General features: G+C 67.7%; 102 protein-coding genes, 1 tRNA gene and 1 pseudogene (2 of these 104 running past the window's edge). 40 read left to right on the forward strand and 64 right to left on the reverse strand.

Features of this window, described 5'->3' with window-relative positions:
- From CAL29_RS18835 to CAL29_RS18845, 3 genes are all read left to right on the forward strand, one after another.
- Positions 1-484: the 3' portion of a response regulator transcription factor gene (locus CAL29_RS18835; RefSeq protein WP_094854588.1), read on the forward strand. It extends 206 nt beyond the left edge of the window; 484 of the gene's 690 nt are visible here — the last part of the coding sequence; the start codon falls outside the window, past its left edge; it ends in the stop codon at positions 482-484.
- A 115-nt stretch (positions 485-599) separates the two neighbouring features.
- Positions 600-1976: a sensor histidine kinase gene (locus tag CAL29_RS18840; RefSeq protein WP_094856746.1), complete on the forward strand. Its 1377-nt coding sequence runs from the start codon at positions 600-602 to the stop codon at positions 1974-1976.
- Positions 1977-2147: 171 nt separating this feature from the next.
- Entirely contained in the window at positions 2148-3779 is a 1632-nt protein-coding gene (locus CAL29_RS18845) for an MFS transporter (protein ID WP_094856747.1), read from the forward strand.
- A gap of 391 nt (positions 3780-4170) precedes the next feature.
- Here CAL29_RS18845 and CAL29_RS18850 read toward each other — a convergent pair whose 3' ends face one another.
- Entirely contained in the window at positions 4171-4389 is a 219-nt protein-coding gene (locus tag CAL29_RS18850; RefSeq protein WP_094854589.1) for a hypothetical protein, read from the reverse strand.
- 140 nt (positions 4390-4529) lie between these two features.
- Between CAL29_RS18850 and CAL29_RS18855 the strand changes: the two genes are divergently transcribed.
- Complete coding sequence (locus tag CAL29_RS18855) at positions 4530-5432, forward strand: recombination-associated protein RdgC (RefSeq protein ID WP_094854590.1); 903 nt, start codon at positions 4530-4532, stop codon at positions 5430-5432.
- Positions 5433-5492: 60 nt separating this feature from the next.
- Here CAL29_RS18855 and CAL29_RS18860 read toward each other — a convergent pair whose 3' ends face one another.
- The 5 genes from CAL29_RS18860 to CAL29_RS18880 all read right to left on the reverse strand — a co-directional run bounded on the left by CAL29_RS18860 (position 5493) and on the right by CAL29_RS18880 (position 12703).
- The gene (locus tag CAL29_RS18860) at positions 5493-6608 is read right to left on the reverse strand and encodes a lipocalin-like domain-containing protein (RefSeq protein ID WP_094854591.1); all 1116 of its coding nucleotides are present in this window, start codon (positions 6606-6608) and stop codon (positions 5493-5495) included.
- Between the two features lie 55 nt (positions 6609-6663).
- The gene (locus CAL29_RS18865; protein WP_094854592.1) at positions 6664-9246 is read right to left on the reverse strand and encodes an ABC transporter permease; all 2583 of its coding nucleotides are present in this window, start codon (positions 9244-9246) and stop codon (positions 6664-6666) included.
- Positions 9246-9998, reverse strand: a complete 753-nt coding sequence (locus tag CAL29_RS18870) for an ABC transporter ATP-binding protein (RefSeq protein WP_094854593.1) — start codon at positions 9996-9998, stop codon at positions 9246-9248. Before CAL29_RS18870 ends, CAL29_RS18865 begins: the two co-directional genes overlap by 1 nt.
- Positions 9999-10022: 24 nt before the next feature.
- A complete protein-coding gene (locus CAL29_RS18875; RefSeq protein WP_094854594.1) occupies positions 10023-11315 on the reverse strand; it encodes an aspartate carbamoyltransferase in 1293 nt (430 codons plus the stop codon).
- A gap of 104 nt (positions 11316-11419) precedes the next feature.
- Positions 11420-12703: an MFS transporter gene (locus CAL29_RS18880; protein ID WP_094854595.1), complete on the reverse strand. Its 1284-nt coding sequence runs from the start codon at positions 12701-12703 to the stop codon at positions 11420-11422.
- 74 nt (positions 12704-12777) lie between these two features.
- Here CAL29_RS18880 and CAL29_RS18885 point away from each other — a divergent pair, with 74 nt between their 5' ends.
- On the forward strand, positions 12778-13452 hold the full coding sequence (locus CAL29_RS18885; RefSeq protein ID WP_094854596.1) for a TetR/AcrR family transcriptional regulator: 675 nt from the start codon (positions 12778-12780) through the stop codon (positions 13450-13452).
- Positions 13453-13518: 66 nt separating this feature from the next.
- On the opposite strand, the gene CAL29_RS18890 is transcribed toward CAL29_RS18885, so the two are convergent.
- Positions 13519-13992, reverse strand: a complete 474-nt coding sequence (locus tag CAL29_RS18890; protein WP_179284107.1) for a hypothetical protein — start codon at positions 13990-13992, stop codon at positions 13519-13521.
- Positions 13993-14141: 149 nt separating this feature from the next.
- Between CAL29_RS18890 and CAL29_RS18895 the strand changes: the two genes are divergently transcribed.
- Entirely contained in the window at positions 14142-14390 is a 249-nt protein-coding gene (locus CAL29_RS18895; RefSeq protein WP_094854597.1) for a hypothetical protein, read from the forward strand.
- Between the two features lie 40 nt (positions 14391-14430).
- Entirely contained in the window at positions 14431-14664 is a 234-nt protein-coding gene (locus CAL29_RS18900; RefSeq protein WP_094854598.1) for a hypothetical protein, read from the forward strand.
- A gap of 9 nt (positions 14665-14673) precedes the next feature.
- Here the strand turns inward: CAL29_RS18900 and CAL29_RS18905 are convergent, their stop codons facing one another.
- The 3 genes from CAL29_RS18905 to CAL29_RS18915 all read right to left on the reverse strand — a co-directional run bounded on the left by CAL29_RS18905 (position 14674) and on the right by CAL29_RS18915 (position 15868).
- Positions 14674-15183 carry a BPTD_2524 family lipoprotein gene (locus CAL29_RS18905; protein WP_256977576.1) on the reverse strand — a complete coding sequence of 170 codons (510 nt, stop codon included), beginning with the start codon at positions 15181-15183 and terminating at the stop codon, positions 14674-14676.
- A gap of 188 nt (positions 15184-15371) precedes the next feature.
- The gene (locus CAL29_RS18910; RefSeq protein WP_143277702.1) at positions 15372-15590 is read right to left on the reverse strand and encodes a hypothetical protein; all 219 of its coding nucleotides are present in this window, start codon (positions 15588-15590) and stop codon (positions 15372-15374) included.
- Positions 15591-15730: 140 nt separating this feature from the next.
- A complete protein-coding gene (locus CAL29_RS18915) occupies positions 15731-15868 on the reverse strand; it encodes an entericidin A/B family lipoprotein (RefSeq protein WP_094854600.1) in 138 nt (45 codons plus the stop codon).
- A gap of 182 nt (positions 15869-16050) precedes the next feature.
- On the opposite strand from CAL29_RS18915, the gene CAL29_RS18920 reads away from it, so the two are divergent.
- Entirely contained in the window at positions 16051-16260 is a 210-nt protein-coding gene (locus tag CAL29_RS18920) for a hypothetical protein (RefSeq protein WP_094854601.1), read from the forward strand.
- Positions 16261-16330: 70 nt separating this feature from the next.
- Positions 16331-17953, forward strand: coding sequence for an NAD(P)/FAD-dependent oxidoreductase (locus tag CAL29_RS18925; RefSeq protein ID WP_094854602.1), 1623 nt, complete (start codon positions 16331-16333; stop codon positions 17951-17953).
- Between the two features lie 54 nt (positions 17954-18007).
- On the opposite strand, the gene CAL29_RS18930 is transcribed toward CAL29_RS18925, so the two are convergent.
- The gene (locus tag CAL29_RS18930; RefSeq protein WP_094854603.1) at positions 18008-19267 is read right to left on the reverse strand and encodes a TIGR03862 family flavoprotein; all 1260 of its coding nucleotides are present in this window, start codon (positions 19265-19267) and stop codon (positions 18008-18010) included.
- 122 nt (positions 19268-19389) lie between these two features.
- Between CAL29_RS18930 and CAL29_RS31640 the strand changes: the two genes are divergently transcribed.
- Together CAL29_RS31640 and CAL29_RS18945 are read left to right on the forward strand one after the other, a co-directional pair.
- Positions 19390-19758 carry a hypothetical protein gene (locus tag CAL29_RS31640; RefSeq protein WP_179284108.1) on the forward strand — a complete coding sequence of 123 codons (369 nt, stop codon included), beginning with the start codon at positions 19390-19392 and terminating at the stop codon, positions 19756-19758.
- A gap of 486 nt (positions 19759-20244) precedes the next feature.
- Positions 20245-21678 carry an aminotransferase-like domain-containing protein gene (locus CAL29_RS18945; protein ID WP_094854606.1) on the forward strand — a complete coding sequence of 478 codons (1434 nt, stop codon included), beginning with the start codon at positions 20245-20247 and terminating at the stop codon, positions 21676-21678.
- Positions 21679-21701: 23 nt separating this feature from the next.
- Here the strand turns inward: CAL29_RS18945 and CAL29_RS18950 are convergent, their stop codons facing one another.
- Complete coding sequence (locus tag CAL29_RS18950) at positions 21702-21989, reverse strand: DUF1488 family protein (protein WP_094854607.1); 288 nt, start codon at positions 21987-21989, stop codon at positions 21702-21704.
- Between the two features lie 313 nt (positions 21990-22302).
- Here CAL29_RS18950 and CAL29_RS18955 point away from each other — a divergent pair, with 313 nt between their 5' ends.
- A complete protein-coding gene (locus CAL29_RS18955) occupies positions 22303-22461 on the forward strand; it encodes a DUF3309 family protein (RefSeq protein WP_094854608.1) in 159 nt (52 codons plus the stop codon).
- 120 nt (positions 22462-22581) lie between these two features.
- Here the strand turns inward: CAL29_RS18955 and yddG are convergent, their stop codons facing one another.
- Positions 22582-23469 carry an aromatic amino acid DMT transporter YddG gene (gene yddG, locus CAL29_RS18960; protein ID WP_094854609.1) on the reverse strand — a complete coding sequence of 296 codons (888 nt, stop codon included), beginning with the start codon at positions 23467-23469 and terminating at the stop codon, positions 22582-22584.
- Positions 23470-23660: 191 nt separating this feature from the next.
- Here yddG and CAL29_RS18965 point away from each other — a divergent pair, with 191 nt between their 5' ends.
- A complete protein-coding gene (locus CAL29_RS18965; protein WP_256977577.1) occupies positions 23661-25574 on the forward strand; it encodes a putative bifunctional diguanylate cyclase/phosphodiesterase in 1914 nt (637 codons plus the stop codon).
- On the opposite strand, the gene CAL29_RS18970 is transcribed toward CAL29_RS18965, so the two are convergent.
- Together CAL29_RS18970 and CAL29_RS18975 are read right to left on the reverse strand one after the other, a co-directional pair.
- Positions 25566-26036, reverse strand: coding sequence for a MarR family winged helix-turn-helix transcriptional regulator (locus CAL29_RS18970; RefSeq protein WP_094854611.1), 471 nt, complete (start codon positions 26034-26036; stop codon positions 25566-25568). The genes CAL29_RS18965 and CAL29_RS18970 overlap by 9 nt on opposite strands.
- A 2-nt stretch (positions 26037-26038) precedes the next feature.
- The gene (locus CAL29_RS18975; RefSeq protein ID WP_094854612.1) at positions 26039-27646 is read right to left on the reverse strand and encodes an MFS transporter; all 1608 of its coding nucleotides are present in this window, start codon (positions 27644-27646) and stop codon (positions 26039-26041) included.
- 175 nt (positions 27647-27821) lie between these two features.
- On the opposite strand from CAL29_RS18975, the gene CAL29_RS18980 reads away from it, so the two are divergent.
- The 4 genes from CAL29_RS18980 to CAL29_RS18995 all read left to right on the forward strand — a co-directional run bounded on the left by CAL29_RS18980 (position 27822) and on the right by CAL29_RS18995 (position 31501).
- On the forward strand, positions 27822-28253 hold the full coding sequence (locus CAL29_RS18980) for an Lrp/AsnC family transcriptional regulator (protein ID WP_094854613.1): 432 nt from the start codon (positions 27822-27824) through the stop codon (positions 28251-28253).
- Positions 28254-28380: 127 nt separating this feature from the next.
- A complete protein-coding gene (locus CAL29_RS18985) occupies positions 28381-29196 on the forward strand; it encodes an IclR family transcriptional regulator (protein WP_094854614.1) in 816 nt (271 codons plus the stop codon).
- 73 nt (positions 29197-29269) lie between these two features.
- On the forward strand, positions 29270-30034 hold the full coding sequence (locus tag CAL29_RS18990) for an HpcH/HpaI aldolase family protein (RefSeq protein WP_094854615.1): 765 nt from the start codon (positions 29270-29272) through the stop codon (positions 30032-30034).
- A gap of 18 nt (positions 30035-30052) precedes the next feature.
- The gene (locus CAL29_RS18995) at positions 30053-31501 is read left to right on the forward strand and encodes an NAD-dependent succinate-semialdehyde dehydrogenase (protein WP_094854616.1); all 1449 of its coding nucleotides are present in this window, start codon (positions 30053-30055) and stop codon (positions 31499-31501) included.
- On the opposite strand, the gene CAL29_RS19000 is transcribed toward CAL29_RS18995, so the two are convergent.
- Both CAL29_RS19000 and CAL29_RS19005 read right to left on the reverse strand, forming a co-directional pair.
- Positions 31485-32561 (reverse strand): ornithine cyclodeaminase, encoded by a 1077-nt coding sequence (locus tag CAL29_RS19000; RefSeq protein ID WP_094854617.1) that lies wholly within the window; start codon positions 32559-32561, stop codon positions 31485-31487. The genes CAL29_RS18995 and CAL29_RS19000 overlap by 17 nt on opposite strands.
- Positions 32562-32983: 422 nt before the next feature.
- A complete protein-coding gene (locus CAL29_RS19005) occupies positions 32984-34318 on the reverse strand; it encodes a D-alanyl-D-alanine carboxypeptidase family protein (RefSeq protein WP_094854618.1) in 1335 nt (444 codons plus the stop codon).
- Between the two features lie 305 nt (positions 34319-34623).
- Between CAL29_RS19005 and CAL29_RS19010 the strand changes: the two genes are divergently transcribed.
- Positions 34624-34863 carry a hypothetical protein gene (locus CAL29_RS19010; protein ID WP_094854619.1) on the forward strand — a complete coding sequence of 80 codons (240 nt, stop codon included), beginning with the start codon at positions 34624-34626 and terminating at the stop codon, positions 34861-34863.
- 38 nt (positions 34864-34901) lie between these two features.
- Here CAL29_RS19010 and CAL29_RS19015 read toward each other — a convergent pair whose 3' ends face one another.
- The 3 genes and pseudogenes from CAL29_RS19015 to CAL29_RS19025 all read right to left on the reverse strand — a co-directional run bounded on the left by CAL29_RS19015 (position 34902) and on the right by CAL29_RS19025 (position 36554).
- Positions 34902-35207, reverse strand: a complete 306-nt coding sequence (locus CAL29_RS19015) for a hypothetical protein (protein ID WP_094854620.1) — start codon at positions 35205-35207, stop codon at positions 34902-34904.
- A gap of 230 nt (positions 35208-35437) precedes the next feature.
- Positions 35438-35614, reverse strand: a pseudogene (locus CAL29_RS19020) (flavin reductase); the annotation flags it as partial.
- Positions 35615-35645: 31 nt separating this feature from the next.
- Positions 35646-36554: a tripartite tricarboxylate transporter substrate-binding protein gene (locus tag CAL29_RS19025; protein ID WP_256977854.1), complete on the reverse strand. Its 909-nt coding sequence runs from the start codon at positions 36552-36554 to the stop codon at positions 35646-35648.
- Between the two features lie 447 nt (positions 36555-37001).
- On the opposite strand from CAL29_RS19025, the gene CAL29_RS19030 reads away from it, so the two are divergent.
- Genes CAL29_RS19030 through CAL29_RS19070 form a run of 9 tightly spaced genes read left to right on the forward strand, consistent with a single transcriptional unit; the run spans position 37002 to position 47528 of the window.
- Complete coding sequence (locus tag CAL29_RS19030; RefSeq protein WP_094854622.1) at positions 37002-37865, forward strand: VOC family protein; 864 nt, start codon at positions 37002-37004, stop codon at positions 37863-37865.
- Positions 37862-38971: a M14 family metallopeptidase gene (locus CAL29_RS19035; protein WP_094854623.1), complete on the forward strand. Its 1110-nt coding sequence runs from the start codon at positions 37862-37864 to the stop codon at positions 38969-38971. The genes CAL29_RS19030 and CAL29_RS19035 overlap by 4 nt, the downstream gene beginning before the upstream one ends.
- A gap of 18 nt (positions 38972-38989) precedes the next feature.
- Positions 38990-40003, forward strand: coding sequence for a quinone oxidoreductase family protein (locus tag CAL29_RS19040; protein WP_094854624.1), 1014 nt, complete (start codon positions 38990-38992; stop codon positions 40001-40003).
- A gap of 40 nt (positions 40004-40043) precedes the next feature.
- On the forward strand, positions 40044-41663 hold the full coding sequence (locus CAL29_RS19045) for an ABC transporter substrate-binding protein (protein WP_094854625.1): 1620 nt from the start codon (positions 40044-40046) through the stop codon (positions 41661-41663).
- A gap of 9 nt (positions 41664-41672) precedes the next feature.
- Positions 41673-42644, forward strand: coding sequence for an ABC transporter permease (locus tag CAL29_RS19050; RefSeq protein ID WP_094854626.1), 972 nt, complete (start codon positions 41673-41675; stop codon positions 42642-42644).
- A 1-nt stretch (position 42645) separates the two neighbouring features.
- Positions 42646-43530 carry an ABC transporter permease gene (locus tag CAL29_RS19055; RefSeq protein ID WP_094854627.1) on the forward strand — a complete coding sequence of 295 codons (885 nt, stop codon included), beginning with the start codon at positions 42646-42648 and terminating at the stop codon, positions 43528-43530.
- Positions 43531-43567: 37 nt separating this feature from the next.
- A complete protein-coding gene (locus tag CAL29_RS19060; protein WP_094854628.1) occupies positions 43568-45106 on the forward strand; it encodes a class I adenylate-forming enzyme family protein in 1539 nt (512 codons plus the stop codon).
- The gene (locus CAL29_RS19065; RefSeq protein ID WP_094854629.1) at positions 45103-45867 is read left to right on the forward strand and encodes an SDR family oxidoreductase; all 765 of its coding nucleotides are present in this window, start codon (positions 45103-45105) and stop codon (positions 45865-45867) included. The genes CAL29_RS19060 and CAL29_RS19065 overlap by 4 nt, the downstream gene beginning before the upstream one ends.
- A gap of 32 nt (positions 45868-45899) precedes the next feature.
- Positions 45900-47528 carry an ABC transporter ATP-binding protein gene (locus CAL29_RS19070; RefSeq protein WP_094854630.1) on the forward strand — a complete coding sequence of 543 codons (1629 nt, stop codon included), beginning with the start codon at positions 45900-45902 and terminating at the stop codon, positions 47526-47528.
- Between the two features lie 21 nt (positions 47529-47549).
- On the opposite strand, the gene CAL29_RS19075 is transcribed toward CAL29_RS19070, so the two are convergent.
- Positions 47550-48317 carry an alpha/beta fold hydrolase gene (locus CAL29_RS19075; protein WP_094854631.1) on the reverse strand — a complete coding sequence of 256 codons (768 nt, stop codon included), beginning with the start codon at positions 48315-48317 and terminating at the stop codon, positions 47550-47552.
- A 27-nt stretch (positions 48318-48344) separates the two neighbouring features.
- On the reverse strand, positions 48345-49319 hold the full coding sequence (locus CAL29_RS19080) for a Bug family tripartite tricarboxylate transporter substrate binding protein (RefSeq protein ID WP_256977855.1): 975 nt from the start codon (positions 49317-49319) through the stop codon (positions 48345-48347).
- 88 nt (positions 49320-49407) lie between these two features.
- On the opposite strand from CAL29_RS19080, the gene CAL29_RS19085 reads away from it, so the two are divergent.
- From CAL29_RS19085 to CAL29_RS19095, 3 genes are all read left to right on the forward strand, one after another.
- Complete coding sequence (locus tag CAL29_RS19085; RefSeq protein WP_094856748.1) at positions 49408-50307, forward strand: LysR family transcriptional regulator; 900 nt, start codon at positions 49408-49410, stop codon at positions 50305-50307.
- 304 nt (positions 50308-50611) lie between these two features.
- Positions 50612-52030, forward strand: a complete 1419-nt coding sequence (locus CAL29_RS19090; protein WP_094854633.1) for a mannose-1-phosphate guanylyltransferase/mannose-6-phosphate isomerase — start codon at positions 50612-50614, stop codon at positions 52028-52030.
- 61 nt (positions 52031-52091) lie between these two features.
- Positions 52092-53468, forward strand: a complete 1377-nt coding sequence (locus CAL29_RS19095; protein ID WP_094854634.1) for an undecaprenyl-phosphate glucose phosphotransferase — start codon at positions 52092-52094, stop codon at positions 53466-53468.
- 22 nt (positions 53469-53490) lie between these two features.
- Here the strand turns inward: CAL29_RS19095 and CAL29_RS19100 are convergent, their stop codons facing one another.
- Together CAL29_RS19100 and CAL29_RS19105 are read right to left on the reverse strand one after the other, a co-directional pair.
- Positions 53491-54771: a hypothetical protein gene (locus CAL29_RS19100; RefSeq protein WP_094854635.1), complete on the reverse strand. Its 1281-nt coding sequence runs from the start codon at positions 54769-54771 to the stop codon at positions 53491-53493.
- An 8-nt stretch (positions 54772-54779) separates the two neighbouring features.
- Positions 54780-55556, reverse strand: coding sequence for a WecB/TagA/CpsF family glycosyltransferase (locus CAL29_RS19105; RefSeq protein WP_256977578.1), 777 nt, complete (start codon positions 55554-55556; stop codon positions 54780-54782).
- A 262-nt stretch (positions 55557-55818) separates the two neighbouring features.
- On the opposite strand from CAL29_RS19105, the gene CAL29_RS19110 reads away from it, so the two are divergent.
- From CAL29_RS19110 to CAL29_RS19125, 4 genes are all read left to right on the forward strand, one after another.
- On the forward strand, positions 55819-57033 hold the full coding sequence (locus CAL29_RS19110) for an SLBB domain-containing protein (RefSeq protein ID WP_094854636.1): 1215 nt from the start codon (positions 55819-55821) through the stop codon (positions 57031-57033).
- 119 nt (positions 57034-57152) lie between these two features.
- Complete coding sequence (locus tag CAL29_RS19115) at positions 57153-58943, forward strand: GMC oxidoreductase (protein ID WP_256977579.1); 1791 nt, start codon at positions 57153-57155, stop codon at positions 58941-58943.
- Positions 58944-58945: 2 nt separating this feature from the next.
- Positions 58946-59908 (forward strand): NAD-dependent epimerase/dehydratase family protein, encoded by a 963-nt coding sequence (locus CAL29_RS19120; RefSeq protein ID WP_094854637.1) that lies wholly within the window; start codon positions 58946-58948, stop codon positions 59906-59908.
- Positions 59905-60927 (forward strand): capsular biosynthesis protein, encoded by a 1023-nt coding sequence (locus tag CAL29_RS19125; RefSeq protein ID WP_094854638.1) that lies wholly within the window; start codon positions 59905-59907, stop codon positions 60925-60927. The genes CAL29_RS19120 and CAL29_RS19125 overlap by 4 nt, the downstream gene beginning before the upstream one ends.
- Here the strand turns inward: CAL29_RS19125 and CAL29_RS19130 are convergent.
- The 28 genes from CAL29_RS19130 to ndk all read right to left on the reverse strand — a co-directional run bounded on the left by CAL29_RS19130 (position 60899) and on the right by ndk (position 94151).
- The gene (locus CAL29_RS19130; RefSeq protein WP_094854639.1) at positions 60899-61963 is read right to left on the reverse strand and encodes an acyltransferase family protein; all 1065 of its coding nucleotides are present in this window, start codon (positions 61961-61963) and stop codon (positions 60899-60901) included. The two genes, CAL29_RS19125 and CAL29_RS19130, sit on opposite strands and share 29 nt — an antisense overlap.
- Positions 61963-63261, reverse strand: a complete 1299-nt coding sequence (locus CAL29_RS19135; protein ID WP_094854640.1) for a lipopolysaccharide biosynthesis protein — start codon at positions 63259-63261, stop codon at positions 61963-61965. The genes CAL29_RS19130 and CAL29_RS19135 overlap by 1 nt, the downstream gene beginning before the upstream one ends.
- A complete protein-coding gene (locus CAL29_RS19140; RefSeq protein WP_094854641.1) occupies positions 63258-64508 on the reverse strand; it encodes a glycosyltransferase family 2 protein in 1251 nt (416 codons plus the stop codon). Before CAL29_RS19140 ends, CAL29_RS19135 begins: the two co-directional genes overlap by 4 nt.
- Positions 64509-64515: 7 nt before the next feature.
- On the reverse strand, positions 64516-65517 hold the full coding sequence (locus CAL29_RS19145) for a glycosyltransferase family 2 protein (protein WP_256977580.1): 1002 nt from the start codon (positions 65515-65517) through the stop codon (positions 64516-64518).
- A 52-nt stretch (positions 65518-65569) separates the two neighbouring features.
- Positions 65570-67936 (reverse strand): cellulase family glycosylhydrolase, encoded by a 2367-nt coding sequence (locus CAL29_RS19150; protein ID WP_094854643.1) that lies wholly within the window; start codon positions 67934-67936, stop codon positions 65570-65572.
- Positions 67933-69345 (reverse strand): O-antigen ligase family protein, encoded by a 1413-nt coding sequence (locus CAL29_RS19155; protein WP_094854644.1) that lies wholly within the window; start codon positions 69343-69345, stop codon positions 67933-67935. Before CAL29_RS19155 ends, CAL29_RS19150 begins: the two co-directional genes overlap by 4 nt.
- Before the next feature lie 10 nt (positions 69346-69355).
- Positions 69356-70396, reverse strand: a complete 1041-nt coding sequence (locus CAL29_RS19160) for a CpsD/CapB family tyrosine-protein kinase (RefSeq protein ID WP_094854645.1) — start codon at positions 70394-70396, stop codon at positions 69356-69358.
- A complete protein-coding gene (locus CAL29_RS19165; protein WP_143277703.1) occupies positions 70393-71784 on the reverse strand; it encodes a GumC family protein in 1392 nt (463 codons plus the stop codon). Before CAL29_RS19165 ends, CAL29_RS19160 begins: the two co-directional genes overlap by 4 nt.
- A gap of 347 nt (positions 71785-72131) precedes the next feature.
- Positions 72132-72210 (reverse strand) — tRNA-Ile (locus CAL29_RS19170).
- Positions 72211-72242: 32 nt separating this feature from the next.
- Positions 72243-74519 (reverse strand): RNA polymerase sigma factor RpoD, encoded by a 2277-nt coding sequence (gene rpoD, locus CAL29_RS19175; protein WP_094854647.1) that lies wholly within the window; start codon positions 74517-74519, stop codon positions 72243-72245.
- A gap of 661 nt (positions 74520-75180) precedes the next feature.
- Positions 75181-77271, reverse strand: coding sequence for a DNA primase (gene dnaG, locus CAL29_RS19180; protein ID WP_094854648.1), 2091 nt, complete (start codon positions 77269-77271; stop codon positions 75181-75183).
- Positions 77272-77298: 27 nt separating this feature from the next.
- Positions 77299-77511: a 30S ribosomal protein S21 gene (gene rpsU / locus CAL29_RS19185; protein ID WP_006218592.1), complete on the reverse strand. Its 213-nt coding sequence runs from the start codon at positions 77509-77511 to the stop codon at positions 77299-77301.
- Positions 77512-77604: 93 nt separating this feature from the next.
- Positions 77605-78150, reverse strand: coding sequence for a phosphoribosyltransferase (locus CAL29_RS19190; RefSeq protein ID WP_094854649.1), 546 nt, complete (start codon positions 78148-78150; stop codon positions 77605-77607).
- Positions 78151-78329: 179 nt separating this feature from the next.
- Complete coding sequence (locus CAL29_RS19195) at positions 78330-79625, reverse strand: adenylosuccinate synthase (RefSeq protein WP_094854650.1); 1296 nt, start codon at positions 79623-79625, stop codon at positions 78330-78332.
- A gap of 78 nt (positions 79626-79703) precedes the next feature.
- A complete protein-coding gene (locus CAL29_RS19200; RefSeq protein ID WP_094854651.1) occupies positions 79704-80861 on the reverse strand; it encodes an ATP phosphoribosyltransferase regulatory subunit in 1158 nt (385 codons plus the stop codon).
- A 303-nt stretch (positions 80862-81164) separates the two neighbouring features.
- The gene (gene hflC, locus CAL29_RS19205) at positions 81165-82115 is read right to left on the reverse strand and encodes a protease modulator HflC (protein ID WP_094854652.1); all 951 of its coding nucleotides are present in this window, start codon (positions 82113-82115) and stop codon (positions 81165-81167) included.
- 18 nt (positions 82116-82133) lie between these two features.
- Positions 82134-83426, reverse strand: coding sequence for an FtsH protease activity modulator HflK (gene hflK / locus CAL29_RS19210; RefSeq protein ID WP_094854653.1), 1293 nt, complete (start codon positions 83424-83426; stop codon positions 82134-82136).
- Positions 83392-84498 carry a GTPase HflX gene (gene hflX / locus CAL29_RS19215; protein ID WP_094854654.1) on the reverse strand — a complete coding sequence of 369 codons (1107 nt, stop codon included), beginning with the start codon at positions 84496-84498 and terminating at the stop codon, positions 83392-83394. The genes hflK and hflX overlap by 35 nt, the downstream gene beginning before the upstream one ends.
- A 150-nt stretch (positions 84499-84648) precedes the next feature.
- Positions 84649-84885 carry an RNA chaperone Hfq gene (hfq, locus tag CAL29_RS19220; RefSeq protein WP_057652584.1) on the reverse strand — a complete coding sequence of 79 codons (237 nt, stop codon included), beginning with the start codon at positions 84883-84885 and terminating at the stop codon, positions 84649-84651.
- Positions 84886-84999: 114 nt separating this feature from the next.
- The gene (hisC, locus tag CAL29_RS19225) at positions 85000-86070 is read right to left on the reverse strand and encodes a histidinol-phosphate transaminase (protein WP_094854655.1); all 1071 of its coding nucleotides are present in this window, start codon (positions 86068-86070) and stop codon (positions 85000-85002) included.
- Between the two features lie 18 nt (positions 86071-86088).
- The gene (gene der, locus CAL29_RS19230; protein WP_094854656.1) at positions 86089-87507 is read right to left on the reverse strand and encodes a ribosome biogenesis GTPase Der; all 1419 of its coding nucleotides are present in this window, start codon (positions 87505-87507) and stop codon (positions 86089-86091) included.
- 52 nt (positions 87508-87559) lie between these two features.
- Entirely contained in the window at positions 87560-88714 is a 1155-nt protein-coding gene (bamB, locus tag CAL29_RS19235) for an outer membrane protein assembly factor BamB (protein WP_094854657.1), read from the reverse strand.
- A gap of 5 nt (positions 88715-88719) precedes the next feature.
- The gene (locus tag CAL29_RS19240; RefSeq protein WP_094854658.1) at positions 88720-89358 is read right to left on the reverse strand and encodes a YfgM family protein; all 639 of its coding nucleotides are present in this window, start codon (positions 89356-89358) and stop codon (positions 88720-88722) included.
- A gap of 1 nt (position 89359) precedes the next feature.
- Positions 89360-90646: a histidine--tRNA ligase gene (hisS, locus tag CAL29_RS19245; protein ID WP_094854659.1), complete on the reverse strand. Its 1287-nt coding sequence runs from the start codon at positions 90644-90646 to the stop codon at positions 89360-89362.
- Positions 90647-90697: 51 nt separating this feature from the next.
- Positions 90698-91999, reverse strand: a complete 1302-nt coding sequence (ispG, locus tag CAL29_RS19250) for a flavodoxin-dependent (E)-4-hydroxy-3-methylbut-2-enyl-diphosphate synthase (protein ID WP_094854660.1) — start codon at positions 91997-91999, stop codon at positions 90698-90700.
- Between the two features lie 48 nt (positions 92000-92047).
- Entirely contained in the window at positions 92048-92536 is a 489-nt protein-coding gene (locus tag CAL29_RS19255) for a helix-turn-helix domain-containing protein (protein WP_094854661.1), read from the reverse strand.
- On the reverse strand, positions 92533-93702 hold the full coding sequence (gene rlmN / locus CAL29_RS19260) for a 23S rRNA (adenine(2503)-C(2))-methyltransferase RlmN (protein ID WP_094856751.1): 1170 nt from the start codon (positions 93700-93702) through the stop codon (positions 92533-92535). Before rlmN ends, CAL29_RS19255 begins: the two co-directional genes overlap by 4 nt.
- 23 nt (positions 93703-93725) lie before the next feature.
- The gene (gene ndk / locus CAL29_RS19265) at positions 93726-94151 is read right to left on the reverse strand and encodes a nucleoside-diphosphate kinase (RefSeq protein ID WP_094854662.1); all 426 of its coding nucleotides are present in this window, start codon (positions 94149-94151) and stop codon (positions 93726-93728) included.
- A 147-nt stretch (positions 94152-94298) separates the two neighbouring features.
- Here ndk and CAL29_RS19270 point away from each other — a divergent pair, with 147 nt between their 5' ends.
- The 6 genes from CAL29_RS19270 (at position 94299) to CAL29_RS19295 (ending at position 102370) form a co-directional block, all read left to right on the forward strand.
- Positions 94299-97211 carry a valine--tRNA ligase gene (locus tag CAL29_RS19270; RefSeq protein WP_094854663.1) on the forward strand — a complete coding sequence of 971 codons (2913 nt, stop codon included), beginning with the start codon at positions 94299-94301 and terminating at the stop codon, positions 97209-97211.
- A gap of 231 nt (positions 97212-97442) precedes the next feature.
- Positions 97443-98456, forward strand: a complete 1014-nt coding sequence (locus tag CAL29_RS19275; protein WP_094854664.1) for a tripartite tricarboxylate transporter substrate binding protein — start codon at positions 97443-97445, stop codon at positions 98454-98456.
- A gap of 90 nt (positions 98457-98546) precedes the next feature.
- A complete protein-coding gene (gene argH / locus CAL29_RS19280; RefSeq protein WP_094854665.1) occupies positions 98547-100040 on the forward strand; it encodes an argininosuccinate lyase in 1494 nt (497 codons plus the stop codon).
- A gap of 155 nt (positions 100041-100195) precedes the next feature.
- The gene (locus CAL29_RS19285; RefSeq protein ID WP_179284110.1) at positions 100196-101155 is read left to right on the forward strand and encodes a LysR family transcriptional regulator; all 960 of its coding nucleotides are present in this window, start codon (positions 100196-100198) and stop codon (positions 101153-101155) included.
- Positions 101156-101352: 197 nt separating this feature from the next.
- A complete protein-coding gene (locus CAL29_RS19290; RefSeq protein ID WP_094854667.1) occupies positions 101353-101946 on the forward strand; it encodes a nucleotidyltransferase domain-containing protein in 594 nt (197 codons plus the stop codon).
- Positions 101924-102370 carry a hypothetical protein gene (locus CAL29_RS19295; RefSeq protein WP_094854668.1) on the forward strand — a complete coding sequence of 149 codons (447 nt, stop codon included), beginning with the start codon at positions 101924-101926 and terminating at the stop codon, positions 102368-102370. The genes CAL29_RS19290 and CAL29_RS19295 overlap by 23 nt, the downstream gene beginning before the upstream one ends.
- A 50-nt stretch (positions 102371-102420) precedes the next feature.
- On the opposite strand, the gene trmD is transcribed toward CAL29_RS19295, so the two are convergent.
- From trmD to CAL29_RS19355, 12 genes are all read right to left on the reverse strand, one after another.
- Positions 102421-103197, reverse strand: coding sequence for a tRNA (guanosine(37)-N1)-methyltransferase TrmD (gene trmD, locus CAL29_RS19300; RefSeq protein WP_094854669.1), 777 nt, complete (start codon positions 103195-103197; stop codon positions 102421-102423).
- A complete protein-coding gene (rimM, locus tag CAL29_RS19305; protein WP_094854670.1) occupies positions 103197-103841 on the reverse strand; it encodes a ribosome maturation factor RimM in 645 nt (214 codons plus the stop codon). The genes trmD and rimM overlap by 1 nt, the downstream gene beginning before the upstream one ends.
- Before the next feature lie 25 nt (positions 103842-103866).
- A complete protein-coding gene (gene rpsP, locus CAL29_RS19310) occupies positions 103867-104127 on the reverse strand; it encodes a 30S ribosomal protein S16 (protein ID WP_094854671.1) in 261 nt (86 codons plus the stop codon).
- A 96-nt stretch (positions 104128-104223) separates the two neighbouring features.
- Positions 104224-105195, reverse strand: coding sequence for a hydroxymethylbilane synthase (hemC, locus tag CAL29_RS19315; protein WP_094854672.1), 972 nt, complete (start codon positions 105193-105195; stop codon positions 104224-104226).
- 49 nt (positions 105196-105244) lie between these two features.
- Positions 105245-105502, reverse strand: a complete 258-nt coding sequence (locus tag CAL29_RS19320) for a sulfurtransferase TusA family protein (RefSeq protein WP_094856752.1) — start codon at positions 105500-105502, stop codon at positions 105245-105247.
- 14 nt (positions 105503-105516) lie between these two features.
- Complete coding sequence (gene alaS / locus CAL29_RS19325) at positions 105517-108138, reverse strand: alanine--tRNA ligase (protein ID WP_094854673.1); 2622 nt, start codon at positions 108136-108138, stop codon at positions 105517-105519.
- Between the two features lie 135 nt (positions 108139-108273).
- Complete coding sequence (locus CAL29_RS19330) at positions 108274-109329, reverse strand: hypothetical protein (RefSeq protein WP_094854674.1); 1056 nt, start codon at positions 109327-109329, stop codon at positions 108274-108276.
- Positions 109330-109336: 7 nt separating this feature from the next.
- Complete coding sequence (locus tag CAL29_RS19335) at positions 109337-109966, reverse strand: type 4 pilus major pilin (RefSeq protein WP_094854675.1); 630 nt, start codon at positions 109964-109966, stop codon at positions 109337-109339.
- Between the two features lie 116 nt (positions 109967-110082).
- Positions 110083-111258, reverse strand: a complete 1176-nt coding sequence (locus CAL29_RS19340; RefSeq protein WP_256977584.1) for a general secretion pathway protein — start codon at positions 111256-111258, stop codon at positions 110083-110085.
- Complete coding sequence (locus CAL29_RS19345) at positions 111251-113038, reverse strand: ATPase, T2SS/T4P/T4SS family (RefSeq protein ID WP_256977585.1); 1788 nt, start codon at positions 113036-113038, stop codon at positions 111251-111253. The genes CAL29_RS19340 and CAL29_RS19345 overlap by 8 nt, the downstream gene beginning before the upstream one ends.
- A 74-nt stretch (positions 113039-113112) precedes the next feature.
- A complete protein-coding gene (locus tag CAL29_RS19350; RefSeq protein WP_143277704.1) occupies positions 113113-113625 on the reverse strand; it encodes a hypothetical protein in 513 nt (170 codons plus the stop codon).
- Positions 113612-114465, reverse strand: partial view of a hypothetical protein gene (locus CAL29_RS19355; RefSeq protein ID WP_143277705.1) — the 3' portion only. 421 nt of this gene lie beyond the right edge of the window; only the last 854 of its 1275 coding nucleotides appear in the window; the start codon falls outside the window, past its right edge; its stop codon occupies positions 113612-113614. The genes CAL29_RS19350 and CAL29_RS19355 overlap by 14 nt, the downstream gene beginning before the upstream one ends.

Consider the following 114465-nt stretch of genomic DNA (forward strand, 5'->3'; position numbering starts at 1 on the left):
CAACTCCCACCTGCCGGTGCTGATCCTGACCGCCGCCGACAGCGTCGAGCAGCGCGTCAAGGGCCTGGACCTGGGCGCGGACGACTATATGGCCAAGCCCTTCGCCCTGTCCGAACTGGAGGCGCGCGTGCGCGCCCTCACCCGGCGCGGCGCCGGCGGCGGCGCCACGCTGGTGCGCCACGGCAGGCTGGTGTTCGACCAGACCGGGCGCGTCGCCACGGTGGACGACCAGACGCTGGACCTGTCGGCGCGCGAAGTGAGCCTGCTGGAGATACTGCTGATGCGCAGCAGCCGCATGGTCAGCAAGAACCAGCTCGTGGACCACCTGTGCGAATGGGGCGAGGAAGTCAGCACCAACGCCATCGAGGTCTACGTGCATCGCCTGCGCAAGAAGCTGGAGCCCAGCGGCGTCAAGATCATGACGGTGCGTGGCCTGGGCTATTGCCTCGAACGGGAGCCCGGTGCGAGTTTTCTCCCGAACTGAATCCGCGGCGCCGGCGCCCCTGAACCAGGAAGCCCTGGAGGTGCTGCGCGCCGGCGCGCGCGGCCCCAGCTTCCGGCCGCCGCGCCGATCCCTGCTGGGCGAAATCCTCGACTGGATGCTGGCGCCGCTGTTCCTGCTATGGCCGATGAGCGTCGCCATCACCTACGTGGTGGCGCAGCACATCGCCGACGTGCCCTACGACCGGTCGCTGGCCAACACGGTGAATCTGCTGGCGCACCAGGTCCGCGTGATCGACGGCAAGGCGGCCCTGCCGATGAACGACACCCTGCGGCAGGCCTTGCGCGCCGACGAGACCGCCAGCCTGTTCTGGCTGGTGGTCGACGGCCAGGGCCGCTACGTGGCGGGCGATCGCGGCCTGCCGCTGCCCAAGACCGCCGTCCCGGCCGAGCCCGGCGCCGTGCGCTTCGAGGACGACAGCCTGCGCGGCTTCGCCATCCGGGTGGCCCATACGCGCGTCCAGACCGATCCCGGCGAGGCCGGCCCGGTCACGGTGCTGGTGGCCGAAACCGGGGAGAAGCGCGCGCAACTCGCCAACGAAATCATCAAGGGCGTCATCATCCCGCAGTTCATGGTGCTGCCGATCGCGGTGCTGCTGGTGTGGTTCGGCCTGTCGCGGGGCGTGGCGCCGCTGAACGCCCTGCAACAACGCCTGCGCGCGCGCCGGCCCGACGACCTGTCGCCCATCGACGAGCGCGCCGCGCCCACCGAAATCGCGCCCCTGGTCGGCGCCATCAACGACCTGCTGGACCGCCTGTCGGCCACGGTGCAGACCCAGCGCCGCTTCGTCGCCGACGCCGCGCACCAGTTGAAAACGCCGCTGGCCGGCCTGCGCACCCAGGCCGAGCTGGCCCTGCGCGACGCCAGCGCGGACGAAATGCAGGCCAGCCTGCGGCAGTTGGTGACCGGGTCCGAACGCGCCACCCGGCTGGTGAACCAGTTGCTGCTGCTGGCGCACGCGGAGAATCCCGCCGCCGTGGGCATGACGCCCATCGACCTGGCCGAGGTCGCGCGCGAGCAGACCACGCAGTGGGCCCCGCACGCGCTGGCCCTGCGCACCGATCTCGGCTTCGAGGACCCCGACGGCGCGCTGCCCATCGCGGGCAATCCCATCCTGCTGGGCGAGCTGCTGAACAACCTGCTCGACAACGCCCTGCGCTATACGCCGCGGGGCGGCCACATCACGGTGCGGGTGCGGCGCCAGGGCGATTTCGCCTTGCTGGAGGTGGAGGATTCCGGCCCCGGCATCGCGCCGGCCGAGCGGGACCGGGTCTTCGACCGCTTCTACCGCGTGCTCGGGTCGCCCGCCGACGGCAGCGGCCTGGGCCTGGCCATCGTCCGCGAGATCGCGGGCAAGCATGGCGCCGCCGTGGCCATCGCCGACAACCCCGATCCGGGCCGCGCCACGCCGGGAACCCGTTTCACGGTCACGTTTGATTTACATAAAGAAACATCTTTACCCTGGCATGGCTGACAAACGTCAGACCCTCGTCAGCCTCGCGGCCTAACTTGCAGCCTGACCCGGATCGACAACCGTCGGCCGGGATAAAGAGCACGGCGCCCGATCGCCGGCCATTTTCGAGGAGACATCATGAGCACAGCATCCATGCCGCGCGCCGGGGGAGGCATGGCGGCCCCGCCCGCCATGACCCGCAACGAACGCAAGGTGATCTTCGCGTCGTCGCTGGGCACCGTATTCGAGTGGTACGACTTCTATCTCTACGGTTCGCTGGCGCCGATCATCGCCATGCACTTCTTTTCGGGCGTCAATCCCACCGCGGGCTTCATCTTCGCGCTGCTCGCCTTTGCCGCCGGCTTCGCGGTCCGCCCGTTCGGCGCGCTGGTGTTCGGCCGCCTGGGCGACCTGGTCGGACGCAAGTACACCTTCCTCGTCACCATCGTCATCATGGGCCTGTCGACCTTCCTGGTCGGCCTGCTGCCCAGCTACGGATCCATCGGCATCATCGCGCCCGTCTGCCTGATCGTCCTGCGCCTGCTGCAAGGCCTGGCGCTGGGCGGCGAGTACGGCGGCGCGGCCACCTACGTGGCCGAACACGCGCCCATGGGCCGCCGCGGCTTCTACACCAGTTGGATCCAGACCACCGCCACGGTGGGCCTGTTCCTGTCGCTGCTGGTGATCCTGGCGGTGCGCAGCTACGCCGGCGAAGACGCGTTCCGCGACGCCTGGGGCTGGTGGCGCGCGCCCTTCCTGCTGTCCTTCGTCCTGCTGGCGATCTCGGTGTGGATCCGCATGCAGTTGAGCGAATCTCCCACCTTCCAGCGCATGAAGGACGAAGGCAAGACCTCGAAGGCGCCGCTGACCGAATCGTTCGGCCAATGGAAGAACCTCAAGGTCGTCATCCTGGCGCTGCTGGGGCTGACCGCCGGCCAGGCCGTGGTCTGGTACACGGGGCAGTTCTACTCGCTGTTCTTCCTGACGCAGACGCTGAAGGTCGACGCCAACACCGCCAACATCATGATCGCGGTGGCGCTGCTGATCGGCACGCCCTTCTTCGTGATCTTCGGCGCGCTGTCCGACCGCATCGGCCGCAAGCCCATCATCATGGCCGGCTGCCTGCTCGCCGCGCTGACCTACTTCCCCCTCTTCCAGGGCATCACGCACTTCGCCAATCCGGCGCTGGAAAAGGCGCAGGCCAACGCCCCGGTGACGGTCATGGCCGATCCCGCCGCCTGCTCCTTCCAGTTCAATCCGGTGGGCACGTCGTCGTTCACCAGTTCCTGCGACGTCATCAAGTCCTTTCTGGCGCGCAACTCGGTGAACTACAAGAACGAGGCCATCCCGGCGGGCTCGGTCGCCAAGGTGCGCATCGGCAACGACGAATTCACCGCCTTCGAAGGCGCCGGCATACCGGCCGCGGACTTCAAGGCCAAGGTCGCCGACATGGACAAGACGCTGACGACGGCGATCCGCGCCCACGGCTATCCGGCCAAGGCGGACCCCGCGCAGTCGAACAACGTCATGGTGGTGGTGCTACTCGCCATCCTGGTGATCTACGTGACCATGGTGTACGGCCCGATCGCCGCCATGCTGGTGGAAATGTTCCCGACCCGCATCCGCTACACCTCGATGAGCCTGCCCTATCACATCGGCAACGGCTGGTTCGGCGGCTTCCTGCCGCCCCTGGCCTTCGCCATCGTGGCGGCCACCGGCAACATCTACGACGGCCTGTGGTATCCCATCGTCATCGCGGCGATGACCCTGGTCATCGGCACCCTCTTCATCCGCGAGACCAAGGACGTCGACCTGAACGATTGATCGCCAAGGCGCGCCTCGCGCGCGCCGGACCGTTCCCCTGCCGGGCAGGATGCTGCACCTGCCTGGCCTTGGAAGCTCCCTCCGGGAGCTTTTTTTTCGCGAGTTTCGTCGAAAAAAAACGGCCCGCCTAAGCAGGCAGGGCCGTTACGGGAGCACACGATGTCGCGCTGTTTAAGGCTCGCGGGGAGCGCGGCATCGGTGTCAGAGGGCGTTCATGCAGTCAGGGGACAGGGGGATCAATCGTCCTCCGACAGGTCGCATGACCGTCTTCCGAACCGGCAGTCTAGTTTCCCGCCTCTGACACAGTCCTGAAAAATCCAAAAGGAGAACAATCTCATTCCTGGCGTCCCGGCGCTGGCATCCCGGCGCCTCCTTCGCGAGCGCGCAAGGCCTAGCGCCGCATGCCCGCGCCGACCACGACCACGCCCACCACGATGGCCGCGATGCCCGCCCAGCCGGGGATGGGCACCGACTTTTCCGTCTCCGCGGTGGCCTTGATCGAGCCGATCTGCAGCACGGTGTCTTCCGATTTGTAGCTGAAGCCCCGATAGACCAGGGCGGCGATGCCCAGCACGATCAGCAGCGCTCCGATAATGGTGGTGGATTTCATGGCGATCCTCTTCGGTGGATGGAATGGATGCGGCGGAAGATACCCTGCGGCCTCCGGCGCGTCAGTGACAGAACGTGTCCTGTGTCATGATCGGCGACAGCGCCCGGGTCGTATAGAATCCATCCTTTTGCCCGACGCTCATGTGGTTCAAGAATCTCAAGATCTACCGTCTCTCCGCGCCCTGGGCCGTCTTGGGCGACGCGCTGGAAGACGCCCTCGCCAAATTTGCCTACCAAGGCGGCAATAACCTGGAAATGCAGAGCCTGGGGTGGATCGCCCCGCGCGAGAACGGCCGCCTGGCGCACGTCGTCAACGGCCAGATACTGCTCGCCCTGCGCGCCGAAAAGAAGCTGCTGCCGGCCACGGTCGTCAACCAGGTGACCAAGGCGCGCGCCCAGGAAATCGAGGAACAGCAAGGCTACAAGCCCGGCCGCAAGCAGATGAAGGAAATCAAGGAGCGCGTCACCGACGAACTGCTCCCCAAGGCCTTCAGCATCTATCGCGACACCCGTGTCTGGATCGACCCGCAGAATCACTGGCTGGTGATCGACGCCGCCGCCTCGGCCAAGGCCGACGAAGTGCTCGGCCTGCTGGCCAAGACCGTCGATCCCTTCCCGGTCGAAGGCCTGTACGTCAACCAGTCGCCGGCCTCGGCCATGACCGGCTGGCTGGCCGCCGACGAGGCGCCGGCGAACTTCAGCATCGACCAGGACACCGAGCTGAAGTCTTCCGGCGACAGCGGCGCGGCCATCCGCTACGTCAAGCACTCCATCGACGCCGACGACGTGCGCCGCCATATCCAGAACGGCAAGCAATGCACCCGCCTGGCCATGACCTGGTCGGACCGCATTTCCTTCGTCCTGACGGAAGGCCTGGACGTCAAGCGGGTGTCCCCGCTGGACGTGCTGAAGGAAAACACCGACGCGATGGCGCAGAACGACGACGAGAAATTCGACTCCGACATGACGCTGATGACGGGCGAATTGTCCAAGTTGATGGCCGAGCTCGTGGAAGCGCTGGGCGGCGAGAAGAAAGGGATCTGAAGCCCGGCGCCCTCCCGGTTCCCGCCGGAGGGCGCCTCTTCTGTTTTCCCTTTCCTTTTCTCAGTACCCGGTCATTTCCAGGTAGCCCGAGCCGCCGTTCGATAAGCGCACCGGACCTTCCCAATACGGGAACGACGTCCCCATCCACGCCTTGGGCTGGAGCGCGTCGGCGGTGACGTCGACGTCGCCGCCGGGCACGCCGGCGACCCGCACCCGCCAGCGCGTCGGCAGGCGGCGGCCGTCGTCCTGGCGGCTCCAGTCCAGGGGATCGAGCCGGATCTGGGCGGCGCGCAAGGCCGTCGAACGCCCGTCGGCGCCTATCCACGTTCCGGCGCGATACGGCGCGGCATTGGACTGGCGCACCTGGAACAGCATGAGCTTGGCGCCGGAGGCCAAGTGCAGGGAGAACCAGTCCCAGCCCCGCTGATCGGCGGACAAGGGCTGGCTGCTCCATTCCCGGTCCAGCCATGCCGTGCCCTGCACGCGGTGGACCTTGCCCGCGCGTTCGACCTCGCCGCTGACGCGGTAGAACGGCTGGCTGTAGTAATACGAAGCCTGGCCCTGCCCCGACTTTTCGCTATAGCCGCCGTCGCCATGAAGCACCAGGGGACCGTCGGCGGCGAGGTCCAGGCGATACCGAAAGTCCTTGCCGTCGGCCCGCATCGCCAGATGGTCGATGTCGGGGCCCCGCAACGACCAGTCGTCGATCCAGGCGTCAAAGAACGAGGGCCCCTGCGCGCCGGGCGCGCCGACCGTCACGCCGGCCTGCCCTATGCCGCCGCGGGCGAATTTCTCCGCGAACAGATGCGCGGTGGCGTCGGTGAGGGCCGCGTGCGCCATCCAGACGTTGGGGCTCTCCCACCCGGCCTCCTCGGGACCGGGCCGCAAGGCCGACCTGAACAAGGTCCACTGGACGCCCCAGTCGTGCCCGTCCTCGTCCTTCAGGTCCGCCGTCACGTACCACCATTCGATGCGATACCCGTCGTGCGGTCCGTGGTCGGCCGGAAAGACCAAGGGCCTGCCGCGCGTCACGCGCGCATAGTCGTCGGCCTCGCTCCCAAGCCCCGCATAGCCCGCGCGCGACGGCGGCGGCTTGGCATCGTCGCAGCCCGCGAGCAGGATAGGCAGGGACAGCAGGGAGAGCAGCGCGGCGAGCAGCAGGACGGCCTGCTTCATGACGGAACGTTCCCCCACGGAACGAACGGAAGGCTCCCTGGCGCCACGGCGCGCGTCACGTTTCATCGGCGAACTGCCTGATCAATTCGGCCGGCTGCCGGCGCCGCAACTGCCACACCGGCCACGCGGCCGCCAGCAGGCTCGTCAACAAGCCCAGCAGCCCCAGCATCGACAACTGCGATGGAAAGACGTACAGCGGAAGCCGCCAGCCGAAGGCCTGCACGTTGACCACCGCCACCAGCGTCCACGCCAGCAGCACGCCCAGCGGCATGGCGAACAACACCGTCAGCGAAGACAGGATCAGCACCTGGCCCAGCGCCAGCCAGGCCAGGCGGCGGCGCGGCACGCCCAGGGCCCACAACGGCGCCAGTTGCGCCAGGCGGCCCTGGCTCAGGGTCAGCAGGCTGATGAACAGGGCGATGCCCGCCACGCCCAGCGTCAAGGTATTCAGCGCGGCCGTCGCGGCGAAGGTGCGCTCGAACACCTGCGTGGACCACAGCTTGATCGAGGCCTGCTCGGCGACCTGCATGCCGTCTGCCCCATAGCGCTGCTCCAGCGCCGTCCGCAGCGCGCCGATGCGCCGCCCGTCATCGCCGGCGGACGGCGCGGCGTAGACGTTCAGGCTGCGCAGCGCCGCCTCCGGCTCCAGCCGCTGCAACACGGCGGCGTCCAGCAGCGCATGGCCGCGCGGATTGCCATAGTCGGCGTAGCGGGCCACCACGGTGAAGGCGGCCGGGGACGGTGGCCCTTGCGCGCCGGCCGAGGCCTTCGCGGCTGGCGCCGAGGTCTCCGGCGATCCTCCGGCCGGCGCCCCCTCCCCCGCCACGCCGTCCAGGACCAGCGTATCCCCCAACCGCAGCCGCAGGCGCCGGGCCAACTGCTCGCTGACCATCACGCCGCGCCCCGCGGCCACCTGCCGCCAGGCATCGGCGGACTGCTCCAGCAGCGGCCACTGCCGCGCCGTTTCGGGATCGTCGATCACGCCCTGCAGCTCCACCGGCCAGCCCCGCACGTGCGTGACGGCGCGCCATTGCGGCAATACCGCGCGCACGTCGGCGCGCGTCCGCAGCCATTGCATGGCCTCGACGCCCTGCGCGCTATCGCGCGGGTTCAGATAGATGTCCGCCGACAAGCGCTGGTCCAGCCAGCCGACGAAGGTCTTGCGAAACCCCTCGGTCATGCTGCCCACGCCCACGCTGGCGCCCAGGGCCAGCAACAAGGCCATCAAGGCCAGGCTCAGCGCCGGCAACTGCTGCCGGCTGTCGGCGACGAACCAGGAGGACAGCGGGCCGCGCGCATACCGCGCGCCCCAGGCCAGCATCGCATCCAGCAAGGCGGGCAGCAGCAAGGCCGACGCCAGCAGGATCGCCGCCTGCATCGCGAAGGCCGTCGCCAGGCTGTCGCCCGCCATCCCGCACCCCGCCGCGAACACCGCCAGCAGCGCCGCGTATACGAGGTGGCGCCGCTGGCGCGCCGCCTGCGCCCCGCGCCACGCCTGCGGCCGCGCGATGGCCAGCAAAGGCAGGCGCGCCGCCCGCCACAGGCTGCCGGCGCCCGCCGCCAGCGCGCCCAATAGCGTCATGCCGATACCCGCCCCCCACCACCAGGCCGGCAGGCTCAGGTGGCCCGCCACTTCGGCGCCGTACAGGCCGCGCAGGCTGGCGGCCATATTGCCCAGCAGCAGCCCCGCCAGCACGTAGCCGCTGGCGACCCCGGCCACGCCGCCCGCCAGCGCGAAGGCGCCCAGCTCGACGGCCAGCGCGATCATCAACGCGCGCAGGCTGACGCCGCACGCGCGCAAGGTGCGCAACAGGGATCGCCGCTGCTCCAGGGCCAGGCCGATGGATGCATGCACGATGAACAGCCCCACGATGAAGGCCAGCATGCCCAGCGCGGTGAGATTGAGATGGAAGCTTTCGGTCAGGCGCCCGAGATCGTCGCGATCGTCGGCGCGCGCCAGCATCAGCCTGTCCGCCCAGGGCGCGGGTGGCGCAGGCGGCGCGGCGCCGGCGCCTGCGTCTTCCGCCACCAGCAGGCGCGACAGCTTGCCCGGCTCGTGCAGCAATGCCTGCGCGTGGCCGATGTCCATCACCAGCACGCCCGGCGCCAGGTCGGGCCGCAGGCGCAGGACAGGCAGCTCGGCCCCATCCAGCGTGACCGGCCTTGCGCCCTCCCGCACGCCCAATCGGCGCAAGGTGTCGGGCCCGGCCCAGGCCTGCCCGGGTTCGCCGATGAAGGCGCCCATGTCGAAGGCCTTGGCGGCCTGTCCCGCCACCTCCGTGCCGGGCGGCAGGCTGAGCGGCTCGATGCCCATCACCCGCAGCGTCAGGGGCGGATCGCCGGGAAAACGCAGCCGGCCTTCCAGGACGGGCGATACCCGCCATCCGGCAAGGCGCAGTTGCACATAGGTTTCCTGGTCGAGCAGGCTGCCCTGCCGCGGCAGCCATTGCGCCTGCGCCGGGCCCAGCAGGACCGCGCTGGCTCGCGCATAATCGGCGCGCGCCTGCGCGTTCAAGGCCTGCACGCCGCTCCACAAGGCCGTCGCCAGCCACAGGCCGCACACGATGCTGGCGCATTGCAAGGGATGCCGGCGCCAATGGCCTGCCAGGGCCCGCATGCAGGAAAGAAAGACCCGCATCACGCCCGCGCCGCGGAAGCGGGAAGGCCCGCCGCGGCCGGGCTGCCGATATCCGCGCCGGCCTCCGCGCCTGCGCCGGCATCGCCGCGATCCTCGTCGTCCCGCACCCGTCCCAGGTGCAGCACCACGCAACGCGACAGGCGCGCGGCCAGGCGCGCGCTGTGCGTCACCATCAGCAGGCTGCTGCCCGCATCGCGCACCAGGGCCAGCAGCAGATCCAGCACGGCATCGCTGCTGCCTTCGTCCAGGCTGCCGGTCGGCTCGTCCGCCAGCACCAGGGCCGGCCGGCTCGCCAGCGCGCGCCCGATGGCCACGCGCTGCTGCTGGCCGCCCGACAATTGCTCCGGATAGCGCGACAGCAAGGAGGCCAGCCCGAGGCGTTCCGCGAGATGCGCCGTCCAGGCGGCATCGTGGCGGCCCGCCAGCCGCGCCTGGAAGTCCAGGTTGGCCGCCACGTCGAGGCTGCCGATCAGGTTGTATTGCTGGAACACCAGGCCGATGCCCGTCCTGCGCCATTGCGCGAGTCCCGCTTCGCGCCGCGCATGCAGCGCCTCGCCGTCGACCAGCACGCGTCCGCTATCGGGATAGTCCAGGCCGGCGATCAGGTGCAGCAAGGTGCTCTTGCCGCTGCCCGATTCCCCCGTCAACGCCAGGCTTTCACCGGCGGCCAGGCGCAGGTTGACCCCGCGCAGCACGGGCAGGCCGCCCTGCGCGGTAGCGAACGATTTATGCAGATCCTCGACAACAAGCACGCATGACTCCCCGTGTGGGGGAGCTTACTCCAAACCGTGGAACACCGAGTCGTCGGGACCGACGTGCGACGGATGCTGCCACGTGACGTCGCGCATCGAATGCTGCACCAGGCCTTCCACGCCCAGCAGCACGGCGAAGATGGCCATGCGGATGGGAATCCCGTTATCGGTCTGGCGGAAGATGGCCAGGCGCGGATCGTGGTTGAGGTCGGTGCTCAGGTCGTTGGCGCCGGGCCGGCTGTCGCGCGGCAAGGGGTGCATGACGATGGTGTCGGGACCGCAATGGGCGTCGATGGTGGCGTGGTTGATCTGGAAATCCGGCGTATAGCCTTCCTGGGCCTCGTCGACGAAACGCTCCTTCTGCACCCGCGTCGCGTAGATCACGTCGGCGCCCGACAGGCCGTCGGCCAGGGACGTCTTCTGCTCGATCACGTTGCCGTTGCGCGCGGCCTGTTCGACGATGTAGGACGGCATTTCCAGCCCCGGCGGCGACACCAGCGTGAACTTCACGCCGCGGTACAGGGCCAGCAGCTTGATCAGCGAATGCACGGTGCGGCCGTATTTCAGGTCGCCGACCATGGCGATGTGCGCGCCGTCCAGCAGCTTGCCCAGGCGCGAGAACTCGGTGAGGATGGTGTAGAGGTCCAGCAGCGCCTGGCTGGGATGCTCGCCGGGGCCGTCGCCGCCGTTGACCACCGGGATGTTGGTGGCGCGCGCGAATTCGGCCACCGACCCCTGCTCCGGATGGCGGATCACCATGGCGTCGACATAACCGCTCATCACGCGGCTGGTGTCGTAGATGGACTCGCCCTTCGCCATCGACGAGAAGGTGAAGCCGGTGGTGTCGCACACCGACCCGCCCAGGCGGCAGAACGCCGAGCCGAAGCTCACGCGCGTGCGCGTGCTGGCCTCGAAGAACAGGTTGCCCAGCACCGCCCCTTCCAACACGCGCGACACCTTCTGGCGGCGCGCGATGGGTTGCATCATGTCGGCCACGCGGAACAGGTCTTCCACCGATTCGCGCGTGAACTGGTCGACCGACAGCAGTTGCGGCTTGCCTTCCACGCTGATGCGGTCGCGCAGGGGACCGGACAGCGCGCTCTGCGTATACTTTTCCAGCAGCACGTTGTTCTGCACGATTTCCGTGACGAAGCGCTCGACCACTTCCGGCATGGTGCGGAATTCCTGCGACCCTTCCGGCAACAGCCAGGTGTCGAGGGCGCGCCGCTTGACGCCGATACGCGTGGCGAAGACGTCGCGCGTCAGGTTGAGGCGGCGCATGGCGTCGCGCAGGAAGGCTTGCTGGGAGATGGACATGGTCTGGCCTGCCGATGGGGAGGGGTTATGTACGCGTTGCGTATATTAATCTCGGCCAAAAACCATGTCCATGGATTTTGCGTATATCCAACGCCTGTTCTGGCTCAAGCAGACGCCTGGGGCGCCGTCCGCGCGGCCTTGGCATTGCGCACCTGCAAGGCGATCACCGCGGCCACGACGCCGGTGGCGCCGGAAATCAGGAAGGCGTTCAGGTAACTGCCCTGCGCGGCCCGCACCACCCCGGCCATGAACGCCGCGCTGGCCGCACCCAACTGGTGGCCGGCGACGATCCAGCCGAACACGATGGGCGCATCGCGCTCGCCGAAGGACTCGACGGTCAGGCGCAGCGTCGGCGGCACGGTCGCGATCCAGTCCAGGCCATAGAACACCGCGAAGATGCCCAGGCTGTAGATGGAGAAATCCGAAAACGGCAGGAACATCAGCGACAGGCCGCGCAACCCGTAGTAGACGAACAGCAGCTTGCGCGGATCGTAGCGGTCGGTCAGCCAGCCGGACGCCGTGGTGCCGACCAGGTCGAACAGGCCCATCAAGGCCAGCAAGCCCGCGGCGCGCACCTCGGCGATGCCCTCGTCATTGCACAGCGCGATGAAGTGCGTGCCGATCAAGCCGTTGGTCGTGAAGCCGCAGACGAAGAACGTGGCGAACAGGAACCAGAAATTGCGCGTGCGCGCCGCCCGGCCGAGCACCGAGAAAGCGGCCTTCAGGGGATTGGCGTGGACCGGCGCCGGCGCCCGGTAATCCGCATCGGCGCCATAGGGCACCATGCCGATATCGGACGGCCGCTCCGGCAGGATCAGCCAGGCCAGGGGCAGCAGGCACAGGCACACCGCCGAAATCGTCAGCACCACGGGCCGCCAGCCGCCGCTTTCGGCCAGCGCGGCCAGGCCGGGCAGGAAGATCAGCGTGCCGGTCGCCGTGCTGGCCGTGAGCAGCCCCATCATCAGGCCGCGGTGCTTGACGAACCAGCGATTGACCACGGTGGCCCCGAAAACGATGGCCACGCAGCCGGTGCCGATGCCGGACAGCACGCCCCAGCTTGCGATCAATTGCCAGGGTTGCGTCATCCAGGCGCTGGCGCCGGTGGCGGCGGCCATCAGCGCCAAGGCGCACAGCAGCGTGCGGCGCACGCCGAAGCTCTGCATCAGGGCCGCCGCGAAAGGCCCGACCAGGCCATAGAGAAAGATGCCGATGGCCGCGGACAGCGACGTGATATCGCGATCCCAGCCGAACGCCTTTTCCAGCGGCACGATCAGCACGCCCGGGGCCGACCGTTGGCCCGCGCCCGCCAGCAAGGCGAGAAACGCGATGGCGACCACCACGAACGCATACTTCTGCCCGAAGGGCGGCCGACGGATTATCGAATTCATGTTACTGACCGGTACGTTTCAGATTGGCGCATAATACGGACCTGGCCTTCGCCCTGTCAAGGACATTCGCGACCATGAAAACGCCCTCCTCGAACCCATCGCCCACGCCCTCCCAGGAAGACGCGAAACCCCCGCGCGCGGCGGAACGCATCCAGCGCACGGCGGCGGAACTGTTCTATCGGGAAGGCATCCGGGCCGTCGGCGTCGATGAAATCGTCAACCGCGCCGGCGCCACCAAGCCCAGCCTGTACCGCAGCTTCGGCTCCAAGGACGAATTGGCCGCCGCCTACCTGCGCGACTACGAATGCCGTTTCTACGAGCGTTTCGAGGAGGCCATCGCGCCGCATCGGGGCGACCCGCGCGCCCAGCTCATCGCGTATTTCACCTATATCGCCGAGCGCACGGCCTCGCCGGCCTATCGCGGCTGCGGCCTGACCAACGCCGCCGTGGAGTATCCGCGGACCCAGGACGATGCCGCTCCCCACCCGGCGCGGCAGGTGGCCGAAGACAACAAGCGGGAGGTCCGGCGCATCTTCCGCGACATGGCGGCCGCCGCGGGCGTGCGCGACGCCGAGGGCCTGGGCGATGCGCTGCTGCTGATCCTGGAAGGTTGTTTCGTCACGGTGCAGTTGTTCGAGGCCGACGGCCACCGCCCCTCCCGCGCCGCGCCCGCGGCCGCGCGGCGCCTGATCGACGCCTACTTGGCCGAGAGCGGTCCGGCCGGCGAGGATGCCGGGCCGGCAAAATGAGCGCGCGGAACTGACCGCCGCGAAGCCGACATCGGCGTCTGCCGCCGCTGCCGCCGAGGCGCGCCGCTAGACCGTCGCCGCGGCCACGCCGCCCGGCGCGGACGCCGTGGTCCCCAGCATCGCGCTGCTGTTCTGGTAGGACGCATCGTCGCCCGTCATGCCCGCCCCCGCGCCCACCGCGCTCCAGCAGCCGAGCACGAAGGCGGCCACGGCGCAGCCGTAGGCCAGCACGCTGACGAACAACGGCAGCCAGTGCCCACGCCCGGCCCGGCCGGCGGCGATCTGGCGGAACAGGCAGAAGTGCGAAAGATAGGAAAACAGCAGGCCCACCGCGCTGCACGCCAGTCCTGCGGTGAACGCCAGCGTCGCCTCCTGCAGGTCCGGCGGATCGACGTCCGAGCCCACGATGCCCAGCGAGAACGACAGCAACAGCAGCAAGGCGATGCCATTGGCCAGGCCCAGCAGCCGGAATCCCGCCAGGGCGTGTTGGGTCAAGGCCTGGTAGGCGTTGGCGGGACGGGTGTTTTCAGGCAAATCCATGAGATGAGGAGACCGAGTACCGAGATTGACTGGAAGGGACGGAATTGCGGACGGCCAAGCTGGCCGGAAGCACAGCATAGCGGGGAAACGGCGCCGCGGGAACGAGGCTTGCGGCCGCGAAAGTGCCGATATATCAAGGGAGTCCGACAATGAACAAGCGACCCAGCCCCGCCACGCTCCCCCAGGACCACGCCGAAACGCCGCGCGGAACCAGCCTGAACGCGCGGGTTTTTCCACCCTCGACGCCCGTCGACGTGCCGCGCCTGCCGCCCAGGAAAACGAAGACCGGGGAAACCGACGCGGGGCATGCTCCCGTCGAAACCGACACCGAGCATAACTGGGCCGACAACACGCAGCCGGCCCCTTACAAGAAGAAAGCCCGCACCTCGATTTTCTGAGCGCCGGCTTTCCGGTCCATGATCCTGAACGGAGACGAACATGCCCACCACCGCACGCACCCTCAGCCCCGGCGCCGGCAAGCAGCCCGATTACCAGACCCGCGCCGATCTCGTATCGGGCACGCACACCCTGCCCATGCCCGACCAGCAGCCCATCGTGGCCGGGATGCCGCGCCGCGCGCGCGCCCTGACCGATCCTGGCGATCCCGGCATCCCCCGCCCGGAAGACGACGTCTACGCCAACGAGGCATCGGACCTGTCGGAAGAACCTTGAGGTCCGTCCTTACGCCCCATCCGGAATCTGCTCGCCTTGCAATTCGGGCGCGCGCCGTTCCAAGGTCGGCGCGGCGTCGCCGCCCGGGCCCTGGCGGCAAGCGGGCGTGGCCGATTGCATGGACTGGCGGGCCGCTTCCATTTCCCGCTGGTCCCAGGGCTGGCTGCCGAGCACGGTGACGATGGCCGTGGCGTAGCGGGCGGTGTTCACCGGGCCGTCCGGACGCACCTTGATGACCTCCAGCAGCTTGGCCGGCTCGCCGCGCTTGAAGACGGTCACCGTGCCGGTGGCCGTGCGCTCGTCATAGGACTGGTTGGAGAGGTAGTTGACGCCATAGGCGTACACCACGTCGGTGTGGCAGACGCGCACGAACTCGCCGGCGCGGCGGAACGCGGCCATGTAATCGGTCTGCACCGGGAAAGTCAGCGTGGGAAAGTTGCCGTCGGATGTGACGCCCTCGGAGGCGCAACCGCCGAGAAGGACGAGGGCGCTCGCCAAGAGAGGCCGGAAAACGGACATGGATGCTCCAGGGCAAAGATAAGGCTCGAAACCCGGGAATTATGCATCAGCGGCGCGCGCCCCCGCCAGGAACGCCCCGCGCCGTATTGCCGGCGCCGAAACGCCGACATGGAAAATCCCCCGTTCGAGATGGCCCCTGCCCGCCGCCGGCGGTAACGCCCTCTCCCTACTACTCGCCAGCGCTAGCGCTACCGCGCCGACATCGGGCCCACATATGCGCCCAGCGCGTTCACGCCCGGCCGCGTCACCGCGGTCTTGCCCGCGCGCTGCTCGATGTAGTTCAAGGCCTCCAGTTGCCCGCGCACAGGCTGGGGGATATCGAAGCCTACCAACGACGAAGCCTGCGTACGCAATTCCTTCAGCCAGCGGAACTGCTCGGGCGTCAATGTGGGCGTCGTTCTGAACATTTTTCTGCCTCTTGGTGTCGTGCCTCGAATAAGGAAAATGCGGGAAGCGTGGCCGTTCGCCGCCCACGCCCCCGCGCCAACCACCAGGTCCGCTTGGTCGGGCAGCGCCGGCCGGCGGACTTCAGCCTGCGACCGATTGCTTATGAATGACGATCGGCCGCATTCTGGATTTTTTCGCCGCCGCGCTCGATGTCCTGGCCGGCGCCGTGCACGGTGTTGCAACCCGCGACGAGGGCGGAAAAAGCAAGCATCACAACGAGAAAGGCTTTGTTCTTCATGGTCTTTCCTTTGTTGGCGATAAAAAGAAAAATCGATGGAAACATCGACTCCGCCTGCTCATCAGCAAATGACGTGCCCAAGGAAGTTCCCGGCGGCCGTCCCCGCCGCCAGCCTTCTGATCCGCGCGCCCCGGGCATGCGGCATGCATCGGAGCAGCCCGCACCCACCCAGGAGACCTGCCATGTCCAGCATTGCACCCAACACGCTCAACCCGCGCAGCCCCGACTCGGCCGACATCGCCGAGGAAATCGCCCGCAACGCCGTGCCGGCCTCGCACCGCGAGCCGGCGCCGGGCGAACCGCCCCTGCCCGACGAACCGCCGCTTCCCGGCGATCCTCCGCTGCCCGGCGACCCGCCGGGATCGCCGCCCTCGCCCCAGGCCCGGGGGTGAACTACACTTGCGCCTGCGGCCGCATGACGCGGCCGCGCGACTTTGCGCCATAAGCGGCGCCGGACCTGTCATGCTGCGCATATCAGAAATCAAACTGCCCCTCGATCATGCCGAGGAGGCCCTGCGTTCCGCCATCGTCCAAAAGCTGGAGATCGCGGACGACGAGCTCCTTTCCTTTTCCATCTACCGCCGCGGCTACGACGCCCGCAAGCAGGCCAACATCCTGCTCGTGTACTCCGTCGACGCCGTGCTGCGCGACGAGGCCGCCGTGCTGGCGCGCCACGGCGGCTCGCCGCACGTGGCCCCGACGCCGGACATGACCTACCGCTTCGTCGCCGACGCCGGCGCGGCGCCCGGCGCCGCGCGGCCCGTCGTCGTGGGCATGGGTCCCTGTGGCCTGTTCGCCGGCCTGATCCTGGCGCAAATGGGCTTTCGTCCCATCATCCTGGAACGCGGCAAGGCCGTGCGCGAGCGCACCAAGGACACCTGGGGCCTGTGGCGCAAGGAAGTGCTCCATCCCGAATCCAACGTGCAGTTCGGCGAAGGCGGCGCCGGCACCTTTTCCGACGGCAAGCTCTACAGCCAGATCAAGGACCCGCGCCATCTCGGCCGCAAGGTGCTGGACGAATTCGTGCGGGCCGGCGCGCCCGAGGAAATCCTCTACGTCAGCAAGCCCCACATCGGCACCTTCCGCCTGGTCAGCATGGTGGAAAAGATGCGCGCCACCATCGAATCGCTGGGCGGCGAAGTGCGCTTCGAGCAGCGCGTGGCGGACCTCGACCTGCATCATGGCCAACTGCGCGGGCTGACCCTGGCCAGCGGCGAATACCTGCCCTGCACGCACCTGGTGCTGGCCATCGGCCACAGCGCGCGCGACACCTTCGAGATGCTGCATGAACGCGGCGTCTTCCTGGAAGCCAAGCCCTTCTCCATCGGCTTTCGCATCGAGCATCCGCAATCGCTCATCGACCGCGCGCGCTTCGGCAAGTTCGTGCGCCATCCCCTGCTGGGCGCGGCCGACTACAAGCTGGTGCATCACGCCGGCAACGGGCGCTCGGTCTACAGTTTCTGCATGTGCCCGGGCGGCACGGTGGTGGCGGCGACCTCCGAACCCAACCGCGTGGTGACCAATGGCATGAGCCAGTATTCCCGCGCGGAACGCAACGCCAACGCCGGCATCGTGGTCGGCATCACGCCGGACGATTATCCCGGCGGTCCCCTGGCCGGCATCGCCTTCCAGCGGCAATGGGAATCGCGCGCCTACGAATTGGGCGGCGGCGGCTACCATGCCCCCGGCCAGACCGTCGGCGACTTCGTCGCGGGACGGCCCTCCACCGCGCTGGGTTCGGTGCAGCCCTCCTACAAGCCCGGCGTCACGCCCACCGACCTGTCCACGGCGCTGCCGGACTACGCCATCGAAGCCATCCGCGAGGCCCTGCCCGCCTTCGATCGCAAGCTCAAGGGCTACGCCATGCACGACGCCGTGCTGACCGGCGTCGAGACCCGCACCTCGTCGCCGCTGCGCATCACGCGCAACAACGACGACTATCAAAGCGTCAACACCGCCGGCCTGTTCCCGGCGGGCGAAGGCGCGGGCTATGCCGGCGGCATCTATTCCGCCGCCATCGACGGCATCGAAGTCGCGGAAGCCGTCGCGCGCGACATCGTGGCGCGCCAGGCGAAAGCGGCGTAGGCGCCGCGGCGGGTAGCGTGCCCCGTTACGCGTGCGAATTTCCGGGGCTCGCCGCTAGACCCGCCCGAGCCCCAGGCGCGCGGCCACGCCCGCGCCGGCCACCGCGCCGCCGGCGAAGCAGGCCGTCAGCAGGTAGCCGCCGGTCGGCGCGTCCCAGTCCAGCATTTCGCCGGTGCAGAACACGCCCGGCAGGCGGCGCAACTGCAGGTCGTCGTCCACCTCGTCCAGGCGCACGCCGCCCGCGCTGCTGATGGCCTCGTCGATCGGCCGGGGCCGCGCCAGGCGCAGCGGCAGATCCTTGATGCAACGCGCGAGCCAGGCAGGATCGTGAAACGCCTGGGCCGGCACGCACTCGCGCAGCAAGGCCATCTTCACGCCCTTCAGGTTCAAGCGGCTTTGCAGGTGGCTGGACCAGGAACGCGAACCGCGCGGATGCGCCACCTCCATGGCGACCCGGCCGGCCTCCATCTGCGGCAGCAGGTCCACCCGCATCTCGGCATGGCCGTGCTGGCGCCACTGCTCGCGCAGAGCCGCCGACAAGGCATAGACCAGGCCACCCTCGACGCCGGAGACGGTGAGAATGAATTCGCCGCGCCGCATTTCTCCGTCGCCCACGCGGGCCGCCACCGCCTTGACCGGCTCGCCCGCATGGCGGTCGCGCAGCAGCGGCGTCCATTGCGCATCGAAGCCGCAGTTCGACGGCGCCAGGTCGTTCACCGCCACCCCGCGTTCGCGCAGCAAGGCCACCCAGGCCCCGTCCGATCCCAGCCGCGCCCAACTGGCGCCGCCCAGCGCCAGCACCACCGCATCGGCGCGAACGTCCACGTCCCCCTGCGGGCCGGCGAAACGAAGGCTGGACGCCGGCGCTGAAACGGGATCGTCGCGCCAGCCCAGCCAGCGATGCCGCATATGGAAATGCACGCCGTCGGCGCGCAAGCGGGCCATCCATGCGCGCAGCAGCGGCGCGGCCTTCATTTCCTGGGGAAAAACGCGGCCGGAAGTGCCCACGAAGGTTTCCACGCCCAGGCCTTGCGCCCAGTCGCGCAGGGCCTGGGGCGGCAAGGCCCGCAGCCAGCGCTCGACCCGGGGCCGGGCCGCCGTATCGTAGCGGCCGAGAAAAGCCGGCAACGGCTCGCTATGCGTCAGGTTCAAGCCGCCGCGGCCGGCCAGCAGGAATTTTCTTCCTGCCGACGGCATGGCGTCGTAGACATCCACGCGTGCGCCGGCGGCGGCCGCCACCTGCGCCGCCATCAGGCCGGCGGGACCGGCGCCGACGACGATGACGGCGGGCGGGGAAAGAGGCGAGCGGGACATAGGGGCGCGGTTACGGACGGGCAAAGGCGTAATACTAACCAACCCGGCGGCCAGCCAAGCCGCGGCGCCTCGGTTAGCATCGAGGGTGGCGCCAATTCGCGCGCGCAGCACAGGATGCCATCATGAGCAACACGCCCATCTCGACGCCCGATCAACCGCAATGGGGCTATGAACGCCCCGATTGCCGGGGCGCCAACGCGCTGGGCCTATTCATCGACGACCTGCAGCGGGTGCTGGATACGCACACCGACGATATCGCGACGCAGCCGGCGCGGCTTTACGAAGCGCAGGCCCAGGCCAATGAACTCGTCCGCCGCTACGCGGCACTGGAAGGCGCGCCGGCCGCCTTCAACGGCCAGTCGGTCAATTTGCGCGTGGCCCGCAACAGCGCCGGAACGGTCCAGTTGGTGCCGCTGTTTTCGGCCTCGCTCAAGCAGGCCCTGATAACCCTCCTGAACGCCGGCGGACCCGGGCACGGACCCAGGCAGTAAGGGCGCGCGCCTGCATCGCCAGGCGGACGGCCGCGCGCGGCAGCCAGGCCGTCCGCTCGATCACGCGCACCTGCGCCGGGCCGTCCGCGCAGAACAGCACGCGGCCGCCGTAAGCCATCGAGTGCATCTGCCCGGGCGCCACCGGCATGCGTATGGAAAAAGCAGCGTCTCCCAAGGGAACCCATTCCTGCACCATGACACGGCTACCTCGCATGCCTATCACCTTGCTATCGGGGCGAACGAACAACATGCGGGTCTCGCCTCCGGCCAGACTGATATCGCGAATACGCTCGATTCCTGTGTCCATTTGACGGCTCCAACGATCGAAAATGATCTGCCGCCAGATTAGGTTTCGCGCAATAGTTCGGGCAGGCACACCTAATCTTTATCTTTATGAAAGCAGACGAACAAACATCACCCTGTTATTGTTAATTTCCAGATAATCTGTATCTATCCTGCCCCTACGGGCGCCAGCATGATTCGGCCATGGAACCACTGTATCAACGCTTGGCCGACCACTATCGGCAAGCCATCCGTTCTGGCGTATTGGCACCCACGGCGCGCATGCCGTCCGTCCGCAACCTGGTAAAACTGCATCAAGTCAGCCTGTCCACGGCGCTGCAAGCCTGCCGCCGTCTCGAAGACGACGGCCTCATCGAAGCCCGCCCCCGTTCCGGTTATTTCGTCGTCAAGCGCAAGCGGGCGACGCTGCCGCCCATCGACGAGCCCGAGACCGGCAAGATACTGGACCCGGCGTCCTACGTCGGCATACACGACCGGGTCTCCGACTTCATCGCCAAGTGCGAAATCCATCCCACCAAATTCAACTTCGCCACCGCGGTGGCGACGCCGGACGCCTATCCCACGGAGGCATTGAAGCAATCGATGCTGCGCATGGTGCGGCGCCATCCCCAGTTGCTGACCAGCTCCGTGCCCCATGGCGGCCATCCCTGCCTGCAGGCGGCGCTGGCGCGGCGCGCGCTCGATAGCGGCGTCAACGCGGCGCCCGACGATATCCTGGTGACGCACGGCTGCATCGAAGCGCTGAACCTGGCGCTGCGCGCGGTCGCCAGCCCCGGCGACACCATCGCCGTGGAGTCGCCCGCCTACTTCGGCCTGCTGCAGATCCTCGAAAGCCTGGGCATGCGCGCGCTGGAAATCCCGACCAGCCCGCACACCGGCATTTCGATCGAGGCCCTGGATCTCGCCTTCCAGACGCACGCCGGCATCAAGGCCGTGGTGGCGGTGCCCAATCTGCACAACCCCCTGGGCAGCATCATGAGCGACGCGGACAAGGCCCGGCTGGTGGCGCTGTGCGAGCAGCAACGCGTGCCGCTGATCGAGGACGACACCTATGGCGCCCTGGCCGACGGCGACGAGCGCCTGCGCGCGGCCAAGGCCTGGGACCGCGAAGGCAACGTCATTTACTGCGCCTCGCTGCACAAGACGCTGGCGCCCGGTTCACGCCTGGGCTGGCTGATCGGCGGCCGCTGGAAGGCCCGCATCGCGATGATGAAGTTCGTGCAAAGCCGTCCCAACGAGCCGCTGATGCAACTGGCCGTCGCCGATGTCCTGGGCGCCAAGGCCTACGACCGCCACCTGGTGCGCCTGCGCGGCCGCCTGAAGGCGCAGCGCGAACGCATGGCCCAGGCCATCGCCGATTACTTTCCGCCCGGCACGCGCCTGAGCATGCCGCGCGGCGGCATGCTGCTATGGGTGGAGATGCCGGACGGACGCTCGTCCAGGCAGGTGTTCGAAACCGCGCTGCCGCTGGGCATCCGGGTGGCGCCCGGCCGCATGTTCTCCAATTCGGACCGCTACGAGCATTTCCTGCGCGTGAGCTGCGGCGCGGACTTCACCGCCGACGTGGACGCCGCCGTCCGCATGCTGGGCCGCATCGTGGCCGGCAAGTTGCCGTGACGGTGCGATGAACGACGCGGCGCTCAGCGGCCGGCGCGCTCGCTGGGAAAGTCCGCCGAACTCAGGAGCACCGGCAGGGGATGGCTTTCGCGGAACTTCCGCTCGGCCAGCGCGTGCAGGGTGCGCCGGTGTCCATGGTAGGCGTCCAGCAGGCTGGCTTCCTCGACGCCGGCGCCGAAGCGGGCGCGCAGGACTTCCCAGGAAACGCCGGCCTGTATGGTGCGCTCGCCCGCCGCGGCTTCGAACCAGATCACATGTGCGGAACGATCGTTAACGGCGTTGTCGTTTATGACAATATTATTCACTGACATGACACTCTCCGTAACGATTCATGGCCTTTACAAGGGGAAAGAAAGGAAGGCGGACTAATCGTAGCGAACGGTGACCTTACCGTGTGTAACGTCGGTAAGCATTCGATGTATTTGGGCAACATCATCCAAAAGAGGATTTGATTTTTCCTTGGAATTTTTTCCAGGGCTGCCGCCGATGTCGTGGACATGCCTTCCCGCGGCGCGACATCGGGAGCGCTGCTTGCTTCTCCCCGGCCAACGGTCCAGCGCCTTCACGCGCAGCCGGAGCGACCAGCCACTGCCCCTGCCCCAGGGCGGATATAAGGAGAAAACAATGACTCTCGGAACCATCCTGCTGATCATCCTGATCCTGCTGCTCATAGGCGCGCTGCCCAGTTGGCCGCATAGCCGGAGCTGGGGCTACTACCCGAGCGGAGGCCTGGGCATCGTTCTGGTCATCGTCATCGTGCTCCTGCTGATGGGACAGATATAAGGAATCAAAGAATCGCGGCCGCGCCATGAGCGCCATATGGCGCGGCATTGCATATGACGCTCCCCACGGGGAGCGTTTCCGTTTCAGCAGGGGACCAACCCTATCGGGACTTCGCCCGGCTCAAGTAGCTTTGCCCCGTCGGCGGGTCGCGCGCCAGCACAGCAGCGAACCGGCGCACACCATGGCCGCGCCCTGCCAGAACGTGAAGGACAGCGGCGCGTCCAGCATGAAGGCGGCCAGCGCCGCCGACAGCAGCGGCGTGAAATACGAGGCAGCCGCCATCAAGGTCACGTTGCCGTGCAGGATGCCGACGTTCCACGCGGCATAGCCGCCACCCATGGCGGCCGCCGCCAACAGCACGTGCACCAGCGCCATGCCGTCGACCTGCATGGCGCCGCCTTGCAAGGCCACCTGCACCCAGAACGCCAGCGCGGTCAGCGCGAAGAAAAAGGTGATGCCGTTGCGGCCGGCGGCCAGCCGCGTGGTCACCGTGCAATAGGCGGCCCACAGCACCGCGCCCAGCAGCGCCAGGCCATAGCTCAAGGGGTTGTCGCCGACGTGGGCGGCGAGGCTGGCGAGGTCCAGCGCCTCCCCGCCTTGCGCCCAGGCCACGCCCAGCAACGCCAGCACCAGGCCTGGGACCACCAGCCAGCCGGCGCGCTGGCCATTGAACAGGATGGAAAAGGCGACGGTCAGGCTGGGCCAGAGATAGTTGACCATGCTGACTTCGATCGCCTGCTGGTCGCTGTGCGCGTACCCCAGCGACAACGCCAGGCACGTCTCGTAGGCGACGAACAACAGGCTGCCCACGTACAGATAAGGACGCGGGAAGCCGCGCAACGAGGGCCAGCCGGCCACGAAATACAGGAACACCGCGCCCACGGAGTAGATCGCCGCCGCGCCCAGGGCCGGCCCGAGGCTGACCGTGACGCTGCGAACCAGGCCGACCATCGCGCCCCACAGCAGAATCGCGGAAAGGCCTACCAGGGTTGCTTTATTGCGGGGCATACATCCTGCTGTTATTGCTTTGTATCAAAGAATACGAAATATAAAAGATCCAGAATACGCGCCGATCTGGATCTTTCAATCGCGTGGCGACACGCATACAACCGCCCCGGCCGCGCCGCGGCGGCAGGCAGCGCATGGAGTTTCGAAGTATGCAGGAGCAAGGCCGGGAATTTCGATGGAGCGTTTATGGCTTGCTTGCGTTGGTGATTGTGGCGGGACTGGGCCTGTCGGCCTTCATGGCGACCAAGGCGGAAAGCGTCGGCAAGGCCCTGCGGCCCCTGCTCAACGAAAACCTGCCGGCGTACGAGCACCTGACTGACTTCGAACACGCGGTGCTACTGTATCAGTTGGCCTTGAACAAATACGCGACGCAATCGATCGACCGTGCCCGCTTCGTGCAACTGACGGCGGACCAGCGCGACGACGTGCTGCGCGGACTGAACACCCTGCGGCGAGACTTCCCGGACCACGCCGGCGTGGCGCCCATCCGCCTGGCCAGCCGCGAACTGCTGCCGCTGGCCGGCCGGCTGGACGACGTGCTGGCGGACGAGGCCGACAGCCGCCGCGACGCGCGCGACCTGCTGCGGCAGGCCAACCGCTACACCAACGACATCCGCGGCCAGCTCGCCGGCTTGAAGCAAGCGGCCGCGACGGCGCTGCGCCAGGCGCAGGTCCTCACCCATACCGGCATCGACTCGATGTCGCGCCTGGTGCAAGCCTATACGCTGCTCACCCTGGCCGCCTCGCTGTTCACGATGCACCACGTGCGCGCGCGGATGCGCAGCGAGCGCCAGCTCGCCTTCCAGGCCTTCCACGACCCGCTGACCGATCTCGCCAACCGCCGTTCCTTCGAACGGCGGCTGCGCGGCATCGCAGGCCAGCCGCATACGCTGGTGCTGGGAAGGATAGACCGCTTCGACCGCGTGGTCGGCGAACTGGGCTACGCCTTCGCCGACGGGCTGATGCGCGAAATCGCCGGGCGGGTGCGCGCGGCGGCGCAACGGCACGGCGGCGAGGTCTTCCGGCTGGACGGCGCCACGCTGGCGATCCTGTATCGCGGAATGGAAAACGCCTGCGTGCGCGGGGCGGCCGCCCCGGACACGCTGGACAGCCTGCGCGCGGCCATGCATCCGCCGTTCCGCCGCGGCCCGCACGAGGTCTTTCCGCGCCTGAGCCTGGGCAGCGCGAACTATCCGGCGCAATGCGGCGACGTGGCGCAATTGCTGGCCCACGCCGACGCGGCGCTGCGCGCGGCGCGCGAAGCCGGCGGCGATATCCTCGTCCCCTACTCCGAAGCCATCAGCGAACGAAGCCACCACGACCTGCGCCGCGAAGCGCTGCTCGCGCATGCGCTGGAACGCGGGGAACTGGTGGTGTACTACCAGCCGCAGCAACGCCTGGGCGACGGCGGCCTGGCCGGTTTCGAGGCCTTGCTGCGCTGGCGCCACGACGGCAACCTGATCCCGCCCGCCGAATTCATCCCCCTCGCGGAAGAGTCCGGCCTGATCGTCCCGATCGGCGCCTGGGTGCTGGAACAGGCCTGCCGGCAGGCGCGCGCGTGGCAGGAACAGGCGCCGGACCGGAAAACGGTCGTCGCCGTGAATATCTCGCCGCGCCAGTTCGCCCACCCCGACTTCCTGCGCGTGGTGGCCCGCGTGCTGGCCGAGACCGGCGTCGATCCCGGCCTGATCGAAGTGGAAATCACCGAAGGCATGCTGATGCGGGAACATGGCCGCGGCGAACGCCTGTTGCGCGCATTGCGCGAGCAGGGATTCAGGCTGGCCATCGACGATTTCGGCACCGGCTATTCCAGCCTGGCCTACCTGAAGCGCTTCCCGGTGGACATGCTGAAGATAGACCAGTCCTTCATCCGCTCCCTGCGGCCCGACGGCAACGATGCCGCGATCGTGCGCGCCATGATCGGCATGGCCCATCACCTGGGGCTGCGCGTCATCGCCGAGGGCGTGGAGACGGCGGCGCAGCGCGCCTGGCTGCGCGCGTGGGGATGCGACCAAATCCAGGGTTACTGGTACGGCGAGCCCATGCCCGCGGCGGCGGCGCAGGTCTATCTCTCGCCGGCGCCGGCGTCCGCCGCGTCAACGTGACGCGGCCTGGCCCTGGCTCGCCTGCTGGGCAGCTTGTTGGGCGCCCTTGAAGTTTTCCTCGAGCAAGGCCAGGACCTGGTGGAAGACTTCCAGTTGCTTGGCCGACAGGCTGTCCAGCGCATGCTCGAAGAATTCGGCGCGGCGCGGCAACGCCTCGGCCACCACGCGCTTGCCCTGCGCCGTCAACACGGCGTTGATCAGGCGATTGTCCTGGGCGTCGATGCTGCGGCTGATCCAGCCCAGGCCTTCCATGGCCTGCAGTTGCCGCGTCAGCGACGCGGGATCCAGCCGGCAGCGTTCCGCCAGGAGTTTCTGCGAGCAGCGCCCTTCTTCATGCAGCGCCAGCAGGATGCGCCAGCGCGGCAAGGCATGCCCCACCTGGGCGCTGAAGGCGCTCATCATGACGCGATAGGTCTGGCCCAATTGCTGGACCGTGCGCAAACCCTGCTGTTCTTTCGACATGCTCATTCCGCCGCCGGCGCGCTCGCCGGCTTGCCGACCGCCCGCGCCAGCCTGATCGGCGGCACGCGCCGCACGCCCCACAGGGTCAGGATGGCGACGACCAGCACCACGATCTGGCCATCGTGGATGGCGCTCACCAGCGATTCGCGGGCGACCTCCAGCAGGGACGCGCCGTTGCTGCCGGCGGCCGCCACCTGGCCCAGGAAGTCCGACTGGGCCTCGGGGTTGACGAGGATCTGGGGGTCGTCCAACTGCGCCATCCAATGCCCCGCCTGGCTGGCCGCCAGGGCGGACTCGACGCCGCTGACGTAGCTGTGATTGACCATGGTGCCGACCACCGCCGTGCCTATCATGCCGCCGATCATGCGCAGCGATTGCAGCAGGGCCGTGGCGATGCCCAGGTGGGCGCGGCCGGCGGTCTGCTGCGCGAACACCGTCAGGTTGGGCATGACGAAGCCCAGGCCCAGGCCGGCCAGCAGCATATAGATCGCGATCAAGGCGCGCGGCGTGTAGTGGTGGGTGGTGATCACGCCGGCCGTGGCCAGGCACAGGAGGAAACAGCCCACGTAGAGCATGTGATTGGGATTTTTGATCCGCGTGACGATGCGGCCGTTGGTGATGCTGCCCACCGTGATGAAGGCCACCATGGGCGTCACCAGCAGGCCGGCGTCCTTGGGCGACAGCCCGAAGCCGCCCTGCAGCAGCAGCGGCGCGTAGAAGAGGAAGGAAAACATGGTCACGCCCAGCAGCAGGGCCAGCGTGAACAGCGCGGCCAGGCTGGGGTTGCGGAACATGTCCAGCGGCAGCAGGGGCGAGGCGCAGCGCCGCTCCCAGAAGATCAGCGCGACGAAGGCCAGCACGCTGGCGATGCCCAGCCCGAAGGAGGTGGCGCTGGCGCCCTGGCTGGGCAGCAGCTCCACCATCAGTTGCAGGCCGCCCAGCGCGATCGCGATCAGCAAGGCGCCCGGCCAGTCCAGCCGGATATTGCCCTTGCGCTCGCCGTGGCGCAGGTGCGGCAGGTGGCGCACCACGAACCACAGGCCGAGCAGCCCCACCGGCAGGTTGACGTAGAACACCGAGCGCCAGCCGTAGTATTCCGTGAGATAGCCGCCCAGCGTCGGCCCCACCGCGTTGGCGATGCCGAAGGCCGAGCTGAACATGACCTGCCAGCGCAGGCGCACGTGGGAGTCGGGGAAAAGATCGGGAATGCAGGCGAAGGCGGTCCCCACCAGCATGCCGCCGCCGACGCCTTGCAGGGCGCGCGCCAGCACCAGGAAAAGCATGCTGTTGGCCGCGCCGCACAGCACCGACGCCAGCGTGAAGACGACGATGGCGCCCACCACGAACGGCTTGCGGCCGTAGTAGTCCCCCAGGCGCCCGAAGATGGGAATGGTCACCACGGAGGTCAGCAGATAGGACGTGGCCACCCAGGCGTAGAGGTCGAAACCCTTGAGTTCCGCCACGACCGTGGGCAGCGCCGTGCCGACCACCGTCTGGTCGACGGCCACCAGCATGACGACGAAGCACATGCCCAGCATGGCCATCAGGGATTGGCGGAAAGGCAGCACCTGACCGGCCGAATGGGGTGTAACGGGGGCACGCGGCGCCATTTATGGACTCATCAATAATTGATTTATCAATGATTATTCTAGCGCAGGCCGGAAAGCGGCGGTGCGGACATTCGATCCGCGGCCCCCGAGGGGGCGCCGGTGGTACAGTGAAAGCCCCTCGCAGCCCGCCGCCGGCGGCCCTGCCCCAGGCAGGCAAGCCGGCGCATCGCGCCCCATGCTGGATACGCTGGACGATCTCGATCACCGCCTCATCGCCCTCTTGCGCGACGATGGCCGCCTGCCCACCGCCACGCTGGCGAAGAAACTCGGGGTGTCGCGCGGCACCGTGCAAAACCGCATCGATCGCCTGTTGCGCGGCGGCGTGCTGCTGGGCTTCACCATCCGGCTGCGCAGCGAAGTGGAGATTCCCGCGGTGCGCGCCATGACGCTGGTCGAGGTGCGCGGCAACGAGACGGACGCCGTGGTCGCGGCATTGCGGCGCCTGCCGGAAGTGGTGGAGGTCCATTCCACCAGCGGGCGCTGGGACCTCATGGTGGAGATCCGGGTGCGGGACCTGTCCACCTTCGACCGCGTGCTGCGCGACCTGCGCAGCATCAAGGGCATCGCCAACTCCGAAACCAATCTGATGCTGGCGCATTACAAGTAAGCAAGGTGACGGCCCTACTCCTCGCCGATATCGCGGGACGGGCCGCATTGACGCTGCAAGACGCCGGCCCTTAGAATGATTTCTTATCCGAACAAATGTTCGGATTCCGATCATTTCTGCCCGCCCGATGTCCGCCCCCAATCCCAAGAACCAGGTCAATTCCGTTGCCAAGGCCTTCGCCGTGATCAAGGCCTTCGACGCCACGCTGCCGGCGCTGACCGTCTCGGAGATCGCCGCGCGCGCGGGACTGGACCGCGGCACCGCCTTTCGCCTGGTCCATACCCTGGAAACGCTGGGCTATGTCCACGCCGTGCCCGACAGCAAGCGCTACCGGCTCGGGCTGAAGTGCCTTGAACTGGGCTATGCCGCGCTGTCCGGGCGGCAGGACCTGGCGGACCACGCGGAGCCCCTGCTGCGCGCCGCCGTGCCCATCGTCGCCGACGCCGCCTCGCTGGGCGCGCTGGACCAGGGAGACGTGGTGTATCTGCGCCGCGTGCAGGCCGGCCTGGGCCGCCACAACATGCAGCGCGGGCCCGGCACGCGCATCGGCGCCTATGCCTCCGCGCTGGGGCACGCCATGCTGGCCTTCCTGCCCCGGGAACAACGGATCGCCGCGCTGGACAGCGCGCCGCGGGTCAAGTTGTCCGAACATACGGTGGTGGAGATGGACGCGCTGCTGGCGCGCCTGGACGCGGTGCGGGCGCGCGGCTATGCGCTTTCCGACGGCGAGAACGCCTATGGCTTGCGCACCCTGGCCGCGCCGGTGCTGGACGCCGACGGCATGCCCGTGGCGGGCATCAGCCTGACCATAGACGCCGGCCGCATGGCCATGGCGGATTTCGAGGCGCTCGCCGCCGCCCGCGTGCGGGAGATGGCGCGCGAACTGACCGACGCCGCGAGGCTGTCGGGCGGCGCCATCCGCGCGGTCAGGCCGCCGTCATGAACGCCACGAATGTTGCGAACGCCACGAACGTTGCGAACGTTGTACCCCTGGGTTTTCCACCGCGAGGATAGACATGGAATTGCGTACCAACCGTTTCAAGCGCGATCTCGGCCGCCGCCAGCAGATCGGGATGTTCTCCACCCTGGGCGGCGCCGTCACCACGGAAGTCTTCGGCGCCTGCGGCTTCGACTGGATCCTGCTCGACACCGAACATTCGCCCAATGAACTCCCGGACCTGATCCACCAGATGCAGGCGCTGGCCGCGCTGGACGTCAATGCCATCGTGCGGCCCGCCTGGTCGGACATGGTGCTGGTCAAGCGCATCCTCGACGCGGGCGCTCAGACGCTGCTGTTCCCCTACATCCAGAACGCGGAGGAAGCGGCCGCGGCCGTCAGCTATACGCGCTATCCGCCGCATGGCGTGCGGGGCGTCTCGGGCAGTTCGCGCGCCGCGGCCTATGGCCTGATCCCGGGCTATTTCAACAAGATCGAGAACGAGATCTGCGTGCTGGTGCAGATCGAGACCGCCGAAGGCCTGAAGAACCTGGAGGCGATCGCCGACGTTCCCGGCGTCGACGGGGTGTTCATCGGCCCGGCCGACCTGTCCGCCTCGCTGGGCCACCTGGGCAACGCCACGCACCCGGAGGTGCAGGCCGCGCTGGACGACGCCTTCGCGCGCCTGCAGGCCAAGGGAAAGCCGTCCGGCTACCTGACCACCCGCGAGGACGACGCGGCGCGCCGCCTGGCCCAGGGCGTGAGCTTCGTCGGCGCCGCCACCGACACCTCCATCATCACCAGCGCGACCACCGGCCTGCTGGGCCGGCTGCGCCAGCGTTGAACGCGGAGCGAACCCACCATGAAAGATGCTGCCCACTCCTATCCCGAACTGGCCCTGCTGATCGACGGCGAGTGGCTGGACGCCGCCGGCCGCCCCGGCCGCACCATCGCCAATCCCGCCACCGGCGCGGCCCTGGGCGCCCTGCCCTATGCCAGCGGGGCGGACCTGGCGCGCGCGCTGGCCGCCGCCGAACGCGCCATGGTCCAGTGGCGCGCGGTGTCCGCCTACGATCGCGCGGTCATCCTTAACCGCGCCGCGGCCCTGCTGCGCGAGCGCTGCGAAGCCATCGCCACGGCGCTCACGCTCGAACAAGGCAAACCCCTGGCCGAAGCGCGCGGAGAAATCCTGACCGCGGCCGACATCTTCGCGTGGAACGCGGAGGAAGGCCGGCGCGCGTATGGCCGCATCGTGCCGTCGCGCACGCCGGGCCAGCGCAATATGGTCGTCAAGGAGCCGATCGGCGTCGTGGCCGCCTTCGCGCCCTGGAACTTCCCCGCCGCCACGGCGGCGCGCAAGATCGCCGGTTCGCTGGCGGCCGGGTGCGCCTGCATCATCAAGCCCGCCGAGGAAACGCCCGCCACCGCGCTGGCGCTGGCGCGCGCGCTGGTCGACGCGGGACTGCCGGCCGGCGTGCTGAACGTGGTGTTCGGCGAACCGGCGGACGTGTCCGGCTACCTGCTTCGCTCGCCCATCGTGCGCAAGGTGTCCTTCACCGGATCGACAGCGGTGGGCGTCCAACTGACCACGCTCGCCGCCGCGGACGTCAAGCGCTGCACCATGGAACTGGGCGGCCACGCGCCGGTCATCGTCTGCGACGACGTCGACCCGCAAGAAGCCGCCGCGCTGGCCGTCGCCGCCAAGTACCGCAATGCCGGCCAGATCTGCGTCGCGCCGACACGCTTCTACGTGCAGGAAGGCATTTTCGACGCTTTCGCCGAAGCGTTCGCCCAGGCGGCCGCCGCCCTGGTCGTGGGCAACGGCCTGGACGCGGCGACGCAAATGGGCCCGCTGGCCAATCCGCGCCGCATCGCCGCCATGGAAACCTTGACGGCCGAGGCCGTGTCGCTGGGCGGAAAGTGCCTGACCGGCGGCAAGCGCCTGCCGGGCGCCGGCCACTTCTACGCGCCCACGGTGCTGGCCGAGGTGCCGGAACAGGCGCGCATCATGAACGAAGAGCCTTTCGGGCCGGTAGCCATACTCAATCGCTACGCGGAACTACCCGACGCCTTGCGCGCGGCCAACCGCCTGCGCTACGGCCTGGCCGCCTATGCGCACACGCACGACGCGCGCCGCGCGCAGCAGATCGCCGACGGCATCCAGGCCGGCACCGTGGGCCTGAACACCTATACGGTGACCCAGACCGAAATGCCTTTCGGCGGCATGGACCATAGCGGCGACGGGAAGGAAGGCGGCATCGAAGGCCTGGATGGCTATCTGCTCACCAAGATGGTCATGCATCTGCCGTAATGCGCGGCGCTTCGCCCGGATGCGCGGCAGGATCCGCCGGGTCCGCCAGCGTGGCGCCGAACAGGTCCTTGGGGTCGCCGGGAGGCGGCACCAGTTGCACCAGGGTGCCGATCCCCCGCGCCCGCGCCAGGCGATCCAGGTAGCACAGCGCGGAATAGTCCTCCAGCGCGAAGCCCACGGAATCGAAGACGGTGACCTGCCGGTCGGATTCACGCCCGGCGGCGCTGCCGTCCAGCACGCGCCACAGTTCGACCACGGGGAAGTCCGCCGGCATTTGCTGGATCTCGCCCTCGATGCGAGATTGCGGCTCGTACTCCACCACCACGCGCGCCGCGCGCAGGATGTCGGCATGCAATTCGGTCTTGCCGGGACAGTCCCCGCCCACCGCATTGACATGCATGCCCGGTTCGATCATTTCCGGCGTGAGGATGGTGGCGCGGGTCTTGTCCGCCGTGAGCGTGGTGACGATATCGGCGCCGCGCACGGCCTGCGCCGTCGAGGCCGCGCAGGACACCGCCAGCGCGGGCGCCGCCCGCGCGAGATTGCGCCGCAGCCGGGCCGTGGCGGCGGGGTCGACGTCGTAGAGGCGGACCTCCTCGATACCCAGCAGGGTATGGAAGGCGATGGCCTGGAACTCGCTCTGGGCGCCGTTGCCGATGAGCGCCATGCGCGCCGGCCGCGGCCGCGCCAGGACCCGCGCCGCCATGGCGGAAGTGGCGGCGGTGCGCAGCGCCGTCATCAGGGTCAGTTCGGACAGCAGGCGCGGATAACCCGTATCGACGTCGGCCAGCGCGCCGAAGGCCATGACGGTGGGCAGGCCGGCGGCCGGGTTGTACGGGTGTCCGTTGACGTACTTGAACGCGTAACGGGTCCGGTCGGACACCGGCATGAGCTCGATCACGCCGCGCGCCGAGTGCGTGGCGACGCGCGGCGTCTTGTCGAAGTCGTTCCAGCGCAGATAGTCGGCCTCGATGGCGGCCGCGAGTTCGGCCATGAAACGGCCGGCGCCCATGGCGCGGACCAGCGCGGAAAGCTGAGGAAGATCGATGAAGCGGGTCATGGCAGGCTCTCTTTTTTGGCGACCGCATGGGCGTGGAATACGAGGAGTGCCCGGATGCGGGAGACGCCCCACCATGATGCGCGAGCCCGGAAATAACGAATAGACAGAGAATTGACTATCTTTCCAATACAACCTGTCAGATCGTCATCAAAAACTGGCGTTTAGTTAAAAAACAGCGCGCTTTTGCGGAAACACGCATCCCCGGCGCGTCTTGGCGCATGGGGCTGCGCCCAATTGCCTTCGATCCCGATATCGGCCTGAAGCGCATCCATGGCCGGCCCGTTCTTACATGCGCATGCCATGGACGTAAAACGCCGCCGGAATCCAGCTTGCGTGGATTGCGGCGGCGAAATGGTGCGTTCACTCGGCGGCCCTGCCTGGTCAAACCCAGCGCCTATCCCCCAGGCGGCAGGCCTTTTCGATCAGGCGGCGGGCTTGTCGCCCCCCATCATTTCGTGCACCCACAGCTTGACGCCATCCCAGCCACGGCCGAAGAAGCCCGCTTCCTCCACGGGCTCCAGCGCGCGCACCGGGAAATTCGCCACCGCCTTGTCGTCGAGCATGACGTTGACGCGGCCCACGGTATCGTCCTTTTGCAGCGGGGCGATGAGCGGATGGTCCTGCGGCGCCAGCGCCGGCTTCAGGCGGGTGGCCCAAGGGCGCGGCACGGTGACGTACACGTCCTGCTCGAAGCCGATCTTCACCGCGTCCTGCTTGCCCTTCCACACCTGCGGCGTAGCCAGCACCTGCCCCTTGGCGTACAGCTTCAAGGTCTCGAAATTGCCGAAGCCCCAGTTCAACAACTGCCCCGTCTCGGCCGTGCGGGCCTTTTCCGAAGACGTGCCCATGACCACGGAGATCAGGCGGCGCGGGCCCGACGCGCCCGGCCGCACCGCCGAGACGATCATGCAGTAGCCGGCGGCCTCGGTATGCCCGGTCTTCCCGCCGTCGACCGAGGGATCGATCCACAGCATGCGGTTGCGATTGGGCTGCGTGATGTTGTTGTAGCGGAAGGACTTCTGCGAGTCATAGCGCACGTACATATCCGGAAAGTCCTGGATCAGGCGCCCCGCCAGCCTGGCCAGGTCGGCGGCGGTCGAATACGTCTGGGGATCCGGCAAGCCGTGCGGGCTGTTGAAATGCGTGTGCGCCAGCCCCATGGCCTGCGCTTCCTCGTTCATCTTCTGCACGAAGGCCTCTTCCGAGCCGGCGGACGCCTCGGCCAGCGCCACCGCCGCGTCGTTGCCGGACTGGATCAGGAGGCCCGACAGCAGGTCGTCGATGCTGACCTGCTTGCCCGGCTCGATGAACATCTTGGAACTGCCCGGCGCCACCTTCCAGGCATGCTCCGAGACCGTCACCATCTGGTCCAGCTTCAAGGCGTGGTCGCGCAGGCCGCGGAAGATCAGATAGGCCGTCATGATCTTGGTCAGCGAGGCCGGCTCGACGCGCTCGTCCGCGTTGCGCGACGCGATCACGGCGCCGCTGGTCTGGTCCAGCAGCAGCCAGGACTTGGCGTCCAGCGCCGGCAGCGGCGCGGTGTTGGCGTCGTTCGGAATGCCGAAGACCGGCGGCGGGCCGTTGTCGACGACCGGCGCGGCCTCGGCGGCCGGCGCCGATTTCGCCGGCTTGGCGGCTTTTTCGGTCTTGTGGGTCTTATGGGACGTCGTGGCCGTTGCCTGTGCCGGCAAGGCGAGCGAGACGGAAAGACAGATGGCGTTCAGGGAAAACAGGGCTGCAGCAGTGCGGTTCTTCATAAGGGCGATGGGCGTCTCTATCTCTATGTGTCCGGTCTTACGGGTGGCTGACCGCCCGCGGCGCGCGCATGGCAAGCGCTCGCGCGTCGAGCCGTGCGTGCTCCTTAGGCCGCAAAACCGGCCGCAAGTTCACATGACCGAAGGTCGCATCATACCTGCGCCTTAGTACGCCCATCGGATAGGCGGGCCCCATGGGGACGTCTAGACTGTTTGAACACAACGAGCCGGCACAGCCGGACTAGTCCGCTGAAGCACTGCGACAGTGCGGCGCGACGCGCGGGTAGCGGGATGGGACAGGAGACACCATGACTGCGACCATTTGGGAAATCTCGGTCTGTGAAAACGGCGCGAAGTTCTGGCTGGAGGATGGCCGGCGCTATGTGGTCTGCCTATGCAGCGCGGAGGTGCTGCGCAAGGTGGAGGCGCGGACCGGGCTGACCGGCTGCGCGGCCCTGCGCGCGGCGGAGGGAGAATTGATCCAGGAAGCGCACCAGCGCCTGCTCGATCACGAAACGCCGCCCTTGCGGCTGCAATATCACGACTAGCGTCGTATCGCCGTGGGATAGCGCCGGACGGCGGGCCTTCAGGCCTGGCCGTCGTTCGCCTTGCGCGGCGCCCGGCCGAAGAAGGAGCGCCAGCTCGACACCAGCAGCCACCATGCGCCCCACGCCAGCAAGAGCCCGGCGGCGATTCCCCATACGTTCTGCTGCTCCACGGGCCGCATCAATTGCGACCATGCGCTGGCGCCCGCCCAGGCGGCCAGCAGCAAGGCGACGATGCCCGCCAGCAGCCGCCATGTCCGCATGACCACGCGGCCGGTGGAGCGGGACAGCGCCGCCGCGCCGTGCGGCCGGATGCGGCCGATGTCGCTGGAATTCCTATCGTTCATGTCCTGGCCTCGTCTCATCGTATGGGCGCCCCTCGGCCAAATGCCCGAGCGCCCATGCCCCTTCCTGTGCAAGGACCTGCATAGGCAACACCTTAAAACGTTCGAGACCTGCCGTACATCTTTCGTGGCCGCGCTGATGTAACAAAGCCACACCGCGCGCCCTTCCGGCCTCAGGCCAGCGGTTTTGCGCGCACGGTCCGGCCCGCGCAGACGAAGACGCCCGCGCCCAGGTCGCGGCCCGAGCTGCTGCCGACGGCGTACGCCTTGTCGGCGAAGGCGGCGCCGGGCACGCAAATGCCGACGTGCCCGCTGGCCATGACCAGTTCACGGGTATAGGTGTGCTTGTCGATGACCACCGCCAGGCGCGGCGGCGCGAACTCCACCGGCATGGACCAGGCGGCGGACATGCGGGCGATCCGGAAACGAGGATGTGATGGCTTACTCGATGCGCGCGCCGGCCGCCTTGACCACTTCGCCGGCCTTCTGGTTGTCCTCTTTCAGCAGCGCCTGGAATTGCGCGACCGGCAGCGTGCCGGCTTCCACGCCCAGGCTGGCCAGGCGCTTCTGCACCACCGGGTCCTTCAGCACTTTTTCCACCGCCGCGTTCAGTCGCTCGACTTCGGCGGGCGGCGTGCCCTTGGGCGCCAGCAGGCCCAGCCAGGAATCGAACACGTAGCCCGGCAGGCCGGCCTCGGCCACCGTGGGCAATTCGGGCAGGAACTCGCTGCGCTTCTCGCCGGAATAGGCCAGCAGCTTGACGCGCGGGTCGTTGCGATAGGCGAGCATGCCTATCGTGGCGCCGGTGACCACTTCGACGCGGCCGGCCAGCAACTCGGTGACGGCGTCGCCGGTGGACTTGGTGGGGATGTGCTGCAAGGTCACGCCGGCCCGGGCCGCCAGCAAGGCGGTCGCCAGGTGCGAGGCGCTGCCGTTGCCCGCCGAGGCGTAGTTGAGCTTGCCGGGCTCGGCCTTGGCGCGGGCGATCAGCGTCTTCAGGCTGTCGATGCCCGACGGGGCCGACACGCCCACCACGTAGCCGGTGCGGCCCAGGTAGGACACGCCGACGAAGTCGGCCGCGGGATCGTAAGGCAGCTTGGCGTACAGGTGGCCGGCCAGGTAGTGGCTGGCGGCGGCCAGCACCAGCGTGTTGCCGTCGGGCGCCGAGCGCGCCACCAGGGCCGTGCCCAGCGTGCCGCCGGCGCCGGCGCGGTTGTCCACCACGACGTTGGCGCCCAGCGCTTGCGCCAGCTCATTGCTGAAGGTGCGGGCGACGGCATCCTGCGTCGCGCCCGGACCGTAGGGAACCACGATGTGGATGACCCGTTCGGCATGCGCGGGCGCCGCCATGGCCAGGGACAGCGCCGCCAGGGCGCCCGCGATGCGCGGACCGAAGAAGGACGTACGGAAGGAGCGAAAGGGAAATTTCATGCCTGCTACCAGGATAAGCGTTGAGATTGATCGTCGAACCGGCACGGGACGCCGCGGACGCGCGATGGTAGCGAGGCGGCGGATGCGGAACAAAGACCATGTGGAAATAAGCAAACGTCCCAGAACCGGACCGGACCGGTCGATTGCCGTCGTCGGCGGCGCGGGCGCATGCGGTGGAAGCGTATGCAGTGGAGACGTATGCGACGGAAGCGTATGCGGCGATAAGCACATGGCGACGGGATTATCGCTCGACCCCGCGATCCCCGCCCCCCCGGGTTCATACATATTGACATAAGCAACCGTTCGTTCACGGCCGCCATCCCGCGTGCGATTCTTGATAGCTCCTCAGCGACCAAGGAGCACTCGATGTCACTGCCTTCCGTGACCGGGCTCGACCATTACATCATCCGCGTCAACGACCTGGACGCCGCCACCGCGCTTTACGAAAAACTCGGTTTCTCCCTGGCGCCGCAGGGCCGCCATCACGCCGGCACGCGCAACCAGACGTTGATCCTCGACGCCAACTATCTGGAGCTGTTGTACTTCCCGCCCGAACTGCGCGCGACCTCGCGCTTCAAGCGGTATCCGGATAGCTACGAAGGACCGGTCGCGGTCGCCCTGCAAACCACGGATAGCGCGGCGGTGCAGCGCGAACTCGCCACGGTCGGCATACAGGCCGACGCGCCTGTCGCCGGCGGACGCCCCGTGCACTTGCCGCAAGGCGCCGAGGACGCGGCGTGGCTGAATCTCAATTTCCCCGATGGCGTCTTCGGCGTGCCCGATTACTTCACCTGCGGCCACAAGACCCGCCATCTCGTCTTCCGCCCCGAATGGCAGGACCATGCGAATACGGCGCGGCGCATCGAGGCGCTGATCGCCGTGCACCCGGATCCCGCCAGCCTGCGCGAGCAGTACCGAAAGGCGTTCGGCGATATCTCGATCGGACGCGCCGGCGAGGACGGCTGGCTGCTGCAGCGGGGAACGCTGCGCCTGCAATTCCTCACGCCCGCCGCCTTCTCCGCCCGCTATGCGGGCATCCAGCCGCCGGCGGTCCCGGACCAGGGGTGGCTGGCCGGCTCCGTCATCGGCGTGCGCGACATCGAGGCGACGCGCCAGGTGCTCGCACGCAATGGCGTGTCCACCCATGCCGGCGCGAACGGCGAGATCGTCGTGGATCCGGCGCACGCGGCCGGCACGCTGCAAGTCTTCGCGCAGGAGGCCTGGTCGTGAGCGGCGGCCTGGAAAGCTGGCAAGCCTTCGCCGTGGACTATGCCGACGGCCGCGCGCGCTTCGTCGCGCAGGCGCGGGCCGCCGGCGCCGCCCTGCATCGATACGCGCACCCCGACCATAAAGCGCCCGATGGCGCGGAACTGAGCGTCGACGTGGCCCGTCTCGGACCGGCCGACGCATCCCGTACGCTCCTGTTGCTGAGCGGCACCCATGGCCTGGAAGGCGCCGCGGGCTCGGCGGCCCAACTCGCCTGGCTGGCCACGCCGGCGGCGGCGTCCCTGCCGCCGGACACCAACGCGGTGCTGGTCCATGCCATCAACCCCTATGGCTGGGCCCATCAGACACGCACGACCGAAAACAACGTCGACCTGAACCGCAACTTCGTCGACCACGCCAGGCCCTATCCCGCCAACGCTGCCTACGACGAACTGCATCCGCACCTGATCCCCGATGCGTGGACGGAAGCGGGACAGGCCGCCGTCAAGGAAGCCCTGGAGGCGTTCCGCGCCCGCCATGGCGACGACGCGGCGTTCAATGCCCTCGCCAGCGGCCAGTACCGCCATCCCCAGGGACTGGTCTACGGCGGCCGGCAGCGCGAATGGTCCAACCTGACGCTGGAACGCATCCTCCAGGACCATCTCGGGCATGCCGAAAAAGTCGCCTTCATCGACTGGCACACCGGCATCGGCGAATACGGCGAACCCTTCTTCCTGTGCTTCAACGCCGACGGCAGCGAGGAACAGGCGCAGGCGGTGCGCTGGTGGGGCCGCGACCGCGTGCTGGGCCAACGCCCGCACGGCCTGGCTCGCCCCGACTATCAAGGACTGGTGTTCCGCGGCGTCGAGGCCTTCCTGCCCGGCCGCAAGGTGGCGGGCGCGGTGATCGAATTCGGCACGCGCGGACTGCATATGCGCGAGGCCCTGCGCCTGGACCAATGGCTGCGCTTTCGCGCCGGGCGCGACCCCGACGACTTGCGCGACCGGCAACTGCGCGCCGACCTCATCGACGCCTTCGTGCCCTATTCGGGCATCTGGCGCCGCGCCGTCATCCGTCACGGCATCGCGATCACCGACCAGGCCCTGCAAGGCCTGGCCGCCTGGCATTGAATCTCCACGACCCGCATCATGAAAGCCATCGTCCTGCACGAACACGGCGCCAACGAAAAGTTGACGCTGGACCCGAACTTCCCCGATCCCAAGCCCGGCCCCGATGACGTCGTCGTCCGCGTGCGCGCCTCTTCGCTGAACTATCACGACGTCTTCACCCGGCGCGGCATGCCGGGCATACGCCTGGACTTCCCCATCGTCATCGGCCTGGACGTCGCGGGCGAAATCGCCGAGGTCGGCGCCGCGGTCAAGGACTGGAAGCCGGGCGACCGCGTCCTCGTCGACCCCATCGACCGGGTCAACGGCGGCCTCGTCGGCGAGACCATCCACGGCGGCCTGGCCGAACGGTGCCGCGTGGGCGCGCACCAGTTGATCAAGCTGCCGGACGAAGTGAGCTTTGCCGAGGCCGCCGCCCTGCCAGTCGCCTACGGCACGGCGCTACGCATGATGGAGAAAGTCGGCCAGATCCAGCCCGGCGAGAAAGTCCTGATCCTGGGCGCGAGCGGCGGCGTGGGCGTATGCGCGGTCCAGCTCGCGAAGCTGGCGGGCGCGTTCGTCATCGCCGCCGCCGGCTCGCAAGAGAAGGCGGACAAGCTGCGCGCGCTGGGCGCGGACGACGTCATCCTCTATACGGAGGAAGATTTCGCCAAGGCGGTCCATGCGCGCTATGGCAAGCCCGCGCGGCGCCGCAGCGTGCAAGGCGGCGGCGTCGACGTCGTGGTCAATTTCACCGGCGGCGATACCTGGGTGAAGTCGCTGCGCTGCCTGCGCCTGGGCGGCCGGATACTGACCTGCGGGGCCACCGCCGGCTTCGACCCGAAGGAAGACCTGCGCTTCATCTGGACGTTCGAGCTGAAGATCTTCGGTTCGAACGGCTGGGAGCGCGAAGACCTGCACCGGCTGCTGGAACTCGTGCGCAGCGGGCGGCTCAAGGTGCTGATAGACCGGCAATGGCCGCTGGAACAAGGTGCGCAGGCATTGGCGTCGCTGGAAGACCGCAAGGTCTTCGGCAAGGTGCTGGTGGGCGCATGAGTATTGCATCGAAGCATCGCATCGCCACGAAGGAAACATCATGAGCAACAAAGGCCTGTCGCGTCGCGACTTCCTGATTCGAGGCGCCGCCGGCGCGGCGCTCGCGGCCAGCCCTGGCTGGCCGTCCGCGGCTTTCGCGCAGGCGGCGCAACCTCGCCGCGGCGGCACGCTGGTGGCCAGTTGGGGCGGCCTGGAACCCCAGGCGCTGTTCGTCCCCGGCGGCGGCGGCTCCAGCCCCTTCCAGACATCCACCAAGATACTCGAACGCCTGCTGAAGCTGGACGAGAAGCTGGTTTTCCAACCCGTGCTGGCCGAATCCGTCACGCCGTCGGCGGACTTCAGGGAATACACCATCGTCCTGCGCAAGGGCGTGAAGTGGCACGACGGCGCCGATTTCGACGCCCGTGACGTGGTGTTCAACTTCCAGCAGCACTGGAAGCCCATTTCCGCCGGCATCGCCCTGAAGGCCTTGAACAAGGTGGAGGCCGCCGACAGCCACACCGTGGTCATCGCCTTCGACCGGCCGACGCCGGAGTTCTTCCTGAAGTCCATGCTGGCCGGGCAATATCAACTGGTCCTGCCGCGCCATCTGTACGAAGGCAAGGACATCATCACCAATCCTCTGAACAACACCCCGGTGGGCACCGGCCCGTGGAAGTATGGCCAGTGGGTGCGCGGCAGCCATGTGCAATACGCGCGCAACGAGAACTACTGGCGCGCGGGACGTCCCTACGTCGACAAGCTGATCATCCGCTGGTGGGCCGACCCCGCCTCGCGCGGCGCCGCGCTGGAAACCGGCGAACTGGGGCTGGCCTACTCCAACCCCGTGCCTGCCCGCGACATCGACCGCCTCGTCAAGACCGGCAAGGTGACGCTGGACACGCGCGGCTACGAGAACTCCGCCTGGACCGTCACGGTGGAGTTCAACCAGCGGCGCGACATCGTCAAGCGCAGGGACGTGCGGCAAGCCATCCTGCACGCCATCGATCGCCAGTTCATCGTGGACACCATCTACTTCGGCCGCGGCAAGCCGGCCACCTCGCCGGTCTTCAGCAGCAACACGCTGTTCCACACGGAAGACGTGCCACGCTACGACTTCGATCCCCGCAAGGCCGCCGCCCTGCTGGACGCCGCCGGCTTGCCGGTGAAGGACGGCAAGCGCTTCACGGTGAACCTGCTGGCGGCGGCATGGTTCGAGGAAAACGCCAAGCTGGGCCAGTACCTGAAACAGGCGCTGGAAGACGTCGGCATCGCCGTCAAGCTGGATTCCGCCGACCGCGCCACCGCGCTCAAGCGCATCTACGGCGATTACGACTACGACATCGCGGTCTCCAACTTCACCGCGCCGCTGGAACTGGTGCCCACCGTCACGCAGTTCTTCACCACCGACGGCATCGTCAAGGGCGCGGCGTTCCGCAACGCGACGGGTTATTCGAGCAAGGAGATGGACGACCTCGTCGGCCGCCTCGCCGTCGAAACCGACCCCGCGGCGCGCAAGAAACTGGCCGCCGATTTCGCCAGGCTGGCGTCGACCGACGTGCCCATCGTGCCGCTGGTGGAAATGCAGTCCTACACCCTGGCCGGCAAGAAGGTGCGCAACTTCACCACCGGCGCCAACGTGCAGGGCGAATCGCTGGACGACGTCTGGCTGGACGCCTGAGGCCGGCGCATGATCCTCGGTCTCATCCTGCGCCGCCTGGTCCAGGCCGTCCCGCTGCTGCTGGGCGTGGTGGTCCTGAACTTCACCCTGATCCAGATGGTGCCCGGCACCTTCCTCGACGTGATGACCGCCGAGCAGCAGGTCACCGATCCGGCGCTCATCGACCGGCTGCGCGTGACCTATGGCCTGGACCAGCCGCCGGCGATGCAACTGGTCAAGTACGTCGCGTCGGTGGCGCGCCTGGATCTCGGCTATTCCTACCGCCACAACCTGCCCGTGATCGACGTCATCCTGGCACACCTGCCGGCCACCCTGCTGCTGATGCTGGCGGCGCTGGCCATCGCCGTGGTGGTGGGCACGGCGGCGGGCATCGTCTCGGCGATGAAGGTGAACACCTGGTGGGACACCGCGGTCTCGGTCTTCGCGGTGCTGTGCTTCGCCGCGCCCAGCTTCTGGCTGGGCATCATGTCCATCATCCTGTTTTCCGTGAAGCTGGGCTGGTTCCCGGTCGGCGGCATGGTCACCATCGGCCTGGACGAAGGCTTCTGGACGCAGGCATGGGACATCCTCCATCACCTGACGCTGCCGGCGCTGACCCTGGGGCTGTTCTACAGCGCCAATTACGCGCGCGTCATGCGCGCCTCGATGCTGGAGGTCAGCCGCATGGACCACGTGCGGACGGCATACGCGAAAGGCCTCAAGCGCGGCGCCGTGGTGCTGCGGCACGTCGCGCGCAATGCCCTGCTGCCGGTGGTGACCTTGTTCGGCCTGCAATTGGGCGCCGTCATGGGCGGCAGCATCGTGGTCGAGGCCGTCTTCAGTTGGCCGGGCATCGGCGGCGTGCTGTTCGACAGCGTCATGAGCCGCAACTACCCCGTCGTGCTGGGCATCCTGGTCCTCAGCTCGGCGGTGGTGATCCTGGCCAATATTCTCGTCGATATCCTGTATGCGCGGCTCGACCCGCGCATCAAGGCGCGCTGATATGAATCGCACCGTCACCCTGCCGCCGGCGCACGTCCCGCGCCGCCGCCGCGCGGCCCCCTTCCTTTCCCGCTTCGCCCGCAACCGCGGCGCGCTGGCCGGCGCCATACTGCTGCTGATCGTGCTGGCGCTGGCGCTGTGCGCCGGCCTGCTGTATCCGGGCGACCCGCTGCGCATCGTGGCGGCACCCGAGACGTGGCCTTTTTCCTCATGGCGCTATCCCCTGGGCACCGACGCGATGGGCCGCGACATCGCGGCGATGATCGCGCACGGCGCGCGCGCCACCCTGCTGATCGGGCTGGTCGCGGCCGCCACGGCGACCGCCATCGGCGTGACGGTCGGCGCGGCCGCCGCATGGATCGGCGGCTGGACGGAAGAAGCGCTCATGCGGCTGACCGAGCTGTTCCAGATCATCCCCAACGTCGTCTTCGTGCTGACCATCGTATCCGTGCTGGGCCCGCATATCGGCAACATCACGCTGGCGGTCGGCCTGGTGTCCTGGCCGCCCATCGCCCGCCTGACCCGCGCCGAGTTCCTCTCCTTCAAGGAGCGCGAATTCGTCCAGGCCTGCCGCGCCGTGGGCCTGAGCCCCCTGCGCATCGTGTTCGGGGAAATCCTGCCCAACGCGCTGCCGCCGGTCATCGTCATGGCGTCGCTGGTGGTCGCCGGCGCCATCCTCTACGAATCCGTCGTGTCCTTCCTCGGCCTGGGAGATCCCAACGTCGCCAGTTGGGGGCGCATGGTGGGCGAAGGCCGCAGCCTGATCCGCTCTTCCTGGTATCTGTGCGCGGTGCCCGGCGTGGCCATCATGCTGGTCGTGCTGGCGCTGAACCTGGTCGGCGACGGCTTGAACGACGCCTTGAACCCGAAGCTGCGCAAGCGCTGAAACCGGTCTTCCGAAACCCCATCCTCCACGCATCATCATGGCTGACTCCCTCTACAACCTCGGCGACCTGAACGACCCCGCCCTGCCCCTGGACATTCCCGCCATCGCCGACCTGCGCAACGGCGAGCCGCCCCGCACCTACAGCCACGCCGAAGCGCGCGCCCTGGCGGGCGGCGTCGCGCGGTGGCTGCAAGGCCAGGGACTGCCGCGCGGCGCCCGCGTGGCCATCGCCTCGCTGAACCGGGCGGAATACCTGATCAGCTACTTCGGCATCATGCGCGGCGGCTATGTGGCGGTGCCCATCAACATCAAGCAGCCGCGGGAGACCTTGGACTACGTCCTGCGGGACGCCGGCATCGCCCTGGCCTTTACGGACGGACCGCGCCGCGAGGCCTTCGCCGCCAGCGTGCCCGTGGTGGATTTCGACGACGACGGCCCCGACGGCTTCGCCGCGCGCATCGCGCCCGCGGATTTCGCAAGCGTGCGGCCCGCCGCCGACGAGGTCGGCCAGATGCTGTACACCTCTGGATCGACCGGCAAGCCCAAGGGCGTCCCGCTGACGCATGCCGGCCAGCTATGGGCCCTGCGGGCCACGTCGCAGCCGCGCCCGCCGGAACAACAGCGCTTCCTGCTGGCCCAGCCGCTGTTCCACATGAACGGCCTGTTCATGGCGAAGCGCGCGTTCGCCATGCACGCCCTCCTCGTCATCCTGCCCGCTTTCGACGTCGACGCCTACGTCGATGCGCTGGAGCGCTACCGCATCAGCATCCTGACCGCCGTGCCGACCATGTTCGCCCGCATCGTCAAGGACCCCGCGCGCCTGCGGGGCCGGGATTTTTCCGCCCTCAAGCGCGTGATGCTGGGGTCGGCGCCCATGACGCGGGATCTCCTGCGGCGCATCCGCGACGCCTTTCCCGGCACGCAGTTCAGCCACGGGTACGGCACCACCGAGGCGGGCCCCGCCGTCTTCGGCCCGCACCCCGACGGGATTCCCACGCCTGACCTGGCGCTCGGCTATCCGCTCGATCCCGCACAGGTGCGCCTGGCGGACGGTCCCAACGCGGACGAAGGCGTGCTGCTGATGCGCAATCCCGCCGTGCTGTCGGGCTATCACAACCTGCCGGAGAAAAGCGCGCAGGTGTTGAAGGACGGCTGGTACGACAGCGGCGACGTCATGCGGCGCGACGAGAACGGTTTCTTCTACTTCGTCGGGCGGGCCGACGACATGTTCGTCTGCTCGGGCGAGAACATCTATCCGGTGGAGGTGGAAAAACTGCTGGAGCGCCATCCCGATGTCAGCCAGGCCAGCGTCGTGCCCCTGCCGGACGAGGAACGCGCCCACGTCCCCGTGGCCTTCGTGGTGCGCCGCGCCGGCAGCGAGCTGGACGCGGACGCGCTCAAGCGGTTCGCCCTTGCGCATGGGCCGGCCTATCAACACCCCCGCCGTTTCCACTTCCTGCCGGAACTGCCCTGGGCCGGGACGAACAAGGTGGACCGCAATGCCCTGGCGCGCCTGGCGCGCGAACTCGAGGCCACGCAGGCCTGGAACCGCAATGAAAAGGAGGTCTCCGCATGAGCCGATTCGAATTGACCGGAAAGATCGCCCTCGTCACGGGCGCCAGCCGCGGCATCGGCCGCGCCATCGCGGCGGCGCTGGCCGAACAGGGCGCGCGTGTCGTCATCCACTACAAGCAGGCCGGCGCCGCGGCCGAATCGCTGGCCGCGGAGATCCGCGAGCGCGGGGGCCAGGCCTGGACCGTGGCCGCGGACCTTGCCGCGGCGGACGGATACGACGTGCTGGCGACGGGCCTGGCTTCCATCCTGCGCGACGCCGGCGCCGACGCCTTGGACATCCTGGTGAACAACGCCGGCGTGGGCCTGCGCGCCCGCATCGCGGACGTGAAACCGGAGGACTTCGACCGGGTCCTGCAGGTGAACCTGAAGACGCCCTTCTTCCTGATCCAGAAACTGCTGCCCGTGCTGCGCGACGGCGGCCGCATCGTCAATATCTCCTCGATGGGCACCCGGGCCGCCTATCCCGAGATGAGCGTGTATGCGCCGGCCAAGGCGGGCCTGGAAGCCTTGACGCTGCTGCTGGCGGCGGATCTCGGCGCGCGCGGCATCACCGTCAATGCCGTGCTGCCCGGCGCCACCGCCACCGACCTCAACACGCGGGCGCGCGACCCCGAAACGGCCAAGGCCATCGCGCGGACCGTCGCCCTGGGCCGCGTGGGCCAGCCCGGCGACATCGCCGACATCGTGGCCTTCCTGGCCAGCGACGCCGGACGCTGGGTGACCGGCCAGCGCATCGACGCCACCGGCGGCCAGCGCCTCTGAGCGCCCCCATTTCTCCTGAACCACGCCCTGCCATGACCGCCCTGCTTTCCATCCGCAATCTCACCGTCGCGCTGCCTGCCGGCGCCGACCGCCCACACGCGCTCGCCGACGTCGACCTGGAGGTGCGCGCGGGCGAGATCCTTTGCGTGGTGGGCGAAAGCGGCTCCGGCAAATCGATGACCGCCGGCGCCATCATGGGCTTGCTGCCCGAAGGCGTACAGGCCTGCGGCGGACGCATCGTCTGGGAAGGCGAGGACTTGCTGGCGGCAGGCCCGGAGCGTCTGCGCCGGCTGCGCGGCAAGGAAATCGGCATGATCTTCCAGGAGCCGATGACCGCGCTCAACCCCTTGCGCACCATCGGCGACCAGATCGCGGAGGTGTTCCGCGCCCACACCGCGTTGCGGCGCGGGGAAATCCAGGCGCGCACCCTGGCGCTGCTGGAATCGGTGCACATTCCCGATCCCGCCGCGGCCGCGCGCGCCTATCCCCACGAATTGTCGGGCGGCCAGCGGCAGCGCGCCATGATCGCCATGGCGCTGGCCCTCGAACCCAGGCTGCTGATCGCGGACGAGCCGACCACGGCGCTGGACGTGACGACACAGGCGCAGATCCTGCACCTGATCCACGACCTGCAACGGCGCAAGGGAACGGCGGTGCTGTTCATCACGCACGACTTCGGCGTGGTCGCGGAGATCGCCGACCGGGTGGCCGTCATGCGGCAAGGCAGGCTGGTGGAAATGGGCGCCGCCGACGCCGTCCTGAACCATCCGGCCGACGGCTATACGCGCGCGCTCATCGCCGCGGTGCCGCCGCTGCAACCCGCCACGCGCGAGCAGGCCGGCAACCCGCCGGCCGCGCTGGCGATCGCGGGCTTGTCCAAGACCTATGGCAAGCGCCACTGGCTCAAGCGCCATGCGCGCGTGACGCACGCGGTGAAGAACGTGTCGCTGACCTTGCCCGCGGGCCGCACCCTGGGCATCGTGGGCGAAAGCGGGTCCGGCAAGTCGACCCTGGCCCGCAACGTGCTGGGGCTCCTGACGCCGGACGCGGGCGAGATGCAGGTCTACGGCGAGACCGTGAACCTGAAGCATGCCGCCGATCGCCGCCGTCACGCGGCGCGGGTGCAGATGGTCTTCCAGGATCCGTATGGATCGCTCAACCCCCGCCATCGGGTGGGCGACATCGTCACGCAGGGCCCGCTCGCGCATGGCGTGCCGCGCCGGCAGGCCTGGGACAAGGCGCGCGAGCTGTTCGAGCTGGTGGGGCTGGGCGCCGACGCCCTCGACCGTTATCCGCACGAGTTCTCCGGCGGCCAGCGGCAGCGCATCGGCCTGGCGCGGGCGCTGGCGATGGAGCCGAGGATACTGGTCGCCGACGAACCGGTGTCGGCACTGGACGTCTCGGTGCAAGCCCAGGTCCTGGCGCTGCTGGCCCGCCTGCAGGCGCGGCTGAATCTTTCCATCCTGTTCATCACCCACGACCTGCGCGTGGCCGCGCAAGTCTGCGACCGGATCGCCGTCATGAAAGCGGGAGAAATCGTCGAACAGGGCGACAGCGCGCGCATCTTCCGCGCCCCCAGCCATCCCTATACCCGGGCGCTGCTGGCGGCCGTGCCGGGCCGCCTGTGGACGCCGCAAGGCAACGCGCAGCAGGTGGCCTGACGCTTCAGTCGTGGAGGCTGTTCAGTCCTGGAGGCTGGACAGCCACGCCAGGATCATTTCACACGCCAAGCCGCCGCTGCGCTCCTGCATGATGTTGTGGCCGGTATCGGCAAGGACGATGGCGCTGCCGCCGTACAGCGGCGCCAGTTGCATCGCGCCCGGCACGTCGGTGGCGTCCCGCGCGCCGGAAATGGAGAGCACCGGGCAGCGGATCCTGGCGGCGTCGACCACGGCGCGCCCGCCCGACGTGTTCAATGCGCCCGGCGATTCGGGAATCAGCCGGCGGATGGTGGCTTCCACCACGTCGGCGCTCGCGCTATGGAAATAGCGCTCGCGGGCCTCCTGGGCGATGCGCACCACGGGACGATCGGGGGGAAGCAGGCCGCGCCGCGTTCCCAGCGCCGCCGGCCCCGCGCTCGCCACCAGGACCAGCGCGCCGCAATCCAGTTGCTGGGCCGCCAGTTGCGCCGCGATGCCGCCCAGGCTATGGCCGATCAGGCAGGCGCGCGTCAAGCCGAGCGCCTTGCAGGCCTGCACGATATCCGCGCAATAGTCGTCGACGCTCAACGCGCAGAATTCGGCATCCGGCATCGGCCATGAGTCGCCGTGGCCACGCAGCGACAATGCATGGGCCGCGTAGCCCGCCGCCGCGAAAGCGCGCATCCAGGACTCGAATACCCACCAGTCCTGCCCGCCGCCGTGAATCATCAATACATTGCCGCGCGCTTCCCGCCTGAGGGGAAGGCTGCGAATACGCAGGAGGCCGGCCTCCTTGACCATGAATTCCATCACATTCGTCCTGGCGTCACCGCGCCGTCATTCCGCCTTGATCCCTGCCGTCTTCACGAACGTCGACCAGAACTTGACCTGCTGCGCGACGTAGGCGCTGAACGCCTCGCCGCCCATCGGTTCCTCGACGAAGCCCAATTCGGACAGGCGGTGGATGACTTCCGGCTTCTTCTGTACGTCCAGCGTTGCCTGCACGAGTTGCTCGCGTATGGGCGCCGGCACGCGGGCGGGCGCGAACAAGCCCATCCAGGACGTCATGTCGAAGTCGGGAACGCCTTGTTCCTGAATGCTGGGTATGTCCGGCACGCTGGGCCAGCGCTCGCGCGAGGTCACCCCCAGCGCGATCAACTTTCCCGCGCGGACGTGGGGCAGCAGGTCCGGCAGGTTGGCGAAACTGAGCTGCACCTGGTTGCCGAGCAGATCGGCCAGCATCGGGCCGCCTCCCTTGTAGGGAATATGCACCATGTCCGTGCCGGTCCGCTGCTTGAAAAGCTCCGCGCTCAGGTGCGGCGTCCCGCCTATGCCCGACGAGCCGTAGCTCAGCTTCCCGGGGTTGGCTTTCGCATAGGCGATCAATTCCGGCACCGACTTCACGCCCAGCGACGGATGAACGACGAGCAGATTCACCAGCTTGCCGGTATGGGCGATGGGCGCGAAATCCTTCAAGGGATCATAAGGAAGATCGGGATAAAGCCCCGCGCTGATGGCCTGCGTGGAAATATTGCCGAACAGCAAGGTGTACCCGTCCGGCTTCGCGCGCTTGGCCTGCGCCGTTCCTATGGTCCCGGCCGCGCCCGCGATATTCTCGACCACCATGTTCCCGCCGAGCGCCTGGGCCAGCGCTTGCGCAATGATGCGTCCATTCGCGTCGGTGGTGCCGCCGGGAGGGAAAGGCACGATCATGCGCACGGGGCCGGCGGGATATTTGTCGGCGGCCTTGCCGGGCAAGGTCCAGGCCAGCGGGAGCAGTCCCAATGCGCGAATCGCCGCGCGTCGGTGCATAGTCAACACGAGTCTCCTGAATAGTCTTGGAAGCATGCGCCGGCCCTTCCTTCAGACGGCCTCGCGCTTCCATCGGCGGGTAGTGTCCATGGAAGCACCGCCTCGACCAAGTCTGTTTGGCTATCCCGGATCGCTGGCCGAGGCCGCGCGCCGCCAATCGCTGACGCCGGCGGCGATCTCCCAGCAGATCAAGGCGCTGGAACGGGACATCGGCGTCACGCTCCTGCGGCGCGCCGGCCGGACCATGATGCCCACGGCCGCCGGACATCGTTTGCTTTCGAGCGCCCAAGCGCTGTTGCGCGAGGAAAGAGCGCTGCTCAATCTGGCCCATAGCGACACATCCTCAGGGGATTTGCGCTTGGGCACCATCAATACCGCCTTGCACGGGTTCCTGCCGGCCGCCCTGGGGCAATTCAATGCCGCGCATCCCCATGTCCGCGTCTTCATCCAATCGGGAACGACGCAGAATCTGGTGCAAGCATTGCGCGACGAGGTCATCGACGTCGCGGTTTGCCTGCACCCGTCTTTTCGCTTGCCCAAGTCGCTTAGCTGGGCCCAGTGGCGCGAGGAACCGCTCATCGTGCTGGCCCCCGCGCGGCTGGCGAAACAGCGCCCCCTGCAACTCCTGCGGGAGCAACCATTCCTGCGTTACGACCGCTCCCTGGGCGGCGGCCAGCAGGCCGAACGTTTCCTGCGTGACAACGACATCGCGCCACGGGAGCGATTCGAATTGAGTTCCCTGCTGGCGATCGCCTTGATGGTGGATCAAGGGCTGGGCGTCTCGTTGGTGCCCGACATCGACTCGCCGCTCCTGCACGGCTTGCGCATCGCCCGCTTGCCGGTCCCCGCGCCCCAGGCATTGCGGCGCTTCGGCGTGCTCTGGCATCGATCGGGACGCCGTTCCGACGTGGTCGAGGCATTCGTTCTCGAAGCAAACACGGCGCTCGGGACAGGCCATGAGGGCCGCGAAATTCCGACATCCACGTAATGGAAGATTACGGAACAGCATCATTGCAAAACCGAAATGTTCCGTGGCCCTGCCTATAGGCCCCATACGGATCAGCAAGGGAAAACGGCGGGGCTGGCAGGCCCGTTCATGCCCCGCTGAAGCAGACTATTTTTTGTATTACTTCTACTTAAATTTCTATATATAAATACCCATTGTGGCGATAGCGGTTACGTAGAATGGTTCATCGAGTTGATGTACGAAAGGCTTGGATTCCAGGCGCAGTGCTCAACGAACCGTACCCGCGCCGCAACAGTTGACGGTCGTGGTTCGCGAGGGAGTCCAGATGTCGAGTACTCCGCTGAAGCTGCGCTCCGTGCTGTTGGTTGGTGGCTCGGGCACCCGTTTATGGCCGTTGTCGCGGCTTGGCTACCCCAAGCAATTTCTGCCTTTGCTGGGAGATGTTTCGGCATTGCAGGCCACTTGGGAACGTGCTTCCCCGCTGGACGAACTTCCTCCGATCTTTGTCGCCAATGAAGCGCATCGCTTCATGGTGGCGGAGCAATTGCGCCAGATTGGGCTGCGCGAGCCGTCCATCCTGCTTGAACCCGTGGGCCGCAATACCGCGCCCGCCATCGCGCTGGCTGCCCTGCTCGCCACCGCAGACGGCGAAGATGCCTTGCTGCTGGTGTTGCCTTCCGACCATGCCGTGACCGACGGCGAGCGTTTCCGCGCGGCCGTGCGCGTCGCCCGCGGTGCCGCCGAGGCGGGCCGTCTGGTGACATTCGGCGTGCGGCCGGCCTATGCGGAGACGGGATACGGCTACATACGCGCCGGCGCCGCGCGGGACGGCGTGGCTTCTGTCGAGGCCTTCGTCGAAAAGCCGGACGCCGCCACTGCAGAGCAGTATCTCGCTAGCGGCCAGTATTTCTGGAACAGCGGCATGTTCCTGTTTCGCGCCTCGCGTTATCTGCAAGCCCTCCAGGCGCATCGGCCCGACATCCACGCCGCCTGCCGCGCCGCCATGGCCGGCCTGCGCCGCGACGGGGATTTCCTGCGTGTGGAGCAGGCCTCCTTCACCGCATGCCCGTCCGATTCCATCGATTACGCCGTCATGGAGCGCGACGCGGACGTGGTCATGGTGCCGCTGGACGCGGGCTGGAGCGATATCGGCTCCTTCGCCTCGCTGTGGCAACTGGCGCCGCACGATGCCGACGGCAACGCCTTGCGCGGCGACGTGTTGGCCGAGGACTGCCACGACGTGTACGCCTACGCCAGCCAGCGGCTGGTGGCCTTGCTGGGCGTCGATGACGTCGTGGTGGTGGAAACCGCCGACGCCGTGCTGGTGGCCGCCCGCGACAAGGTGCAGGAAGTCCGGCGCATCGTCGCCCGGTTGAACGCCGCGAAACGGCCTGAAGCGTCGGCGCACCGGATGATCTATCGCCCATGGGGCAGCTACGATTCGATCGACCGGGGCGACCGCTTCCAGGTCAAGCGCATACGCGTCGCGCCCGGCGCCCGCCTCTCGCTGCAGATGCACCATCACCGCGCCGAACACTGGATCGTGGTGACCGGCACCGCGCGAGTGACGCGCGGCGACGAGATTTTCCTGCTGACCGAAAACCAGTCGACCTATATCCCCCTGGGCGTCAAGCATCGGTTGGAGAACCCGGGCTCGATAGACCTGGAATTGATCGAAGTGCAATCGGGCCCCTACCTGGGCGAGGACGACATCGTGCGGTTCGACGACGTCTACGGCCGCTGATCCCCCAATTCTCGACATCATGCTCTCGCCGGCGCCCCCTACCCGTCCACATCGTTCCTTCATGGCCCTCGTCGGGCTGGTCTGCGCCCTGCTTAATGGCGGCGCTTTCCTTATCCTGGCGGGCGTGCACGGCATCGATTCGCCGGTATTCCTCAGTTGGGTGCCGGCCATCCTGGCGGCCAGCGCGTTCTACGTCTACTCGCGTTTCACGCTGCTGATCAGCGCGCGCAACATGTGGTGGATGCTGGGCCGCGGGATCATGCGCTGGTTCAACGTGCTCTTCCTCGGCGTGGCCGCTCTCTTCTTCCTGCCCCGCGCCCATACCGATCCAAACTGGCTGCGCATGTTGACGCTGCAATGGGCCGCGGTGGCGCTGCCCTTGCAAGTGCTGGGCCTGTTCTGCCTGCGGCGCGTGGCCTATCGCATCAACAACTCGCCGGCGAGCCGGCGTTCCGCCGTGTTCTTCGGCATGGGCCCCGAGGCCCGCAAACTGGCCATGCGCTTGCAGCGTTCGCCCATCCTGGGCATTTACGTGGCGGGCTATTACGCGGATGAACCGGTGGCGCCGTGCGACGGCGAATCGTCCGTGCCCAAATACCTGGGCCGCTATCCCGACGCGATTTCGCACATCGAAGCGGGCGAATTCGGCATGGCTTTCGTGACGCTGGACGACGAGAAGGAAAAGCCGATGACCGCCGAACTGATGAGCCGGCTCTACGACTCCACGTCGGCCATCTACCTGATGCCAGAGTCGCCGTTCCTGGACGAACTCACCGCCACCAGCGCGGATATAGCGGGCGTGCCCTTGCTGGCGCTGCACGAGACCCATATGGTGGGCCTGTCGCGCAGCATCAAGCGGGCCATGGACCTGGTGCTCGGCGGCGCAATGATCGTGCTGCTATCGCCCGTCATGCTGACCGCGGCGATCGCCATCAAGCTGGACTCGCCGGGGCCCGTGATCTTTCGCCAGAAGCGCTATGGCGAACGCGGACGGCCCATCACGGTGTTCAAGTTCCGCTCCATGACCGCCAGCGCGGGCAAGGAAGCCGACGGCTCCCTGCGCCAGGCGCAAGTGGGCGACAGGCGCGTGACCCGTGTCGGCCGCTTCCTGCGCAAGACCTCGCTGGATGAATTGCCGCAGCTCTTCAACGTGATAATGGGCACCATGAGCCTGGTCGGGCCGCGCCCGCATGCCGCCGAGCACAACGAACTGTACCGTCGAATGATCCGCGGCTATATGCTCCGCCACAGCGTCAAGCCGGGCATCACCGGCTGGGCGCAGATACACGGCCTGCGCGGCGAAACCGATACCCCTGAAAAGATGCAGCGCCGGGTGAAATACGACCGCTACTACATCGCCAACTGGTCGCTGCAGTTGGACCTGAAGATCCTGGCCCGCACGGTACTGGTGATTCTCTGGGATCGCAACGCGTATTGACCGGGCGACGGATGACGCTCGCTCACGGCTCCTCGTTGATCGGGTCGCACATGGCCAGGTCCGGGCGGCGCCACAAGCAGTCGGCCGGCTGCATCATCTTGCGCAGGCTCTCCTTCTGGCGGCTGCCGAAGGTGTATTCGAAGCCGATCCGCACGAAATTCTGGTTATAGCTGTCCTGGGTGCTGTTGCCCCGCTGGCGGTCATGGTACACGTCCATGATCCAGCGCAGATTTTCCGTATGCTGCCATTGCAACCGCGCGCCCAGGCGCCAGATCTGCAAGACCTCTCCATCGCCCCCCGTGAAGGCGGTATTGCGCTGCCGGCTGTGCTCGATGCCGAGGCTCAGCGCGGTTTTCACCGTGGGACGCCAGGTGAAGGCGGCCAGGCCGCCCGTCTGCACGGAATACAGGACGGTGGGGTCATCGTCATAGGCATAGGGCCGCCGCCAGAGGTGCAGGTCCACGCGCGTCTTGGGCGAGTAGTCCCAGGTAGCCCGGCCTTCGAAGGTAAACAGCCGCGTGTCCCGATCCGTCAGGTTGTCGTAGTCGCGCTTGAGCAGACCGATACGGCCCTGTAGCAGGGTCTTCGGACTGTAGTCCCAGCGCGCGCCCAGGAAGGCCTCGTTGTCGGTGTAGCGGTTGTCGATGGTCGACACCAGCGCGGCGGTGCGATCGTAGTAGTCCACATTGGTATGCCGCAGCCCCATCTGGGCGATGGAGCGCCCGTAGCCCGCATAGCGTCCGGACAACTGCCAGCCCGTGTCCGTGCGGTTGTACAGCGTCTGGTTCGATGCCTGATCGTAACGGGTGCCGTTCCGGAACACGCTGATCACGGGCAGCGTCAGGCGGTCGGTGATGCGCAGGCCGATCTCGGCCGACTTGTTGTCGCGCGCCTGAAGATCGCGGTCCGGCCAGGTCAAGCCCAGGTTGGAGGCCAGTTGGTTCTGGTAGCCGTAATCGAAACGACCAGCCAGTAAGGGCGTAGCGCGCCAGTACAGGGTGGAAAGGAGATTGCGCGGTTGATGATCCAACTGCTTGTTGCTGGTGTAGCGCGCGTCGCTCAGCGTGCCGCCGATGTCCAGGCGGGTATCGTCGGACAGCAAGGGCATGCGCAAACCCAGCCCCAGGGATTTGACCGAGATGCCCGCGCCGTGGATGTCGGACGAAGAATCAGGCAGCCGCGCCGGATTGTTCTGGTATTGGTAGGAACTGCCGAGTTGAACCGCCCATTCAGCGGGACCGGGTGCGCCGGCCACCGGGGCGCCGCACAGCGCCAGGCCGGCGGCTGCCAGGGTCCGGCGCATTCCCCACCTCACGGCGCTGCTTTCGAACCGCGTTGGTTACGCCATTGCCGCAAGCACAAACCGAAGAAACGGGTGTCATCCACCAGATAGCGGCGCCAGAGCCGGCGGGGACTGCCGGCCAGGCGCCATGCCCATTCCATGCCGATGCCCTGCACCCACTTGGGCGCCCGGCGCTGCAGGCCGATGGCGAACTCCATGGCGGCGCCTACGCACAGGACGATGCCGCCCGGAAGCGTCGGCGCGTAGTGAAACGCCCAATTCTCCTGCTTGGGCATCCCGACGCACAGGAAAACCAGGTCCGGCGCTTGTTCCCGCACCTTCTGCGCGAACGATTCGCCCTCTGGCCCGTAGGGATCGAAGCGCATGGACGGCGCGACGATCTCGATGTCCATCCCCGGGAAAAAGCGTGCGAAGCCGTCCAGCAGCTTGGATTCCGTGCCTGGCATTCCGCCCAACAGCATCACGCGCCAATGCCCGCGCTGCGCTCTCCTGCACAAGGCAACGAACAGGTCGGCGCCGGTGACGCGCTCGGGCAAAGGCTTGCCCAGCCAGCGGCTGGCCCAGATCACCGGCATGCCGTCGGCGAAAATGAACTCCGCCTTGCTGTAGCGTTCGCGAAACTCCGGCGACTTGTCCAGGCGGGTCAAGTGGTCCACATTGGGCGTCACCACGACGCGCGCATGGCCATCGCGCCGCAAGGCGGCCTGCGAAAGGCGCTCCACCGCGGTAGCGAAGGATACCGCCGCGATGTCGAGGTCGAACAGGCGCACGCTGGGTACGGCCAAGGTTTCACCGCTCGCCAGCGCGAAAGATGCAGATACATGTTCTGGACTGGGCAAGGGTAGTACCTGGTGCGTAAGTAGGTAGGCTTTTTAAGTAGGATCTCATACTCATGCATGAGTTTCCTGCTCCCGATGGCGGAGGAAAGCCGCTCGGTTATTGTATTTAAAAACACTCCGTGTGAGAGTTTGCATCGGCTACTATTACCCCGCGCGGAACGAATTACGACCGGAGGACGGAGTGGCGGGCCTGAAAGCAGGGTTAGGAATGGCGGTATTGAGCGCGGTGCTGGGGTTGTCTGCGCCTGTTCGCGCCCAGGACTCGCCCATCCCCGACCCGGTCGCATCTCCTGTTGCGCCGTCGCTACAAGACTCCGCGCCGGCGTCGGTTTCCGACAACAGAACGCTGCCCACCGGCGACTACGGCCGCTACAACGCGCCGGTCCGGTCGCCCTCCTACACCATGCCGGCGCCGGTCCCGTCCCTGCCGACCACGGCGTCCCCGCGCGCGACGCCGATCCAGAAGCCGTATGCCCCTCCGCCCGCGCCGGTGGTGTCCGCCGCCAACAGCAATTACACGCCGCCGCCTGCGATGCCCGCGCCCAAGACAGGCAGCGGCGACCGCGGCTCGGAACACAACGCCGCCGGCAACCGCCTGCCGGACGACGGCGTCGTATCCGGCGCTGCCGCCAGGCGCGCCGACGCGCCGGCATCTTCCGCGCTGGCGCCCGCCGACGACGCGACGGAGCAGACCGTCAATGGCGCGATCGGCGCGGTCGGGCCCGGGGATACCCTGGGCATCAACATCATGGGCACCGGCGGCGCGCAAGCGCGCGTGACCGTCGATGCCGACGGCCAGGTGGTCGTGCCGATGCTGGGCAATGTTCGTGTGTCGGGCCTGTCCCCCTCGGCCATCGGCAAACGCATCGAACAGGGCTTGCGCGGCAAAGGTTTCATGACCAACCCGCAGGTGGCGGTGGAAGTGCTGACGCTGCGCAGCCGCATCGTGTCGGTGCTGGGCCAGGTGCAACGGCCGGGACGCTACCCGATCGAAGGACATTTGTCGGTGCTGGAGCTGCTGGCGATGGCCGGTGGCGCGAGCAGCGGCGCCGGCGACGTGGCCACGCTGGTGCGCCGCCAAGGCAACCAACGCATCAACCTGTACGTAGGGAACCGCCAGTCGCCGTCGCAGACCGTGCAGGACACGGAATTGCAGCCGGGCGACGTGGTTTTCGTGCCCGAGGCGCCGCGTTTCTACGTGTACGGCGAAGTCGGCAAGCCCGGCGCCTACCCGATCGACCACGGGCTCAACGTCATGCGCGCGCTGGCGCTGGCCGGAGGCCTGACGCCACGGGCTTCGGATAGCCGCATCGACATCGATCACACCGACGTGCTGACTGGCGAGGTTACGAAGAAGCGGGCCAAGATGACCGACGCCGTGAAGCCGGACGATGTCATTCACGTCAACGAACGCATCTTCTGAGTCCGCGCGCCACGTGCATGAAACACTGAAGCTGCCGGTGAACGCCGCCGTGCATTAATGATGCGGGAGCCTGCCGTTCACCGGTTGCATGCCGGTGTGCCGCACCCGTCCGGAGCGAGATGATGATCCTGGACGCCACTACGATCCCCTCGGGTTCCGTATTGAACGCCGACATCTGCATCGTCGGCGCCGGCGCCGCCGGCATCACGCTGGCGCTCGCCCTGATGGACAGCGGCCTGGATGTCGTGCTGCTCGAAAGCGGCGGCCCGCGCGTGGAGAAGGACACCCAGGCGTTGTATCGGGGCACGGTGCCGGATGCGCGCCTGCACAGCGAACCAGACCGCTATCGCGAACGCCGCATGGGCGGCTCGACCACGATCTGGGGCGGCCGCTGCATGCCGCTGGACCCGATCGATTTCGAGCCGCGCCCATACATCGCCCACAGCGGCTGGCCCATCGGCCTGGACGATTTGATGCCCTATTACCCGCGGGCCAATCAGATCTGCGAGGCGGGCGACTACGCGTATACCGTGGAGACGGCCTTCCATCATCCGATACGGCCGATGATAGAAGGCTTCGAAAGCCCGGCGTTCACGACCAATACGCTGGAGCGCTTCAGCACGCCCACGGACTTTGGCCGACGCTATGCCGAGCGGTTGCGTCTGGGGCCCGTGCGGGTGATCCAGCATGCCAATCTTTGCCGCCTGGACAGCGGTACGCCCGGCGCGCGGGGAGATGCCCGCGATAATGCCCAAGGGAACGCGGCAATCGGCGCTGCCCATGTCCGCACGCTGTCCGGCAACGCCTTCACCGTCCGGGCGCGCGCCTATGTGCTGGCCACCGGTGGCCTGGAGACGGCGCGCCTGCTGCTGGCCAGTCCCGGCGCCAGCGGGCGGGGACTGGGCAATCGAAACGACGTGGTGGGCCGCTACTACATGTGCCATATCGCCGGCACGATAGGGACGGTGGATCTGTCGCGCGCGGCGTCGGCATGGCACGGCTACGAGGTGTCGGACGAAGGGGTGTATTGCCGGCGCCGCCTGGCCCTGCGACCGGAGGCGCAGCGGCGCCTGCAGGTCGGCAACTTCATTGCGCGCCTGCACCATCCGCGCATCGCCGATCCCGGGCACGGCAGCAGCATCCTGTCGGCGCTTTATCTGGCGCGCCCCATCGTGCCGTACGAATACGCCAAGCGTCTCTACGGCGATGCGCCGGGCACCCTCGGCTTATGGCTCAGGCACCTGGGTAACGTGATCATGGGCATGCCGTCCGCGGCGGCGTTCATGTGGCGCCTGTTCACACAGCGCAAGCTTGCCGACCGCAAGTTCCCCTCCATCATCGTGCATCCGCGCAACCGCCGCTACAGCCTGGACTTTCACGCCGAACAGGAGCCCAACGTCGACAGCCGCGTGACGCTCGGTACGGACACGGACGCGCTGGGCGTGCCGCGCTTGCACGTCGATTGGCGCTACACGAAGCGTGACGTGGAGACGATCCAGGGGGCGTTGGCGGAATTGGCAAGCGCCTTGCACGCAAGCGGCGTTGGCAGCTTCGAGTACGACCCCGCCCTGGTTGAAACGGAAATGACGCGCTATGGCGCCTACGGCGGCCATCACATCGGCACGGCGCGCATGGGCCGCGATCCGCGCGACAGCGTGGTCGACGCCGACTGCCGCGTGCATGAAGCGGGCAACCTCTTCGTCGCCGGCGCGGCCGTCTTTCCGACTTCCGGGCAAGCCAACCCCACCTTGACCATCGTCGCGCTGGCCCTGCGCCTGGCGGCGCATCTGCGCCAGGTGTATGCGCCCGTCGCCACCGGGACGGATGGCTGCGCGCGAGGCGACATCGCCGAGGGCCATCGCGCTCAAAACCATCCAGCGCAGGGCGATACAGCCATGGAAACCGTATAGATATGAAGCAAAGAATACTGGTGCTTGGCGGCAACGGCTATGTCGGCCGCCGCGTGATTGCGGCGCTGGCGGCCAGCGATTGGGCCGAACCGGTGGCCGGTGTACGACGGGCCCGGGCGTCGGACGCGCGGGTCCGCCAGGTCTTGCTCGATGCGACCGACGCGGCGGCGGTGACGAGCGCGCTGGGCGAGGTCGATGCGGTCGTCAATTGCGTCGCGGGCTCAGCCGACTCGATGGTCGGCGGCGCGCGGGCGCTGAGCGCGGCGTTGGAAAAGCGGGGCGGCGCCGCACCGCGGGTCGTGCACTTCAGCTCCATGGCGGTATACGGACCGGCGCGGGGCGACGTCACCGAGAGCCAGGCCATGGCGACCGGCATGGGCGGCTATGCCGGCGCCAAGGTGGAAACCGAGCGGCTGCTGGCGGGACGCGAAGCCGTGGTGACACTGCGGCCAGGCTGCATCTACGGTCCCGGCAGCCCGCAGTGGAGCCTGCGTATCGCCAGCCTGCTGCGCGCGCATCGCATCGGCGACCTGGGCGCCGCCGGGGACGGTTGCAGCAATCTGGTCTATGTCGATGACGTCGTCGCGGCGGTGCTGGCCGCGTTGAGGGCGCCGGCTCAGATGACGGCCTCGGGCCCGGTCTACAACCTCGCGATGGCGCACGCGCCCGACTGGAACCGGTATTTCCTGGAGTACGCGCGCGTGCTCGGCGCGGTGCCGTTGCGGCGCATCGGCGCGCGCCGCTTGAAAATTGAAACGCACCTGTTGGCGCCGGCGTTGAAGATCGCCGAGATCGGCTTGCGGCGTGTGGGCATCCGCGTTCCACCGCCCATTCCGCCGTCCCTGCTGCGCCTGTGGCGCCAGGACATACGACTGGTGTCGACGCGCGCCGAAAACGAGCTGGGCCTCGCCTGGACGGCGCTGGCGCACGGCGTGGCGGCCAGTGTGCCGGGGGGACGCGCATGACCGCGGATTATCCCTACCGCGTGGCCGCGCAGATCAGCATGTATCCCATGGACTATCCCCATGCCGCGCTGCTGCTGCCGCACCAGTTGCGCGTCTGGTCGCCCATGGTCGACCGGGTCCTGGTGACCGTGGACACGCATCGCAGCGCATCCGGCCGTTACCGCGGCAGCCATTTCGATGAATATCGCGCCAAACTGCTGCGACTGGCGCGCGACCTGCGCGCCGACTTCCCGCAGCTCGACGTAATCGAGGTGGATTACGCCGCGGCGGCGCGACGGGAGGTGGCGCGCGATTTCTTCGGAACGGAAGACATCCCGGTCAAGGCCTGGGACGGCGGCCCTTTCTATGCCTACTTCTATGGCATGCATCACAGCCGCGCGCGGCACATCGTGCATTTCGACGGCGACATGCTGTTCGGCGGAGGCAGCACGCGCTGGGTGGAAGAGGCCATCGACTACGCCGAAGGGGATCCGACGGTGCTGCTTACCGGCCCCTTCCCTGGGCCGCCCGCCTCGGACGCAGCCATCCACGGGCATGGCTTGCCCGTTCCACAGCGGCTCGATGTCGCCGGCGCGCCGGCCTATCGTTTCCAGTCCGCCAGCACCCGTATTTTCATGCTCGACATGAAGCGGTTTCGCGCGACGCTGGGCACGCTGCCCTTGCTGCGTCCCGGTGCGTCGCAGCGTATGAAGTCCCGTCTCCTGGGCAATCCGCCCGATGTGCGCGAGGCAGAAGTCATTCTGGGCGAAGTCTTGCGGCAGCACGGGCTGTATCGCGTCGACCTGCTCGGGTCGGCGCCGGGGCTGTGGTCGCTGCATCCGCCCTATCGCGGCGCCGAGTTCTATCGCAAGCTGCCGGAACTGGTCGCGGCGGTCGAATCCGGCCAGGTGCCGGCGGCCCAGCGCGGGCATTACGACGTGCACGACAGCATGATCGACTGGTCCGCGCAACGCGCCGCGACGCGTCCTCACAAGCGCTGGCTGCGCATGCTCAAAGACCGGCTACGGACCGGCGCGTAGCAGCCTTGGAGGCGTCCTGTTCGCGCTGTTTCTTGAAGAAGGCGATCAGCGGCCTTTCCAGCAGTTCATAGACCAGGATGCCCACCAGGATGCAGGCCGCCAGGCCGGCGGCGCAGAACCCCGCCCGGCCACCCGGCAAGGCATCCAGGTGCAGCTTGCGCCAGCCTTGGCTCACCGCTGACAGCACGAAGGCATGGGACAAGTAGAGCGAATAGGATGCGTCGCCCAGTTTGTGAAGGAAATCCATGCGCGGCAGCGACTGAAAGCGTTCCAGCAGGATCGCGCCCACCACGATGGCCATGGCCGGCACGCCTTGCGCCAATGGGCGGGGCGCATCGGGCGCCGCGACGGACATCAGGGCGATGACGATGAAACCGCCGATGACCAGCAGCCAGCCCAGCGCCGCGGAGCCGCCCTTGTGCGGCCGCGAAAACCACCACCCCACACCCATGCCGAGCAGGAACTCAAGCACGATGTCCGAGGTGTAGACCTTGAGAATGGGCTGGCCGTCGCCGACCACGAACCATCCAAGCAGGCTCAGCCCCACCAATACGACAGCCGTGGCAATGAAGCGCCACCGCGTAGGCAATACCAGCGTCAGGCCGAAGATCACGTAATACAGCATCTCGTAATTGAGCGTCCAACCTACCGTCAGCACCGGTTCGATCAGCCCGGACGGGTTGTGCACCATCAGGAACAAGTAGGACGCAATGACGTGAAACGCGCCGAAGCGCGTGGTCTGCAGCAGTTGCGGCGCGATCAGCATGACCGCCACCGCCACCGAGGTCAGCAGCCAATAGAGCGGAACGATGCGCACCGCGCGGCGCTTGTAGAACTCCAGGATGCCCACCTTCCTGTCACGCGTCGTGATCCACATGAGAAAGCCGCTGAGGACGAAGAAGATATCCACGCCGGCGGCCAGCCAATGCGGCCAATAGCCCCGGTAGCCCATGCGCTCCAACTGCGGATAGAGATGGACGACGACAACCATCATGGCCGCGACGCCGCGCAGATACTGTATGGAAAGAATGTCCATCAATGAGCGCCTTGTCGTTCGTTCGGCGACCGCGTGGCCGCGTCATCCTTGCGGACTTCCCGCAGCACCAGCACGATGACGCTCGCGCAATAGCAGGCTTCGCCGGCCAGGATGCCGATGGCCGCGCCCATCGGGCCCACTTGCAGCATCGCCGCATAGCTGATGCCGAGCGAGAGGATGGCGCACGCCAGCGCCGCGCCGCTGAGCGCCTGGAAACGTTGGCGCAACACCGCCACCATCATCACCGGCTCGCGCATCACCATGAGGATGAACAGTGCGCACCATAGCAGCAGCAAGGTATTACGTTGCGGAAAATCCTTGCGCATCAGGTCCAGGAAGATCCAATCGCGCAACAGCCAGATCACGATGCCATGGACTAGCGTGATCACGCCCAGCGCCAGTGAAAACAGCATGAGCCGGCGCAGCGTGCGGCGCGCGCCCATCTGGTGCATCCAGTGCGAAGCCAGGGGCGCCAGTTGCTTCTGCATCCCGGCCAGCAGAAGATTGATCGGCATCAGGGTAAGACGTGTCGCCGCCAGGGCCGCGACCGCCGTCAGGTCCAGCGTCGCGGCGGTGAGGAAATTGTAGCCTTGGTTGAACAGCCAGTAGATGACGCCGCCGGAAGCCGCCCAGGCCCCCACGCGAGCAATCTCGTGCAAACGTCCCGGCGCCGCGCCGCCGTCGATGTCCGTCGCCAGGTTGCGGCGCAGCAGCCTCGCGCAAGCCAGTGCCGCCAGCATGCCCGCCAGCAGCGCGCCGACCGCGGCCATGGGCGTCCGAACGGCCAACGCGCAGCCGGCCAACAGCACCACGACGTACACCGCATCGGCGGCCAGCACCTGGTGCGGCCGGCGGTACATCAACAGGATGCCGCGAAGATATTCGCGATAGAGCGCGGCCAGGATCAGCGCCGTGGCGGCCACCACCACGGCGGCGGACTGGCGGTCCAACAAACCGGTTGCCCAGCCCCCGCACGCGGCGGCCAGCGCGAGAAGGCCGCCCGACAAACCCCAGCGCTTCTGATCGCGCAGCAGGCTGCCCATCCAATGGCGGCGCTGGGCCTCGTCCAGCGAAGGCAGGCGTATCACCATCGGGGTGCCAATGAACGTGCCCTGCAGCGTGGTCAGCAGGATCATGGTGTTGAAGGCGAGGATGTAGAACCCGTATTGCGCCTCGGGCGCGTAGCGGATCAGGATCAGGCCAACGCCGAAATTGGCGGCGGACAACATCGCCTGGTCGACGATGGAACTGCCGAACAGGCGCGCGATACTGGAGGCGGACGAACGTGGCTGGCTCATTGCGTATGCCGGCCTTCATCCCGGCCTTCATCCCGGCCGTTGTCCCGGACCTTGTCCCTCGCCTTGCCCCGGTCGGTCCTGATCCAATGCTCGTTGCCGCGATTCCGTATCACGATATACAGCTTCCAGAGCACGAAGAACGGCGCGCGCGCCAGATCCAGCAGTGCGCGCGGGCCGAGCGGCGACAGTTGCCAGCCGCGCAGGACGTGCAAGGCCAGGACCATCAGCAAGACCGCGGCCAGGAGCGGCCATACCCATAGTCCGACGCCTGGCATCGACAAGGACGCCAGGCCCCCCAACGCCAGCAGGGCGGCCGTCTGCAGCACGATATAGCCCAGCGGCAGCGTCAGCAGGTCCATCGCCAGCTCTATGCATAGCCAACTGGGCTGGCGCAGCCCCTGCCCCAGCAGGCGCCCGGTATAGGCGCGCACCACGCCCAGCCGGCCGCCCTCCCAGCGCTGGCGCTGCGTGCGAGAGCCGCGTTCGGATGCGATCAGCTCCGCGTCGGCGCTGGCTTCGTCGATATATACAACGCGATGGCCATGCAGTCCGAGCACGATGCCGTATTCCAGGTCTTCCGTCATCGAATGAATGTTGAAGGGGACTTCGCGCAACAGTTCATGCGTCATGCACATGCCATTTCCGCGCAATCCGAACGACGCGCGCAGACGTTCGCGCCCGCGCCCGCGGACGGCATGGAAGGCGCCATAGGCCATGGTCACGAGCCGCGTGCGCCAGGAGTCCTCGGGGTTCAGTACGCCGTAGTGGACCTGCATCACGGCGGCGCCCGCTTCGATGCGCGCCGCATAGGCCGACAGCAGATTGGGCGTGACTTCGGTGTCGGCGTCGATCACGGCCACGGCGTGCGCGCGGCCATCGGCGGCGCTGCGGGCGATGCCGTATTCCAGAGCGTAGCCCTTGCCGCGGTGAACCTCGTCATGGCGTTCCAAGACCGTCGCGCCGGCAGCGCGCGCGAGGTCGGCGGTGTCGTCGGTGCAGTTGTCGGCGATGACGAGGATGCGGAAGTTCTTGCGTGGCCAGTCGACGTTGGCCAGGCTACGCAGGGTGCGCTCGATCACCGCCGCCTCGTTGTGCGCGGGGACCAGGATGTCGAAACACAGGTCGCGCCGGCTTGGCTGGGGTCGCGGCAGGCGCGCCGACAGAAGCGTCAGCACACCCAGGTAGCCAGTGGCCACCGTCACGGGAAATGCGATGATCGCCAGGATGAGGTGCAGTAGATAGGACATGGCGGAATCAGGCGTACTCGCGGTAGCGGCTGCCCCAGAGCGTGGAGAGCTTGCCGTAGTTGGCATAGGCGCGCGCCAGCCAGCGCACCGCGTGGTGACGGCCGAGGGGCCACAGGAGCAAGGCGAACATGGCCGCGGCCAGCATCTGTGCGATGGCGCGGCCGAAGAAGACGAGTGTGCGGGCCGCGCCCGGACGCGCATCCAGCTTGCCGGCGCGGAAGTGAATGGCAAAGTCCTGGCCGCCGCGCAAGGCGCGGTTCAGTATCCACGAGACATGCATGCGGCCGTCGGCAACCGGTTCCATGACGTGCGCTTCGTCGCACCAGACCAGGCGCGCGCCCTGCCCGGCCAGGCGCATCAGAAGGTCGCCATCCTCGCCGCCGGTCAGGCCATGGACGGGGTCGAAGACCGGATGCGGATGCTGACGCCGCAGCCAGCGCGCGGCCAACATGATGTTGCCGAAGCGCAATGAATTGCGGGGAACGATATCGCCGCTGCGAAACCGGGACCAATCGTAGAAGCCGCCGCGGCGTATCCAGGCGGGGGCGTGCGGCGGAAGCTCAGGGATGACGGGCGCCTGCACGCCATCGGCCCGATGCTCGCGCGCGGCCGCGATGAGGAGCGCCAGCCATTGCGGCGGGGCACGCTCGTCGTCGTCGATGAAGGCCAGCCATGTACCTTGGGCCAGCGCCACCGTCATGTTGCGCGTCAGCGAGATGTTTTTTTCCGGCTGAACGCCATAGACCAGGGCGCAGCCGGCTCGCGCCAAGGCCGCGCGATGGCTTTCCACGACGCTGCGCGCGCTGCCGTCGGGGTCGTTGTCCACCACCACGACCTCTCTTGGGGGCAGCGTCTGCGCGGCCAGGTCTTGCAGCAAGGCATCGAGCAGCGGCAAGCGCCGGTACGTGGCGATGCACACGGATACATCGTCGGCGCCGGACGGCTGCGTTGCCGCATCGGCGGCAGGCAGGCCGGGACGCGACTGCGGCTGCGGCTGGACCGTCGTCAAGGCATCCTCTCCAAGCGGCTTCCCTCGAGGCGTCTGGCGCGTTGATCGGATGTCAAGGCGTCTCCTCGTAGACCAGTTCATACCAGGGCGTGGCGCCGGCATTGCGGTATTGAACCCGGATGCGCGCGCCGCTGGCATCGGTGCTCGCATCGGCCTGGCTCAAAGGCGCGCTGCGCCCGCCGGCGCCGTCCAGCGGATACACCGTCAGCTTGCCGATGCGGGGCGCCAGCCCCAGTTCCAAAGGAATGCGGCGCAGCCAGGCGGGCGGACGGGTCGCCATGTCGCCCGACGGGCCTTTGCCGCCGGCATCGGGTTCCAGTGTCATCCAGTCCGTGCCGCGATAGGCGACGCGCTGCTTGGGCCGCTGCGGCATGGAGCCTGGCTGGGTGCCGGTGGTGTCGTTGCCCAGGCTCAGCAGCAGATGGCGCGACTGGGCCAGCGGGCGGCCATCCAGCGACGTCAGTAGCATGCTTGCCGCGCCGGGCGCCCCTGTGTCGGGCGCCCCTACGCCGGGCGTCCCAAATTGCACCCATGTGCTGGCGCCGTTGATGCGCGTCGTGCCGGTGGCGCCGAACACGCCCCACACGGCGGGCGCATCCAAGATGACGCGTCCGACGGCGGCATCCTGGCGCAGGGCGCCATCCGGCGTGGCGTAAACCTTGGTCGCTGCGGGATCGGGCAGGCCGGGTATGGCGGGCGTGGCGCCGGCGGCGGGCGTCAACTGCATTGCGACCTGGCCGAGATAGGCCAGTTGCGGCCGTACCCCCGCGCCATCGGCCAGGCCATGGGTGATGGCGTCGAAACGGCGATCGCCGCCCAGCGCCAGACGCTGCTCAGGCCCGAGCGCAATGTCGATGCGCCTGGGTAGCGGCGCCAGCAAAGGCTGACGGAACAGCCGCGCGCTCTGGCCCGCCAATGCGACGCGCCCCCAGTCCCCGCTCAGGGAAAAGCGGGACGGCGCCAATGGCGCACGCTGTGCATCGCTGTAGTCGAAGTAGAACAGGCCATCCCAGTCCTGCAGCGCGGCCACCGCGCTCATCAGCGGCAGGATCTCGGCGCCGCGGGGGTTGGGGAAAGGCTCGTTGAATTCGCTGATCACATAGGGTCGCTGCCGATCGCGCCGCAGGGACAAGGCCAGCACGCGATCGAATTCATTGCCGCTGGCGGTCAAGCCGGGAATGCGCCAATCGTCGGCGCTGCTCTTTATGTCGGGATGCGCAACATAGAAGTGTTCGTCGATGTAGTCCATGGCGGCCTGCGAATCGAAATTCAGCAAGCCGCCAAAGCCCATCTGCGTCCCGGTCACCGGCACCCAGGCATCGGTGCTTTCCTGGACGACACGGCGCAAACGTTCGAAGTAGGCTTGGTCGGTGGCGGCCAGGAAACGCAGGAAATCCTGTTCGCGTGGGTCTGCGCGCTTTTTGTCTTCGCCGAACCAGGTGTCGAGGCGGCGCGTGATTCCCGACCGCAATTGTGCGAGCCCGGTTTCGTAGACCCGCCGTTGTCCGGGCGTCGGCAGTTCGCCGGCGGCGTTGACGCTACCCGCGCAGCCGGACCAGGCCGCGCACGCCTGAGCCAATGAACCGTAGCGCCGCGTCAGCCAGGCACGCCATTGCCTCTGCAGTTCAGGCGCATAGGCCGAGGGTACCGTGGCTTGCCAATCCTGGCCCAGCCACGCGGCCAGCAGGGAAGACTCGTTGTTGATCTCCACCATCGCCAGCGCGGGGTTGCCCTTCAGCTCCAATGCATGGATCAACTGCCGCGCGTAGGTTTCCTGTTTTTCTATGAGCCGCGGATAGTAGAGATGGATGGCCGCCGTCCCGGGCGGCGTTTCAGCGCCGCCATCCAGCGCGGGCAGCCCGTCGACGCCGGGCCGAAAGCGATAGCCGACATGGAGGTTCAGGTCGACGTAGATCCCTTCCTTGGCCAAGGCCTGGATCAGACCGCGCAGCCGCGCCACGGCGGCGGGGCTGAAGGTCGGGAAAGGACCGCTGCCGAGGATGCTGATGGGCGCGTCCGGGTAGTCGGAAGGCAGGGAATCCAGGTGATGCAGGCGCACCGCGTTGAAACCCAGCGCGCGTAGCTGGCGCGCCAACTGCCTGGCCTCGGCGTCGTCGGGGAAGTTGGCGCCAAAGGTCAGGTTGACGCCGAACAGGCGCACGCGTTGATCGTCCGCGGTTCCCGGCAGGCCATCGCGCCCGACCCGGTAGAAATGACCGTCGTGCGCGACGATGCGCGCGCTGGCGTCCAGGGGCTGGTTCAGCGCGGAGACATCGGGCGCACCGGCCAACGCGGCCGGGTTCATCTCGAACTGGAAGTAGTCCCCGGCGGTTGCCGCGCAGACACGTCCGCCCACGCCGGCAAGCAGAATGGCGCCCACCGCCGCGCGCCGCGCGGCGGCGATGAAGCCGCGCGTCATGGGTTTTGCTCCCGGTGACTTGGCGTCAACGTGGTTCGGCGTGCAGGCGCGGCGGCGGGTTCCCACGCCAGCCGCGCTTCGCGTGCGTGGCGCCGGCCCGCAGCGTGGTGCGCGGCAAGCCGGCCGCTGATTGCCAGCGACGAGCAAATGAACATGATGTTCTGGAAAGACGTATCCCGCAGGATCTGGCTTTCCGAAAAATTACTGACCATGATCGTGACAAAGATGCCCAGATGCATCGCCGCGTCCTCGCGGTCGAGCCGGAACAGCCTCATGATGCTGATCATGTGCCAGATCACGCACAGGACGAACAGGCCCATGCCCACCTGACCCATGTCGATCAGGATGTCGAGAAAGCCATTGTGCGCCTGGCCGGGCAGCCAACCCAGCTTGTCGCCGACATACTGCGACGGGCCGCCGGCACCCGTCCAGAACGCGCTGTAGCCGACTCCCCAGGTGGCATGCTGCCGTATGGTGATATCGACCAGGCTCCAGATTTCGCCGCGGCCCGTCAGGTCGCTGCTCTTGTCGAACAGCGAGGCCACCTGTTCCACGGCATCATGCGGCGTGGGCATGCGGCCTTGCGACACGTAGAAGAGCAGCAAGCCATAGAGCGCCACCGTCAGCACACCCAGCATCACGATGGCGCCCGCGTGGCGGCCACCCAACCAGCGCCGGCGTGTAAACAGGTAAGCGCATCCACCAAGGCCCGTGACCAGAACGGCGGTGGCGCTCCTGGCCATCACAAGCATGAAGGCGGCGAACAGGAAACCGAGGGCGCTTCTGCCGCGATGCCGCGGCTCCATCAGACATTCGCGCATCCACAGCAGCGCCGCGAACCCCGCAATCGACCCCAACATGTTTTTCTGCCAGGTGATGCCGCGCCAGGCGTTGCCCAGGAACGTATCGACACCGACGCTGGGAATGAGCAGCGCCACGAAGAAGGAGATGACGAGGATGATGGTGTAGGAACCCAGCACGACACGCAGGAACTGGCGCGGAGTACTCAGGGGCGGCGCGATCGCCAGGCCGATCAGGATCAGCCCCGCGAAAATGATGGTGCGCTTGATCGTGATGTCGGGATAAGGCGACCAGGCCGCGCTCGCCCCACAGTAAAGCATGATGACGATCAGGAATGGATTGGACGCGCGCAGGTTCATCAACACCCTTCCCGCGTGCCGCAACGCCAGCAAGGCCGCGCCGATGAACAGCGCGCCGAACTCCAGTTGGCGCAGCATGGATCCCTGCGTCACGGTGTGGTTGGCCTCGGGCCCCAGCGCATTGACGGACAACGTGTCGGGCACGATGGCGAACAGCAGGCTCAATCCCACCAGCAGCCAGACCGCCCAGCGCTCGCCGCGGCTTTGCGCGTTGGAAATGACCGGCATGACAGTCGCGGTCAGGGCCATGGGCGCCTCCTCAGCGGCGTTGCCGCGCCGGCGCGGAGCCGCCCAGCAGGCTGGACAGACGGCTACCCAACCGGTTCAGCAGTCCGCGCGGGCGCGAGCCGGCTTGCAGATCGTATTCGTTGTAGACCGTGCCCAGTACTCTCACGCCCGCCGTCTCCAACGACTGCGCGGTGCGTTCAAGGTCGGCCAGGCGCGTGACGTCGCGGCGCGCGACGAGCAGGCACGCGTCGACCTGGCGCGCGATGCTTTGCGCGTCGGGCGAGTGGTTGGCGGCGGGCGTATTGACGATGAAGATTTCGTAGCTGCCGGCATAGGCCGTCAGCACATTGTCCAATGCCGGTTCGCGCAGCAGTTCGGCGGGATTGGGCGGTTGCGGGCCGGCGTCGAGCACGGCCAGCTTCGCGAAGCCCGGAATCGCGCGGGCAGGGCCGGCGGCGGCGCGGCCGGCCAGGACGCTGGATAGTCCCGCGGAACCGGGGCCGTTGCCCAGCATGGGGCGCTGGCCGCTTGCGCGCAAGTTGGCGTTGACGAACAAGGTGCTGCGGCCAGTCTGCGCGAAGGCAATGGCCAGGCTGGCGGACAGGTAGGCGCGGCCTTCGCTGTCATCCGGGCTGACGATGGCCACGGCGATGCGGGGCTGTCCCTCCAATCGAATGGAGATTTCCGCGCGGATCTGCCTGATGGCTTCCGCCTCCTGGCTGAACGGGGTAGCCGCGATGGCCAGCGGAATACCGGAATTCTGCTGGCGGGCCGGCGTGTAGTCATAGTGGTACTGCTCGGCCAGGACCGATTGCACCCGGTCTTCCGACACGAAGCCCAGTTTCACCGCGGCCTGGCCGAAGCGCAGCCCTTCGGACTGCTGCAGTTGCACGACGTGCCGGACTTGTTCCTCGGTCAGCAAGCCCAAGCGCATGAAGCGTTCGCCCATTTTCTCGGCGGGCATGGCGGAGGGCGCGGATGCCAGGGGCGCCGTGGCGGGTGCCGTCTCGCCTGCCTCGGAGTGCGGCTGGTTGAGACGTTCGAGCAGGGGGCGCGAGGAGGTTTCGCTCATATCCGTGCGGGGGTGAGAGGCTCCATCCGGCGGCCGATGCGGCCAAGCACCGGCAGGCGCGTGTTACGCAGCAGGTCGTCCATGCAGCGGATGCGGCGCTGGCTCAATTCCAGCAGCAGCGCCAACGCCAGCCCGGCGAAGATGCCCACGACCAGGCCCAGCGCCAAGCTGCGCTTGATACGCGGGCGGGATGGCGCGGTCGGAGTGTCCGCGGCGCGAAGGATGGCCAGATTGGGCAGCGAAATATTGCTGGCCATCAAAATGCCGTCGTATTTCTGCAGCGCGGTCTGGTAGACCTGCTCCACGCCGGCGAACTGCCTTTGGTATGCGGCAATGCGGTCGCGCTTTGCCATCTGGTCCAGCACTTTGGCGCGCTGGCTGTCGATGTCGCGTTGCAGCGCTTCTTTCTGCGATTGCAGGCGGTCCAGGTCCGCGCGTTGGGCTTCGACGGCGGCCTTGGCCTGGCGGGTGATTTCAGCCTGCATCTGGCCGCGCTGCGCCATCAGTCCCAGCACGTTGGGATGGTTGGGACCGAGCGAACCGCGCAACTGGCCCAACTGATGATCGACGACCGTTAGACCGTTACGCAGATCGTTGATGGCGGCCACTTGTCCGGCCTGCGGCAGATCTTCGGGCCGCACGCCGCTCTTGAGCAGGCTGTCGGTACTCTCGTTGCGGGCACGGGCCTCCTCCAGTCTGGCCTCGAGGGTCAGCATGCTCGTCATCATGTCGTTGAGGCGGCGCTGATCGATATCGTTGTTCTGTTGTGTATCGACGATTCCCGTTTCCCGACGGTAGCGGGTCAGCTTGTCCTGGATGGCGTCCATTTCGCCGCGCAATTGCTCCAGTTGCGCCGTGTACTGCTCGCTGCGCGCGCGAGCGGCCGCCGACGAGATGTTCTGGCTGACGGCGATGTACGAGTTCACGATGGCGTTGGCATACTCGCGAGCCTTCTGCGGCGTATTGGCCGAGAACGATACCGTCAGCACGCGGCTGTTCTGCTGCTTGGCCACTTCCAGGTTGCGGCTGATATAGGAAACCAGTTCATTTCGCGCCGCGGAGCCGTCCCGGGCGTCGGCGCCCGACAGCAATCCCAGCGTCTTGATCATGTGATCCGCCACGGCCTGGCTTTGGATCATGTCGATCTGGGTCTGCATATAGCTTTCGTCGAGTAGCGCCGAGAAGGACCTCCCATTGATGGGGTCGTTCTCGCGATAGTCGATGAAGACGTCCGAGGTAGCCGTCCAGACGCGGGGCAGCGCCAGCACCAGCAAGGCGGTCAGCAGCAACGTCGCCAGCGCCACCCCACCGATGAGCTTGGCGCGCGCCGCCAGCATGGCCCGCACTTGATTCAACGACAACAGATTGTATTCGGAGGACGGGCTCACGACGCAGACCTTGAGCGGGGTAGCGAATTGTAGTGACCCATTCTACCGGAGAGGTTCTCGGCGCAGGGCGCCCAGGGACATGATTTTTCAGGCAAATCCCCGTGCGGGTCCGCCAATGTGGCGACGTTGCAGCGGTCGGGGCAGCGCGGGATGTAAGAGGCGTTTAACTTATTACCATTTGAAATACAGCACGCTTGGGGGTGACGCAGCCTCCGATGCGCTCACGCGGTAGATCCACCATTTACCGCGCCCGCGACGCTCTTGCCTGGGGATCACTTCGCGCCTCATCCAATTGAAAAGCCTCTTGCGTGAACGCATCACGCAAGAGGCTTCTTGAACGAAAGATTTGGTAGCCCCCCTCGGAGTCGAACCGAGCACCAACGGATTATGAGTCCGCTGCTCTAACCAGGCATGAGCTAGAGGGCCTTATGAAACCGATGCCAGACCCTGCCTGTGCCTTATTGACCTTCGAGGAAGCTCTTGAGCTTGTCGGCCCGGCTGGGATGACGCAGCTTGCGCAGCGCCTTGGCTTCTATTTGACGAATACGCTCACGCGTGACGTCGAACTGCTTGCCGACTTCTTCCAGCGTCTGGTCCGTGCTCATTTCGATACCGAAACGCATGCGCAGGACCTTGGCTTCGCGCGGCGTGAGCGAGTCTAACACTTCTTTGACCACGTCGCGCATGGAGCCGTGCAAGGCCGCGTCCGAAGGCGCCAGCGTCGCGGTGTCCTCGATGAAATCGCCCAGGTGCGAATCGTCGTCGTCGCCGATCGGCGTTTCCATGGAGATCGGTTCCTTGGCGATCTTCAGGATCTTGCGGATCTTGTCCTCCGGCATGTCCATCTTCTGCGCCAGCGTCGCGGGATCCGGCTCCGCGCCGGTTTCCTGCAAAATCTGGCGGCTGATGCGGTTCATCTTGTTGATCGTTTCGATCATGTGAACCGGAATACGGATGGTGCGCGCCTGGTCCGCGATCGAGCGCGTGATGGCCTGGCGGATCCACCACGTGGCGTACGTGGAGAACTTGTAGCCGCGACGGTATTCGAACTTGTCCACCGCCTTCATCAGGCCGATGTTGCCTTCCTGGATCAGGTCGAGGAACTGCAGGCCGCGGTTCGTGTACTTCTTGGCGATGGAGATCACCAGGCGCAGGTTGGCCTCGGTCATTTCGCGCTTGGCCTTGCGGGCCTTCGCCTCGCCGGTGGCCATGCGCTTGTTGACTTCCTTCAGGTCCTTCAAGGGCAGCACGACGCGCGATTGCAGGTCGATCAGCTTCTGCTGCAATTCCTGCACCGCCGGCACCTGGCGTTCCAGCGTCTCGGCATACGGATGGCCCGCGGCGACTTCGTCGAGCACCCACTTCAGGTTGGTCTCGTTGCCCGGGAACACCTTGATGAAGTGCGTGCGCGGCATGCCGGCGCGGTCCACGCAGGTATGCAGGACGGCGCGTTCGAGCTGGCGCACTTCCTCGACCTGGTTGCGCAAGGTGTCGGCCAGCCGCTCGACCATCTTGGCCGTGAAGCGGATGCCCATCAGCTCGTTCTGGATGGCTTCCTGCGCCTTGACGTAGACCTCGGACTTGTAGCCCTCGGTCTCGTAGGAGTTGTGCATCTTCTCGAACTGGCGCGCCACTTCGTCGAACTTGGCCAGCGCCTTGACGCGCAGGTCTTCGAGCTGCTTGCTGCTCATGCCGCCGGCCGGGCCGTCGTCGTTCTCGTCCTCGTCGGCCGAAACGCCGGCGCCCGCGTATTCCTCGCCGTTTTCGGCGTCGACCAGGCCGTCGACCACTTCGTCGATCTGCGCCTGGCCCTCACGCACGCGCGTGACGTGGGCGATGATTTCGTTGATGGTGGTCGGACACGCCGAGATCGCCATCACCATGTGCTTCAGGCCGTCCTCGATGCGCTTGGCGATCTCGATTTCGCCTTCGCGCGTCAGCAGCTCGACCGAGCCCATTTCGCGCATGTACATGCGGACCGGGTCGGTGGTGCGGCCGAAGTCCGAATCCACCGTGGTCAGCGCGGCTTCGGCTTCGTCCTCGACGTCGTCGTCGTTGGCCGCCACCGGCGCGTTTTCGCTCATCAGCAGGGTTTCGGCATCGGGCGCCTGGTCGTAGACCGAGATGCCCATGTCGCTGAACGTGCTGATGATGCCGTCGATGGCTTCGGCGTCCACCAGGTCGTCGGGCAGGTGGTCGTTGATTTCGCCGTAGGTCAGGTAGCCGCGGTCCTTGCCCAGCTTGATCAACTGCTTCAGGCGGTTGCGGCGGGCTTCGTATTCCTCGGGCGTGACGGGGCCGCGCGCGATCAGGTCCTTCGCGTCGCCCTTGCCGCGCTTGCCGCCGCGCTTGACCGGCTTGAGATCGGGCAGGACTTCGCCGTCGCCGTCGCCGGCATCGTCGAAATCGCCCCCGTCGTTGTTCGGGTTCTTGGAGGGACGGCCCGGGCGGCGGCCGCTGGGCGCCGAGGCCGGACGGCCCACCAGTTCAGCCAGCTTGTCTTCCGCCTTCTTGGCCTTGGCCGCCTTGGCGGCCTTCTCGGGCTGGTCGCCGGCCGTCTTGGAGGCCCGCTTGACCGCCGTCTTGACGGCGGCAGCCTTGGACGCCACCTTCACGGCCGCCTTGGCCGTGGTCTTCTCCGCCGCCTTGCTGGTCGCGCGTTTCGCGCGCGGCGCGACGGCGCCGTCTTCGGGCGTTGCAACTGCAGGAGAGGTGATGCCGGTGGATTTGGTCATGGTCGCTTCCGTGGACGTTACAGGCCGCGAGGCCTGCCGCACCGCTATCGACGGCTCCGGCGAAACGCCGGGACCGAGTCAAGTCGCGTACTTTCTTCAAAACTGCGCGGATAAAACAGCAACGAACTGAATTACCGCTTTCACAATACGGCCGGCCCCGGTATCGTCGGCGTTGCGCGGGAGTGCTGGCGGGCCCCAAGAGGCGGATCTGCTGGCGCGTCGGCCCTAAGCAGTAAATGTTCGCTCTAGCACTACACCGGCCAACGGCCGAACATACCGGGGACAGGCCCCGGACCGGCAATGCGGCGGACCACCGAGGGCCCGGGCGCGACACCGGTCTTCTTCATCTTTCACTACCCGTTTCGCCCGGGGAAATCAGCGGAAGGCCGCGGCGAATCAGGCACAATGCGTGCATAGGCCCCGCGCAACCGCCCGCCGGTTTCAGCGGCGAAGACAACTTTATTAGACTGTCCCCTTTCACCGAAGTTCAGGCGTAAAGGGTGCAATCCGTCCTGCTGGCCAATCTGGCAACCGTTCCATTTCCAGTGGTGGCAATCCGCCACAAGGCCGATATCCCAGGCCCGGCCAGCATGCGGCCTGCCCGGCTGATTTCTCTGAAAATGGACGGAGAAAACTCTTGATTTTACCGTAAATACCCTTGTCAAGCACGTTTTAATATCGCGCAACGCTGAGCAAGCTCCTGGTAGCGCTCACGATCGGATGCTTCCTTCAGGCCGCCCTTGGCCAGTTCGGCCATTTCGGCGCGCAGGGAATCGAATTCGATGCGATGCAGCGCGTCTTCCCATTCGGCTTGCGGATGCGGCAGTTCTTCCTGCCCCAGCACCTCCGCGCTCATGCTGCGCAGCACCAGGTGGATGTCGGATTCCGGGTCGGCGGCCTCCAGCAGCGCGCCCAGGTGGCGGGCGCCGCTGCTTTGGGCCAGCACGATCAAGTCCCTTACCATACCCAGGTGGGGCCCCCTGTCGATAACTTCAAGCTGCTGGTCGCCCATGGTGTCGACCAGTTCCGGGTGCGACAGCAACAGATGCAGCAAGCGCTTGGCCAGCGTGGGGACGGGCCGGCGCGGCTCGATCACGCCGCCGACCTCGTTTTCCCGGCGCCAGCCGCCCTTGCCTTTCCCCTGCCCCTTGCCGAAACCGCCCCCGCCCCCGCCCGGCTTGCGCTGCGGCCAGCCCTGCTGTCCGGCGCCGGCGGCCGGCCCCGGCCCCCCCGCCGGATGGGGCATGGGCTCGTAGTCGTGGGGAATGCCGTCGAAGTCGCCTTCCAGGTAGCCTGGAACCTCGAAGGACGGCGCCCAGGGCTCGCCGGGCGGGCCGCCGTCGCCGTCCGGTCCACCGCCTTGCCCGTCCTCGCCCACGCGGGGCGCGGGACGCGATTCCGCGGCGCGCGCCGCCGGCTGCCCCGCCTCCGCCGGCGCCCCGTAGGGCTGCGGCTTGGCCTGCTGGGCCATGATCTGCGACATTTCCTCGGGCGTGAGCTGCACCTGGCGCGCCAGTTCGCGCTCGATCTGGATGCGCAAGGCGCAAGGCGGGATCGCGGCGATCAGCGGCTTGGCCTCGTGCAGGCAGGCCGCGCGGCCTTCGGCTTCGCCCAGGTTGTGGCGCTGGCCCAGCTCGTCGAGCAGGAAGCGCGACAAGGCGGGCGCCTCGGCCATGCAGGCCCGGAAGGCTTCCGCGCCGAATTCCCGGACGTAGGAATCGGGGTCGTGCTCATCCGGCAGGAACAGGAAACGCAGCGTGATGTCGTCGCGCAGCAAGGGCAGGCAGGCCTGCAAGGCGCGCCAGGCGGCCCGCCGGCCCGCCTTGTCGCCGTCGAAGCTGAACACCACCTTGTCGCTGGCGCGCAGCAGCTTCTTCACGTGGTCCGGCGTGGTGGCCGTTCCCAGCGTGGCGACGGCATTGCCTATCCCCAGTTGCGCCAGGCCGACCACGTCCATATAGCCTTCGACGACGATGACCTGGCCTTCCAGGCGTATGGCCTGGCGCGCCTCCCACAAGCCGTAGAGTTCCTGGCCCTTGGAAAAGACCGGCGTCTCGGGGGAATTCAGGTACTTGGGTTCGCCCTTGCCGATGATGCGTCCCCCGAAACCGATCAGCACCCCTCGCGCATTGCGGATGGGGAACATGATCCGTTCGCGGAAACGATCGTAGCGGCGGCCGTCCTCCGACTCGATCACGAGTCCGGATTCGACCAGCACCGGGTCGTCGTAGCGGGGAAATACCTGCATCAAGCCCTGGCGGTCCGTGCCGGACCAGCCCAGGCCGAACTGCGCGGCGATCTCGCCGGTCAGGCCGCGCTGCTTCAGGTAGCGGATGGCCGGCGCCGACGCGCGCAGTTGCTTGAGGTAGTAGGCCTGGGCCGTTTCCAGGGCCTGCGTGTGGCGCGAGACTTCTTCCTTGCGCCGCGCCGATTCGGCGCGCTGCTGCGGACTACGCCTGTCCTCCTCCGGCACCGTCAGGCCCACCGAGCCCGCGAGCGTGCGCACGGCCTCGGGGAAACTGGCGCCGGTGTGTTCGATCAGGAAGGTGATCGCACTGCCATGCGCGCCGCAGCCGAAGCAGTGATAGAACTGCTTGGTCGGGCTGACAGTGAAGGAGGGACTTTTTTCGTTGTGGAAAGGGCAAAGGCCAAGCAGGTTGGCGCCACCCTTCCGCAACTGCACGTATCGCCCGACTACGTCGACGACGTCGACCCGGGCGAGCAGATCCTGTATGAATGATTCAGGAATCAATCAGATTCAAGGAATCAAAAATACGGATTAGTACAGACGGGGGGGCAGTTGCTGGCTGCGAATGCGCTTGTAGTGACGCTTGACCGCGGCGGCATGCTTGCGCTTGCGCTCGGCGGTCGGCTTTTCGTAGAACTCGCGCGAGCGCAGTTCGGTCAGCAGACCCGTTTTTTCAATGGTGCGCTTGAAGCGACGCAGGGCGGCTTCAAACGGCTCATTTTCCTTCAGACGAACGATGGGCATAAATCGACTCAGTTATTCCCGGGGCCGCAGTTGACGACCGCGGCACGGGAGGTAAGAGGGTAAGTGACAACCCGTGATTCTAGCATGAAATCGTTAATCGCCAGAGCCTTTTCTGGTCCAGGCCTCCAGTTGATGCGGCCGCAGGCTGTCGTAGTCCTCGAAAGGCTGGTGTATCCAGGGGTTGGTCGGCAGCTTGTCGACGTAGAAGTCGGGTTCCACGTGCGAATGCCCCTTCCACCACAGGACGGCGCTGCGCAGCTCCGTGATGGCGGGGAATTGCCGCGCCAGGTGCTCGCGCACCTTGTTGAAGGTCAGGCCGGTATCGACCATGTCATCGACCAGCAACACCCGGCCGGACAGGCTGCCGCGGGTGATGGTGATGAACTGGGCGATGTCCAGGGCGCCCTGCTTGGTGCCGGCGGCTTCGCGATAGCTGCTGGTCGCCAGGATGCCCAGCGGGACGTCGTAAATCCGCGACAGGATGTCGCCCACCCGCACGCCGCCGCGCGCCAGGCAGAGGATCTGGTCGAATTTCCAGCCGGAACGGTGCACCAGCAGGGCCAGGCGCTCGATCAGCCGGTGATACTCGTCCCAACTGATCCACAGGTCTTTATCGGTACTCGGAGGCAAGCTGCTCATCGAGGGCCACTCCTTGGTTATTTCCACGCCATGGCGGTTTCCACGCAAGCGATGGATGAAAGCATGAGGTGGTGAAAGAATGAAACGGAGCCCGGCGGACCGGGGCCTCCAATGCAATACCGCCCGGCCCGACCTTCTTTCGAAAGGCGGCGCCGGGCGGCAACCCGGGTTATGCGGGATTATCCCTTCAGGGGATTGCGCAAGACAATGGTTTCGTTGCGGTCGGGGCCGGTGGAAACCAGGTCGATGGGCACTTCGCAGACCTGGGCGACGCGCTCCAGGTAGCCGCGCGCGGCGGCCGGCAGCTTGTCGTACTCGGTGATGCCGACGGTCGATTCCGACCAGCCGGGCAGCTCTTCGAACACCGGTTCGGCCATCGCCACGGCATGGGCGCCGTAGGGCAGCACGTCGCGGAATTCGCCGTTGACGCGGTAGCCCACGCCCAGGCGGATGGTTTCCAGGCCGTCCAGCACGTCCAGCTTGGTGATGCACAGGCCGCTGATGCCGTTCAGGCGCACCGAGCGCTTGAGGGCGGCGCCGTCGAACCAGCCGCAGCGGCGCGGACGGCCCGTGACGGAGCCGAATTCCTTGCCGACGTTGGCCAGGCGCGCGCCGATTTCGTCCAGCAATTCCGTGGGGAACGGGCCGGAGCCGACGCGCGTGGTGTACGCCTTGGTGATGCCCAGGACGTAGTCCAGCGACTGCGGTCCGACGCCGGCGCCGGCCGCCGCCGCGCCCGCCACGCAGTTGCTGCTGGTGACGTAGGGGTAGGTGCCGTGGTCGACGTCGAGCAAGGCGCCCTGGGCGCCTTCGAACAGCAGGCGCTGGCCGGCCTTCTGCGCGGCGAAGAGGTTGCTCGACACGTCGCGCACCATGGGGGCGATCTTGGGCGCCAGCGCCATCGCCTGGTCGCGCACCTCGGCGGCCGAAACCGCCGGCGCGCCCAGGTACTGGGTCAGCACGAAGTTGTGGTATTCGAGCAGTTCGCCCAGCTTTTCGTCGAACACGGCCGGGTTGAACAGGTCCTGCACGCGCAGGGCGCGGCGGGCGATCTTGTCCTCGTAGGCCGGGCCGATGCCGCGGCCGGTGGTGCCGATCTTGGCCGCGCCCTTGCGCGCTTCGCGCGCCTGGTCGATGGCGACGTGGTAAGGCAGGATCAGGGGGCAGATCTCGGAAATCTGCAGGCGCGAGCGCACGTCCAGGCCGGCGGCCTCCAGCTCTTCGATTTCCTTGAGCAGCGCCTCGGGCGACAGCACCACACCGTTGCCGATGTAGCAGGTCACGCCCGGATGCATGATGCCCGAGGGAATCAGGCGCAGAATCGTCTTCTTGCCGTTGATCCACAGGGTATGGCCGGCATTGTGGCCGCCCTGGAAGCGGACCACGCCATGGACCGACTCGGCCAGCCAATCGACGATTTTGCCCTTGCCTTCGTCACCCCACTGGGTACCGATGATGACTACGTTCTTGCTCATGATCGAAATGAAAGTCGAGTTTCAGTGGAAATCAGCCGATTTCCCGGGACCTCCCGGGAACGGGAGGCGTGAGTCAAATCAAATCTTGCGGACCGTCCAGGCGCCGTCCTGCAGCGCGAGTTCGCGGTCGAAAATGAATTCGTCCTGGTCATGCTCATGGCCGGGCAGCGTCTGGACGACGATCTCGCCGGCCCGGCGCAGATCGCGCACGGCCTGCGCCAGGGCGGCGTCCTGCCCCCACGGCGCGCGCACCGCGCTGGCCGGTTCCGCCGGCGCCAGGCCGGCCGCCAGGCGGCGCAGGTCCAGGCTGAAACCGGTGGCCGGCCGCGCCCGGCCGAAGGCGCGGCTGACGTTGTCGTAGCGTCCGCCCGTCACCAGCGCGTTGTGCCAGCCTTCGGCGTAAAGCGCGAAGGTCACGCCGGAATGGTAACCGTAGCCGCCGACGTCGCCCAGGTCGATGCTCACCGGCAGGTCCGGCAGGTAGCCCAGCAGGGCTTCCAGCGCATCCAGCGCGCGCTCGATGCCGGGCAGCGCCGGCAGTTCGCGGCGCGCGCGCGCCAGTTCGGAAGCGTCGCCGTACAGGGTGGTCAGCGTGCGCAGGGCGCCGGTGGTGTGCGCCGACGGCCCGTTGGGGCGGCGCGCCAGCTCATCCAGGCCCGGAATGTCTTTTTCGCGCAGCAGGCCCATGATGGTTTCGACATGGGGCTGCGCGGCGGGATCGGCGTCGACGATGGCGCGCACCACGCCCGGGTGGCACAGGTCCAGGCGCGGCCGGACCACGCCGGCGATGCGCACGGTTTCCAGCACCAGGCGGATGATTTCCAGGTCCGCCTCGACGCCGGCGTGGCCGTAGATCTCGGCGCCGATCTGCAGCAGCTCGCGGCTGGACAGCAGGTCGGCCGGCTTGGCATGCAGCACGGTGCCGCAATAACAGAGCCGCGTCACGCCGGGCCGGTTCAGCAGATGCGCGTCGATGCGCGAGACCTGCGGGGTCATGTCGGCCCGCACGCCCAGCGTGCGGCCGGAAAGCTGGTCGATCAGCTTGCAGGTGCGCAGATTCAGTTCCGTGCCGGTGCCCGACAACAGGGAATCGATGTATTCGACCAGGGGCGGCGCGACCAGCTCGTAACCGTAGGTGCGGTAGAGATCGAGCAGTTCGCGGCGCAGTTCCTCGATGCGCCGGGCCTCGGCCGGGAGGATATCGGCCAGGCTCTCGGGCAGCAGCCAGTTACCCATGATGATGTGTACCTGATAACGCCTTTGATTCATGCATGGGCGGCGCCGGAGATTGACGGACAGGCGACGCCCAAACGAAAAGCGGCTGAGGGGCGTAAGCCCGCTCAGCCGCGCGGAATTTTGAATAGCTTACGGGGTATTGTACATGAGGAATGAAAAAGGCGCGCGAGGGGAGCCCACCCCGCACCCGCTTCGCGGGCCCCCTCAAGGGGGCGGCGTTGGCGGACCGGCGAAGCCGGATCCGCTACGCCCTGGATCGGCATCTAGGTTTGCGACCGGCCATTCGGCCTGATCCCCTGCCGCTCAGCGGGCGGGGGCCGGCGCCGCGCCGGGGGCGGCGGGACTGCCCGGCAGGCCGCCCTGGGCGCCGCTGGGCGCCGCCGGGTTGCCCATGGAGGACTTGAAGAACTGGAAGAATTCCGAGCTCGGGTCGACCACCAGCAGGTCGCTGGGCTTGGAGAACGCGGTGCGGTAGGCTTCCAGGCTCTTGTAGAACGTATAGAACACGGGATCCTTGCCGTAGGCGGCGGCGTAGATGCCGCTGGCCTGCGCGTCGCCCTCGCCCATGATGGCCTGGGCCTTGGCATAGGCCTCGGCGAGGATGACCTCGCGGCGGCGGTCGGCCTCGGCGCGGATTTTCTCGCCCTCGGCGGCGCCGATGGAGCGCAGCTCGTTGGCCACGCGGGTCCGCTCGGCTTCCATGCGGCGATACACCGACTCCGAAATCTCCGGCGCGAACTCGATGCGGCGCAGGCGCACGTCGACGATCTGCACGCCCAGGGGCTCGGCGCGCTTGGCGACGTTGGCCAGGATTTCCGCCATCACCTTTTCCCGCTCGGACGACACCACGTCCTTGACGGTGCGCACGTTGACGGCGGCGTTCAGCGCGTCGCGGATCTGCGCCTGCAGGCGTTCCTGCGCGGCGCGCTCGTTGCCGCCGAAGGTCACGTAGTACAGGCGCGGATCGGCGATGCGCCACTTCACGTAGGAATCGATCAGCAGGTTCTTCTTTTCCGAGGTCTGGATGCGCTCGGCGTCGGTCGATTCGATGGTGAGGACGCGCTTGTCCAGGGTGACGACGTTCTGGAACGGCGGCGGGGCCTTGAAGTACAGGCCGGGTTCACTGATGACCTTGCGCACTTCCCCCAGCGAGAACACCAGGGCGTAATCGCGCTCGCGCACGATGAACACGCAGGACGAGGCGGCGGCCAGGACGATCAGCAGGCCAACCAGGATGGGCAAAAGACGTTGCATGGCGAGTAGCTCCTCCGGTTAGCGCGACAGACGGTCGCGGGGCAGCGTGTTGCTGGTGCTGCCGCTGTTGCCGGATTGCTGCCCGGAAGCGCGCGGAGGCTGCGGTATCGCGGGCTGGCTGGCGCCGGGCAGGCTGCCGCCCGAGGCGGCGGGCTGCCTGCTGGCGTCCTGCGCCGCCTGCTGAATGATCTTGTCGATGGGCAGGTACAGCATGTTGTTGCCGTTCTTGCCGTCGATCATGACCTTGCTTGCGCGCGAATAGATCTCCTGCATGGTCTCCAGGTACATCCGCTCGCGCATCACGGCCGGCGCCTTGCGGTATTCGTTGACGATGCTGTTGAAGCGCGCCGTGTTGCCCTCGGCGTCGCCGATGACCTTGGCCTTGTAGCCCTCGGCCTGCTCGGTCATGCGCGAGGCCTGGCCCGCGGCCAGCGGCACGACCTGGTTGGCGTAGGCCTGGCCTTCGTTGATCTGGCGCTCGCGGTCCTGGCCGGCCTTGACGGCGTCGTCGAACGCGGCCTGCACCTGTTCGGGCGGCTGCACGTTCTGGATGGCCACGGTGCTGACCTGGATGCCGGTGTGGTAGCGGTCCAGGATCTGCTGCATCAGCCCCTGCACTTCGGTCGCCACGTTGGTGCGGCCTTCGTACAGCACGTAGTCCATGGGCTTCTTGCCGACGATCTCGCGCATGGCGGTCTCGGCCGCCTGGCGCACCGATTCGTCCGGGTCGCGCGTGCGGAACAGGTAGTCGGGCGCGCCGTCGGCGCGCAGGCGGTACTGCACCACGAACTGCATGTCGACGATGTTCTCGTCGGTGGTCAGCATCAGCGCCTCGGGCAGGACCTTGTTGCGCGCGCTGCCGCGGAAACCGACCTCGAACGTGCGCAACTGCGACACGTTGACGGTTTCCTGGTTCTGGAAGGGATACGGCAGGCGCCACTGGAAGCCGGCCGGCGACGTGCTCTTGTATTTGCCGAACTGGGTGACGACCGCCACCTGGCCTTCCTGCACGATGTAGAAGCCGCTGGCCAGCCACAGCACCACCAGCACCAGGACGATCACCCCCAGGCCGATGCGCGCGTTGCGCGGCGAGGACGGCGGACCGCCGGCGCCGCCGGGACGATTGCCGCGGCCCCCGCCCTTACGGCCGAAGATGGCCCCGATACGGTTATTGAAGTCGCGCCAGACCTCGTCGAGATCCGGCGGACCGTCTCCATTGCCCTGCGGGCGGCGCGGCGGCTCGTTGCCGTTTTGGTTGCCACGCCCCCAACCGGGATCATTCAGATTGAACAGTTTGGATATTAGACGCATTGTTTCCCGCAATCTGACCAGCCTCTGCAATTGCCCCGCGCAACGCATCCAGACCGGCGCGCTCGGCGGCGCTTACAAACACCCGCGCAATCGTACCATGCGCGTTCCGGTCGACCCGCGGCGCCATTTCGACGCGGTCGATCTTGTTATAGACCATGATGACCGGTATGGTTCCCGCGCCGATTTCCTCGAGGACCTTCTGGACTTCATGGATCTGCTCGTCGCGCTGCGGGCTGGCGGCATCGACCACGTGCAACAGCAGGTCGGCGTGGACGGTTTCCTCCAGCGTGGCGCGGAAGGCCGCGATCAACGTCGGCGGCAGGTCGCGGATGAAGCCGACGGTGTCGGACAGCACGACCGACCCCGCCCCTTCGATCCAGATGCGGCGGGTGGTGGTGTCCAGCGTGGCGAACAACTGGTCGGCCGCGTAGGCGTCGGCGCGGGTCAGCGCGTTGAACAGGGTCGATTTGCCGGCGTTGGTGTAGCCGACCAGGGACACCGACAAGGCGCCGCCGCGGGCGCGCGCGCGGCGCTGCGTCAGGCGCTGGCGCTCGACCTTGTCGAGCCGCTCGCGCAGCACCTTGACCTTGGCGCCGATCATGCGCTTGTCCATTTCGAGCTGCGATTCGCCCGGGCCGCGCATGCCGATGCCGCCGCGCTGCCGCTCCAGGTGGCTCCACATGCGGGTCAGGCGGGTGGTCAGGTGCTGCAACTGGGCCAGTTCGACCTGCAGCTTGCCCTCGTGGCTCTTGGCGCGCAGCGCGAAGATATCGAGGATCAGGGCGACGCGGTCGACCACGCGCAGGTTGAAGGCGCGCTCCAGGTTGCGCTGCTGGGCGGGGGACAGGGGATGGTCGAACAGGACGATGTCGGCGTCGTGCGCCTTCGCCAGCAGCACGGCCTCGTCGACCTTGCCCGAGCCGATGAAGTATTTGGCGTCGGGACGATCGCGCCGCGCCTTGACCGTATCGACGATCTCCGCGCCGGCGCCGCGCGCGAGCATGGCGAATTCCTCCGCATGCGCGACGTAGTCGGGATTACCCAGGTCGACACTGATGATCAGGGCTCGCATATGGCGCTAGGACCTCACTGCGCCGAAGCGCGGGCTTGGAACCGCGCGTTCGACGTGAAAACATGTTCGAAAAAAACGGCGCCCCAGCGAAAATGCCCGCCGACACGAAAACGTGCGGCGGGCAAAGGAACTGCGTGGCCGGAGCGGACTTTACTCAGCGGGGATTTCCACCTGGAAGTTGACCGGACGGGCCGGCACAACGGTCGAAATAGCATGCTTGTAGACCATTTGGGTCACGGTATTGCGCAGCAGCACCACGTATTGGTCGAAAGATTCGATTTGTCCCTGCAGCTTGATGCCGTTGACGAGGTAGATGGACACCGGCACATGATCTTTGCGCAGCGTATTCAAAAACGGATCTTGCAGAGTTTGCCCTTTATTGCTCATTGGCCAGGCTCCATTGTGTTGTTTTGAGGTGGTGGCGAACGCCGAAATCGTTACTCTACAGGGTTTTCCCGGGCGGTGCCACTGAAGTTAAGGCTGAAGATGCCACCAGAAATTTCAGCCCAAAATGCCCTTCAGCGCTTGCACCAAACTGTGGCATTCGGCATCCGTTCCCACCGAAATACGCAAGAATTGATCGATGCGCGGATGGCGGAAATGACGCACGATAATGCCTTCCTGCCGCAGCGCCGCGGCGAGTTGCACCGCGTCATGAGCGGGGTGCCGCGCGAACACGAAATTGGCCGCCGACGGCAGCACCTCGAACCCAAAAGCGTGCAGATCGGCCGTCAACGCCTCGCGGGTGCGCACCACGGCGGCGCACGTTTGCTGGAAATAATCTTCGTCCTCGATCGCGGCGACGGCGCCGGCCGAGGCCAAACGGTCGATGGGATAGGAATTGAAGCTGTTCTTGACGCGGTCCAGCCCTTCGATCAGGGCCGTCGAACCGATGGCGTAGCCCACCCGCAGGCCCGCCAGCGAACGCGACTTCGACAGCGTCTGGATGACCAGCAGGTTGTCGTAACGCGCGACCAGGGGCACGGCCGACTCGCCGCCGAAATCGATATAGGCCTCGTCGACCGCCACCACGACGTCGGGGTTGCCGGCGACGATGCGCTCGATATCGGCCAGCGCCAGGGGACGGCCGGTGGGCGCGTTGGGATTGGGCAGGATGACCGGACCGGCGCCCTTGCCCGCCGCCGGCAGGTAGTCGGCCGGGTCGATGCGGAAGTCGCCGGTCAGCGGCACCGTTTCCTGGCGTATGCCGTACAGGCCGCAGTACACCGGATAGAAGCTGTAGGTGATGTCCGGAAAGCGCAGCGGGGCCTCATGGTTGAGCAGCGCCTGGAAGGCCAGCGCCAGCACCTCGTCCGAACCGTTGCCGACGAACACCTGGGCGGGCGCCACGCCGTAGCGGCGGCCGATGGCCTGGCGCAGTTGCTCCGCGCCCGGGTCCGGGTACAGGCGCAGGCTGTCGTCGCAGGCCGCGCGGATGGCGTCCAGCACCTTGGGCGACGGACCGTAGGGATTCTCGTTGGTGTTCAGCTTGACCAGGTTGCGCAGCTTGGGCTGCTCGCCCGGGACGTAGGGGCTGAGACCGGCGACCACCGGGCTCCAGAAGCGGCTCATGGACCTATCCTCGGGGAATTATTTGTCCTTGTCCTGCGCATACGGGTTGTGCGAGGACTTGAATTCGATGCGCAGCGGCGTGCCGCCCAGGTCGAAGGCGTTGCGGAAACGCGTCTCCAGGTAGCGGCGATAGGAATCCGGCACGGCGTCCAGGGCGTTGCCGTGCACGATGACCAGCGGCGGGTTCTGGCCGCCCTGGTGGGCGTAGCGCATCTTCGGCCGGAAGATGCCCTTGCGCGGCGGCGGCTGCTGCTCGACGGCGGCTTGCAGCTCGCGCGTCAGCCTGGGCGTCGACAGCTTGGCGAAAGCGGCCGCGTGCGCGGCGTTGACCGACTTCAGCAAGGCCTTCACGCCGGCGCCCTTGAGCGCCGAAATGGTGTGCATGCGGGCGAACGAGAGGAAGCGCAGCTTGCGCTCGAATTCGCGCTGGATGCGTTCGCGCTGGTCGGCGTCCAGGCCGTCCCATTTGTTGATCGCCACCACCAGGGCGCGCCCGGTTTCCAGCACGAAGCCGGCGATGTGCGCGTCCTGCTCGGAAATCTCGGTCTGCGCGTCCAGCATCAGCAGGACCACGTTGCAGGCCTCGATGGCTTGCAGGGTCTTGATGACGGAGAATTTTTCCACCGCCTCGAAGACCTTGCCGCGCTTGCGCAGGCCGGCGGTGTCGATCAACGTATAGCGCTTGCCGTCGCGCTCGAATTCGATTTCGATGGCGTCGCGGGTGGTGCCGGGCATGTCGAAGGCGATGACGCGCTCCTCGCCCAGCAGGGTATTGATCAGCGTCGACTTGCCGACGTTGGGACGGCCGACGATGGCCAGCTTGATGCGGTGGTCCGCCGGCAGCGACTGGAACTTGCCTTCGGGCGGCGTATCCGACTCGCCATCGGCGTCATCGGGGTCGCCGAACTCGTCCGTTTCCGCCGGCTCCGGTTCCGGTTCCACCAGGTCGCGCAGCGCCAGCTCGATCAGGTCGACGATGCCGTCGCCGTGGGCCGCCGAAATGGGGCGCGGCTGACCCAGGCCCAGCTCGTGGAAGTCGGCGGTGGCGCCCATGCCCATGCCTTCGGCCTTGTTGACCGCCAGGATGATGCGGCGCTGCCCCGAACGGCGCAGCAGGGCGGCGATCTCGTGATCGTGCGCGTTGACGCCGGCGCGGCCGTCGACCAGGAAGATGACGACGTCGGACTCGGCGATGGCCTGCTTGGTCTGGCGCGCCATCTCCAGCAGGATGCCGTCCTTGGCCACCGGCTCGAAACCGCCGGTGTCGATGGCGATGAACGGATAGTCCCCCACCCTGCCCTCGCCGTAGTGACGATCGCGCGTCAGGCCGGAAAAGTCCGCGACCAGGGCCGCGCGCGAGCGCGTCAGGCGGTTGAAAAGGGTGGACTTTCCGACATTGGGACGGCCCACCAGGGCGACGACAGGTTTGAAAGGCACGGAGAAAGAGGTATCAGGTTCGGAAAAAATCGCCGGAATGGCGGAAAAACGTTCAGTTGGTGCTGAGCATCACCAGGTTGCCGTTGCCCGTCTGCGCCAGCACGCCTTGCGTCGTGGTGGTCAGGGGCGAGACGACGGCGCCGCCGCCCACCGAGATGCGCGCCAGCAACTGGCCGTTGTCGCGCGACACGAAGTGCACGTAGCCATCATAATCGCCCACGGCGACCGCGCTGCCGATCACGGCCGGGGCGGTCAGGCGGCGATTCTTCAATGCGTCCAGCTTCCAGAGCTGCTGGCCGTTGCGCACGTCGAAACCGTACAGCAGGCTGTTCTGGTCCGGCACGTAGACGCCATGGTCGTCCAGCGCCAGGCCGACGCTGCTGGAGAAGTCCTTGGTCCAGACCGGACGGCCGCCCTGCGAGACGTCGAAGCAGACCACGCGGCCTTGATAGGCCACGGCGCACATCAGCGGTCCCAGCAGCTTGGGCGCGCCGACCACGTCCGTCAGGCGCTCCAGGTCGCTGCCGCCCTTGGGGGTGGCCACGGTGCCTTCCCACTGCACGTCGCCGGTGCTGACGTTGATGGCCATCATCTTGCCGCCCGGCAGCCCCGTCAGGACCAGGCCCTGGGCGATCACCATCTGCGCGTTCGAGCGCAGGGCCAGCGCCGGGCCGGGACGCTGCACGCTCCAGACGCGGTCGCCGCTGTTCACGTCGAAGGCCTGGATGCGGTAGTCGCTGCTGCGCACCACCGCCACGCCATTGCCGACCACCGGCGGGATATTGACCTCGCTGGTGGCCTGGGCCTTCCACTTGACCTTGCCGCTGTCGTCGAAGGCGATGACCTGGCCCGAGGGCGTCGCCACCACGGTGGTGCCGCCGTCGCTGCCCGCGCCCGCCGACAGGTCGTCGGTGGAGGCGGTCCAGACGGCGCGGCCGCTCAGCAGGTCGTACTTGCCGACCTTGCCGTTGGGCGTGGCGGCGTAGACGGCGTCGCCGACGACGGTGGGCAGGAAGCCCAGGCCGCCGCCGCTGCCGACGGAGACCGACCAGGCCTGGTGCACCGACATGCCGGCCTTGTATTCGGTCAGCGGCGCCGGGTCATAGCGCTTGTCGTCCTTGGAAAACAGCGAGCACGCGCTCAGGGCGACGGCGGCGGCCATGCAGGCGGCCAGGGCGAAGGAACGGCGGATAACAGGCTTGGACATCGGAATCAGGCTCCGGCGAGGGCATCGAGTTTGAGTTGCACGACCGGCACCAAGGCATTGGACTGCCCCAGGCCGTCGATCGCTTGCTGGTAGGCGGCGCGCGCTTCCTGGGCCTTGCCCTGGGCAGCCAGCACGTCGCCGCGGCGATCGGCGAACAAGGCGGCGAAAGCCGGCGGCGGATCGTTCAGTTGCGCCAGCGCCTCGTCGTATTTCTTCTGGTCCAGCAGGATGCCCGCCAGGCGCAGCTTGGCGACCGGCTGCAAGGCGGCCTGGCGCTTCTGCCCGGCCAGCCATTCGAGCTGCTCGCGCGCGCCGTCGACGTCGTTCTGGGCCTGCAGGGCCTGCGCGGCCACCAGCACGCCGCGGCCGGCATAGCCGGTCTTGGGATAGTCGCTGCGCAGCGTGCCCGCGGCGGCCTTGATGCGGGCGCTGGCGTCCGGGCCGCCCAGGCGAGCCGCGTCTTCCAAGGCCTCGAAATACCCCATGGCCTGGCGGCTGACGTGGCCCTGATAGGCGCGCCAGCCGTTCCAGCCGCCCCAGGCCAAGGCCGCGACCGCGACCACGATGCCCACCAGCAGGCCGTATCTGGCCCACCAGGCCTTCAGCGCGTCCAGCTTTTCCTGTTCTTCGAGATCGTATGCCATGCTAACCCTTCGATTTCAAAACCTGCGCGAGTCCGGCCAGCGGGACCTGCTGCTGCGACTCGCCCTGCGCGCCGTCGGCGCGCAGATATTTGATGCTGGCCGCCTGGGCGGCCACTTCGTCGGCGCCAAGGATAACCGCAACCCGGGCGCCGCTGGCGTCGGCGCGCTTGAATTGCGACTTGAAGCTGGCCGGACCGGCGTGCACGATAACGGAAAGACCGGCGTCGCGCAGGGTTTCGCCCACGCGCGCGGCCAGGCGCTGGGCCGCGTCCCCCTGGTGCACCACATAAATTTCACATTCGGGCGTGGCCGCGGCGGGCGCCGTCTGGTCCCACAGGTCGAGCAGGCGTTCCATGCCGATGGCGAATCCCACCGCGGGCGCCGGCTTGCCGCCCAGCAGTTCGATCAGGCCGTCGTAGCGGCCGCCGCCGCACACCGTGCCCTGCGCGCCGAGACGGTCCGTGACCCATTCGAAGACGGTCAGGTTGTAGTAGTCCAGGCCGCGCACCAGGCGCGGGTTCAGGCGGTACGGGATGCCGGCGTCGTCCAGCAGCGCGCGCACGCCGTCGAAGTGGGCGCGCGATTCCGCGCCGAGGAAATCGAACAGCTTGGGCGCGCTGTCGGCCATGGCCTGCATGGCCGGGTTCTTGGTGTCCAGCACGCGCAGCGGATTGCTGTACATGCGGCGCTGGCCGTCCTCGTCGAGGACGTCGCGGTGCTTTTCCAGGTGCTCGATGAGGGCGGCGCGGTGCGCGGCGCGCTCTTCGGCCTGGCCCAGCGAATTGAGCTCCAGGCGCACGTCGTCCAGTCCCAGGCGCTTCCACAGGCGGGCCAGCATGACGATCAGCTCGGCGTCGACGTCCGGGCCGGCGAAACCCAGGGCCTCGACGTCGATCTGGTGGAACTGGCGGTAGCGGCCGCGCTGCGGACGCTCGTGGCGGAAGACCGGGCCCAGCGAATAGACGCGCTGCGGGCGGTCGTACAGCAGGTTGTGCTCGATGGAGGCGCGCACGATGCCGGCCGTCATTTCCGGACGCATCGTCAGGGAATCGCCGTTGAGCGCGTCGGTGAAGGTGTACATCTCTTTTTCGACGATGTCGGTGACTTCGCCGATGCCGCGCGCGAACAGGCGGGTGTGCTCCAGCACCGGCGTGCGCAGATTGCGGTAGCCGTAGGCATGCAGCCACTCGCGGACGATTTCCTCGAATTGCTCCCACCGGGCGCCCACGCCGGGCAGTACGTCATTCATGCCGCGTATGGCGGCGACTTTCTGGAACGCTTGCGTCATGTCCTTGGGCGCGGCGGCCGCCTGCCGGCGGACCCGCGCCTCACCTTTTGCTTATTGTGAGACCGGCGCGCCATAGCGGCGCGCCACGTAGTTTTCGACGATGGCCTGGAATTCCTCGGCGATGCGGTCGCCCTTGAGGGTCACCGTGCGCTCGCCGTCGACGAAGACCGGCGCGGCCGGGACCTCGCCGGTGCCGGGCAGGCTGATGCCGATGTCGGCATGGCGGCTTTCCCCGGGGCCGTTGACCACGCAGCCCATGACGGCCACGTTCATGGTCTCCACGCCGGGATAGCGCGTGCGCCAGACCGGCATCTGGCGCCGCAGGTAGGACTGGATGCTGTCGGCCAGTTCCTGGAACACCGTGCTGCTGGTGCGGCCGCAGCCCGGGCAGGCCACCACCATGGGCGTGAAGGCGCGCAGGCCCATGCTTTGCAGGATTTCCTGCGCCACCACGACTTCGCGCGCGCGGTCCCCGCCCGGCTCGGGCGTGAGGGAAATGCGGATGGTGTCGCCGATGCCTTCCTGCAGCAGCACCGCCAGCGCGGCCGTCGAGGCCACGATGCCCTTGCTGCCCATGCCCGCCTCGGTCAGGCCCAGGTGCGCGGGATAGTCGCAGCGCGCGGCCAGGTCGCGATAGACCGCGATCAGGTCCTGCACGTGGCTGACCTTGCACGACAGCACGATCTTGTCGCCCGCCAGGCCGAGTTCCTCGGCGCGCCGGGCATTGCTGATGGCCGACACCACCAGGGCGTCGCGCATCACCGCCTGCGCTTCCCAGGGCTGGGCGCGGCGGCTGTTTTCATCCATCTTGCGCGCCATCAGCTCGTGGTCCAGGCTGCCCCAGTTCACGCCGATGCGCACCGGCTTGTCGTGGCGGCACGCCACTTCGATCATCTGCGCGAAGTTGTCGTCGCGCCGCTTGCCGCCGCCCATGTTGCCCGGGTTGATGCGGTACTTGGACAGGGCCTGCGCGCAATCGGGAAACTGCGTCAGCAGCTTGTGCCCGTTGTAGTGGAAATCGCCGACCAGGGGCGTGGACACGCCCATGCGGTCGAGCTGTTCGCGGATGGCGATGACCTCGCGCGCGGCTTCCGGCGTATTGACCGTGATGCGCACCAGCTCCGAACCGGCCTGCGCCAGATCGCGCACCTGGATGGCGGTGGCGATGGCGTCGGCGGTGTCGGTATTGGTCATGGACTGCACCACCACCGGGGCATCGCCGCCGATGGTGACGACGCGATCGCCCCAGCGCACGGCCACGGCCCGCGTGCGATGGCGCGCCGCCGGGCCCACCACGGGCGGCGGATTATCCTGGCAGGGCAGCGGCCCCCGGGGCAAAGTCGAATCTTCCATGTCTGGCGTCGTAATCTGAACGCGGCGGACAGCGGCGCTGGGGCCGGCTCAGCCCGCCTGCCTGGATAACCAGGCGGGAACCCAATGTTGCGGCAGCCAGCCCTGCCAGTAGGCATAGGCCAGGCCCGCGGCCACCACCACCAGGATGACGATCAGCCAGCCCCACGAGGAGGAGCTGCCGCGGTCTTCGTCGACGTGGGCGCCGCCGGTGGCCGAGTGCAGGGGCCCCTGCACCAGGCTGGCCGGGTGGGCGGCGCTCATGTGCGGATCCAGCGAAGCGATGATGGCCTGCGGATCGGCGCCGAGCAGGCGCGCGTAGCTGCGTATCAGGCCGCGCAGCGAGATGCCCGTGGGCAGGTCGGCCCACTTCTCGTTCTCCAGCGCGTCGATCTGGCGCGGCGCGAACTTGATGCGGCTGGCCACTTCTTCCAGCGACCAGCCCTTGCTGACGCGCAGCGAACGCAAAGCCGCCCCCACGGACTCGTTCCCTGCCTGGGCGGCGGTCTCGGATACGGGCTGAGCGGCTTCTTGCGTCATGCATGCACCTGTTTGATCGGGATGGCCCGGCGCTGCGCGGCGATGCGTTCCGTGATTTTGGTACGGTCGCGCACTTCGCCCGCCAACTGGCCACAGGCGGCGTCGATATCGTCGCCACGGGTCTTGCGCACCGTGGTGATGACGCCGGCATCCATCAGCCGCTGCGCGAAGATGCGCACGCGCGCCATCGGCGAGCGCTTCAAGCCGGATTGCGGAAAAGGATTGAACGGGATCAGGTTGAGCTTGCAGCGCACCTGGCGCGCGATCGCCACCAGTTCCCGGGCATGCTGGTCGGAGTCGTTGACGCCGTCCAGCATGACGTATTCGAAGGTAATGAAATCGCGCGGCGCGTACGCCAGGTAGCGATTGCATGCAGCCAGCAGCTCGGCCAGCGGGTACTTGCGGTTCAGCGGCACCAGTTCGTCGCGCAGCGCGTCGTTGGGCGCGTGCAGCGAGACGGCCAGGGCCACCGGACAGTCCTGCGACAGGCGGTCCATCATGGGCACCACGCCCGAGGTGGACACCGTGACGCGGCGGCGCGACAGGCCATAGGCGTTGTCGTCCAGCATCAGGCGCAGCGAGGTCAACACCTGGTCGTAGTTGAGCAGGGGCTCGCCCATGCCCATCATGACCACGTTGCTGACCACGCGGTTGTCGGCCGGCGCGCTGGCCGCGCCGCCCTCGGCGGCCGGCAGCCGGGCGCTGGCCAGGTCCGCCTCCAGCACCTTGCGGGCCCACCACAACTGGCCGACGATTTCGCTGGCGTGCAGGTTGCGGTTGAATCCCTGGTGCCCGGTGGAACAGAAACGGCAGTTGACCGTGCAGCCGGCCTGGCTGGAGATGCACAAGGTGCCGCGGTCGTCCTCGGGGATGAACACGGTTTCGATGGCATTGCCCTGGCCGACGTCGAACAGCCACTTGCGGGTGCCGTCGGACGAACGCTGCTGGGTCATGACCGGCGGCGCCTGGATGAGGCAGTTCTCCGCCAACTGGCCGCGGAAGTCGCGCGCCAGGTCGGTCATGGCGTCGAACGAATCGGCGCCGCGCTGGTGCACCCAGCGCTGCAACTGCTTGGCGCGGAAGGGCTTGCCGCCCCAGCGCGCCACCAGCCCGGCCAGCTCGCCGCCGTCCAGGCCCAGCAGATTGATGCGTTCGACGTTTTCCATGTCGCGTTGCGCCCCAGCCGCGATCAACGGCTGTGGATGTTGATTTCGGGGAAGAAGAAAGCCACTTCGACCGCGGCGGTTTCCGGCGCGTCCGAGCCGTGCACGGCGTTGGCGTCGATGCTGTCGGCGAAGTCGGCGCGGATGGTGCCGGCGGCGGCCTTCTTGGGGTCGGTGGCGCCCATCAGGTCACGGTTCTTCTGGATGGCGTCCTCGCCTTCCAGCACTTGCACGAAGACCGGGCCGGAAACCATGAAGTCGACCAGGTCCTTGAAGAAGGGACGTTCCTTGTGCACAGCGTAAAAACGCTCGGCGTCAGCGCGGGAAAGCTGCTGCAGGCGGGCAGCGATCACCTTCAGGCCGGCCTGCTCGAAACGGGCCACGATTTGGCCGATAACGTTCTTCGCCACGGCGTCGGGCTTGATAATCGAGAGGGTACGTTGGACAGACATGAAAACTCCAATAAAAACAGGGACTTCTAACAGGTTTACAGTAACCGGCCATTCTAGCATGCCTATAAGGGCCGTCTACATCATAAAATCGCATGTTTGACCCGCCGACGTTGGATCGGTCGGGCGATCTGTCCCCGGAACCGTGTAATGAATAAAGCCGTGAACGACGCCGCGCAATCCGCCGCGTCCCCCGCCGCCCCTGCCGAGACACAGGAACTCGCCAAAAGCTTCGAGCCGGCCGATCTCGAAGCGCGCTGGTACGCCGAATGGAACCGGCGCGGCTATTTCGATGGCGGCCGCCACGTCAATACAGGTTCTGGAGACCAAAGTTACACCATCCAGTTCCCGCCGCCCAATGTAACGGGCACGCTGCACATGGGCCACGCCTTCAACCAGACCATCATGGACGGGCTGGCCCGCTATCGCCGCATGTCGGGCGACGACACCGTGCTGATCCCCGGCACCGACCATGCCGGCATCGCCACCCAGATCGTGGTGCAGCGCCAACTGGACGCCCAGAACATTTCCCGCCACGACCTCGGCCGCGCGAAGTTCGTCGAGAAGGTCTGGGAGTGGAAGGAACAGTCCGGCAGCACCATCACCGGCCAGATGCGCCGCCTGGGCGCCTCGGCCGACTGGCACCGCGAATACTTCACCATGGACGAGCGCATGTCGCGCGGCGTGGTGGAAACCTTCGTGCGCCTGTACCGCGAAGGCCTGATCTACCGCGGCAAGCGCCTGGTCAACTGGGACCCCAAGCTGCTGACGGCGGTGTCGGACCTGGAAGTGCAGTCGGAGGAAACCGACGGCTTCATGTGGCACATCACCTACCCCTTCGTCGACGGGCCGCAGACCATCGTCGACAAGGAAGGCCGCACGGTCACCCTGCGCGGCATGACCATCGCCACCACACGGCCCGAGACCATGCTGGCCGACGGCGCGCTGTGCGTGCACCCGGACGACGAGCGCTACCGCCACCTGGTCGGCAAGCTGGTGGAGCTGCCGCTGTGCGACCGCAACATTCCCATCATCGCGGACGATTTCGTCGATCCGGACTTCGGCACGGGTTGCGTCAAGATCACCGGCGCCCATGACTTCAACGACTATGCCTGCGCCTTGCGCCACGACCTGCCGCTGATCGTCATCTTCACGCCCGACGCCCACATCAACGACAACGGCCCGGCCCGGTTCCGCGGCATGGAGCGCTATGAAGCGCGCAAGGCCGTCGTCGCCGCGCTGGAGGAAGAGGGCTACCTGGCCAAGGTCGAACCGCACAAGATGATGCAGCCCAAGGGCGACCGCACCGGCGTCGTGCTGGAGCCCATGCTGACCGACCAGTGGTTCGTCGCCATGAGCAAGCCGGCGCCCGAAGGCACGCTGCATCCCGGCAAGAGCATCACCGAGGTGGCGCTGGAAGTGGTGGCCGACGGCCGCGTGTCCTTCTATCCCGAAAACTGGACCACCATCTACAACCAGTGGCTGAACAACATCCAGGACTGGTGCATTTCGCGCCAGTTGTGGTGGGGCCACCAGATCCCGGCCTGGTATGCCGAGGACGGCTCGATCTTCGTCGCGCACAACGAGGAAGACGCCCTCGCGCAGGCCCGCGCCGCCGGCGTGCAGGGCCCGCTGCAACGCGACCCCGACGTGCTCGACACCTGGTTCTCGTCGGCGCTGGTGCCCTTCACCGACCTGGGCTGGCCCGAGCAGACGCCGGACCTGGCGCGCTACCTGCCGTCCAGCGTGCTGGTGACCGGCTTCGACATCATCTTCTTCTGGGTGGCGCGCATGGTCATGATGACCACCCACCTGACCGGCCAGATCCCGTTCAAGCACGTCTACGTGCACGGCCTGATCCGCGACGCCGACGGCCAGAAGATGAGCAAGTCCAAGGGCAACACGCTGGATCCGGTCGACCTGATCGACGGCGTGGACCTGGAAACGCTGGTGCGCAAGCGCACCTACGGCCTGATGAACCCCAAGCAGGCGGGCCAGATCGAGAAGGCCACGCGGCGCCAGTATCCGGACGGCATCCCCGCCTTCGGCGCCGATGCGCTGCGCTTCACCATGGCCGCCTACGCCACGCTGGGCCGCAACATCAACTTCGACCTCAAGCGCTGCGAGGGCTACCGCAACTTCTGCAACAAGCTGTGGAACGCCACGCGCTTCGTGCTGATGAACACCGAGGGCCATGACCTGAGCCAGGCGGCTGCCGCGGGCGAAACCTCCTTCGTGGACCGCTGGATCGTCAGCCAGTTGCAGGAACTGGAAACCGAGGTCGCGCGCGGCTTCGCCGACTATCGCTTCGACAACGTCGCCAACGCGCTCTACCGCTTCGTATGGGACGAGTATTGCGACTGGTACGTCGAACTGGCCAAGGTGCAGATCCAGAACGGCACGCCGGCCCAGCAACTGGGCACGCGCGCCACGCTGATCCGCGTGCTGGAAGTGGTGCTGCGCCTGGCGCACCCCATCATTCCCTTCATCACGGAAGAGCTGTGGCAGAAGGTGTCGGTGGTGGCCGGCAAGCGCGCCGCCGGCAAGGACGACAGCGTCAGCGTGCAGCCCTACCCGGTCGCCAACCCGGCGGCGATCGACAAGGCCGCCGAGGCCGACGTCGCCAACCTGAAGGCCCAGGTCGAAGCCGTGCGCGCCCTGCGCGGCGAGATGAACCTGTCGCCCGCGCAGAAGGTGCCGCTGGTGGCCCAGGGCGACCGCGCCGAGCTGGAGCGCAACGGCCCCTACCTGGCCGCGCTGGCGCGCCTGAGCGAAGTGGAAACGGTGGCCGCCCTGCCCGACGTCGGCGCGCCCGTGCAGGTGGTGGGCAGCGCCCGCCTGATGCTGCGCGTGGAGATCGACGTGGCCGCCGAGACCGCCCGCCTGGACAAGGAAATCGCCCGCCTGGAAGGCGAGATCGCCAAGGCCAACGGCAAGCTGTCCAATGCCAGCTTCGTCGAACGCGCGCCGGCCGCGGTGGTCGAGCAGGAACGGGCCCGCCTGGGCCAGTTCAGCGAGACGCTGGCCAAGGTGCGCGAGCAGCGGGGCAAGCTCGCGGCCTGATTTCGCCTATCCAGTTCGTCACTCAGACCCCGGCGGTCGGACAAGCAGTCCGGTCGCCGGGGTTTTTCTTTGTTCTCTCGCATTCTCACAAGGAATGAATAACGGCATTTATTTGATTTGACCGTGTTTTCCACCGGCTGCTCAAATCTGAACCGCCGGGGCGCCTGTCTGTCTTCCCCCGCGGCGCCCGAGTCCTTGCCCTTGCCCGGCGGACGAAATGTGGAGAGCACCATGAACGACGACATGCGAAAACCTGGGCCGGGGCGGCCGGCTTCCCGGCTTGCCCGGTGGGGCGCGGCGCTGGGGCTCCTGGCCGCCGGCTGGGGCATGGCCGCGGCCGCCGGCGCCGCTTCCTTTCCCGACCACCAGATCGAGCTCGTCGTGCCGTTTTCTCCCGGCGGCTCCACCGATGCCATGGCGCGCTACGCCGCGCCCCGCCTGAGCAAGCTGCTGGGCGTGCCGGTAGTGGTGATGAACAAGCCCGGCGCGGGCGGCGCCATCGGCACCAGCTACGTGCTGGCGCAGCCCGACGGCTATCGCATCATGACGGGCGGCAACTCGAATCTGGGCCCCCTGCTGGTGCCGGGCAGCAACCTGGCCCGCTACAAGCTCGACGACATCGCCCCGCTCGGCATGAGCACCACGAATACGATGGCGATCGTCTGCAACACCGGCCGCTACCGGGACTTCGCGGCCTTCGCCGGCGACATCAAGGACAAACCGGCCGGAACGGTCCGCATCGCTTCCTGGGGACCGCGCAGCCCGTCGCATTTCTACATCGAGATACTGGCGCAGCAGATCGGCCGCAAGGTCCTGCACATCCCGTTCGCTGGCGGCAACGACGCCATGCTGGCGACCATGGGCGACCACGTCGACGCGGCGGTGGTGACGCTGGCCACCGCCCTGCCCCACGTGCAGGCCGGCAAGCTGAAAGTGCTGGCGGTGACCTCGGCCGAACGGTCGGCGGACCTGCCGGACGTGCCCTCCATCAAGGAACTCGGCTATCCCAAGGCGGTGTACGTGTCCTTCGACGGCTTCGCCACGGCCGCGGCGGTGCCGCCGGACCGGATCGCCCGGTTGCGGGCCGCCATGGAGACGGTCCTGACCGACCGCGAGTACCAGGCGGAGATCAAGAAAATGGGCGCCGATCCGCAGTTCATGAACGGCACGGACTACGCGGCCTTTCTGCGCCGCAACCTGCAGACGCTGAGCGAGATCGCCGCCTCCGCCGACATGGAGCAATAGCGCCGCGGCGGCGCGCCGTTCATCCGCTTTTCATCGATTTTCATCGCTGTTTATCGCGGTTCATCGCCGCCTATCGAACGAGAGGAAAAAGTGGGCCGACTCAAATCCGAAGCCAAGGCACCCGAACTGGTCGAATACGTCATGGCGCCTTTCCTGGCCGACATGGGACAGTACTTCGACGCGCACCTGCGCATCCACAAGGCGCACGTGGTCATGCTGTGCGAGCAGCGCCTGGTGGACGCGGAAGAAGGCGGAAGCATCCTGGCGGCGCTGCGCGAGATGGAGCGGGCCGGGCCGGAGGGGTTGGCGCTGCATCACGATACCGATCTCTATATGCAGATGGAGGCCTACGTCAGCCGCCGGGCGCCGAAGGCGGGCGGGAAGATGCACATGGGCCGCAGCCGCAACGACCTCTACGCCTGCGGCGCGCGCCTCCTGACGCGCGACCGGCTGGCCGCGCTGATCGCCGACCTGCTCGACCTGCAAGAGGCCGTCCTGGCGCGAGCCGAGGAGCACGCCGTCACGGTCATGCCGGGCTATACCCACCTGCAGCACGCCGAGCCCATCACGCTGGGCCATTTCCTGCTGGCGTTCCACGACGCCCTGGCGCGCGACCTCAAGCGCCTCGCCGCGGCCTACGACAACGCCAACCAGAATGCGCTGGGCAGCAGCGCCCTGGCCGGTTCGAGCTTTCCGCTGGACCGCGAGCGCACCGCCGCTTTGCTGGGTTTCGACGGCCTCGTGGAGAATTCGTACGATGCGGTGGCGGCGCGCGACTATGTCGTCGAGGCCATGGGCGCGCTGGCCGTGATGGCGTCGACCGTGGCCCGCGTGGTCGATACGCTGATCATCTGGTGCACGTCCGAATTCGGCATGATCGACATGCCGGACAGCTACGGCTACACCAGCAGCATCATGCCGCAGAAGCGCAATCCGGGGTATTTCCTGGAAAGCGTGCGCTGCAAGTCGGCGCGCATCACGGGCGATATGTCGAGCGCGCTGTGCACATTGAAGGGCACGACCTTCGCCCAATCGCGCGACACCAGCTTCGAAATCACCATCGCCCTGTTCCGCGCCTTCGGCGAGGCGCGCGGCATCGTCAACGTCATGCGCGGCGTGGCGCGGGCCATGATCGTCAATGCCGACGCCATGCAGCAGAATTGCGCGCGCGAATTCTCCGGGGCGACGGAAATCGCCAACTTCCTGGTCAGGGAACGGGCATTGAATTTCCGCAGCGCCTACATGATCGTCGCCAATACCGTGCGGCTGGCCTGCGAACGCGGGCTGGGGCCGGCGGCGGTCACGCCGGCGCTGGTCGACGAAGCCGCGCGGGAGGTGCTGGGCCGGCCGGTCGACTTGCCCGAGCCGGCGCTGCGGCAGGCGCTCTCCCCGGCCGCCAACGTCGAGCTCAAGCGCACCGCGGGCAGCCCCAGCCGCAGCGAGGTGCTGCGCATGCTGGAACGGCGGCAGCGCGACCTGGCGCGCGACCGCGCCGAACACCAGGCCCGGCGCGACCGGCTGGCGCGGGCCGACGGCCTGCTGGAAACGGCGATCGACGCGCTGGCGCCGCCGGCGCGCGCCTGACCCCGGGGCGCCGCCCGCGGGTCCTGGCGGTTTTCCGTGTTCCACGATACATTGCAGGCGTTCTTGCGCGCGCTCGCGGCCATGCCAGGCTCGCCGCGCGCGCAGGCCGTCCACCTCGACTGTACGATCTCGGGAACACAGCGGCGATGGTCACGATGCGGCAACTGGAAGCGCTGTGCGCGGTCATCGAATCGGGCTCCATCAGCGCGGCCGCCGAAAGACTGCATCTATCGCAGCCGGCGGTGAGCAAGATCATCGCGATGCTGGAATACCGCACCAAGCTCAAGCTGTTCGAGCGCGAATACCGCCGCATCGTCCCGACCGCCGAAGCGCTGTACCTGCACACGGAAGCGCGCCGCCTGCTGGCGGACCTGACGAACGTGGACCGGCTGGCCGAGGAACTGCGCACGCTGAACGCGGGCGCGATCTCGCTGGGCTGCATGATGGCGCTCGGCTCCCACGTCGTGCCCGCCATCCTGGCGCGCTTCCTGGAGCGGCGCCCCAAGGTGGACCTGACCTTCCAGATCCGGAGCCCGAACAAGATCATGCAGTGGGCGATCGCGCAGCAGATCGATTTCGGCATCGGCATCACCGCCATGACCCACGAAGCGGTGCAGAAGGAAACGCTGTGCGTCGTCGACGGCGTCTGCGTGCTGCCGCCCGGCCACCGGTTGGCGCGCCGGCCGCACGTGCACGCGACGGACCTGCATGGCGAGCCTTTCATCTCCTTCGTCAAGGAAGGCTATATGCGGCAGACGCTGGACCAGGTCCTCGATGCCCTGGACGTCTCCCCGCGGCGCACGGCCACGGCCTCCAACAGCCATGCCGCCTGCGCCCTGGTGCTGCAAGGCGCAGGGATCGCGGTGGCCGATCCGTACACGGCGGATTTCTTCGCCCCGCACGGCCTGGTCGTCAAGCCCTTCCTGCCCGCGGTCCGCTACGAATTCCAGCTACTCTGGCCCAGGTTCAAGGCGCGCGGCAAGCTGGTGCAAATGCTGGTGGCGGAACTGCGCGAAGGCATCGGCCAATACAACGAAGCCCACGGGCTGCGCGATTTGCGCGATCTGTGCGATTCCCGCACCGACGCCGCGGCCGCGCCGCAACCGCAGTCCTGAGTCAGCGCTTGTCGCCGGCCGCGGCCAGGAGGCTGAGGAAGCGTTCGTCGGCCGGCCAGGGCCGCCGGTTCGCCGCCCAAGTGCATCCAGCAAGGCATTTGGAGGCATCGTGGGGAACAATTGATGTATATTGAACATCAATCGATGTATAACGTACATCAAATCCATAAGCAGCTTTTTGCCCCTGGACGCAGGCCATGAATACACAGATGCTCTCGGAACTCTTTGGCGGCGCCGAGCGATACAAGGCATTGAAATGCTTGTTCGAATCCCCTAGCCGCGACTTCGGGGCACGCGACCTGGCGAGTGCGGCCGGCATCGACCCCGGCAACGCTTCCCGCTGGCTGCGCCGCTGGGCACAGTACGGCCTGCTGGAAAAGAAAGAAATCCTCAACCGGCCTCGTTATTCGGTCTCCCCTGATCCCGCCCTCGCCCACCTGAAGCTGTTCTTCCAGCAGGACAGCGAAGTCGTGCGCGTATTGCGGGAGCAGCTATCGGAGTTGGGCGATCGCGTCATCGCCGCGGCGATATTCGGATCCACCGCAAGAGGCACGGATGGAGCGGATAGCGACATTGACCTCCTTCTTGTTACGAAGATCCCCAGAGTGCAGGCGCAGGCCTCGTTCAAGCCAGCGGGCCGCCAGCTCAAACGCCCCGTGAACGTCACGACGTTCGAGCCGGATCGTTGGCGCGAAGCGGTAGCCAGTGGAAATCCTTTCGCACTGGAACTCCTGGGCGATGCACTCATCGCACTCAAGGGAGATCTGAATGGCATTGCGCAAACCGGGTGATTTCGTAGCCGAAGGCAGCAAGGTGTTCCTGAAGGCGCCGCTGAATCGGGAATCGATCCGAGGTTGGGTAGACATGGCATACGCAAAAGCCAGGGATGCGTCGAATATCGACAACTCGACCAGCACTCGCCTGGGCGCAGCCTACGACGCCGTGTTCAACCTCAGTCTGGCCGTGTTATCGGCGCATGGTTGGCGCTGCACGTCCGCGAATGGCCACCACGTCCAGGTACTGGAAGCCGCGTGCTCCTATGCGGGCGCGGGGCAGCGCCTGTTCGACGAAATGGATGCTGTGCGCGACGCGCGAAACGATCAATACAACGGCGTGGCGCCTGGCGAGGGTGACGTGGCGTCGGCATTGAAGGCCATGAAACAGCTCGTGCCCCTGCTGCTGGATATCGTGCAAGCACATCTGCCCAAGGAATGACGCGCGGACGCGCGGTCATTCGTGGTCATTCGTCATTCGGGAGCTGAAAATCAGCGCTTGTCGCCGGCCGCGGCCAGGAGGCTGAGGAAGCGTTCGTCGGCGGGGGTCAGCAGGCCCTGGCGGCGGGCGGCCTCGAGGAGATCGGGGCGGCGCTGCTGGGTCAGGCGCAGGGACTGCTCGCGGCGCCAGCGGGCGATGTTGGCGTGGTGGCCCGACAGGAGTTCGGGCGGGACGGAGACGCCCTCGTAGACTTCGGGGCGCGTGTAGTGCGGGCTGTCCAGCAGGCCGGAAAGCGCGGGATTGAAGGAATCCTGCACCGCCGACGCGTCGTCGTTGAGCACGCCCGGCATGAGACGCACGGCGGCGTCGATGACGGCGAGGGCCGCCAGCTCGCCGCCGGACAGGACGAAGTCGCCCAGGGAGATCTCGTCGGTCACGCAGCGGTCGATGAAGCGCTGGTCCAGGCCTTCGTAGCGGCCGCAGACAAGCACCGCGCCGGGGCCGGCGGCCAACTGCTGCGCGGCGGCCTGGTCGAAACGGCGGCCGGTGGGCGACATCAGGACGACGGGCGCCGGCGCCAGGCCGGCGGATGCGCGTTGCGACTGGGCGGCCTGCAAGGCAGCCTCCAGCGGACCGGGCATCATGACCATGCCGGGACCGCCGCCGTAAGGACGGTCGTCCACGGTGCGGTGGACGTCATGGGTGTAATCGCGCGGATTCCAGGCGTGCAGGGCCCAGCGGCCCTGCGCGTGCGCGCGTCCGGTCACCCCCAGGTCCCGGACCACGCTGAACATGTCGGGAAACAGGGTAAGGACGTCGAAGCGCATCAGTAGTCCAGCGGCCAGTCGCTGTCGATGCGGCGATTGGCGATGTCGACGGTATGGACGTGCGCCTGGACGAAAGGCACCAGGATTTCGGCCGGACGCCCCTTGGCGTCGAGCACCGCTTGCGCGACGCCCGCCGCGTCCAGGTTCTGCCGGGCGACGCGCAGCACCGAATGCGCGCCGTTGTCCAGCACGCCCTCGACGCGGCCCAGCAGCACGGCAACGCCGTCCTGCTGGCCATACAACGTGCAACCGATGAGATCGACCCAGTAGAACTCGTCGTCTTCCGGTTCGGGAAAAGACGAGCGCGGGGCGTAGACCGCCATGCCGCGCAAGGCCTCGGCCTGGTCGCGGTCGGCGATGCCCGCCAATTGCGCGACCACGGTCGCGCCTTGCGGGCGGGACGTGACGACTTTATGGATCGAGATGGCCGAAGCCGGCGGCTGCGCGGATGCAGCCCCCTTGGCGGGCGTGGCAAGACGCGCCAGCCGCCATTCGGGGATGGAAAGCAGCACGTCGGCATGCGCCGAATGCGGCTGCACCTTCACCCAGCCCCGTACGCCATAAGCGGCGCTGACGCGGCCCAGTTCGATCAGATCATCCGCGCCCGCCGAGGCGGCGGCCGGGACCTTCGTGTTGTCGGGCATGCTCAGCGCTGCAGGCAGGCCCAGCTCAGGCCGCGGCGGAGACTTTCTGCGAGTACGACTTGACCAGGCGTTCCACGGCGGGCGACAGTTGCGCGCCGCTGTCGGTCCAGTGCTTCACGCGATCCAGCGCGATGCGCAGGTTCTCGGTGCCTTCGCTACCGACCGGATTGTAGAAACCGACGCGCTCGATGAAGCGGCCGTCGCGACGGTTGCGCGAATCGGTGGCCACCAGGTTGTAGAACGGACGCTTTTTCGACCCGCCACGGGCCAGACGAATCACCACCATAGGTAATCCCTTGAATTGGTTATGGAAAACAGTAGATTCTAGCATCGATCCGGACCACCCGGCAAATCGATGCGGAAATGTTGTATTTCTGGCGCCTCAGCCTACGTAGCGCGTTTCCTCGATGATGGCCTGGGCGCCCAGGGCGTTCAGGCGCGCGCCCGCGCGGGTGCCCAGCGCCAGGGGATCGGCGTACTCGCTTTCGTCGTAGACCTCGACGGCGCTGCGCCCGTCCAGGGCGATCACCACGCCGCGCAGCCTGAGCCGGCCGCCCTTCACCCAGGCATAGGCGCCGATGGGCGAATCGCAGTGGCCGTTCAGCGCCTTCAGCAGGGCGCGCTCGGCCTGGTAGCAGAACATGGTCTCGCGGTCGTTGATCGCCGCCAGCAGGGCCCGCGCCTCGTCGTTGCCGGTCGCGTACTCCGCCACCACCACGCCCTGCCCGACCGCCGGGCACATTTCAGCCACGGAGAAGACCCGGCTGATGCGCCCGTCCAGGCCGATGCGCTCCAGCCCGTTCTTCGCCAGCAGCAAGGCGTCGACCGGCGGCGTGGCGCCGCCGTAGTTGAACGTCATGGGCACGCCGTCGTCCATGCGCGCGATGCGCTTGTCGGCGGCGCCGCGGAACGGCACCACCTGGCTGTGCGGAAAAAGCCGGCGCAGGAAGGCGGCGCGACGCACCGAGGCGGTGCCGATCACGGCCGGCGCGTCGCCCGTCCAGCCCTGCCTGAGCACCATGCAATCGCGCGCATCGCTGCGCGGCAGGCAGGCGCCGATGGAAAACCGGGTGTCGGCGTAATACTCGTCGTTGCCGGGCAGATCCTTGAGCGAGTGCATCACCATGTCCGCCTCGCCGCGCAGCATCATGTCATGCATGGCGGTGATGAACGCCCCGCCCTTGCCGCCCATTCCGCCCAGGCGGGTCTTCAGGTCGAGATCGGCGGCGGCCGGCCGCGTCACCATTTCGAAGGTGTGCTCGGGAAACCGCAGGCTCAGGGCCCGTATGAGGTCTTCGGTCTGGCGCACCGCCATCAGGCTGGCGCGGGTGCCGATCTTGAAAGTCTTGGCCATGATGATGAATTCCGGAAAGCCTGGGCCTGTGAACGGTTCGGCGGCGCGCTCAGCGGCGCCGCAAATAATGCACGCCCACGCCCTCGTCTTCCTGCTGCGCCAGCAAGGCGTTGCCGGTCTGCTTGCAAAACGCCTGGAAGTCGCGGATCGCGTTGCGGTCCGTGGTCAGCACCTTGAGCACCTGGCCGCTTTGCAACTGGGCCAGGGCCTTCTTCGCGCGCAGGATGGGCAAGGGGCAGTTCAGCCCCTTGGCGTCGATTTCCAGGTCGGCCGGCGGCGCGGGGCTGGGCGTATCGGCGGCGTCCATGTCGGCGGCGTCCATCAGAGGCGCTCTTCCACCCACTGGCGCACGCTGGCGATGGCGCCCGGCAGGGCATCGGCGTCGCTGCCGCCGCCCATGGCCATGTCGGGCCGGCCACCGCCCTTGCCGCCGATCTGCGACGAGACGAAGCCGACCAGTTCGCCGGCCTTGACGCGGCCGGTCAGGTCGGCCGTGACGCCGCCCACCACGCTGATCTTGCCGTCCTGCGAGCCCGCCAGCAAGACCACGGCGGACTTCAGCTTGTCCTTGAGCTGGTCGACCATGCCGCGCAGCGCCTTGGGATCGACGGCGCCGATGCCGGCGGCCAGCACCTTGACGCCCTTGACGTCGATGGTGGCCTTGGCCGCCAGGTCGTTGCCGGCGCTCGCCGCCAGCTTGCTGCGCGCCTGGTCCAGTTCCTTCTCCAGGGCCTTGACCTGCTCCTGCACCTGGGCGATGCGATCGGGCAGTTCGGCCGGGGGCGTGCGCAGCGCGCCGGCGGCGCGGCCGAGCAAGGCGGTCTGCGCCTGCGCCCAGGCCAGGGTGTTGTCGCCCGTGATAGCCTCGATGCGGCGCACGCCCGCGGCCACGCCGGATTCGGCGACGATCTTGAACATGCCGATGTCGCCGGTGCGCGATACGTGCGTGCCGCCGCACAGTTCGCGCGAAAAACCGATATCCAGCACCCGCACGGTGTCGCCGTACTTCTCGCCGAACAGCGCCATGGCGCCGCCCTTGACGGCGTCGTCGTAGGCCATCACCTGGGCCTGGGTCGCGTGGTTGGCCAGGATCTCGGCGTTGACGATGGCCTCGACGCGCGCGATCTGCTCGGCGGTCATGGGGGCGTCCTGCGCGAAGTCGAAGCGGGTCTTGTCCGGGTCGACCAGCGAGCCGCGCTGCTGCACGTGCGCGCCCAGCACCTGGCGCAGGGCCTTGTGCATGAGGTGGGTCGCGGAGTGGTTGCGCACGGTGCGCGCGCGGCGCACGCCGTCGACGCGGGCCAGCAGGGTGTCGCCCACCGCCAGGTGGCCCGACTCCAGCTTGCCGTGATGGCCGAACACGCCGGCCTGCACCTTCTGCGTATCGGCCACGGCGAAGCGCACGCCGGCGGCTTCCAGCAGGCCGGTGTCGCCCACCTGGCCGCCGGACTCGGCGTAGAAAGGCGTGGCGTCCAGCACCACCACGGCATCCTGGCCGGCCTCGATGCGCGGCACCGACGTGCCGTTGGCGTACAGCGCGACGACCTTCACGCCGTCCAGTTCCAGATGCTCGTAGCCTTCGAAGCGCGTTTCGGCGCCCTCGTAGCTCAGGCCCTCGGCCATCTTGAACTTGCCGGCGGCGCGGGCCTGCTCGCGCTGGCGCGCCATGGCGGTGTCGAAACCGGCCAGGTCGACCTCCACCTTGCGCTCGCGGCAGATGTCGGCCGTCAGGTCGACCGGGAAGCCGTAGGTGTCGTACAGCGTGAACAGCGTGGTGCCGTCGAGCTGGCCGCCGGCCGGCACGTTGGCCAGGGCGCCTTCGAGGATCTTCATGCCGTTTTCGAGGGTTTCGCCGAAACGCTCCTCTTCCTGCTTCAGCACCTGGGCCACGCGGTCGGCCGTGTTGGCCAGTTCCGGATAGGCCTCGCCCATCTCGGCGACCAGGTCGGCCACCAGGCGATGGAAGAAAGGCTTGGTCTGGCCCAGTTTGTAGCCGTGGCGCAGGGCGCGGCGGATGATACGGCGCAGCACGTAGCCGCGGCCTTCGTTGCTGGGGATGACGCCGTCGACGATCAGGAAGGAACAGGCGCGGATGTGGTCCGCGATGACCTTCAGCGAATTGTCGCCCAGGTCCTTGACGCCGGTCTCGCGGGCGGCGGCGGCGATCAGGTGCTGGAACAGGTCGATTTCGTAGTTGGAGTGCACGCCTTGCAGCACCGCGGCGATGCGCTCCAGGCCCATGCCGGTGTCGACGCAGGGCTTGGGCAGGCGCGGCATGTTGCCGGCGGCGTCGCGCTCGAACTGCATGAACACCAGGTTCCAGATTTCGATATAGCGGTCGCCGTCTTCCTCGGGCGATCCCGGGGGGCCGCCCCAGATTTCCGGACCGTGGTCGTAGAAGATTTCCGAGCAGGGGCCGCAGGGGCCGGTGTCGGCCATCTGCCAGAAGTTGTCCGAGGCGTAGCGGGCGCCCTTATTGTCGCCGATGCGGATGATGCGCTCGGCCGGCACGCCCACTTCCTTGGCCCAGATGTCGTAGGCTTCGTCGTCTTCCTGGTAGACCGTGACCCACAGCTTCTCGGCGGGCAGCTTGTAGACCTGGGTCAGGAGCTCCCAGGCGTAATGGATGGCGTCGCGCTTGAAGTAGTCGCCAAAGCTGAAATTGCCCAGCATTTCGAAGAACGTATGGTGGCGCGCCGTGTAGCCGACGTTCTCCAGGTCATTGTGCTTGCCGCCGGCCCGCACGCTGCGCTGCGACGAGGTCGCGCGGGTGTAGGCGCGCGTTTCCTTGCCGGTGAACACGTCCTTGAACTGGACCATCCCCGAGTTGGTGAACAGCAGCGTCGGGTCGTTGCTCGGCACGAGCGAGGACGACGGGACGATGGTGTGACCCTTGGACTGGAAAAACTGCAGGAATTTCTGGCGAATCTCGGAGGATTTCATCTTGGATGAATCTGCATGGGCATTTTGGGCAATCCTCGATTATATGCAATCGGCCGCCGTTTCCCGGGGGAACGGGTCCGGGCCGCGCGCGCATCCCCCGATTTCACGGCGGGCGCGAACGTCCGGGGCGCGGCGCTAGCGTACGCACACGTAGCCCCTCGTGCTGGCGCCGTCGTCGCCGCCATCGCTCTCCCGGGATACCTGGATGGCGGCATGGCCCGCCGGGCAACTGCAATCCCCCGTCCGGGGGTTGGCGGTGGACGCCAGCGCGGCTGTCCTGCAGCCGAAGCGGGAGTCGACGGAAAACGCGCCGCCGAAACCGCCGGGCGTCGACCAGCGGCCATCGACGCAGGACAGGGACGCGCCGTCCTGCGCCCTCGCCATCAGGCCGTCCGGCGCGCAGGAAGCGCCCATCCGCGCCACGGCGCCGACGAGCAGATGCCCGTCCGTGCTCAGCCGTCCCGCCGCGTGCATGGCGCCGGCGGCCCCGACGTCGCCCTGGAAATCCGGATTGCGGCGGTCGCCCAGGCGCAGATAGGGCCATGTGCCGGCAAGGTCCAGCCCCGCCCAGACGGCCACCGTCCCGGCCGCCAGGCGGCCCATGCCCGGCGCGAGCGGATTGGCAAAGTGGAAATTGGGGCCACGCAGGCGGTCGGAGGCCCGCGCGTCGACATGTCCACCATAGCCGCCGGCCGCCGCCAGGATCTCGGCCACGATGGCGGGGTCGCCTTGCGCGCCGGCCGCGTCGTTCAGGGCGCCCGCCGGCGCGACGCTGTACGCCAGCGCGTCCAGGCGGCAGCCTTCCGCCGGGCACGCCGGGTCGCGCAGGATGCGCATGGCGACCCGCATCCCGCCGGGCGCCGCGGTCGGGAAACCGGACGGCAGGTGGCCATGGCGTATCAGTTCCTCCAGGCGCGGGGCGTGGGGATCGGCATAGGCGGGGCCGCCCTGCGCGTCGCGCGGCGGCACGCCTTGCGCCAGGTCGTCCCGATGGCGCGCCAGCATGCGGGCCAGCGCGCCGCGGATTTCGAGCAGCCAGGCCCCGGCCGCCCGTCCGGCGGCGGCGTCGGCCTCGCGCCGCCATGCGTCGGCGCCCCATACCGCGGCCAGGCAGGCCACGGCCAGGACGAAGGCGAGTTCGAACATCAGATAGCCGCCCTGGCGATGGGAGCGGCGGGATAGCGGGCCCATCGCTGCCTCACCGCACCGTGAAAACGAACGTATTGGCGTCGCCTGCGCTGCACTGTTCCTGCGCGCGGGCCGCGTCGTAGGGCTGGGCGGGAATGCTGGTGGCGTCCTTCACCACGACGCTGCCGCCCCTGCCCTCGACCGCGATGACGTCGGCCATGCGCTGCATGACGGCCGCCAGCGTGGGACAGGCGGCATCGTTGACGTGGGTCGCGGTCAGGGTGAAGGCGGAGCCTGCCCCGCCCTCGCCCACCGCCGCGGGCGCCAGCGTCAGTGTGCCATGGCCGCCGCGCCCCTTCCCGCCCAGGCCATGGGCCACCGAGGCCGAGGCGCCTTCCCCCGTCACCGCGATCACCGACGAGCCGCGCAGGGCTTGCGCCAGCAGGCCGGTGTGCACCCCGGCATAAGGCGTGGGCCCGCTGCCCTGGGCATTGGTCTTGGCGTGCGTGATGTAGCGCTGCAGCGCCTCGCCGACCTTGGGCACCTTGTTTTCAATCACGAAGGAGCCCAGCGCGGGGACGCCGATGATGGCGATCAGCAGCACGATGGCGGTGACGATGGAGACTTCGATGAGCGAGAAGCCGGCGGTAAGGCGCGGCCAGGCGGGGCGCGGGACGTGGCGGGTCGGAGCGGTTGTCATGGAAGGGGCATCCTCGGGACAGGGTTGAAGAGCGGGGTTGAAGAAATCGGGGTTGAAGAAAGCGGCGAAGAAATCGGAAAAAGGCGAAGAAAACGGGCAGGCGCAGTCCCCGGCGATCAGCCGCCGTGCATCCGTGTCATGGCATGGCGCATCTCATCGATGACGGCGTAGTGCCAGAAGGTCAGGCCCAGCACCGTCGCCAGCCCGCAGGCCAGCAGGCACCAGCGCAGGACGCCGGCCTGGATGCGCAGGCGCGGGAGAAAGCGGGTTTCGAGACGTTGGCGCGTGCGCGCGATGCCGTCCTCGACGCCGTGCGCGGCCACCATGTCGGCGAGATACCAGCCCGTGTCGGCGTCGATCAGGCCGGTGTCGAAGGTGTCGCCGCCGACCAGCCCGGCGTCGATGCGCGCGATCATCGCGGCGATGTGCGCGGCGAACCAGGGCGAGGCGTCGCGGCCCAGCATGAACAGCGCCTCGCGCAGCCGCGTGTCGACGTTGCCGCGCTGGCGCACCAGCACGGACAGCAGCGCCAGGAAGCGGATGCAATGGAAATCGCGATACAGGCGCCAGGGCGTCCGGCGGTCGAGCCAGTCGCGCAGGCGGCCCGTGTGTCGCGGCAAGGCCGCCAGGAAACCCCACAGCAGCGCCCCGCCGGCCAGGCAGCACAGCGGCAAGCCGGCGCGCAGCCAGTCCGCGCCCTGGAACAGCGCGCGCGTCAGTCCGCCATGCCACGCCGCGGGCACGGACTGGAAAACCGCCTGCAAGCGCGGCACGGTCCAGAGCGGCACGCTGCCGGCCAGCAACAGCGCGACGGCCAGCGCCGCCACGCCCACCGCGCAATTGGCCAGCAGGATGCGCCGCGCCTGGTCGATCAGCGTCACGGCGCGCGCCAGGTCGCGCAAGGTGGCGGCGAACGCCCCGCCGCCGGCGTCCTGCGCCACCCGCAGCAAGGCCAGCTCGCCGGGCGGCAGCGTGCCGGCCCAGGCCTGCGCCACGTCGCCCGCGGACCGCTCGTAGGCCACGGACCAATGGCGCGCCAGGCGTCCGCGCGCCGTCGTCCGTCCGTGCCGCAACGCATCGTCATCGAAGATATCGCGCAAGGTCTTGCGCCCTTGCAAGCCATCCAGCAGATCCGCCAGGTATTCGTAGTAATGCGCGCGATGCGCGGCGAAGACGGCCGCGTCGCGGCGCAGGCTCGCACGCCGCCAATACGCGCGGCAGCGGTCGGCCAACGCGGCGGCGAAGGCGCCGGGGTCGCGATGAAAAAGAGGGGCGCGCCGAGATTCACGCATGCAGGGTCTCCCGCCAGGCGGCGCGCTCCAGGGCCACCGTTTCGAAGGCACAAAAGCGGCTTTCGATATCGCGCGGATCGATCAGGCCGAGAGAGGCCTTGTAGAGCGCGCAGGCCATGGCGGTCTTGCCGCGCATGTCGGCGTCGGCGATGGGCGCGGTGGCGCGCTCGCGCCACTGGCGGCGCAGGCGCACGTAATCGCGATTGCGCACGCTGCACAGGAAGGCCTCGTCCAGGCTCGGCTCTATCATTTCCGCCACCACGGTGCGGCCATTCAGTCCGCGCAGTTGCGGCAGGTCCGCCTGTTCGCAGGCGGGGCAGCCGGCGGGATTGCGCACGCGCAGCGACGCCGCGTCCAGCGCGTACAGGTCCAGCAGGCGCGCGGCCCAATTCCGGTGGCGCGCGCCATCGGCGCCGCGGTAGAGCGCGTCCAGGGGCAGCGCGCAAGCCGGGCATAGCCGCGGCAGCAAGGCCTGCCAGACCAGCAGCTTGAGCACGCCCGGGATAGCCAGGAAGTCGCGCGACACGCCGATGAAATCGGAAGCAAGGCGCTCGGGGATCATCCAGGCCGCGGCGGCGTGCGTCGTGGTGTAAAGGTTGACGCCGGATCCCGCCAGGTCCATGAACGCGCGCCCGGTTTCGGCGTCGCGTATTTCCCCCACCAGCAGGTCGTGCATGGCGCAGCGCTTGATGGTCCGCAGCTTGGCGTCGAACACCGACGGCGCGGACGCGTCCAGGCTGCGCCCCACGGTATTCTGCAAGGCATTGGCGATGAGGTATTCGACCGGGTCTTCCAGCGTGATGACCTTGCGCGTGGCGGGCAGGGACCGGATCAGGGCGGCGATGGTGGTCGACTTGCCGGCCCCCACGGCGCCGGCCAGGACGACCGCGCCGCCGTCGGCCAGGCAGACGCGCCGCAGCATGTCGATCTGCGTGTCCAGATAGCCCAGCGCCTGCAGCGACCAGGCCGCGCCGTCGGCTTGGGGGCGCAGCACGCGCAGGCAGACGGACGGTCCGCTGTCTGCGGCCAGCGAGGTCCAGCGCAAGAGGACGGGGCTGCCGTCCACCTCGATATCCAGGCGTCCCTGCTGTTCGATGCGCGGATCGAACACCGCGCCGTTGCCGCCACGCACGTCCATCCACGCAACGGCCAGCATTTCCATCAGGGTCGCGGTGGGCATATGGCGGAAACGCGCCGGCGTCACGTAGCTGCCGCCCAGCGTGTAGCGCACCTCCGATTCGGGACGTTGCAGGAACACGTTGAAATGCACGTCGCTGGCGTTCTGCCTGACGCCCCAGGCGACAAGATCGACGAAGGCCGCGGCCAGCGCCGACTTGTGACGGTCCGCCAGCACCGCGCGGCGATTGCGCAGTTGATCGGCGCCGAGCTGGCCGCGCGCGACCGCCAGCAACAAGGCCGCGGGCAGCAGATAGCGGGAGGGCCGCGCCATGCGATAGCCCCGCCGCACGATCAGGCGCTCCAGTTCGTCGGCCTGGTCGCCGGCGGCGTAGTCCGCGAGCAGGAATATCGCCACGGTGCCGTCGCGCAGCACCACCGGACAGAGATGGCCCGACAACGCCGCCAGGTCGAACTCGTCGTTCAGGGGGCGCAGGAAGGCCGGCGACAGGCGCGCGATGTCGTCCTGGCTGGCCAGATGCGGCAGGCTGGCCGTGGATTTGGCGGCCGGCGTCGCGGCGGATACGGCAGCCGCGGCGGCGCTCGATTCGCGGCGCATGGTGGGCGCGGCGGCGACGGATTCATGGCGCGTGGTGGATGCCATGGCGCCTGTTTCGCGGCGCGCGGTGAGTGCCGTGGCGCTGGATTCGCGCGGTGGGGAGCGTCGCAGGAACATGGTCAATGCCTCCTGGCTTCCGGCGCCGCCCCGGCGTCCAGGCAGGCGATGCGCGCGCCGTCGCCGCCTTGCAGGTGCACGCACTCGCCCAGCACGGCCGCCAGCGCATAGACGCCCGCCCCGCCGCCGGGCGCGTGCTCGGGCCACCGCTGGTCCTTGCGATAGCGCGCGATCTGGCCGTTGATGCGCACATCCACATGCAGGCGGCGTCCGACGCCGTAGATGGCGGCGACGGCGACGCGATCGGCGTGGGCCGGTCCCCGCGCCGGCGCCGGTCCGGGCACGACGACGTCCACGCGGCCGCGATCAGCCGCCATGCCGCGGCGCGCGCGCAGCGCCGCCTCGGTCTCCGCCTGCAACAGCGCCTCCACGCTATCCGCGACGGGCCAAGCGCAGCCGGCATCCGGCGGCGGCGCGTCCGGCGCGGCGAAGACGGCCGCCGGCATCAACAGGACCGCGCATGGGCCCCATCGCCGCGCGCCATGCCGGCGCGGCAAGACTTCAATCCCTTTCATAGACCACTCCTTGCAATTGCGCCATCAACACGCTGCCCGCCGCCTCGGCGCGGCGGCCCGGCGTCAACGCCAGCGTGACCTCCTGCCAGGCCGCCTTCACGGGCGGCGCCTGGAACAAGGCATAGGAACGCAACGGGCCGTGCAGCGACACGGGACGCGTGTACAGGACAGGAAGCCCGGCCGGCCGCGGCAGCGGGTGTCCGGCCTCGTCCAGCGGCGCGTCCAGGGGCAGGACCGCGGGCGCTCCCAGCGAAATGCGTCCAAAAGCCGGTTGCAGCCTTTGCAACATGCTGCCCAGGCGGATATCGCCATCCCGCTTGCGGCCGAGCGCCGCGGGCTCCAGGCCGCCGCCCTGCCCGGCCGCCACCCGCCAGGACACGCGCGCCTGTTCCAGCCCCTCGAAATGCGGCCCGTCGAAGCCGGCCTGGCCGCGCGCCGGCGGCGCTTCCGCGAAACGCCGGTTGCTGCCGGCCGGACTGACGCGCCGGTAGCGCGCCTGGCATATCCACGCCCGCGCCTGCGCCGCGCATCGCGCCGACGCCAGGTCCCAGCCCTGCGTGTGGACGGGAAGCTGCCGCAACGACAGGAAAACCTTGCCCAGTCCCGCGCCGTCGTGCAAAGGCAGCGCGGCGGCCTGGCGCGCCAATGCCGCCCGCCACGCCGCCACCGGATCGGCCGCATGGGCGGCCTGCGGCGCCGGCCGCCCCCAGTAACGCCAGGCCTGCCACGCCGTGCCCGTCAACAGGCCGGCCGCCAGCAGCACGCCGAAACCGCGCGCGCCGCCGGGCGGCAACGCTGCCCAGGGGCTGAGACGCCACAGCGTGGTGGAAAGGCCGAGAT

Source organism: Bordetella genomosp. 10 (assembly GCF_002261225.1).
Lineage (GTDB): Bacteria > Pseudomonadota > Gammaproteobacteria > Burkholderiales > Burkholderiaceae_B > Bordetella_C.

Coding starts and splice junctions, on each gene's coding strand:
- CAL29_RS18840 (WP_094856746.1), top strand. CDS start 600: ATGCTGGCGCCGCTGTTCCTGCTATGGCCGATGAGCGTCGCCATCACC.
- CAL29_RS18845 (WP_094856747.1), top strand. CDS start 2,148: ATGACCCGCAACGAACGCAAGGTGATCTTCGCGTCGTCGCTGGGCACC.
- CAL29_RS18850 (WP_094854589.1), bottom strand. CDS start 4,389: ATGAAATCCACCACCATTATCGGAGCGCTGCTGATCGTGCTGGGCATC.
- CAL29_RS18855 (WP_094854590.1), top strand. CDS start 4,530: ATGTGGTTCAAGAATCTCAAGATCTACCGTCTCTCCGCGCCCTGGGCC.
- CAL29_RS18860 (WP_094854591.1), bottom strand. CDS start 6,608: ATGAAGCAGGCCGTCCTGCTGCTCGCCGCGCTGCTCTCCCTGCTGTCC.
- CAL29_RS18865 (WP_094854592.1), bottom strand. CDS start 9,246: ATGCGGGTCTTTCTTTCCTGCATGCGGGCCCTGGCAGGCCATTGGCGC.
- CAL29_RS18875 (WP_094854594.1), bottom strand. CDS start 11,315: ATGTCCATCTCCCAGCAAGCCTTCCTGCGCGACGCCATGCGCCGCCTC.
- CAL29_RS18880 (WP_094854595.1), bottom strand. CDS start 12,703: ATGAATTCGATAATCCGTCGGCCGCCCTTCGGGCAGAAGTATGCGTTC.
- CAL29_RS18885 (WP_094854596.1), top strand. CDS start 12,778: ATGAAAACGCCCTCCTCGAACCCATCGCCCACGCCCTCCCAGGAAGAC.
- CAL29_RS18890 (WP_179284107.1), bottom strand. CDS start 13,992: ATGGATTTGCCTGAAAACACCCGTCCCGCCAACGCCTACCAGGCCTTG.
- CAL29_RS18895 (WP_094854597.1), top strand. CDS start 14,142: ATGAACAAGCGACCCAGCCCCGCCACGCTCCCCCAGGACCACGCCGAA.
- CAL29_RS18900 (WP_094854598.1), top strand. CDS start 14,431: ATGCCCACCACCGCACGCACCCTCAGCCCCGGCGCCGGCAAGCAGCCC.
- CAL29_RS18905 (WP_256977576.1), bottom strand. CDS start 15,183: ATGTCCGTTTTCCGGCCTCTCTTGGCGAGCGCCCTCGTCCTTCTCGGC.
- CAL29_RS18910 (WP_143277702.1), bottom strand. CDS start 15,590: ATGTTCAGAACGACGCCCACATTGACGCCCGAGCAGTTCCGCTGGCTG.
- CAL29_RS18915 (WP_094854600.1), bottom strand. CDS start 15,868: ATGAAGAACAAAGCCTTTCTCGTTGTGATGCTTGCTTTTTCCGCCCTC.
- CAL29_RS18920 (WP_094854601.1), top strand. CDS start 16,051: ATGTCCAGCATTGCACCCAACACGCTCAACCCGCGCAGCCCCGACTCG.
- CAL29_RS18925 (WP_094854602.1), top strand. CDS start 16,331: ATGCTGCGCATATCAGAAATCAAACTGCCCCTCGATCATGCCGAGGAG.
- CAL29_RS18930 (WP_094854603.1), bottom strand. CDS start 19,267: ATGTCCCGCTCGCCTCTTTCCCCGCCCGCCGTCATCGTCGTCGGCGCC.
- CAL29_RS31640 (WP_179284108.1), top strand. CDS start 19,390: ATGAGCAACACGCCCATCTCGACGCCCGATCAACCGCAATGGGGCTAT.
- CAL29_RS18945 (WP_094854606.1), top strand. CDS start 20,245: ATGGAACCACTGTATCAACGCTTGGCCGACCACTATCGGCAAGCCATC.
- CAL29_RS18950 (WP_094854607.1), bottom strand. CDS start 21,989: ATGTCAGTGAATAATATTGTCATAAACGACAACGCCGTTAACGATCGT.
- CAL29_RS18955 (WP_094854608.1), top strand. CDS start 22,303: ATGACTCTCGGAACCATCCTGCTGATCATCCTGATCCTGCTGCTCATA.
- yddG (WP_094854609.1), bottom strand. CDS start 23,469: ATGCCCCGCAATAAAGCAACCCTGGTAGGCCTTTCCGCGATTCTGCTG.
- CAL29_RS18970 (WP_094854611.1), bottom strand. CDS start 26,036: ATGTCGAAAGAACAGCAGGGTTTGCGCACGGTCCAGCAATTGGGCCAG.
- CAL29_RS18975 (WP_094854612.1), bottom strand. CDS start 27,646: ATGGCGCCGCGTGCCCCCGTTACACCCCATTCGGCCGGTCAGGTGCTG.
- CAL29_RS18980 (WP_094854613.1), top strand. CDS start 27,822: ATGCTGGATACGCTGGACGATCTCGATCACCGCCTCATCGCCCTCTTG.
- CAL29_RS18985 (WP_094854614.1), top strand. CDS start 28,381: ATGTCCGCCCCCAATCCCAAGAACCAGGTCAATTCCGTTGCCAAGGCC.
- CAL29_RS18990 (WP_094854615.1), top strand. CDS start 29,270: ATGGAATTGCGTACCAACCGTTTCAAGCGCGATCTCGGCCGCCGCCAG.
- CAL29_RS18995 (WP_094854616.1), top strand. CDS start 30,053: ATGAAAGATGCTGCCCACTCCTATCCCGAACTGGCCCTGCTGATCGAC.
- CAL29_RS19000 (WP_094854617.1), bottom strand. CDS start 32,561: ATGACCCGCTTCATCGATCTTCCTCAGCTTTCCGCGCTGGTCCGCGCC.
- CAL29_RS19005 (WP_094854618.1), bottom strand. CDS start 34,318: ATGAAGAACCGCACTGCTGCAGCCCTGTTTTCCCTGAACGCCATCTGT.
- CAL29_RS19010 (WP_094854619.1), top strand. CDS start 34,624: ATGACTGCGACCATTTGGGAAATCTCGGTCTGTGAAAACGGCGCGAAG.
- CAL29_RS19015 (WP_094854620.1), bottom strand. CDS start 35,207: ATGAACGATAGGAATTCCAGCGACATCGGCCGCATCCGGCCGCACGGC.
- CAL29_RS19025 (WP_256977854.1), bottom strand. CDS start 36,554: ATGGCGGCGCCCGCGCATGCCGAACGGGTCATCCACATCGTGGTTCCC.
- CAL29_RS19030 (WP_094854622.1), top strand. CDS start 37,002: ATGTCACTGCCTTCCGTGACCGGGCTCGACCATTACATCATCCGCGTC.
- CAL29_RS19040 (WP_094854624.1), top strand. CDS start 38,990: ATGAAAGCCATCGTCCTGCACGAACACGGCGCCAACGAAAAGTTGACG.
- CAL29_RS19045 (WP_094854625.1), top strand. CDS start 40,044: ATGAGCAACAAAGGCCTGTCGCGTCGCGACTTCCTGATTCGAGGCGCC.
- CAL29_RS19050 (WP_094854626.1), top strand. CDS start 41,673: ATGATCCTCGGTCTCATCCTGCGCCGCCTGGTCCAGGCCGTCCCGCTG.
- CAL29_RS19055 (WP_094854627.1), top strand. CDS start 42,646: ATGAATCGCACCGTCACCCTGCCGCCGGCGCACGTCCCGCGCCGCCGC.
- CAL29_RS19060 (WP_094854628.1), top strand. CDS start 43,568: ATGGCTGACTCCCTCTACAACCTCGGCGACCTGAACGACCCCGCCCTG.
- CAL29_RS19065 (WP_094854629.1), top strand. CDS start 45,103: ATGAGCCGATTCGAATTGACCGGAAAGATCGCCCTCGTCACGGGCGCC.
- CAL29_RS19070 (WP_094854630.1), top strand. CDS start 45,900: ATGACCGCCCTGCTTTCCATCCGCAATCTCACCGTCGCGCTGCCTGCC.
- CAL29_RS19075 (WP_094854631.1), bottom strand. CDS start 48,317: ATGGAATTCATGGTCAAGGAGGCCGGCCTCCTGCGTATTCGCAGCCTT.
- CAL29_RS19080 (WP_256977855.1), bottom strand. CDS start 49,319: ATGCACCGACGCGCGGCGATTCGCGCATTGGGACTGCTCCCGCTGGCC.
- CAL29_RS19085 (WP_094856748.1), top strand. CDS start 49,408: ATGGAAGCACCGCCTCGACCAAGTCTGTTTGGCTATCCCGGATCGCTG.
- CAL29_RS19090 (WP_094854633.1), top strand. CDS start 50,612: ATGTCGAGTACTCCGCTGAAGCTGCGCTCCGTGCTGTTGGTTGGTGGC.
- CAL29_RS19095 (WP_094854634.1), top strand. CDS start 52,092: ATGGCCCTCGTCGGGCTGGTCTGCGCCCTGCTTAATGGCGGCGCTTTC.
- CAL29_RS19100 (WP_094854635.1), bottom strand. CDS start 54,771: ATGCGCCGGACCCTGGCAGCCGCCGGCCTGGCGCTGTGCGGCGCCCCG.
- CAL29_RS19110 (WP_094854636.1), top strand. CDS start 55,819: ATGGCGGTATTGAGCGCGGTGCTGGGGTTGTCTGCGCCTGTTCGCGCC.
- CAL29_RS19115 (WP_256977579.1), top strand. CDS start 57,153: ATGATGATCCTGGACGCCACTACGATCCCCTCGGGTTCCGTATTGAAC.
- CAL29_RS19120 (WP_094854637.1), top strand. CDS start 58,946: ATGAAGCAAAGAATACTGGTGCTTGGCGGCAACGGCTATGTCGGCCGC.
- CAL29_RS19125 (WP_094854638.1), top strand. CDS start 59,905: ATGACCGCGGATTATCCCTACCGCGTGGCCGCGCAGATCAGCATGTAT.
- CAL29_RS19130 (WP_094854639.1), bottom strand. CDS start 61,963: ATGGACATTCTTTCCATACAGTATCTGCGCGGCGTCGCGGCCATGATG.
- CAL29_RS19135 (WP_094854640.1), bottom strand. CDS start 63,261: ATGAGCCAGCCACGTTCGTCCGCCTCCAGTATCGCGCGCCTGTTCGGC.
- CAL29_RS19140 (WP_094854641.1), bottom strand. CDS start 64,508: ATGTCCTATCTACTGCACCTCATCCTGGCGATCATCGCATTTCCCGTG.
- CAL29_RS19150 (WP_094854643.1), bottom strand. CDS start 67,936: ATGACGCGCGGCTTCATCGCCGCCGCGCGGCGCGCGGCGGTGGGCGCC.
- CAL29_RS19155 (WP_094854644.1), bottom strand. CDS start 69,345: ATGGCCCTGACCGCGACTGTCATGCCGGTCATTTCCAACGCGCAAAGC.
- CAL29_RS19160 (WP_094854645.1), bottom strand. CDS start 70,396: ATGAGCGAAACCTCCTCGCGCCCCCTGCTCGAACGTCTCAACCAGCCG.
- rpoD (WP_094854647.1), bottom strand. CDS start 74,519: ATGACCAAATCCACCGGCATCACCTCTCCTGCAGTTGCAACGCCCGAA.
- rpsU (WP_006218592.1), bottom strand. CDS start 77,511: ATGCCCATCGTTCGTCTGAAGGAAAATGAGCCGTTTGAAGCCGCCCTG.
- CAL29_RS19190 (WP_094854649.1), bottom strand. CDS start 78,150: ATGAGCAGCTTGCCTCCGAGTACCGATAAAGACCTGTGGATCAGTTGG.
- CAL29_RS19195 (WP_094854650.1), bottom strand. CDS start 79,625: ATGAGCAAGAACGTAGTCATCATCGGTACCCAGTGGGGTGACGAAGGC.
- CAL29_RS19200 (WP_094854651.1), bottom strand. CDS start 80,861: ATGGGTAACTGGCTGCTGCCCGAGAGCCTGGCCGATATCCTCCCGGCC.
- hflC (WP_094854652.1), bottom strand. CDS start 82,115: ATGCAACGTCTTTTGCCCATCCTGGTTGGCCTGCTGATCGTCCTGGCC.
- hflK (WP_094854653.1), bottom strand. CDS start 83,426: ATGCGTCTAATATCCAAACTGTTCAATCTGAATGATCCCGGTTGGGGG.
- hflX (WP_094854654.1), bottom strand. CDS start 84,498: ATGCGAGCCCTGATCATCAGTGTCGACCTGGGTAATCCCGACTACGTC.
- hfq (WP_057652584.1), bottom strand. CDS start 84,885: ATGAGCAATAAAGGGCAAACTCTGCAAGATCCGTTTTTGAATACGCTG.
- hisC (WP_094854655.1), bottom strand. CDS start 86,070: ATGAGCCGCTTCTGGAGCCCGGTGGTCGCCGGTCTCAGCCCCTACGTC.
- bamB (WP_094854657.1), bottom strand. CDS start 88,714: ATGTCCAAGCCTGTTATCCGCCGTTCCTTCGCCCTGGCCGCCTGCATG.
- CAL29_RS19240 (WP_094854658.1), bottom strand. CDS start 89,358: ATGGCATACGATCTCGAAGAACAGGAAAAGCTGGACGCGCTGAAGGCC.
- hisS (WP_094854659.1), bottom strand. CDS start 90,646: ATGACGCAAGCGTTCCAGAAAGTCGCCGCCATACGCGGCATGAATGAC.
- ispG (WP_094854660.1), bottom strand. CDS start 91,999: ATGGAAGATTCGACTTTGCCCCGGGGGCCGCTGCCCTGCCAGGATAAT.
- CAL29_RS19255 (WP_094854661.1), bottom strand. CDS start 92,536: ATGACGCAAGAAGCCGCTCAGCCCGTATCCGAGACCGCCGCCCAGGCA.
- rlmN (WP_094856751.1), bottom strand. CDS start 93,702: ATGGAAAACGTCGAACGCATCAATCTGCTGGGCCTGGACGGCGGCGAG.
- ndk (WP_094854662.1), bottom strand. CDS start 94,151: ATGTCTGTCCAACGTACCCTCTCGATTATCAAGCCCGACGCCGTGGCG.
- CAL29_RS19270 (WP_094854663.1), top strand. CDS start 94,299: ATGAATAAAGCCGTGAACGACGCCGCGCAATCCGCCGCGTCCCCCGCC.
- CAL29_RS19275 (WP_094854664.1), top strand. CDS start 97,443: ATGAACGACGACATGCGAAAACCTGGGCCGGGGCGGCCGGCTTCCCGG.
- CAL29_RS19285 (WP_179284110.1), top strand. CDS start 100,196: ATGCGGCAACTGGAAGCGCTGTGCGCGGTCATCGAATCGGGCTCCATC.
- CAL29_RS19290 (WP_094854667.1), top strand. CDS start 101,353: ATGAATACACAGATGCTCTCGGAACTCTTTGGCGGCGCCGAGCGATAC.
- CAL29_RS19295 (WP_094854668.1), top strand. CDS start 101,924: ATGGCATTGCGCAAACCGGGTGATTTCGTAGCCGAAGGCAGCAAGGTG.
- trmD (WP_094854669.1), bottom strand. CDS start 103,197: ATGCGCTTCGACGTCCTTACCCTGTTTCCCGACATGTTCAGCGTGGTC.
- rimM (WP_094854670.1), bottom strand. CDS start 103,841: ATGCCCGACAACACGAAGGTCCCGGCCGCCGCCTCGGCGGGCGCGGAT.
- rpsP (WP_094854671.1), bottom strand. CDS start 104,127: ATGGTGGTGATTCGTCTGGCCCGTGGCGGGTCGAAAAAGCGTCCGTTC.
- hemC (WP_094854672.1), bottom strand. CDS start 105,195: ATGGCCAAGACTTTCAAGATCGGCACCCGCGCCAGCCTGATGGCGGTG.
- CAL29_RS19320 (WP_094856752.1), bottom strand. CDS start 105,502: ATGGACGCCGCCGATACGCCCAGCCCCGCGCCGCCGGCCGACCTGGAA.
- alaS (WP_094854673.1), bottom strand. CDS start 108,138: ATGAAATCCTCCGAGATTCGCCAGAAATTCCTGCAGTTTTTCCAGTCC.
- CAL29_RS19330 (WP_094854674.1), bottom strand. CDS start 109,329: ATGGGCCCGCTATCCCGCCGCTCCCATCGCCAGGGCGGCTATCTGATG.
- CAL29_RS19335 (WP_094854675.1), bottom strand. CDS start 109,966: ATGACAACCGCTCCGACCCGCCACGTCCCGCGCCCCGCCTGGCCGCGC.
- CAL29_RS19340 (WP_256977584.1), bottom strand. CDS start 111,258: ATGCGTGAATCTCGGCGCGCCCCTCTTTTTCATCGCGACCCCGGCGCC.
- CAL29_RS19345 (WP_256977585.1), bottom strand. CDS start 113,038: ATGGCATCCACCACGCGCCATGAATCCGTCGCCGCCGCGCCCACCATG.
- CAL29_RS19350 (WP_143277704.1), bottom strand. CDS start 113,625: ATGAAAGGGATTGAAGTCTTGCCGCGCCGGCATGGCGCGCGGCGATGG.